93 protein-coding genes and 2 pseudogenes (1 of these 95 cut by a window edge) are annotated in these 114,223 nt (G+C 73.5%); 45 read left to right on the forward strand and 50 right to left on the reverse strand.

The features are described 5' to 3' along the window. Positions 1–66: 66 nt before the first annotated feature. Positions 67–954, reverse strand: a complete 888-nt coding sequence (locus ACVUH9_RS13190; protein WP_475757623.1) for a DapH/DapD/GlmU-related protein — start codon at positions 952–954, stop codon at positions 67–69. Positions 955–1,039: 85 nt separating this feature from the next. Between ACVUH9_RS13190 and ACVUH9_RS13195 the strand changes: the two genes are divergently transcribed. From ACVUH9_RS13195 to ACVUH9_RS13205, 3 genes are all read left to right on the forward strand, one after another. After that, positions 1,040–2,179 carry a Gfo/Idh/MocA family protein gene (locus ACVUH9_RS13195; RefSeq protein ID WP_475757625.1) on the forward strand — a complete coding sequence of 380 codons (1,140 nt, stop codon included), beginning with the start codon at positions 1,040–1,042 and terminating at the stop codon, positions 2,177–2,179. After that, complete coding sequence (locus ACVUH9_RS13200; RefSeq protein WP_475757627.1) at positions 2,176–3,585, forward strand: nucleotide sugar dehydrogenase; 1,410 nt, start codon at positions 2,176–2,178, stop codon at positions 3,583–3,585. The genes ACVUH9_RS13195 and ACVUH9_RS13200 overlap by 4 nt, the downstream gene beginning before the upstream one ends. A 110-nt stretch (positions 3,586–3,695) precedes the next feature. Next, positions 3,696–4,751 carry a glycosyltransferase family 2 protein gene (locus tag ACVUH9_RS13205; RefSeq protein WP_475757629.1) on the forward strand — a complete coding sequence of 352 codons (1,056 nt, stop codon included), beginning with the start codon at positions 3,696–3,698 and terminating at the stop codon, positions 4,749–4,751. A gap of 137 nt (positions 4,752–4,888) precedes the next feature. Here the strand turns inward: ACVUH9_RS13205 and ACVUH9_RS13210 are convergent, their stop codons facing one another. The 8 genes from ACVUH9_RS13210 to ACVUH9_RS13245 form a co-directional block, all read right to left on the reverse strand. Next, on the reverse strand, positions 4,889–5,587 hold the full coding sequence (locus ACVUH9_RS13210) for an acetoacetate decarboxylase family protein (RefSeq protein WP_475757631.1): 699 nt from the start codon (positions 5,585–5,587) through the stop codon (positions 4,889–4,891). 78 nt (positions 5,588–5,665) lie between these two features. Next, positions 5,666–6,760: a glycosyltransferase family 4 protein gene (locus ACVUH9_RS13215; protein ID WP_475757633.1), complete on the reverse strand. Its 1,095-nt coding sequence runs from the start codon at positions 6,758–6,760 to the stop codon at positions 5,666–5,668. Positions 6,761–6,828: 68 nt separating this feature from the next. Then, positions 6,829–8,421, reverse strand: a complete 1,593-nt coding sequence (locus ACVUH9_RS13220) for a glycoside hydrolase 5 family protein (protein WP_475757635.1) — start codon at positions 8,419–8,421, stop codon at positions 6,829–6,831. Between the two features lie 50 nt (positions 8,422–8,471). Beyond that, positions 8,472–10,799, reverse strand: coding sequence for an O-antigen ligase family protein (locus tag ACVUH9_RS13225; protein WP_475757637.1), 2,328 nt, complete (start codon positions 10,797–10,799; stop codon positions 8,472–8,474). Next, positions 10,789–11,457 carry a hypothetical protein gene (locus tag ACVUH9_RS13230; RefSeq protein ID WP_475757639.1) on the reverse strand — a complete coding sequence of 223 codons (669 nt, stop codon included), beginning with the start codon at positions 11,455–11,457 and terminating at the stop codon, positions 10,789–10,791. The genes ACVUH9_RS13225 and ACVUH9_RS13230 overlap by 11 nt, the downstream gene beginning before the upstream one ends. Positions 11,458–11,568: 111 nt before the next feature. After that, positions 11,569–12,648: a glycosyltransferase family 4 protein gene (locus ACVUH9_RS13235; protein WP_475757641.1), complete on the reverse strand. Its 1,080-nt coding sequence runs from the start codon at positions 12,646–12,648 to the stop codon at positions 11,569–11,571. Further along, a complete protein-coding gene (locus ACVUH9_RS13240; protein ID WP_475757643.1) occupies positions 12,645–14,027 on the reverse strand; it encodes a glycosyltransferase in 1,383 nt (460 codons plus the stop codon). Before ACVUH9_RS13240 ends, ACVUH9_RS13235 begins: the two co-directional genes overlap by 4 nt. 117 nt (positions 14,028–14,144) lie before the next feature. Beyond that, the gene (locus ACVUH9_RS13245; RefSeq protein ID WP_475757645.1) at positions 14,145–15,839 is read right to left on the reverse strand and encodes a glycosyltransferase; all 1,695 of its coding nucleotides are present in this window, start codon (positions 15,837–15,839) and stop codon (positions 14,145–14,147) included. 123 nt (positions 15,840–15,962) lie between these two features. On the opposite strand from ACVUH9_RS13245, the gene ACVUH9_RS13250 reads away from it, so the two are divergent. The 3 genes from ACVUH9_RS13250 to galE are packed head-to-tail and all read left to right on the forward strand — an operon-like array spanning position 15,963 to position 18,563. Next, a complete protein-coding gene (locus ACVUH9_RS13250; RefSeq protein WP_475757647.1) occupies positions 15,963–16,400 on the forward strand; it encodes a DUF6314 family protein in 438 nt (145 codons plus the stop codon). Continuing rightward, the gene (locus ACVUH9_RS13255; protein WP_475757648.1) at positions 16,397–17,527 is read left to right on the forward strand and encodes a glycosyltransferase; all 1,131 of its coding nucleotides are present in this window, start codon (positions 16,397–16,399) and stop codon (positions 17,525–17,527) included. The genes ACVUH9_RS13250 and ACVUH9_RS13255 overlap by 4 nt, the downstream gene beginning before the upstream one ends. A 10-nt stretch (positions 17,528–17,537) precedes the next feature. Beyond that, positions 17,538–18,563, forward strand: a complete 1,026-nt coding sequence (galE, locus tag ACVUH9_RS13260; RefSeq protein WP_475757649.1) for a UDP-glucose 4-epimerase GalE — start codon at positions 17,538–17,540, stop codon at positions 18,561–18,563. A gap of 181 nt (positions 18,564–18,744) precedes the next feature. On the opposite strand, the gene ACVUH9_RS13265 is transcribed toward galE, so the two are convergent. Together ACVUH9_RS13265 and ACVUH9_RS13270 are read right to left on the reverse strand one after the other, a co-directional pair. Continuing rightward, positions 18,745–19,704: an NAD-dependent epimerase/dehydratase family protein gene (locus ACVUH9_RS13265; protein ID WP_475757651.1), complete on the reverse strand. Its 960-nt coding sequence runs from the start codon at positions 19,702–19,704 to the stop codon at positions 18,745–18,747. Positions 19,705–19,763: 59 nt separating this feature from the next. Then, positions 19,764–20,663 (reverse strand): class I SAM-dependent methyltransferase, encoded by a 900-nt coding sequence (locus tag ACVUH9_RS13270; RefSeq protein ID WP_475757653.1) that lies wholly within the window; start codon positions 20,661–20,663, stop codon positions 19,764–19,766. Positions 20,664–20,854: 191 nt separating this feature from the next. On the opposite strand from ACVUH9_RS13270, the gene ACVUH9_RS13275 reads away from it, so the two are divergent. Next, entirely contained in the window at positions 20,855–22,423 is a 1,569-nt protein-coding gene (locus ACVUH9_RS13275) for a glycosyltransferase family 2 protein (RefSeq protein ID WP_475757654.1), read from the forward strand. Between the two features lie 36 nt (positions 22,424–22,459). Here the strand turns inward: ACVUH9_RS13275 and ACVUH9_RS13280 are convergent, their stop codons facing one another. Together ACVUH9_RS13280 and ACVUH9_RS13285 are read right to left on the reverse strand one after the other, a co-directional pair. Continuing rightward, on the reverse strand, positions 22,460–23,743 hold the full coding sequence (locus ACVUH9_RS13280; RefSeq protein ID WP_475757656.1) for a nucleotide sugar dehydrogenase: 1,284 nt from the start codon (positions 23,741–23,743) through the stop codon (positions 22,460–22,462). Positions 23,744–23,753: 10 nt separating this feature from the next. Beyond that, the gene (locus tag ACVUH9_RS13285) at positions 23,754–24,662 is read right to left on the reverse strand and encodes a WecB/TagA/CpsF family glycosyltransferase (RefSeq protein ID WP_475757658.1); all 909 of its coding nucleotides are present in this window, start codon (positions 24,660–24,662) and stop codon (positions 23,754–23,756) included. A 231-nt stretch (positions 24,663–24,893) separates the two neighbouring features. Between ACVUH9_RS13285 and ACVUH9_RS13290 the strand changes: the two genes are divergently transcribed. Further along, positions 24,894–25,889, forward strand: coding sequence for a GDP-mannose 4,6-dehydratase (locus tag ACVUH9_RS13290; protein WP_475757660.1), 996 nt, complete (start codon positions 24,894–24,896; stop codon positions 25,887–25,889). Between the two features lie 88 nt (positions 25,890–25,977). Here ACVUH9_RS13290 and ACVUH9_RS13295 read toward each other — a convergent pair whose 3' ends face one another. Next, a complete protein-coding gene (locus tag ACVUH9_RS13295; RefSeq protein ID WP_475757661.1) occupies positions 25,978–27,144 on the reverse strand; it encodes a glycosyltransferase family 4 protein in 1,167 nt (388 codons plus the stop codon). 68 nt (positions 27,145–27,212) lie between these two features. On the opposite strand from ACVUH9_RS13295, the gene ACVUH9_RS13300 reads away from it, so the two are divergent. Beyond that, on the forward strand, positions 27,213–28,037 hold the full coding sequence (locus ACVUH9_RS13300) for a hypothetical protein (RefSeq protein WP_475757663.1): 825 nt from the start codon (positions 27,213–27,215) through the stop codon (positions 28,035–28,037). A gap of 183 nt (positions 28,038–28,220) precedes the next feature. Here the strand turns inward: ACVUH9_RS13300 and ACVUH9_RS13305 are convergent, their stop codons facing one another. Then, positions 28,221–29,399, reverse strand: a complete 1,179-nt coding sequence (locus tag ACVUH9_RS13305; RefSeq protein WP_475757665.1) for a glycosyltransferase family 4 protein — start codon at positions 29,397–29,399, stop codon at positions 28,221–28,223. Then, positions 29,396–30,940, reverse strand: a complete 1,545-nt coding sequence (locus tag ACVUH9_RS13310) for an oligosaccharide flippase family protein (RefSeq protein WP_475757667.1) — start codon at positions 30,938–30,940, stop codon at positions 29,396–29,398. The genes ACVUH9_RS13305 and ACVUH9_RS13310 overlap by 4 nt, the downstream gene beginning before the upstream one ends. Positions 30,941–31,054: 114 nt before the next feature. Between ACVUH9_RS13310 and ACVUH9_RS13315 the strand changes: the two genes are divergently transcribed. Next, on the forward strand, positions 31,055–32,053 hold the full coding sequence (locus ACVUH9_RS13315) for a glycosyltransferase family 2 protein (protein WP_475757669.1): 999 nt from the start codon (positions 31,055–31,057) through the stop codon (positions 32,051–32,053). A 52-nt stretch (positions 32,054–32,105) separates the two neighbouring features. On the opposite strand, the gene ACVUH9_RS13320 is transcribed toward ACVUH9_RS13315, so the two are convergent. The 6 genes from ACVUH9_RS13320 to ACVUH9_RS13345 form a co-directional block, all read right to left on the reverse strand. Then, positions 32,106–33,278, reverse strand: coding sequence for a matrixin family metalloprotease (locus ACVUH9_RS13320; protein WP_475757671.1), 1,173 nt, complete (start codon positions 33,276–33,278; stop codon positions 32,106–32,108). 108 nt (positions 33,279–33,386) lie between these two features. Continuing rightward, a complete protein-coding gene (locus ACVUH9_RS13325) occupies positions 33,387–34,076 on the reverse strand; it encodes a hypothetical protein (RefSeq protein ID WP_475757673.1) in 690 nt (229 codons plus the stop codon). Further along, positions 34,069–35,547 (reverse strand): DUF2142 domain-containing protein, encoded by a 1,479-nt coding sequence (locus tag ACVUH9_RS13330; protein WP_475757675.1) that lies wholly within the window; start codon positions 35,545–35,547, stop codon positions 34,069–34,071. The genes ACVUH9_RS13325 and ACVUH9_RS13330 overlap by 8 nt, the downstream gene beginning before the upstream one ends. Positions 35,548–35,600: 53 nt before the next feature. Next, a complete protein-coding gene (locus ACVUH9_RS13335) occupies positions 35,601–36,671 on the reverse strand; it encodes a glycosyltransferase family 2 protein (RefSeq protein WP_475757676.1) in 1,071 nt (356 codons plus the stop codon). After that, positions 36,668–37,078 (reverse strand): DUF2304 domain-containing protein, encoded by a 411-nt coding sequence (locus ACVUH9_RS13340; protein ID WP_475757678.1) that lies wholly within the window; start codon positions 37,076–37,078, stop codon positions 36,668–36,670. Before ACVUH9_RS13340 ends, ACVUH9_RS13335 begins: the two co-directional genes overlap by 4 nt. Positions 37,079–37,088: 10 nt before the next feature. After that, entirely contained in the window at positions 37,089–37,844 is a 756-nt protein-coding gene (locus ACVUH9_RS13345) for a glycosyltransferase family 2 protein (RefSeq protein ID WP_475757680.1), read from the reverse strand. A gap of 287 nt (positions 37,845–38,131) precedes the next feature. On the opposite strand from ACVUH9_RS13345, the gene ACVUH9_RS13350 reads away from it, so the two are divergent. Continuing rightward, the gene (locus ACVUH9_RS13350; RefSeq protein ID WP_475757682.1) at positions 38,132–39,274 is read left to right on the forward strand and encodes a glycosyltransferase family 4 protein; all 1,143 of its coding nucleotides are present in this window, start codon (positions 38,132–38,134) and stop codon (positions 39,272–39,274) included. Here the strand turns inward: ACVUH9_RS13350 and ACVUH9_RS13355 are convergent. Further along, a complete protein-coding gene (locus ACVUH9_RS13355; RefSeq protein ID WP_475757684.1) occupies positions 39,253–40,407 on the reverse strand; it encodes a glycosyltransferase family 4 protein in 1,155 nt (384 codons plus the stop codon). The genes ACVUH9_RS13350 and ACVUH9_RS13355 overlap by 22 nt on opposite strands. Positions 40,408–40,472: 65 nt before the next feature. Here ACVUH9_RS13355 and ACVUH9_RS13360 point away from each other — a divergent pair, with 65 nt between their 5' ends. After that, on the forward strand, positions 40,473–41,192 hold the full coding sequence (locus ACVUH9_RS13360; protein WP_475757686.1) for a class I SAM-dependent methyltransferase: 720 nt from the start codon (positions 40,473–40,475) through the stop codon (positions 41,190–41,192). Between the two features lie 46 nt (positions 41,193–41,238). Here ACVUH9_RS13360 and gmd read toward each other — a convergent pair whose 3' ends face one another. The 4 genes from gmd to ACVUH9_RS13380 form a co-directional block, all read right to left on the reverse strand. Further along, positions 41,239–42,204, reverse strand: a complete 966-nt coding sequence (gmd, locus tag ACVUH9_RS13365; protein WP_475757688.1) for a GDP-mannose 4,6-dehydratase — start codon at positions 42,202–42,204, stop codon at positions 41,239–41,241. Positions 42,205–42,254: 50 nt separating this feature from the next. Next, positions 42,255–42,800: an acyltransferase gene (locus ACVUH9_RS13370; protein ID WP_475757690.1), complete on the reverse strand. Its 546-nt coding sequence runs from the start codon at positions 42,798–42,800 to the stop codon at positions 42,255–42,257. A 127-nt stretch (positions 42,801–42,927) separates the two neighbouring features. Next, positions 42,928–44,415 (reverse strand): hypothetical protein, encoded by a 1,488-nt coding sequence (locus tag ACVUH9_RS13375; RefSeq protein WP_475757692.1) that lies wholly within the window; start codon positions 44,413–44,415, stop codon positions 42,928–42,930. Further along, positions 44,408–45,133, reverse strand: coding sequence for a class I SAM-dependent methyltransferase (locus ACVUH9_RS13380; RefSeq protein WP_475757694.1), 726 nt, complete (start codon positions 45,131–45,133; stop codon positions 44,408–44,410). The genes ACVUH9_RS13375 and ACVUH9_RS13380 overlap by 8 nt, the downstream gene beginning before the upstream one ends. A gap of 25 nt (positions 45,134–45,158) precedes the next feature. On the opposite strand from ACVUH9_RS13380, the gene ACVUH9_RS13385 reads away from it, so the two are divergent. The 5 genes from ACVUH9_RS13385 to ACVUH9_RS13405 all read left to right on the forward strand — a co-directional run bounded on the left by ACVUH9_RS13385 (position 45,159) and on the right by ACVUH9_RS13405 (position 50,847). Next, entirely contained in the window at positions 45,159–46,196 is a 1,038-nt protein-coding gene (locus tag ACVUH9_RS13385) for a glycosyltransferase family 4 protein (protein ID WP_475757696.1), read from the forward strand. Continuing rightward, positions 46,189–47,412, forward strand: coding sequence for a glycosyltransferase (locus ACVUH9_RS13390; protein WP_475757698.1), 1,224 nt, complete (start codon positions 46,189–46,191; stop codon positions 47,410–47,412). The genes ACVUH9_RS13385 and ACVUH9_RS13390 overlap by 8 nt, the downstream gene beginning before the upstream one ends. Before the next feature lie 18 nt (positions 47,413–47,430). Next, a complete protein-coding gene (rfbC, locus tag ACVUH9_RS13395) occupies positions 47,431–47,988 on the forward strand; it encodes a dTDP-4-dehydrorhamnose 3,5-epimerase (protein ID WP_475757700.1) in 558 nt (185 codons plus the stop codon). 259 nt (positions 47,989–48,247) lie between these two features. Beyond that, entirely contained in the window at positions 48,248–49,774 is a 1,527-nt protein-coding gene (locus ACVUH9_RS13400) for a hypothetical protein (protein ID WP_475757702.1), read from the forward strand. An 83-nt stretch (positions 49,775–49,857) separates the two neighbouring features. Beyond that, entirely contained in the window at positions 49,858–50,847 is a 990-nt protein-coding gene (locus ACVUH9_RS13405; RefSeq protein ID WP_475757704.1) for a COX15/CtaA family protein, read from the forward strand. A gap of 81 nt (positions 50,848–50,928) precedes the next feature. On the opposite strand, the gene glmS is transcribed toward ACVUH9_RS13405, so the two are convergent. Together glmS and ACVUH9_RS13415 are read right to left on the reverse strand one after the other, a co-directional pair. Next, positions 50,929–52,752 (reverse strand): glutamine--fructose-6-phosphate transaminase (isomerizing), encoded by a 1,824-nt coding sequence (gene glmS, locus ACVUH9_RS13410; protein WP_475757706.1) that lies wholly within the window; start codon positions 52,750–52,752, stop codon positions 50,929–50,931. A gap of 15 nt (positions 52,753–52,767) precedes the next feature. Continuing rightward, on the reverse strand, positions 52,768–53,049 hold the full coding sequence (locus tag ACVUH9_RS13415; protein ID WP_475757708.1) for a hypothetical protein: 282 nt from the start codon (positions 53,047–53,049) through the stop codon (positions 52,768–52,770). 219 nt (positions 53,050–53,268) lie between these two features. Between ACVUH9_RS13415 and ACVUH9_RS13420 the strand changes: the two genes are divergently transcribed. Genes ACVUH9_RS13420 through ACVUH9_RS13430 form a run of 3 tightly spaced genes read left to right on the forward strand, consistent with a single transcriptional unit; the run spans position 53,269 to position 54,253 of the window. Continuing rightward, complete coding sequence (locus tag ACVUH9_RS13420; protein ID WP_475757710.1) at positions 53,269–53,499, forward strand: FitA-like ribbon-helix-helix domain-containing protein; 231 nt, start codon at positions 53,269–53,271, stop codon at positions 53,497–53,499. Next, a complete protein-coding gene (locus tag ACVUH9_RS13425) occupies positions 53,484–53,912 on the forward strand; it encodes a type II toxin-antitoxin system VapC family toxin (protein ID WP_475757711.1) in 429 nt (142 codons plus the stop codon). The genes ACVUH9_RS13420 and ACVUH9_RS13425 overlap by 16 nt, the downstream gene beginning before the upstream one ends. Further along, positions 53,912–54,253, forward strand: coding sequence for a DUF192 domain-containing protein (locus tag ACVUH9_RS13430; protein WP_475757713.1), 342 nt, complete (start codon positions 53,912–53,914; stop codon positions 54,251–54,253). The genes ACVUH9_RS13425 and ACVUH9_RS13430 overlap by 1 nt, the downstream gene beginning before the upstream one ends. Before the next feature lie 76 nt (positions 54,254–54,329). On the opposite strand, the gene ACVUH9_RS13435 is transcribed toward ACVUH9_RS13430, so the two are convergent. After that, positions 54,330–54,464, reverse strand: a complete 135-nt coding sequence (locus tag ACVUH9_RS13435; protein ID WP_475757715.1) for a hypothetical protein — start codon at positions 54,462–54,464, stop codon at positions 54,330–54,332. Positions 54,465–54,602: 138 nt separating this feature from the next. On the opposite strand from ACVUH9_RS13435, the gene ACVUH9_RS13440 reads away from it, so the two are divergent. After that, the gene (locus tag ACVUH9_RS13440) at positions 54,603–55,787 is read left to right on the forward strand and encodes a glycosyltransferase family 2 protein (protein WP_475757716.1); all 1,185 of its coding nucleotides are present in this window, start codon (positions 54,603–54,605) and stop codon (positions 55,785–55,787) included. Positions 55,788–55,813: 26 nt separating this feature from the next. Here the strand turns inward: ACVUH9_RS13440 and ACVUH9_RS13445 are convergent, their stop codons facing one another. Further along, positions 55,814–57,991 carry a glycosyltransferase gene (locus ACVUH9_RS13445; protein WP_475757718.1) on the reverse strand — a complete coding sequence of 726 codons (2,178 nt, stop codon included), beginning with the start codon at positions 57,989–57,991 and terminating at the stop codon, positions 55,814–55,816. Positions 57,992–58,066: 75 nt separating this feature from the next. Here ACVUH9_RS13445 and ACVUH9_RS13450 point away from each other — a divergent pair, with 75 nt between their 5' ends. The 5 genes from ACVUH9_RS13450 to ACVUH9_RS13470 all read left to right on the forward strand — a co-directional run bounded on the left by ACVUH9_RS13450 (position 58,067) and on the right by ACVUH9_RS13470 (position 66,253). Then, positions 58,067–59,281, forward strand: coding sequence for an ABC transporter ATP-binding protein (locus ACVUH9_RS13450; protein WP_475757720.1), 1,215 nt, complete (start codon positions 58,067–58,069; stop codon positions 59,279–59,281). After that, the gene (locus tag ACVUH9_RS13455; RefSeq protein ID WP_475757722.1) at positions 59,278–60,147 is read left to right on the forward strand and encodes an ABC transporter permease; all 870 of its coding nucleotides are present in this window, start codon (positions 59,278–59,280) and stop codon (positions 60,145–60,147) included. The genes ACVUH9_RS13450 and ACVUH9_RS13455 overlap by 4 nt, the downstream gene beginning before the upstream one ends. A 34-nt stretch (positions 60,148–60,181) precedes the next feature. Beyond that, positions 60,182–61,702 carry a hypothetical protein gene (locus ACVUH9_RS13460; protein ID WP_475757724.1) on the forward strand — a complete coding sequence of 507 codons (1,521 nt, stop codon included), beginning with the start codon at positions 60,182–60,184 and terminating at the stop codon, positions 61,700–61,702. Between the two features lie 133 nt (positions 61,703–61,835). Then, on the forward strand, positions 61,836–65,093 hold the full coding sequence (locus ACVUH9_RS13465) for a glycosyltransferase (protein ID WP_475757725.1): 3,258 nt from the start codon (positions 61,836–61,838) through the stop codon (positions 65,091–65,093). Continuing rightward, a complete protein-coding gene (locus ACVUH9_RS13470) occupies positions 65,090–66,253 on the forward strand; it encodes a hypothetical protein (RefSeq protein ID WP_475757727.1) in 1,164 nt (387 codons plus the stop codon). The genes ACVUH9_RS13465 and ACVUH9_RS13470 overlap by 4 nt, the downstream gene beginning before the upstream one ends. Positions 66,254–66,272: 19 nt before the next feature. On the opposite strand, the gene ACVUH9_RS13475 is transcribed toward ACVUH9_RS13470, so the two are convergent. Next, positions 66,273–67,268: a glycosyltransferase gene (locus ACVUH9_RS13475; RefSeq protein ID WP_475757911.1), complete on the reverse strand. Its 996-nt coding sequence runs from the start codon at positions 67,266–67,268 to the stop codon at positions 66,273–66,275. Between the two features lie 717 nt (positions 67,269–67,985). Next, positions 67,986–68,792 (reverse strand): annotated as a pseudogene (locus ACVUH9_RS13480) (glycosyltransferase); the annotation flags it as partial. Here ACVUH9_RS13480 and ACVUH9_RS13485 point away from each other — a divergent pair. Further along, the gene (locus ACVUH9_RS13485) at positions 68,704–70,224 is read left to right on the forward strand and encodes a glycosyltransferase (RefSeq protein ID WP_475757729.1); all 1,521 of its coding nucleotides are present in this window, start codon (positions 68,704–68,706) and stop codon (positions 70,222–70,224) included. The pseudogene ACVUH9_RS13480 and the gene ACVUH9_RS13485 sit on opposite strands and share 89 nt — an antisense overlap. A gap of 53 nt (positions 70,225–70,277) precedes the next feature. On the opposite strand, the gene lon is transcribed toward ACVUH9_RS13485, so the two are convergent. The 4 genes from lon to ACVUH9_RS13505 form a co-directional block, all read right to left on the reverse strand. Next, entirely contained in the window at positions 70,278–72,629 is a 2,352-nt protein-coding gene (gene lon / locus ACVUH9_RS13490) for an endopeptidase La (protein WP_475757731.1), read from the reverse strand. Between the two features lie 890 nt (positions 72,630–73,519). Then, a complete protein-coding gene (locus ACVUH9_RS13495) occupies positions 73,520–75,007 on the reverse strand; it encodes an aminotransferase class I/II-fold pyridoxal phosphate-dependent enzyme (RefSeq protein ID WP_475757733.1) in 1,488 nt (495 codons plus the stop codon). Between the two features lie 154 nt (positions 75,008–75,161). After that, positions 75,162–75,914 (reverse strand): hypothetical protein, encoded by a 753-nt coding sequence (locus ACVUH9_RS13500; RefSeq protein ID WP_475757735.1) that lies wholly within the window; start codon positions 75,912–75,914, stop codon positions 75,162–75,164. Further along, a complete protein-coding gene (locus tag ACVUH9_RS13505; RefSeq protein WP_475757737.1) occupies positions 75,914–76,963 on the reverse strand; it encodes an ABC transporter ATP-binding protein in 1,050 nt (349 codons plus the stop codon). Before ACVUH9_RS13505 ends, ACVUH9_RS13500 begins: the two co-directional genes overlap by 1 nt. A 106-nt stretch (positions 76,964–77,069) precedes the next feature. On the opposite strand from ACVUH9_RS13505, the gene ACVUH9_RS13510 reads away from it, so the two are divergent. Continuing rightward, positions 77,070–77,993 carry a phosphotransferase enzyme family protein gene (locus ACVUH9_RS13510; protein WP_475757738.1) on the forward strand — a complete coding sequence of 308 codons (924 nt, stop codon included), beginning with the start codon at positions 77,070–77,072 and terminating at the stop codon, positions 77,991–77,993. Here ACVUH9_RS13510 and ACVUH9_RS13515 read toward each other — a convergent pair. After that, positions 77,953–78,573, reverse strand: coding sequence for a hypothetical protein (locus tag ACVUH9_RS13515; protein ID WP_475757740.1), 621 nt, complete (start codon positions 78,571–78,573; stop codon positions 77,953–77,955). The two genes, ACVUH9_RS13510 and ACVUH9_RS13515, sit on opposite strands and share 41 nt — an antisense overlap. A 102-nt stretch (positions 78,574–78,675) precedes the next feature. On the opposite strand from ACVUH9_RS13515, the gene ACVUH9_RS13520 reads away from it, so the two are divergent. Next, positions 78,676–80,202, forward strand: a complete 1,527-nt coding sequence (locus tag ACVUH9_RS13520) for a glycosyltransferase (protein WP_475757742.1) — start codon at positions 78,676–78,678, stop codon at positions 80,200–80,202. On the opposite strand, the gene wecB is transcribed toward ACVUH9_RS13520, so the two are convergent. Then, a complete protein-coding gene (gene wecB / locus ACVUH9_RS13525; RefSeq protein WP_475757743.1) occupies positions 80,158–81,315 on the reverse strand; it encodes a non-hydrolyzing UDP-N-acetylglucosamine 2-epimerase in 1,158 nt (385 codons plus the stop codon). The genes ACVUH9_RS13520 and wecB overlap by 45 nt on opposite strands. 100 nt (positions 81,316–81,415) lie before the next feature. Here wecB and ACVUH9_RS13530 point away from each other — a divergent pair, with 100 nt between their 5' ends. From ACVUH9_RS13530 to ACVUH9_RS13540, 3 genes and pseudogenes are all read left to right on the forward strand, one after another. Beyond that, positions 81,416–83,800 (forward strand): glycosyltransferase, encoded by a 2,385-nt coding sequence (locus tag ACVUH9_RS13530; RefSeq protein WP_475757745.1) that lies wholly within the window; start codon positions 81,416–81,418, stop codon positions 83,798–83,800. A 520-nt stretch (positions 83,801–84,320) separates the two neighbouring features. Beyond that, positions 84,321–85,205, forward strand: a pseudogene (locus ACVUH9_RS13535) (hypothetical protein); the annotation flags it as partial. Between the two features lie 264 nt (positions 85,206–85,469). Next, positions 85,470–86,981, forward strand: coding sequence for a long-chain-fatty-acid--CoA ligase (locus ACVUH9_RS13540; protein ID WP_475757747.1), 1,512 nt, complete (start codon positions 85,470–85,472; stop codon positions 86,979–86,981). A 28-nt stretch (positions 86,982–87,009) separates the two neighbouring features. On the opposite strand, the gene ACVUH9_RS13545 is transcribed toward ACVUH9_RS13540, so the two are convergent. Together ACVUH9_RS13545 and ACVUH9_RS13550 are read right to left on the reverse strand one after the other, a co-directional pair. Then, positions 87,010–87,840, reverse strand: coding sequence for a spermidine synthase (locus ACVUH9_RS13545; RefSeq protein ID WP_475757750.1), 831 nt, complete (start codon positions 87,838–87,840; stop codon positions 87,010–87,012). A gap of 142 nt (positions 87,841–87,982) precedes the next feature. Continuing rightward, positions 87,983–90,322 (reverse strand): MMPL family transporter, encoded by a 2,340-nt coding sequence (locus ACVUH9_RS13550; RefSeq protein ID WP_475757752.1) that lies wholly within the window; start codon positions 90,320–90,322, stop codon positions 87,983–87,985. Between the two features lie 143 nt (positions 90,323–90,465). On the opposite strand from ACVUH9_RS13550, the gene ACVUH9_RS13555 reads away from it, so the two are divergent. Beyond that, positions 90,466–91,200 (forward strand): TetR/AcrR family transcriptional regulator, encoded by a 735-nt coding sequence (locus ACVUH9_RS13555; RefSeq protein ID WP_475757754.1) that lies wholly within the window; start codon positions 90,466–90,468, stop codon positions 91,198–91,200. On the opposite strand, the gene ACVUH9_RS13560 is transcribed toward ACVUH9_RS13555, so the two are convergent. Beyond that, positions 91,166–92,161, reverse strand: a complete 996-nt coding sequence (locus tag ACVUH9_RS13560; protein ID WP_475757756.1) for an SDR family NAD(P)-dependent oxidoreductase — start codon at positions 92,159–92,161, stop codon at positions 91,166–91,168. The genes ACVUH9_RS13555 and ACVUH9_RS13560 overlap by 35 nt on opposite strands. 39 nt (positions 92,162–92,200) lie before the next feature. Then, positions 92,201–92,452, reverse strand: a complete 252-nt coding sequence (locus tag ACVUH9_RS13565; RefSeq protein ID WP_475757758.1) for a twin-arginine translocase TatA/TatE family subunit — start codon at positions 92,450–92,452, stop codon at positions 92,201–92,203. 250 nt (positions 92,453–92,702) lie between these two features. Between ACVUH9_RS13565 and nhaA the strand changes: the two genes are divergently transcribed. Continuing rightward, positions 92,703–94,589: a Na+/H+ antiporter NhaA gene (gene nhaA, locus ACVUH9_RS13570; RefSeq protein ID WP_475757760.1), complete on the forward strand. Its 1,887-nt coding sequence runs from the start codon at positions 92,703–92,705 to the stop codon at positions 94,587–94,589. Positions 94,590–94,681: 92 nt separating this feature from the next. Here the strand turns inward: nhaA and ACVUH9_RS13575 are convergent, their stop codons facing one another. Further along, the gene (locus tag ACVUH9_RS13575) at positions 94,682–96,676 is read right to left on the reverse strand and encodes an FUSC family protein (protein ID WP_475757762.1); all 1,995 of its coding nucleotides are present in this window, start codon (positions 96,674–96,676) and stop codon (positions 94,682–94,684) included. A 115-nt stretch (positions 96,677–96,791) separates the two neighbouring features. Between ACVUH9_RS13575 and ACVUH9_RS13580 the strand changes: the two genes are divergently transcribed. The 4 genes from ACVUH9_RS13580 to ACVUH9_RS13595 all read left to right on the forward strand — a co-directional run bounded on the left by ACVUH9_RS13580 (position 96,792) and on the right by ACVUH9_RS13595 (position 100,077). Further along, a complete protein-coding gene (locus tag ACVUH9_RS13580; RefSeq protein ID WP_475757764.1) occupies positions 96,792–97,442 on the forward strand; it encodes a FadR/GntR family transcriptional regulator in 651 nt (216 codons plus the stop codon). A gap of 138 nt (positions 97,443–97,580) precedes the next feature. After that, positions 97,581–98,468 (forward strand): sterol desaturase family protein, encoded by an 888-nt coding sequence (locus ACVUH9_RS13585; protein ID WP_475757913.1) that lies wholly within the window; start codon positions 97,581–97,583, stop codon positions 98,466–98,468. A 10-nt stretch (positions 98,469–98,478) separates the two neighbouring features. Further along, entirely contained in the window at positions 98,479–98,916 is a 438-nt protein-coding gene (locus ACVUH9_RS13590) for a nitroreductase/quinone reductase family protein (RefSeq protein ID WP_475757765.1), read from the forward strand. A gap of 78 nt (positions 98,917–98,994) precedes the next feature. After that, positions 98,995–100,077, forward strand: coding sequence for a DNA polymerase domain-containing protein (locus ACVUH9_RS13595; RefSeq protein WP_475757767.1), 1,083 nt, complete (start codon positions 98,995–98,997; stop codon positions 100,075–100,077). Here ACVUH9_RS13595 and ACVUH9_RS13600 read toward each other — a convergent pair. Both ACVUH9_RS13600 and ACVUH9_RS13605 read right to left on the reverse strand, forming a co-directional pair. After that, positions 100,074–100,676, reverse strand: coding sequence for a response regulator transcription factor (locus ACVUH9_RS13600; protein ID WP_475757769.1), 603 nt, complete (start codon positions 100,674–100,676; stop codon positions 100,074–100,076). The genes ACVUH9_RS13595 and ACVUH9_RS13600 overlap by 4 nt on opposite strands. Beyond that, complete coding sequence (locus ACVUH9_RS13605) at positions 100,673–101,845, reverse strand: sensor histidine kinase (protein ID WP_475757771.1); 1,173 nt, start codon at positions 101,843–101,845, stop codon at positions 100,673–100,675. Before ACVUH9_RS13605 ends, ACVUH9_RS13600 begins: the two co-directional genes overlap by 4 nt. 114 nt (positions 101,846–101,959) lie before the next feature. Here ACVUH9_RS13605 and ACVUH9_RS13610 point away from each other — a divergent pair, with 114 nt between their 5' ends. Beyond that, positions 101,960–102,859, forward strand: a complete 900-nt coding sequence (locus ACVUH9_RS13610) for an ABC transporter ATP-binding protein (RefSeq protein WP_475757773.1) — start codon at positions 101,960–101,962, stop codon at positions 102,857–102,859. Continuing rightward, a complete protein-coding gene (locus ACVUH9_RS13615) occupies positions 102,856–103,587 on the forward strand; it encodes an ABC transporter permease (RefSeq protein WP_475757774.1) in 732 nt (243 codons plus the stop codon). Before ACVUH9_RS13610 ends, ACVUH9_RS13615 begins: the two co-directional genes overlap by 4 nt. Positions 103,588–103,600: 13 nt before the next feature. On the opposite strand, the gene ACVUH9_RS13620 is transcribed toward ACVUH9_RS13615, so the two are convergent. Both ACVUH9_RS13620 and ACVUH9_RS13625 read right to left on the reverse strand, forming a co-directional pair. Beyond that, entirely contained in the window at positions 103,601–104,650 is a 1,050-nt protein-coding gene (locus tag ACVUH9_RS13620; RefSeq protein ID WP_475757776.1) for an ATP-dependent DNA ligase, read from the reverse strand. 63 nt (positions 104,651–104,713) lie between these two features. After that, positions 104,714–105,967 carry a S1 family serine peptidase gene (locus ACVUH9_RS13625; RefSeq protein WP_475757778.1) on the reverse strand — a complete coding sequence of 418 codons (1,254 nt, stop codon included), beginning with the start codon at positions 105,965–105,967 and terminating at the stop codon, positions 104,714–104,716. A 322-nt stretch (positions 105,968–106,289) separates the two neighbouring features. Between ACVUH9_RS13625 and ACVUH9_RS13630 the strand changes: the two genes are divergently transcribed. The 4 genes from ACVUH9_RS13630 to ACVUH9_RS13645 all read left to right on the forward strand — a co-directional run bounded on the left by ACVUH9_RS13630 (position 106,290) and on the right by ACVUH9_RS13645 (position 112,485). Beyond that, positions 106,290–107,534 carry a glycosyltransferase gene (locus tag ACVUH9_RS13630; RefSeq protein WP_475757780.1) on the forward strand — a complete coding sequence of 415 codons (1,245 nt, stop codon included), beginning with the start codon at positions 106,290–106,292 and terminating at the stop codon, positions 107,532–107,534. A gap of 144 nt (positions 107,535–107,678) precedes the next feature. Continuing rightward, positions 107,679–109,868 carry a glycosyltransferase family 39 protein gene (locus ACVUH9_RS13635; protein ID WP_475757782.1) on the forward strand — a complete coding sequence of 730 codons (2,190 nt, stop codon included), beginning with the start codon at positions 107,679–107,681 and terminating at the stop codon, positions 109,866–109,868. Positions 109,869–110,257: 389 nt separating this feature from the next. Next, entirely contained in the window at positions 110,258–110,983 is a 726-nt protein-coding gene (locus tag ACVUH9_RS13640) for a response regulator transcription factor (RefSeq protein WP_475757784.1), read from the forward strand. Between the two features lie 2 nt (positions 110,984–110,985). After that, positions 110,986–112,485, forward strand: a complete 1,500-nt coding sequence (locus ACVUH9_RS13645; RefSeq protein ID WP_475757786.1) for a sensor histidine kinase — start codon at positions 110,986–110,988, stop codon at positions 112,483–112,485. A gap of 44 nt (positions 112,486–112,529) precedes the next feature. Here the strand turns inward: ACVUH9_RS13645 and ACVUH9_RS13650 are convergent, their stop codons facing one another. After that, the gene (locus ACVUH9_RS13650) at positions 112,530–112,943 is read right to left on the reverse strand and encodes a hypothetical protein (RefSeq protein ID WP_475757788.1); all 414 of its coding nucleotides are present in this window, start codon (positions 112,941–112,943) and stop codon (positions 112,530–112,532) included. A gap of 272 nt (positions 112,944–113,215) precedes the next feature. On the opposite strand from ACVUH9_RS13650, the gene ACVUH9_RS13655 reads away from it, so the two are divergent. Continuing rightward, positions 113,216–114,190, forward strand: coding sequence for a sigma-70 family RNA polymerase sigma factor (locus tag ACVUH9_RS13655; protein ID WP_475757790.1), 975 nt, complete (start codon positions 113,216–113,218; stop codon positions 114,188–114,190). Here ACVUH9_RS13655 and ACVUH9_RS13660 read toward each other — a convergent pair. Beyond that, on the reverse strand, positions 114,104–114,223 hold the 3' portion of the coding sequence (locus ACVUH9_RS13660) for a hypothetical protein (protein WP_475757791.1). It continues 240 nt past the right edge of the window; only the last 120 of its 360 coding nucleotides appear in the window; its start codon lies off the right edge, out of view — the gene reads right to left on this strand; it ends in the stop codon at positions 114,104–114,106. The two genes, ACVUH9_RS13655 and ACVUH9_RS13660, sit on opposite strands and share 87 nt — an antisense overlap.

The raw sequence follows: 114,223 nt of genomic DNA on the forward strand, positions 1-114,223 counted from the left end.
GGGGGGGGGGGCAGGCAGGCGGGCGCGCGGGCCGAGCGCCTCGCGCGACGCCACTTCGCCCGCCGCTCAGCGCAGGCGGTCCTCGTCCGGGACCGGCCCCGCATCGCGCGCGGGGACGCCCATCACGCGGCGACCGGCGGGCACCGCCTTCGTCACGACCGCGCCCGCGGCGACGAAGGCGTCGGCGCCGATCTCGACGCCCGGCACCAGCACCACGCGGCCGCCGACCCGCGCGCCGCGGCGGATCGTGGCCCCCACGAGCACGATCCCGGCCGGGTCGAGCGCGCCGTCGAGGGTCCGGGGCGCGCGGCCCATCCGGTCGTCGTTGGTGGTGCAGACGCCCGGACCGAGGAAGACGTCGTCCTCGACGACCGACCCTGCGGTCACGTAGACGTCGGTCTGGATGCTGACCCGCGAGCCGACGGTCACGTCGCAGTCGATGGTGCTGCCGCGACCGACGACGGTGTCGGCCCCGACCGTCGAGCGCTCGCGGACGAACGACTGGTCGCCGACGATCGTGCGGGCACCGATCGAGGCCCCGACCAGGACCACCGCCCCGGCCCCGATCGTCGCGCCGGCCTCGATCCGCAACGGGGTCGGCGGCTCACCGCTGGCGGCGGCCGATCCGGCCCGCAGCCGTGGCGGCTTGCCGAGCACCGCGTGGTCCCCGACGACGACGCCCTCACCGACGACGGTGCCCGGGTGGATCACCGTGTGCGAGCCGATCTGGGCCTGGGGCCCGATCGTCACGTCGTGGTGCACGACCGCGTGCGGGCCGACGATCGCGCCCGCCCCGACCGTGCTGCGGGCGTCGACGACGGCGAACGGTGCGACCCGGACCCCGTCGGCGAGGCGCGCGTCGGCGCCGATCATCGCGCCGCCGCTCGCCGTGGCCTCGGGATCGACGACCGCGGTGGGGTGGATCGTGGGACGGATGCTGTCGCGGCGCGCCATCCGGGGAGCGTAGTCGGCGGCGCCGGATCGTCGGTTGGGGGTGCGGGCTGCGGGGCGGGTGGACAGTCACCTAGGCTTGCCGGTAGTGCAGAGCGCCGACGGCAAGCCCGACCTCGACACCGACGCGGCGGCCGCGCGACCCTTGCGGGGCGCGATCGTCGGGTTGGGGATGATGGGGCGGCACCACGCGCGGCTGCTCCAGACGTCCGGTCTGACGACCTTCGCCGGGGCGGTCGACCCCGGTGGGGACCGCCACGGGGCCGTCCAGGACCCGTCGCTCGTCTTCGCGACCGTGGCCGACCTGATCGAGCACGGACGCCCCGATCTCGCGGTCGTCGCGGTGCCGACCGAGGAGCATCTCGCCGCCGTCCTCGAGCTGGTCGCGGCCGGCGTCCACGTGCTGGTCGAGAAGCCGCTCGCCGACACGCCCGAGCGCGCCCGCCAGCTGATCGCGGCGGTTCGCGCGTCCGGCGTCCGCGGGGCCGTCGGGCACGTCGAGCGCTGCAACCCGGCCCTGCGGGAGATGCGGCGACGGATGCGCGACGGGCAGCTCGGCCAGGTCTTCCACGTCGCGACCGAGCGGATCGGGCCGTTCCCGGCCCGGATCCGCGACGTCGGCGTGGTCAAGGACCTCGCCACCCACGACCTCGACCTCGTCGGCTGGCTCGGCGGTGACGGCGAGGTCAGCGGCGGCGTCGTCAGCCTCGCGGCCCAGACCCAGCACCGGATGGGGCGGGAGCACGAGGACCTGGTCAACGTCGTCGGCCGGCTCTCCGGCGGGACGACCTTCACCACGATGGTCGACTGGCTGTCGCCGACCAAGGTCCGCCAGACCCGGGTGCTCGGCGAGCGCGGGATGCTCGTCGCCGACACGCTGACGGCCGACCTGACCTTCTACGCCAACGGCGAGGTCTCCAGCGAGTGGGACGCGACGCGCACCCTGCGTGGGGTGAGCGAGGGCGACGTCACCCGCTACGCGCTCTCCCGCCGCGAGCCGCTGCTGGTCGAGCTGGAGGAGTTCTGCGGCTACGTCCAGGGCCGCCCCGGAGCGTCGGTGGTGACGCTGGAGGACGGTCTGGCCGCCGTCGACCTCGCCGACGCGGTCCTGCGGAGCGCGGCGACGGGCGAGAGCGTCCACCTCGACGGCCGCCCGCCCGCGGACGGGGTCGCCGAGAGCACGGCGACCGACGTGTCGGCGGGGACGAGCCCGGAGGGCCGCCGGTGAGGATCGTCGTCGTCGCCCTCGGCAAGATCGGCCTGCCGCTGGCGGCCTTCGCCGCGCTGCGCGGGCACGAGGTGATCGGCTGCGACATCGACGCCGAGCTGGTGGCCGAGATCGGCGCCGCGCGGGAGCCGTTCCCGGGGGAGGCCGGACTCGCCGAGGCCCTGACGACGACGGTCGCCGACGGCCGGCTGCGGGTCGTGACCGACACGGTCGCCGCGGTCGCCGAGGGCGCCGACCTGATCCTGCTGGTCCCGCCGCTGGTGGTCGACGCGGCTGCGCGACCGAAGTGGGGCGCGGTCGACGCCGCGGTGACCGCCGTCGGCGAGGGCCTGCGGCGCGCCGTCGACGCGCGCGGGACGGCCGCCGGGCCGGACGGCGACCCGCCGAGCGTGGTCGTCGAGACGACCCTGCCGGTCGGCAGCACCCGCCACCGCGTCGGTCCGCTGCTGGAGCGGGCCAGCGGTCTCCGCGAGGGCGTCGACTTCCACGCCGCGCACAGCCCCGAGCGCGTCTACAGCGGCCGGATCTTCGCGGACCTGGAGACCTACCCGAAGATCGTCGGCGGGCTCGACGAGCCCGGCGAGGCCCGGACCGCGGCGCGCTACCGCGAGCTGCTCGGGGACCAGGTCGAGGTCCGCGCGCTCGGCAGCGCCGAGGCGGCCGAGCTGACGAAGCTCGCCGAGACGACCTACCGCGACCTCAACATCGCCTTCGCGAACGAGCTCGCCCGCCACGCGGACCGGATCGGCGTCGACATCCAGCCGGTGATCGACGCGGCCAACAGCCAGCCGTTCAGCCACATCCACCGCCCGGGCGTGGCGGTCGGCGGCCACTGCATCCCGGTCTACCCCCGCTTCTACCTCGAGGGCGACCCGGGCGCGACGCTGCCGGCGGCCGCGCGCGAGGTCAACGAGGCGATGCCGGCCTACGCGGTCGAGATGCTCGCCGGCCTGCTGGCGACCGAGGCGTCGCGCGCCGCCACCGATGCGGCGGCGAGCGGGGACGCGGGCCACGGCATTGCGCCGGAGGCCCCGGGCGACGCGCTCGCCGGACGCCGGATCGCGATCCTCGGGGCGGCCTACCGCGGGGACGTCAAGGAGACGGCGTTCAGCGGGGTCTTCGGGGTCCGCGACGCGCTGCGGGCAGCCGGGGCGGTCGCGCTGGTCGCCGATCCGCTCTTCTCCGACGACGAGCTGCGCGGACTCGGGCTCGAGCCGTGGGACGGTGGCCCCGTCGACGGCGCGATCGTCCAGACCGACCACACCGCCTACCGGCGTCTGGTCCCCGCCGACGTGCCCGGCGTACGGGTCGTCGTCGATGGTCGCGGGGTCCTCGACGTCGACGCCTGGCGGGCCGCCGGAGTCGTCGTCCGGCGGATCGGACGCGACGCCCCGCGGGTACGGTGAACGCGCGCCGCATACGCTGAGCGGGTGCCGGACCCCGTGGGCAACCTGACAGCACCGAGGCAGGACCGCGCCGCCTGCGAGCCGTTCGACGTCTACCGTGCTGTGACTCCGTGAGTCGGATCACGATCCTGATCTTGTCGGTGAACGACGCGCGGCTGCTGCGGTGGTCGCTGCCGGCGGCGTGCGCGCAGGGCGCCGACGAGGTCGTCGTGATCGACAACGCCTGCACCGACGCGACCCCCGAGCTGTGCGAGCAGTTCGGCGCGCGGCGCCTGCGCCTGACCCGCCGGCGGGGCTACGCCGCGGCGATGAACGCCGGCCTCGCGGCCTGCGGCGGCGACTGGATCCTCTGGTGCAACGCCGACTGCGTGCTCGAGGACGGCTTCCTCGAAGCGCTCCGGCCGCACCTCTACAACCCGGCGCTCGGCTCGGTCGTGCCGCGCTTGATGCGGGCGGGCGGGCTCGACCCGGCGTCGCGGATCGGCGAGCTCGACGCCGCCGGGATCACGATCGACCGCCGCCGGCGGACGGCGCTGGTCGGGCACGGCGAGTCGCCCGAGCGCTTCACCCGGATGGGTCCGGCGTTCGGCGGCGACGGCGCCTGCGTCCTCTACCGGCGCGAGTGCCTGGAGGAGTGCGCGATCGGACTCGAGGTCCTCGACGAGGACATGGGCCTGTGGGGGACGGACGCCGACCTCGCCTGGCGCGCGCAGCTGCTGGGCTGGGAGAGCCGCTACGAGCCACGCGCGGTCGGCTGGCACATGCGCTTCTCCAGCCCCTCGACCCGCAGCAAGGTCGACCGCGCGCACCTGCGCCTGCAGTTCCGCAACCGGCGGTTGATGATCGTCAAGAACGAGACCGGCCTCGGGTTCCTGCGGGCGGCGCCGTGGATCGTCGGCCACGAGATCGCCTCGCTCGGCTGGGCGCTGCTGCGGGAGCAGTTCCTGTTGCGGGCCTACGTCGACATCGCCCGGCAGCTCCCGGCCGCACGGCGGCGGCGACGCTGGGTCCAGCAGCGCCACCGCGCGGCGCGGCGCGGGCAGGGTCGTGCGGCACTCGGGCGGCGTCCGCCGCGCCCGCCGTTCGGGATGCTCCCGCCCGGGGCGCCGGTCGAACGGCCACAGCCGCCGACGCCGCCCGGCGAGCAGGCGCAGCCGGTCCGCTAGCGGGCGAGCGGCGGGCGGGTCGTGAAGCTGACGGTCAAGGCGGGCCGGAAGACGGCCAAGCCGGTCGGGATCCGGGTCTCGCGCGGGCGCCGCTGAGCGACGTCGGGCCGGCCTCGGTGGCCGGCCGCGCGCGCCGGCTAGATCCCGACGACGCCCGCTCCGTCGGCGGGCTGCGGGTCGGCGTCGACGGTCTGGACCGACGGGCCGAAGCGGATCGTCATGTCGCTCAGCACGGCCGAGCCGAGCTGGCGTCCGCGGCCGACGAAGCCGAGCGGCCCGTCGGGTGCGATCGTCCAGTCGGCCGACGCCAGGCGCAGCCGTCCCAGTGCCTGGACCTCCGCGAAGGTCGTCCGGCCGTCGAGCCGTTGCGCGGTCGGCATCGGCAGCCGCCGCCAGCCGGGCGTGCGCAGTCGCGGGACCGCCCGGACGGACGCGATCGGCTGACCGGCGAGGCTCGCGCGGGCACTGATCGGCCCGTCCCACGACTGCTCGAAGTCGGCGAGGTCCTTGGGGATCCCCCACAGGGTCCGGCCGCCGGCCAGCGAGGCGGGGCTGTCGACCCAGATCCGCGGGATCGTGGTGATCGGCTGGCGACCGCGGCGGGCGACGACCGCCAGCAGCAGCTCGTCGTAGCTGAGCACGCTGCCCGGCTCGTAGCGCACGAACGCGGTGATCACGAAGGCGTGGTCGCCACGGGTGACGGGGGCGACGCCGTCCGGCATCCGCTCGCCGAGCACCGCCCGCATCTCGCTCGTCGGGACCCGCCAGGTGGTCATCAGCATGCTGCCGCCGAGATGCCACGGCTCCGGCGGGTAGGACGCGGTCGCGGCGGTCATGCCCCGATCCTAACTGGCTGGCCAGCCAGTCGGGTGCGGAAGGGGGGCCTGGGCGCAGCGCTCGCGGCCCGCCCACGCTCAGCCGTGCGGGGTCGACGCGACGGGGGCAGGCGGGCCGGCCGCGACCACGGCCGCCGGGTCGTCGGCCCGCAGCAGCCGGTCGAGCTGCGCCGTCCAGGCCGGCAGCGCCCAGCGGCCGGCGGCCTCGCGGCAGGCCTCCCCGAGCAGCGGCCGCTCCCGCAGCGCCCAGACCACCCCGTGAGCGAGCGCCTTCGGGTCGCCCGGGGCGAACAGATGGCCGGTGACGCCGTCGCGGACCACGTCGACGAGCCCGCCGACGGCGGAGGCCACGACCGGGACCCCGGCGGCCAGCGCTTCGGCGGCGACCAGGCCGAACGGCTCGCTGCGGGACGGGACGACGACCACGTCGAGGTGGCGGAGCAGGCCGGCGGCGTCGCCCTGCCAGCCCCAACGCTCGACGTGCGCGGCCCGGGCGCGGCGGTCGAGCAGCCGGGCGTAGGTGGCGTCGCTGCCGTGGCGGTCGTCGCCGACCACCACGATCCGGACCTCGGGGACCGCCGCGCGGATCGACTCGGCCGCGGCGACGAGGTCGAGCGGGGCCTGGCGCGGATCGATCCGGCCGACGAAGCCGACGATCGGCCGGCCGTCGGCGGACCACGGGGCGGAGACCGCGGGCGGGTCGGGATCGACCGGCAGCCCGGTCGTGAGCACCGGCCGGCCGAGCCGGGCCCGGAGCGGCGCGGCGGAGGCGGCGGAGTTCGCCAGCAGCAGGTCGGCCGCGCCCCAGAACGCCGGCGGGCGGGCGACCTGCTCGTGGACGTGGAGGACGCTGCGGACCCCACCCAGCCCGCGAAGCGCCGGGAGATGACGGGCGGGAACGGCACCGTTGAGGTAGACGACGTCGTGGGCCTCGGCCAGCGCTCGCGCCTGGCCGAACGCCCGCACCGCGGTCAGCGCGCGTGCGCGGCCCGGTCCGCCGACCGGCAACGCCCGCCAGGTGACCGCGGCCGGGGCCTCGGCGGGCCGCAGCCCCTCGGGGCCGGTCATCGTGATCCGCCAGCCGCGCTCGCTGAGCCCGGGGGCGGCGCGCAGCAGCGCCAGCTCGGCCGTACCGGGCCGGTCCATCGCGTGCACCACCAAGAGCGACGGCATCGTGGACCTAGGCTAGTGCCCCGACCGGCCGTCCGTGTGACCGGAACGTCGCGTCGGCCGCGCGGCCGCTACCGCTGCTTGACCCGGAACGAGACCGAGCGGCTGACGAACCGCTTCGAGCCGGCCTTCCAGCTGATCCGGGCGACCCCGGAACGGCGGACGGCGATCGACTGCGAGAGGAAGCCGTGGCGGTCGGTCGTCAGGCTCTTGAGGTGCTCGAAGCGGCCCTTGCCGGTCTGGATCTGGACGTCGACCTTGCGCTTGCCGGCGCCGGGCCGGACGTGCGCCCACAACGGCAGCTTGCGGCTCTTCCCGAGCGTCCGACGCGGGACGAAGAAGGCCAGCCGGTAGGCGTTCAGGGCCGGCTTCGCCTGGCCCTCGCGCTTCGACCCGGGACCGAAGCGAAGGCCGCTCTGGAACGTCCCCCAGCGGCTGTCCTCGTCCTTGGCCCCGGAGATCGGAGCGTCGTCGTAGAGCAGGAACTGCGAGAGCGTCCGGACCTGCGGGTTCTTCCAGGCGAGGTACTCGGCCTGGTTGTTCCAGACGGCCTGGGCGGTCAGCGACGGTGCCTGCGGGTCCGGCGGGTTGCTCTGGTAGCCGTAGTCGGTCAGGTAGAGCGGGACGGTCCGGCGCTGCTGCCCGTAGCGGCCCATCACCCGGTCGAGCTGGTCGCCGAGCGAGCCGATGTTGGCCATCGTCACGAAGTAGTCCGGCGAGCCGGAGGTGGTCGTCGGCGACAGCGTCAGCTCGTACGGGTGGTGGGCGTAGCCGGTCATCCGGAAGAGGCCGGGGTGCTCGCCGGCGAAGGCGGCGGCGTCCGGGGTCGCCGGGCAGCCGACGGCGGTCGCGGCCGCACCGGTCAGGAACGCGAGCTGGTCGTCGAGGCAGTAGAGCCGGCGCAGGAACCGCAGCGGCGGCATCGCGTCGGAGACGGCCTTCAGCTTCGAGGCGGGGTGGACGCCCTTCGGGGCGGTCTCGCCGATCAGGATCGTGTCGTTCGCGTGGCCGGTGTCGCCGAGCGACTTCCAGGCCGCGTCGACGAGGCCGCGGTAGAGCTGCGGGGAGGCCTCGACCGGCTGCTTGCCGATCGCCTTCCACTGCGGGGACAACCAGACGCCCTGGTTCGGCTCGTTCCAGATCGTCCAGTAGCTGAGGCGCGGCAGCGGAGCCTTGCGGCCGGCGGGCACGAAACGGCCGCTGTAGCGCGTGCCGAGCGCGGCGACGAACGCCCCGAACTCGACCGGGCTCGGGTTGGTGACGGAGTCCAGGCGCGGGTCGAAGGACCCGGACCCGGCCCACTTCGGCATCGGTGCGGTCGGGTTGAGGTCGACCTTCATCCCGCGGGCGACGATCGCGTCGACGACGCCGTCGAGGGTCGTCCAGCTCGCCGCCGGATACGCGTTGGGGTCGCTGCCGTCGAACCCGGTGGGCTTGACCTGCTCGTCGATCGCGGGCGCGATCCGGTTCCAGAACGCGGTCACCCGGACCCGTTGGACCCCGAGCGCCTTGATCTCGTCGAGCGTCCTGTCGCGGACCTTCAGGTCCTTGGAGAGGATCCTTGGGTCGTCCTGGAACATCGATTCCAGGCGGGGATCGGCCGACGCGCTCGCGGCGGGGAGCGCCAGCAGCACGGCGACGGTCAGCAGGATCAGACGGCGCATGTGCAAGCAGTCCTAGACGATCGTGCGACGGAGCGTCGCAGTTGTCGATATCACGGCGTGGTCACGGCGCCGGCGGGCGGCGGCGTGGCGGTGGTGCCCGCCGGAGGCGTCGTGGGCGTGACCGGGGGCGTGGTCGTGCCGGCGGGCGGGGTGGTCGTGCTGGCCGGGGGCGTCGCGGTGCCCGCGGGCGGGATCGCGACGCCGTTCCTCTTCGCCTCCCGGGCGGCCTTCGCGGCGGCGCGCTCGGCCTCGCGAGCCTGGCGCTTGCCGACGATCTCCTGGTTGGCGGCGATCGCGACCAGCCGCGCGGGGCGGTAGGTCGGGGCGAGCTTGAGCGCGACGCCGGCCGCCTGGAGCGCGGCGAACGGTCGGCCGGCGACCTCCTGCTCGAACTGGGCCAGGCGCGCCCAGCTGTCGGGCACGGCCGGTTCGAGCTCGACCGCGGCCTGGTAGAGGCGGCGGGCGCCGGCGACGTCGTCCTTCTCGACCAGGACCCGGGCCAGCGTGTAGTCGGCCTCGAGCGAGAGCGGATCGAGCCGGCGGGCGTCCTGGGCCCGGCGCTCGGCGGTCGTCACGTCGTTGGCGGCCAGCGCGGTCAGGGCGGCCTCCTGCTCCTGCTCCGAGCGCCACGGCTGGACCAACGAGAAGCAGGCGATCACGGTCACCGCGAGCACCGCGACGGCGATCGCGGTCCGCGGCGAGCCGAGCGACAGCGGCGGACGGCGGCCGATCGCGCCACCGGCGAAGGCCGCCTCGGCCCCGCGGCCGGCGACCCAGCCGGCCAGCAGCATCATCGGCAGCGCGACGCCGGGGACGAACCACGTCCAGTCGGCGACCGAGGCGACCGCGAAGGTGGCGACGATCGCGGCGGCGGCGGCGGTGCCGTCGCGCTCCGGGCTCCGGGATCCTGCCCGCAACGGCCCCCAGACGCCGAGCGCGCGGGTGGCGGCGGCGATCCAGGTCAGGCCGAGCAGCAGCTGGACGAGCATCCCCGTCCAGCCCATGTCGGCCAACGTCTGCGGGACCCACCCGTGAGCGTGCCGGGCGACCGCGCCGCTCTCGAGCCGGGCGCGGGGCTGGACCGCCTCGAAGCCGCCGGCCCCGACGCCGTGCAACGGCTGGGCCCGGTACAGGCGGGTCGCCTCCCGCCAGTACAGCGAGCGGGCCGAGCTGACCTCGCTCAGCCGCGACGGGTCGCTGGACGGGATCGCCGCGGTCGGATCGGTCAGCTGGGTGTAGGCGTTGGAGATGCTGCCGGTCAGGCCCTTCGGGCTCGACGCGAGCACGCCGATGCCGGCCAGCGGGATCACCGCGACCATGCAGGCGACGAACACGCCGAGCCGACGGCGCTCCTGGCTCTGCATCCCGGTGAAGACGGTCGCGAACTCGATCGCGAGCCCGACCAGCAGCAGGAAGACGATCGTGGCCGCGAGCAGCACGCCGAACTCGGTCCCGGCCGACTCCCGGGCGGCGAGCACGACCTTGTCGGTCGAGAGCGCCGAGTTCGCGAACGCCCAGATCCCCACGAAGCCGCCGCCGAGCACGCCGACGGCGAGCACCAGCAGGCTGTGCAGGCGCCGCGGGGCGAAGATGATCCAGACGACGATCCCGATCCCCGCCGCGGCCAGGCTCCCGCGCGAGTAGGACTGGAGGAGGGTGATCACCGCGAGCGCGGCGACCGGATAGGCGAGCGCGTTGAGCGGCCGGTAGCCGTTGCGGCGCGTACCCAGCCAGAGCGACAGCACCAGCGTGAAGGCGGCGATCGAGCCGATCGCGTTCCAGTAGCCGATCGGCTCCTGGAGGCGCGCGTAGAGCTGGTCGGGATCGAGCGCGGTCGGGAAGACCTTCGACGCGAGCCCGAGCCCGATCACGATCGTCGAGCCGAGCAGGATCCCGCCGAGCGGGGCCTGCCAGCGGCTGGGGGCGAGCCGCGCGGCGGCGACCCCGCCGGCCATCGCGGCGACGTAGGCGATCGTCCGGTTGGTCTCGAACCACGACAGGTCCGGGGCGACCGACCAGGTGATCGAGAGGCCGGTGAAGACGACGACGGCCGCGGCGGCGAGCAGCGTGCCCGCCCCCCAGTTGCGGGCGGCGCGGGCGGCGAAGAGCGCGGCGAAGACCCCGACGAGACCGGAGATCGCCGTGATGGCGAGCAGCGGCGGGGTCGTCGCGCTGACGCTGTTGCCGGTCTGCGCGCCGAGCACGGTCCAGACCAGCAGCCCGGCGACGAGCAGGACCCAGGGCGCATCGCCCCGGACGAACCGCGGGACCTGGGGGCGCCGCGGTAGGCGAGGACGCCGTCGCCGACGGGGCTCGGGAAAGAGCGGGAGCTCCGCCGGGGGCGGAGCTGATCCCGGGGTCGTGACGTCAGCGGGCACGTCGTCGGCGCAGGGCCTGGACTCCGGTCGCGGCGCCGGCCACGCACGCCGCGCCACCGCCGGCGATCAGCGCCAGCAGCAGCGGCAGCGGGAGCGCGGCACCCGACGAGCCGAGGTTGAGCGAGGACTCCGGGACCCGCACGCTCTTGAGGGCCATGTCGCTGTCGGCCTTGCCCTTGGCGGCGGCAGCGGCGGCGGCCGCAGCGGCCTCGGTCCCCTGCTGCTCGGTGGCCTTGGCGGCGGCGCTGATCGAGCCGGGCTCGTCGGCGCCGTTCGTGCCGGTGCCGCCGGTGGTCGTGCCGGTCCCCGCCCCGGTGCCGGTGGTGGTGCCGGTCCCGCCGGCGGTGCCGACCCCCGCGCCCGAGCCGGTCCCGGTGCGGGCCCTGTTGCTGCCGTTCCCGCCGCCGGCCCCGCTCTTCTTGCCGCCACCGTTGAGGGCGCGGCTGATCACGTCCGAGCAGTCGTTGTAGTCGCCGAGGCTGCCGAGGCCCTGCAACGCCTTCTTGAGCTCCTGCGGCGTGTAGCTGCCCGTGATCGCCCCGTCGGCGCACTGCTGGTAGATCTCGCTGCGGGCGTCGGCGGAGGCGCCGGCTGGAACGGTCGCCAGAGCGAGCACGGCGGCGAGCAGGAGCGGGGTGAAGCTGAGTCGGTTGCGCACGTAGTTTCCCTCGGTGTCGGGCGGCGGCGCGCCGTGGACGTCCGTCGTCCACGACCAGCCTGTCAACGCTACCAACCGCTCTCGGGCCGTCGAGTTGCGGTGGAAGGACGATCAGCCGGAGCGCTCGGCGTCCTGCACCGCCGCCAGCATGCCCGTCGCCCACGCCGAGAACGTATACGCCGCTGCGTCGCGACGACCTGCTTCCCCGAGCGCCTTCGTCGCCTGCGGATCGACGACGAGGTCGGTCAGCGCGCGGGCGAGGTCGAGCGGCTGGCCGGCCGGGACGACCCGCCCGTTGCGGCCGTCGCGGACGAGGCCCCCGGCGACGGCGCCGACGGCGTCGGTCGCGACCACCGGCACCCCGCGGTGCAGCGCCTCGTTGCAGACCAGGCCCCACGGCTCGAGGAAGGCCGGGGTCCGCTCCGAGGGCACGCAGAGGACGTCGCTGCGGTCGAGGGTCGCGCGGACCTCCTCCGGCGAGACCGGTCCCAGGGCCCGTGCCCCGGGCAGCCCGGCGTCCGACGCCGGCTCGGGGCCGAGCAAGGTCAGCTGGGCGCCGACGGCCTCGTGCAGCTTCGCCTGGCGCCAGGCGACGAGCAGGATCTCGAGGCCCTTGCCCGGGGCGTCGCGGCCGACGAACGTGATCCGGAACGGAGCCTCGGGGTCGCGCGGGGCCGGCGGCGGCTCGATCCAGAAGCCGGGATCGACCGCCTGCGGGGCGGTGTGGACGCAGCGCCCGCCGAGCGCGCGGACGTGAGCGGAGACGTGCGACCCGTAGGTGGCGATCGCGTCGGCGTCGCGGACGATCCGGCGCAGCAGCGGCCGGGCGAGCAGGAACGGCGCCGTCGTCGGCTCGTGCCACATCGCGCTCCAGAGCACGAACGGCGTGCCGCCGCTGCGGGCCCCGCGCCAGGCGCTCGGCAGGGCGATCCGGCCGGCGGTGCCCGCCACCACCGCCCGCCAACGGCCGCGGGCCGCCGCCAGCCGGTGGACCTGGCGCTGGCCGATCCGGTGGACGGGGACGCCGACGTCGGTCGCGACCGAGCGGGAGAAGTGGTGGTCGCGGCCCTCGAAGACGGCGATCTCGACCGGCGCCAGCTCGGCCAGCGCGCGGAACGCCCCGACCCGTTCCGGGGGCACGCGCGAGGTCACGATCAGGATCGGTCGCGAACGGCGGTCGGCGGTGCTCATCGGCGGTCGGCCGCCCCGGCGAGGGTCCCGCGGTAGGCCCGAACCGTCTGCCGGCCGCAGCGTTCCCAGGTGAACGACTCGGCGACCGTCCGGCGGGCGGCGAGCCCCAGCCGGCGGCGGCGGGCCGGGTCGGAGAGCAACGCGTCGATCGCGGAGGCCAGCGCGGTCACGTCACCGGGCGGGACCAGCACGATCCCCTCGCCGGCGGCGGCGATCTCCTGCGGGCCGGGCTCCCCGAGCGCGGCGACGACCGGCATCGCGGCGGCCATCGCCTCGACGTAGGCGACGCCGAACGCCTCGTCGACCGACGGCATCACGAACAGGTCGGCCTCGCGCGCGGTCTCGAGCGCCTCCGCGTGCGGCAACTGGCCGAGCCACTCGACCCGGTCGTCGACCCCCAGCTCGGCGGCGAGCCGGACCAGCGCCGGACGCTCCGGTCCGTCGCCGACGATCCGGTAGTTGGCCCCGGGGTGGCGGTCGCGGAGGACCCAGAGCGCGCGGATCACGTCCTCGTGGCGCTTGCGGCCGACGACGTGGGCGACGGTCACCAGCTGCGGCTCGGGACGGGAGCGGTCGGCCGGGCGCAGCAGCGGGCCGTGGCCCCAGCGGCCGGGGGCGCGGCGGGCGGCCGGCGGCGCCCCGTGGACGGGCGGGGTCGACCAGGAGCGGCCGGTGTGCCAGCGGTCGAGCGCGTCGGCGTCCGGGAGGTCGGTGCCGAGCCGCACCACACGGGTGTCGGTCGCGCCCAGCTCGGCGCAGCGGTCGGCGGTGCCGGCGCTGTTGGCGAGCACGAGGTCGGCGGCGGCGAAGGTCTCCTGGACGGCCTGCTTGCCGGCGGCCGATCGCGGGGCGGTGTAGTAGACGTCGCCGCCGTGCACGGAGACGACGGTCGGGACGCCGGGGACGGCCTGGGCGATCACGCGCCGGACGGCGTCGCCGGCGGGGACCGCGTTGTGGGCGTGGACGACGTCGAACGGGAACCGGCGGTGGAGCTTCCGGAGCGCGCGCCGCAGCGGCCGGGCGGCGTAGCGGCCCCAGGAACCGTAGCTGCGGCCCCGCGGCGGGCTGTGGAAGCGCACGTACGTGATCGGGATCCCGTCGATCTCGGCCTCGCGCGGCTGGGCGCGCATCTGCCGCAGCGTGCGCAGCAGGTCGCGGGGACGGGTCGCGCGCGGCGGGACCGGCCGGTGCAGGACGAGCACGTGCACCTCGGCGCCGGCGTCGCGGGCGGCGAGCGCCTGCTGGTGGGCCCAGATCCCGAGCACGGGGTCGTCGGCGCGGGGGTAGAACTCGGCGACGACGCAGACCCGCAGCGGGTCGGCCGAACCGGTCGGCGGGGCCGCGACGGGAGGCGCGGACTGGGCGCTCGGGCGGGGCACGTCCGCCCAGGCTACCGTTACCAACGGTCACATAACGACGCGCCGCGACGGCCGTCGCGCGGCGAATCGAAACGGGACGCCAGGGGCGCTGGCGAGCCGGGCGCGTCCGGCCGTCGACTACTCGCCGGGCAGCTGCTCGTGGCGAGCGATCGTGCCGATCTCCCAGCGCGGCAGGTACGGCCGCTCGGCCAGCAGCGCGCGGGCCGAGGCCAGCGCCTCGTCGCGCGAGTAGCCGCTGCCCGCCGGGGCGGCGAGGTGCCCGACCGGCAGCGCGTCGACGATCCCCAGCCGCCAGCAGTGCTCGGCGGCTACGGCCGCCCAGTGGGCGTCGAGGCCCCAGCCCATCCCGGTGCCCTCGGGGAACGGCAGCAGCAGGTCGGCGGCGCGGCGCGAGATCGCCGTGACCGGGCCGATCTCGACGAAGGTCGTCTCACGCCAGAGCGCGTCCGGCACGCGGCGGGTGACCGGCCAGGCGGCGTGGCCGTGACGGCGGTGGGCGGGCTGGGCGAGGTCGAGGTTGGCGGCGACGCAGAGCGCCAGGAAGCGGTCGAGGAAGCGCGGAACCAGCTCGACGTCGTCGTCGACGATCAGCAGCCAGTCGGCGGGCAGCGTGCCGTCGGCGTCGAGCGCGGTCTCCTCGATCGTGCGGAAGCGGGGGCGGCCGGCGGGGTCGACGACGCGCAGGTCGACCTGGTGGCGGGAGGACGCCAGCCGCGTGACCATCCGGGCGACGGTCTCGGCGTTGTGGGGTCGGGCGGGGATCACGATCGTGATCCGCTGCGACGGCGTGGTCGCGGCCAGCCGGTCGAGCCGCTGGTCGACGTGCTGGCGCCGCAGCTGGAGGTCGAGCCAACCGTCGTAGGCCCGCAGCAGCGCGGCCCGGCGGCCGGCGACGTGGCCGCTGGTGCCGGCGAGGAAGTCGTCGACCCCGGCGATGGCAGGGCCGGCTGGGGCGTAGCCGAGCAGCGCCTCGCGCAGGCGGCCGGCGGCGTTGGCGGTGGTCCAGCGGTGGGCGTCGTCGCGGTGGCGGACGAGCCCGGCGAGGTTGCCGGCGAGGGTCCGCAGCTCGCGGACGAGCGACGGTGCGGCGCCACCGCGACGGGCGGCACGGAGGTCGGCCTGACGGGCGGCGTGGCCGCGGTGCCACTGGGCGCGGACCAGCGCGCGGGTGGTCGCGTCGGCCGGGGCCCGGCGGTGGACGACGCCTGCCCCGGCGACGTAGCGGACGCGGCCGCCGCTCTCGCGCAGCTGCTGCAGCCAGACCTCCTCGTCCCCGCTGGGCATCGTGTGCGAGGGATCGAACGGGCCGACCCGGTCGATCGCGGAGCGGCGCACGGCCAGGTTCGCGCCCCACAGCCGGTCGGTGTCGCGGTCGGCGGCGGGCTCGAGCACGAGCCGGCTGATCGGCGGCAGCCGCTGCTCGGCCGGGTCGTCCGGGCGGCCTTCGAGGCGGACCTCGATCGGCCCGCCGAGCGCGTCGAGCTCGGGGTCGGCGGCCGCGGCGTCGAGCAGCGCGGCCAGCCAGCCGGGCTCGACCTCGACGTCGTCGTCGAGGAAGCAGACCAGTTCGGCGTCGGTCGCCGCGATCGCCGCGTTGCGCGAGGCGTTGAGGCCCCGCCGCCGCGGGTGGGTCAGGCAGCGGACCCCGTGGTGGACGGCGACGGCACGGGTCTCGGGCGACGGCCCGTCGTCGACGACGAGCACCTCGACGCCGAGCTCGTCCGCCTGCGGAAGCACCGACTGCAGCGCGTGATCGAGGTAGTCCGGGCGTCCGGTGGTCGGGATCGCGACGGCGGCGGTTGGACGGGGCACGGCCAGGAAGGCTAGTGACCTTTGGTAACACAGCGGCCCGAGCGGTTGAGAGGGCGGAACGACACCGCGGGCGAATGCGATGGCAAAGGGAAAGGTCAAGCAAGCAAAGTACGCTCCACGACGATGCCGCCCGCGCCGACCAGCTTCCCGGTCGCCGACCCGATCGCCTTCCTGACCGGCACCTGGACGGTCGTGCGCGAGGTCCACGACGACCACAGCGGGCTCGACGGGACGTTCACGGGGACCGCCCGGTTCGTGCCCGAGGGCGACGGCCTGGTCTGGATCGAGGAGGGCCACCTGCGGCTCGGGAGCCACGAGGGCGAGGCGTCGCGGACGCTGCGGATCGTGCCCGAGGGCGACGGCTGGGCGGTCCGCTTCGAGGACGGACGGCCGTTCCACCCGCTCGATCTGCGGACCGGGGTCAGCGTCGTCGACCACCCGTGCGGCGAGGACCACTACGTCGGCGGTCTGCGGGCCGAGAGCCGGGACGCGGTCGAGATCCGCTGGCGGGTCTCCGGGCCGACCAAGGACCAGACGATCGTCAGCCGGTACACGCGGTGATCCTGCACCTCCACCACCGCTACCGCACGCTCGGGGGCGAGGAGCGCGCGATCGCCGGGCTGCGCGCGCTGACCGAGCAGCGGCTGGGGGAGCCGACCGCGCTGCTGGAGCGGGACTCGGCCGCGATCGGCGGCGGCCGGGCGGCGGCTGGGCTGCTGGTCGGCGGGCTCGACCCGAACGAGGTGGCGGACGAGGTCCGGCGGACCGGGGCGCGGATCGTCCACGCCCACAACGTCCACCCGACCTACGGCTTCCGGGCGCTGCGGGCGGCGCGCGAGGCTGGCGCCCGGGTCGTCCTCCAGCTGCACAACTACCGGCTCGTCTGTGCGATCGGGACCTGCGTCCGCGACGGTCACGACTGCACGCTCTGCCACGGCCGCGACCTTCGTCCCGGGCTCCGTCACCGCTGCCGCGGCGGGCTCGCCGAAGGGGCCGCCTACGCCGCCGGGCTGGTCCGGCAGCAGCACCCGCTGCTCGACGCCTGCGACGTGGTGGTCGTGCCGAGCCGGGCCGCGCTCGAGCGGCTGGAGCAGCTCGGCGCCCCGCTGCCGGCGGGCCGGGTCCATGTCGTCCCGCACCCGGTCGAGGCCGGGCCGGCGGCCGACGGCCCGCGCCGGAGCGACGGTCCGGCCGTGGTGGTCGGGCGGCTGGCGCCGGAGAAGGGCACGGCGACGGCGATCGAGGCGGCGCGGATCACCGGGCTCCCGCTGGTGATCGCCAACGACGGGCCGCTGGAGCAGGAGCTGCGCGCCGCCGCCGCTGACCTGCCGCAGGTCCGCTTCGCCGGGCGGCTCGACCCGGCCGCGCTCGACGCGCTGCGGGCGGACGCGTCGGTCGAGCTGGTGCCGTCGCTGGCCCACGAGACCTTCGGCCTGGCCGCGGCCGAGGCGATGCTGCGCGGCCTGCCGGTGGTGGCCAGCGACGTCGGGGCGCTGCGCGAGCTGGTGCCCGACGACGCTCGGGTCCCGCCCGGCGATGCGGCGCCGCTCGCGGCGGCCTGGCTGCGGGTGGCCGCCGACCCGACCGCGGGAGCGCGCCAGCGGGAGCTCGCGGCGCGACTGACCGCGCCGGAGACGGTCGCCGAGCGGCTGGGGGCTGCCTACGCCGCCGCGCTCGCGTCGCCCTAGACTCCGGCCGATGACGTGGCTGCTGACCGGCGGAGCCGGTTACATCGGGTCCCACATCGTCCGCGCGTTCCGCGCCGCAGGCCGCGAGGTGGTCGTCTTCGACGATCTCTCGTCGGGCTTCCGCGAGTTCGTGCCCGACGACGTGGTCCTGCACGAGGGACGGTTGGAGGACCCGGCCGCGGTCGCCGCCGCACTCGACGCGCAGCCGCTCGCCGGGGTGATCCACCTCGCCGGGCTCAAGTACGCCGGCGAGTCGGTCAACGTCCCGCTCGACTTCTACCGCGCGAACGTCGAGGGCACCCGGGTCCTGCTGGAGGCGATGGCCGCGCGCGCGATCGACCGGTTGGTGTTCTCGTCCAGCTCCGCGACCTACGGGACCGCCGAGGGCGAGATCGTCACCGAGGACGACCCGCAGCGCCCGGAGAGCCCGTACGGCGAGTCGAAGCTGATCGGCGAGTGGCTGATCCGCGATCAGGCCCGTGCGCGCCCCGCGCTGCGGCACACCTCGCTGCGCTACTTCAACGTGGTCGGCTCGGGTCCGGCGCTCGGCGGGGTCTCGCTCGTCGACCACAGCCCCTACAACCTCTTCCCGCTGGTCTTCCGGGCGCTGGCCGCCGGCCGCCGCCCGAAGCTCTTCGGCGACGACTACCCGACGCCGGACGGCTCCTGCATCCGCGACTACGTCGACGTGGCCGACCTCGCCGAGGCGCACCTGCGGGCCGCGGTCCTGCTCGACGATGGCGTCGCGCTCGACCCGGCCTACAACGTCGGTCGGGGCGAGGGCGTGTCGGTCCGGCAGATCCTCGACGCGATCCTCGGCCAGGTCGCGGCGGCCGGCGTCGACGGCTACGACGTCGTCCCGCGACGGGCCGGCGACCCGGCCCGGATCGTCGGCTCGGCCGCGCGGATCGAGCGCGACTTCGGCTGGAAGCCGAGCCTCGACCTCGAGGCGATGGTCTCCGGCGCCTGGGCCGCCTGGAACGCTCCGGGCACGGCCGAGCGCGAGGCCGCGCAGGACGCTCGCCGGGCGGGCTGAGGGACGGGGGCGACCGGCTCCGGGCCGTCTGGAGCCGGGGACCGGCGAGCGTGGGGAACCGTCCCGCGGGGCTTCCGGCGGCTGACGGTCCGGGCGGCCTACGGCGGCTCGACGAGCCTCCGTGCGGCGACCGGAAGGCCGTGGTGCGGGTCGCGCGCACGTAGCGCGAACCCGCGAGGCGCTACCCCTGGGTGCTGCGGAGCCAGGCGACCGTGTCGGCGATCCCCTGGTCGAGCGGGATCCGCGCCTCCCAGTCGAGCAGCCGCTTCGCCTTGCTGACGTCGGGCCAGCGGCGCTGGACGTCGACGTCGAAGGTCGGCAGGTGCTCGAAGACGAGCTCGTCGGTCCGGCCGCACTGCTGCCAGATCACCTGACAGACGTCGGCGATCGTCCGCTCGTCCGAGGCGCTGATGTTGAAGTCCTCGTTGAGGGCGGCGTCGTGGCCGGTCGCGGTGACGATCCCGTCGGCGATGTCGTCGACGTGGGTCAGGGTCCGGGTCTGGTCGCCCTGGCCGAAGATCGGCAGCGGGGCGCCCTGGGGCAGCGCCAGGACCTTCTTGATCACGTCGGGGACCATGTGTGCGATCCCCGGCTCGTCCTCGGGCACCTCGCCCGGGCCGTAGGCGTTGAACGGGCGCACGATCGTGTAGGGCAGGCCGTGCTCCTGATGGGCGGCCTTGACCTGGATCTCGCCGGCGAGCTTGGAGAAGCCGTAGGCGGAGCGCGGCGTCGGGACCCGCTCGACGTGCTCCTCCTTGGTCGGGAACTCGGTGGTCTCCTCGAAGACCATCGAGCTCGACACGTAGGTGAAGCGCTCGACGCCGACGGCGATCGCGGCGCCCATCACGCTGTTGTAGAGCGACGAGTTGACGTCGGTCAGCGTGTAGGGCAGCTTGTGGAAGTTGCCGATCCCGCCGACGATCGCGGCCAGGTGGATGACGTGGGTGCAGCCGTCGACCGCCCGCTTGGCCTCGTCGCGGTCGCGCAGGTCGCCCTGGTGGATCTCGCAGCCCTCCCGCATCCAGGCGGGGGCGTCCCGCTGGTCGGACACGCGCACTTCGAAGCGCGGGTCGCTGAGCAGACGGCGGACGACGGCGGCACCGATGGTGCCGGCACCGCCGGTGACGAGAACGCGAGGCATCGGGCGGGAGGCTATCGAGCCGCGGTGGGCGTCCGGCCAGCGGTCGCGAGCGCCCGCGGTCAGGGGCGGTGGGCGATCAGGCTGAAGAGCACCGGCAGCGGCGGCTGGTCCGGCCCGTAGCGCAGGCGATAGAGCCCGTCCGCCTCCGCCGTCAGCGCGCCGAGCGGGCACTGGTCGGTCTCCAGGTGCTCCTCGAGGTGGTCGACGACGAGCCCGGCGCGGGCCGCGGCGGTGACGTGCTCGCCGACGCTCCAGGCGGCGTTGGCCGTCGCCGTGTCGGGCGCGGGTTCGCCGTCGGCGATCGGGTCGCCGTTGTAGTCGTCACCTCCGCCGTCGAACGCCAGCAGCGTACCCCCGCCGTACGGGAAGTCCGCCCGCAGCGGAGCGACGGTGTCGAGCATCGCGAACAGCGGGTGGAGGTCGATCAGGACGAGCCGCCCGCCCGGGCGCAGCAGGCGGGCCGCGGCCGCCATCCAGCGCTCGAGGTCGGGGATCCAGCAGGTCACGCCGATCGTCGCCCAGACCAGGTCGAACGCGCCGTCCAGCTCCGCCGGGGGATCGCTGGCGTCGGCTGCGACGAACCGCACGGCGACCCCGCAGCGTGCGGCCCGCTCGGCGGCGTGGTGGAGGGCCGTCGGCGACCGGTCGAGGGCGGTGACGTCGGCCCCGAGCCGGGCGAAGTGGATCGCGTCGGACGCGAGGTGGCACTGGAGGTGCAGCACGCGCTGCCCCGCGAGGCCGTCCGGGGCGACCCGCGCGAGCGCGCTCGCCTCGCTGGCCCACAGCGGGCTCTCGCCGCGGACCAGCGCCTCGGTGTCGTAGAACCGCCCCGTGCCGCGGGCGTGGCGCTCGGCGAGCGCGTCCCAGAAGCGGGCGTTGAGGCCGTCGGCGGTGGCCGCGTCGACGGGGCGGCCGTCGGGGGTCGTCGTGCCACCTTCGGGCGGTGCGGGGGAGGCCATCGCTCGAGCCTAGCGTCGCCGCGCAGGTGGACCTGGTCGGCCGGCCGGGCTGTCCTTTCGGGGCGAACCTGGCGAGGGAGATCCCGGAGCGCGGGAACCGCTAGGGGCACCAGCTACGAGCCGATCGGAGGTCTGGACGGTGTTCCGGCATCTGGACCGGAAGGGCAGTGAGGCGCTAGGTTCCGGTGCTCATGGCGCGCTCGAGAACCCGCAGGCTGGTGGACGTGCTCCGGGTCGAGCAACAAGAGATCCGGGCACTCCGGTCTGCTGTCGGCCTCAAGCGCGCGCTCGCGGAACGCATCCGCGAGGCGCTCGAGCTCGGTGGTCTACGGCAGCAGGTCGCTGCCGTCGAAGGACAGCTGGCAGCGCGGGTCGAGCAACTGGTCTCGGCCGACGTCGGCGCCTACCGGCATCTCGAGGCCCAGGAGCGGCACATCGCGCTGCTGCAAGCGCGGGCTCACGCGCAGGACGTCCGGCTCGACGAGCTGGCCGGCCGCTTGGCCGAGCTCGAGGCCCAACGACCGAATGCCGCCCGGGCGGAGCGCGCAAGCGAGGTGTTGGCGGCCACCGCATGGGTCGACGCGCTGCCGCCGTCGAACGCGTTCGTGTCGGTGATCCTCCTGACGCAGAACCGCCCGGACCTGCTCCAACAAGCGGTTCGCTCGGTGCTTGCGCAGTCGCACCAGAACTTCGAGCTGCTGATCATCGACGACAACAGCGGGCCGGAGACCGCGGCCGTGATCGCAGCGTTCACCGATCCGCGGATCCGGAGCTTCCGGCGGGATCGTGATCCCGGGATCGCCCGGTCCCGCAACCTCGGGCTCGACCACGTGGCGGGCGAGTACGTCGCCCACCTCGACGACGACAACCTGATGGGCCGGTCGTGGTTGCGGGCGGTCGTGTGGGGATTCGAGTCCCATCCGGAGGCGGACGTCGCCTACGGTGCGCTGGTCACCGATATGGAGCGGAACGGTCCCGGCGCTCCGTGGCTGCTCTTCGAGCCGTGGGATCGGCGGCTGCTGCCGTTCAAGAACCTGGTCGATCAGAACGCGCTCGCCCACCGCGCCGGGCTCGCTGGATCACGCTACGACCCAGCGATCCGCTCGGCCACGGACTGGGACGTGATCCAACGGCTGACCCTGGAGAAGGACCCTGTCCGCGTGCCGGTGATCGCGGCGATGTACCGAACGCGGGCCAGCGGGCGGATGTCGGACAACACGAACATCCGTGAGGAGTGGGCGGGAACCCAGCAGCTGGTGTTGCGCAGCCGGCCGTTGCGGATCCTCGCCCTGCGGGGCGAGGTCGCGGTGCCGTCCGCGTTCGTGCGAGAGCTCGAGACCCTTGGCGCTCAGATCGCGTGGTGCGGTGAGGGCAACGGCCCGACGGCGTCCGGCAACACTCGGGAGTACGAGGATCCCAGCAGCGCTGTGGACGGCTTCCGCCCCGACCTCGTCGTGGCTGGTCCGGAGATCGGCAGCGACCAGCTGGAGGTGCTCCGCACGCCCTATGTGGTGCTACTCGCGGCGTCCAAGGGCAGCGCCTATGTCGCACCGGAGTTGCGGTGGGGCAGCTGTTTCGTCGGCGCCTGGGAGGCTGCGACGCCGTTCGGGGTCTCGGACGGCGGCGAACAGCTGCAGGCAGCGGTGTTGCGACACCTCGACCGGGTGCGGGCACGGCTCGCGGACTTCCCCGATCCGGGGCTGCCCAAGTCGGCGGCCGCGGCGGCAGCGGTGGCTGCGGGCGGCGGTATCGGCGACTAGCAGCCGCCGGGGTGGAGGTACGGGTCCCGTCGGCCGTCAGTCGGCCGACGCGCTGGCGGCGGCCACGGCCGGAACGGCCAGCTCGCTCGCGACGCCGAAGACGGCGTCCTGCCCGAAGCAGTTCCACGGATCGGCGAGGATCGCGCCGGGGGCCGCCAGCTCGGCGAGCCGGGCGAGCACGACCGGGTCCTGCCACGCGGAGTGGTTGGTGGCGAGGACGATCGCCTCGGCTCCCGTCACCGCCTCCTCCAACGTCAGCGTGGAGGACGGGCTGTGGGGATCGTGGGCGGCGACCAGCGCCAGCTCGCGCTCCAGCAGCCGCATCAGCTTGAAGCTGAGGGAATCGCGCTCGTCGTCGGTATCGCCCTTGAAGGCGAGGCCGAGCACCGCGATCTTCCGCGCCCGGAACGTCTCGCTCGGCAGCCGGCGCTTGAGGCCGTCGACGAGGAACAACGGCACCGACTCGTTGACGCGGCTGACGGCCAGCAGCATCCCCGGGGCGGGGGACCGCTCCTCGCTGAACGTGAAGTCCTTGCGGAGGCAGGTGCCCGCGGTCATCCCCGGCAGCTTCATCCCCCCGCGCGGGTAGTCGCGGTTGATCAGCTCGATGACCTCGAAGACGTTGGCCCCGTACTGCTCGCACTCCATCATCAGCCGGTTCGGCAGCGCGAACTGGGTGTAGCGGAGGATGTTGGTCCAGATCTTGGCTAGCTCGGCCTCGATCGGGCTGGTCTGGACGACCGGGGCACCGAGCGCCCGGAACGGCTCGGCGGCGATCTCGCCGGAGCGGGCACCGAACCCGCCGACGATGCACGGCAGGGTCGAGATCTCGTCGAAGAAGCGGGAGGCCGCGATCCGCTCGGGGACGTGGGCGACGAAGAGCTGCTCGCCGACGGTGAAGTCGCTGTGCATCTCCAGGTAGCCGGCGACGAACTCGGTCGTGCCCGGGGCGATCGTGGAGCGGAGGACGACGCAGTGGCCCTCGCGGAGGTGCGGCAGCAGGTCGTCGAGGACGCTGCGGATCTGGCTGACGTCGATCTCGATGTGGCTGAACGACGGCGTGCCGAGCGTCAGCACGATGTGGCGGGCGCGAGCGGCCTGGGCGACCTCGCTGGTCATCTCCAGTCGGCCCTGCTCGCGCACGCGCGCCAGGATCTCGTCGGCACCGGGCTCGAAGAACGGCATCCGGCCGGCGGCGACGGTCTCGACGATCTCGGTCTTGGCGTCGACGCCAAGCGTCTTCAGGCCACGATCGGCAAAGGCGAGTGCGAGCGGGAGGCCTACGCGCCCCACGCCGACGACGGCGACATCCAGATCCACGGGAAGCAGGCTAGCGGCCGGCCGGTGTCGCCGAGCGGCGACGGGCGGAACCGCGGGCCGGCCGCGGGGGCGGCGGCTGGTGCAGGACCGGTGCCGCGGCGTTCCCGGAGCGACGCTGGCGGATCAGCTGCGCGGCGAAGCCGGCGACGAACAGCGGGTTGTAGCGCGCGTACCGACGCCACAGCCGGCGCGGCTCCTGAACCAGGCGGAAGGCCCACTCGAGCCCACGCGCCTGGAGCCAGCTGGGGGCCTGCGGCACCAGGCCGGCGTGGAAGTCGAACGCGGCACCGACCCCGAGCAGGACCGGGGCGTCGAGCCGCGGCCGCATCCGGGCCATCCACTTCTCCTGCTTCGGGACGCCGATCCCGACCCAGACGACGTCGGCGCCCGACTCGTTGATCTCGGCGACGACCCGCTCGTCCTCGGCCTCGGTCAGGGGCCGGAACGGCGGCGACCAGCCGCCGACGATCTGGAGGCCCGGGAAGCGCGTCCGGAGGCTGCGCTGGAGCGTGTCGAGCGCGCCGCGGTCGCGTCCACCGTAGAGGTAGACGCGGGTTCCGGTGCGCGCGGCGTGGGCGCAGTGGCGCTCCATCAGCGTCGGCCCGTAGACGCGCTCCCGCTGGCGGTGGCCCAGCAGGTTCAAGGCCCACACGAGCGGCTGGCCGTCGGGGACGGTCAGCGAGCTGCCGAGCACGGCGTCGCGCAGCTCGGGATCCTCCTGGCACGCCATCACCGTGTGCGTGGCGGCGACGCAGACGTAGCCCTGGCGGCGGGACGCGACCATCGCGTCGATCCACGAGACGGCGTCGTCGTAGTCCGTCAGGGCCAGCGGCACGCCGAGCACCTCCACCTGGGGCGGGGGAGTTGCGAGCGCGCGCAGCACGTCCGCATTGGTGACCGGGTGCGCGTCGTCGTGCATCAGAAGAGGGGGGGGACCGGGACGGGTACGGGGATCGTCGACCGTGCCGCGGTTCAGGGCTTGAAACCCATGAACGGTCCCGAAGTTGCACGAATAATACCGTTCACCTGCAACGCAACGTATGTTGCACGGTTTGCCGGCACCGACGAGCGGGGTGCGGAAACCCGTTCGGAGCAGGCTCCGGCTAGCCTGCGCTGCATGCCACGACGCCCAGCCCAGGGGACCGGATAGATGACCCGTCGCGTGTTGATCACCGGGATCACGGGCCAGGACGGCGGCTACCTGGCCGAGCAGCTGGTCGCCGCCGGCGACGAGGTGGTCGGGACCGTCCGCCGGACCGACGGCGCGCTGGCGGCGGCCGGGCTTCCGCAGCTCGACGGCCAGGTCCAGCTGCTGGCCGCCGACCTGCTCGACCCGGCCTCGGTCCGGGCGGCGATCGCGACCGCACGGCCGGACGAGATCTACCACCTGGCGGCACCGACCTTCGTGCCCGACTCGTGGCGCGATCCGTCCGAGGTGACCGCCGCGATCGTGACGGGGACGGCGACCGTGCTGGCGGCGGCCGCCGAGGTCGGCGACGACGTGCGGGTGCTGGTGGCGAGCTCGAGCGAGATCTTCGGGGACGCCGGCGAGTCGCCGCAGGACGAGGAGTCGCCGATGCGGCCGCGGAGCCCCTACGGCGTGGCCAAGCTCGCCGCGCACGGGCTCGTCCGGACGTTGCGGACGCACCACGATCGCTTCCTCGTCTCCGCCGTCACGTTCAACCACGAGTCGCCGCGGCGGCCGGAGCGGTTCCTGCCGCGCAAGGTCACCGCGGGGGTCGCGGCGATCGCGGCGGGCCAGGCGGAGACGCTGACCCTCGGCGACCAGGCCGCCGTCCGCGACTGGTCGCACGCCCGCGACATCGTCGCCGGGATGGTGCTCGCGCTGCGCCACGACGAGCCCGACGACTACGTCTTCGCGTCGGGGGTCCCGCGCACGGTCGGGCACCTGATCGACACCGCGTTCGCCGCCGCCGACGTGCCGCGGATCGTGCCCGGGCCGGACGGCGCGCCCTACGACCGCGTCCTCGTCGATCCGCGTTTCGTCCGGCCGGCCGAGCGTTGGCCGCCGGTCGGCGACCCGACGAAGGCGCGCGAGATCCTCGGTTGGCGCCCGCAGACGAGCTTCGGTGAGCTGGTCGGCGAGATGGTCGCCGCCGACCTCGCCCGGCTGGGCGCGGGCTAGCCGGGCGGGACGCGGCAGACGTCGCTCACGCCCGGTTCTCCGCGCCGGCCGGCAGGACGTTCTCGCGAGCGGCTGGCGTCGCCAGGACTCAGCCGCGAGCCGACGCGGCGAGCGCGCGGTCGTAGACCGCCAGGACGCCCTCGGCGCACCGTTCCCACGTGAACGTGGCGGCCTGGGCGCGGCCGAGCGTCCGCAGCCGTGCGGCCTGCTCGGGGTCGCTGAGGATCTTCCGGACGGCGGCCGCGATCGCGTCGGGATCAGTCGGGTCGAAGAGGACGGCAGCGTCCCCGGCGACCTCGGGCAGCGAGGTGGCGTTGGAGCAGGCCAGCGGCACGCCGCGGACCATCGCCTCGAGGACCGGCATCCCGAAGCCCTCGTAGAGCGACGGGTAGACGCAGACGTCGGCGGCGGCGTAGAGCCCCTCGAGGTCGGCGTCCTCGATCCAGCCGGTCAGGACGACGCGCTCGCTCAGGCCGAGCCGGGCGATCTCGGCGGTCAGCCGCTCCTGCTCGCGGCCCTGGTGCCCGGCGATCACGAGTCGGACGTCCTCGAATCCCGCGCCGAGGACGGCGAACGCCTCCAGCAGGCGGGGGATGTTCTTGTGGACGAGCGCGGCCGAGACGCAGAGCGCGAGCCGGCCGTCACCGAGGTCGAGCTGCTGGCGCAGCGTGGCGGCGGGGGTCGGGTCCGGCGCGGCCCGCATCCCGCGACCGAGCAGGACCGGATCGACGCGCTCGGCGGGCACGCGCAGCCGCTCGACGACGTCGCGCTTGACTGCCTCGGAGATCGTGATCACCCGCGTGGCCCGGCGGGCGGCGGGGCCGACCAGCGCCTTGAGCCCGAGCCGGGCCGGCGTCGGGAAGGTGTCGGGGTAGGCCTCGTAGATCAGGTCGAGGATCGTGACGACGCTCGGGCGGCCGGGCACCACCGGCGGCGACGTGGTGCCCAACGAGTGCAGCAGGTCGACCCCGGCGCGGGCGGCGGCCCCGGGCAGCAGCGCGACCTCGGCGGCGACCCGGGCCGGCTTGTTGCGGGCGTCGACCGGGATCTGGTGGACGCGGACGTTGGCCGGCCAGCCCTGGGCCCGCAGCGACGGGGTCGCCTCGCGACCGGCGAAGGCGGTGAACCGGAAGTCCGGCCGCGCCCGCCCGAGCGCGTCGACGAGCTGGTGGGCGTAGATCTCGCTGCCGCCGACCTCGCCGGGCACGAGGTACAGCAGGTTCAGGCCGATATGGCGCGGGGAGGCGTCGGGCACGGCTCCGGAGGATGCCAGGGCGACGGATGGTTGTGGCGTCGGGACCGTCTCGGCGTTAGGTTCAAGCGATGAACCCTGTGAGATATCGGTCACTGATGGCCGCGGTCGCCGTCGGCGCGGTGACGACGGCGACCGTGGTCGCGAGCGCGACGGCGGCCACCACGCCCGCGAAGGTCGTGACCTCCCAGGGGCTGCGGATCAGCATCCCGGGCGGGGGCGCGAAGGCGAGCGTCGCCGGGGGCACGAAGCTCGCGGTCAGCGTGCGGCCGCAGGGGTCGCAGCGGGGCGCACGGCCGACGGCGAAGGTCACGGTCACGCGGGCCGCGTCCGGGGGCGAGAAGGCGGGGACCGTCGCCCGCAAGAGCCTCCGCCAGGGGACGGTCCGCTTTCGCGTCGCCGACGGCGCGGGCGTGCAGTACCGGGTCCAGGTCCAGGTCGGCAAGCGACGCTGGACGACCCGGCTGGTGACCGCCGACGCGGAGGCCCCCGAATCCACGCCCGCCCCGTCGTCCGGCCCGTGCGTGCCCTCGGGCACGCTCACGGCCGACGTCGCGAGCGTCGCCGCCGGCGGGACGATCCCGTTCCACATCACCAACACCGGCAACGCGGTCCTGACCTACGGCTCCGGCAACGGCTGGACCCAGTTCGTCGGCGGGGTCTGGTCGAACGTGCCGAACACGGGCGGGAGCACCGGCGAGGCGAGCACCTACAAGATCGCCCCGGGCCAGACGCAGGCCGGCAGCGGCAAGGTCTGGTCGACGCTGACGCCGGGGATCTACAGCCTGACCGTCGTGGCGACCTGCGCCAGCCCGGGCGCCAACGGGAGCATCACCTTCAAGGCGATCCCGCTGCAGACCACCCCGATCACGGTGACCGCGGCCGGCGGTCGCTGAGGCCGGGTCGTCGTCATCGCGCGGCCGGTGGCTCCCCCGTCGCGGGCCGCGCCTCTGGTCGCCGGCCGCGAGACGGTGACCGGGTCGACCGCCGTCGTGACCTCGTCGTCGACTCCGGGCAGCGCGGTCGCGGTGTGGGAGAGCCATCCGGCCCTCGTCAGGCACCGGGAGGCTATGCGCCGGTCAGCGGCCGCCGCGCGCGGCCCGTTCGGCCAGGACCCGGTCGACGTTGCGGGCGTAGCCGTCCCAGCGCCAGTTGGCCTCGACGTCGGCGCGCCCGGCGGCACCGAAGCGCTGGCGGAGGGCAGGATCGTCGAGCAGTCGCCGCAGCGCGTCGGCCATCAGCTGCGGGTCGCGCGGAGCGAGGAGGCCGGTCTGCTCGTGGCGGACCGACTCGCGCAGGCCACCGTCGTCGACGGCGACGACCGGCCGGGCGCAGGCCATCGCCTCGAGCGGGACGAGGCCGAAGGGCTCGCGGATCTGCGCGCAGACGACGACCGTCGCGTGCTGCATCAGCGTGACGATCTCGGGGAACGGCACCCCGTGACGCAGGTCGAGGTCGACGCCGAGACGGGTGGCCTGGGCCTCCAGCGCCGGTCCCTCGTTGCCGCGGTCGCCGACGATCACGAGTTGCGGACGGTGCTCGGCGGGCAGGCGGCTGACCGCGTCGATGACGAGGTCGTGGCCCTTCAACGGATGTAGGGCGCCGACCGAGAGCAGGTACGGCTCGCTCGTGTCCTCGGCGGTCGGGGGGACGGGCTGGAAGGCCTCCAGGTCGACCCCCAGGTGCAGCACCTCGGACTCGACGCCGTAGTTCCGGCGCAGGTCCTCGCGCGTGAACGCGGAGTGCGTGATCACGTACGCCGCGCTGCGGGCGGCCCGGCGATCGAGGATCTTGCGGGCCCGCTCGATCGGGTTGCCGCCGGCCCGGGTCAGGCGGATCTTCCAGTCGTCGCCGGGGTAGACCAGCATCGGGTCCTCGTACGCGGCCCGCAGCGCCTCCGGGGCGTAGTAGACGTGCGGCGTCCTCAGATGGTGCAGGAGCGACGGCGACTGCGTGAGCCGGCTGGGGAGGACCAGCACGACGTCGTGCCCGGCGGCGTCGATCTGGCGGGCGACGCGCCGGCCCGCCGGACCGGAGCGGGCGAGGCCGATCGCCGCGGGGAGCCCGGCGAACGGGCCCGGGACGTGGACCTCCTGGACGCGAACGTGGTCCGGGAAGCCGGCGAACCCGTGGACGCTCGCGTCCGGGGTGTAGATCGTGACCTGGTCGGCCGTGGTGTGGCGCGCCCACTCGGCGAGCACCCGTAGGGCGCCTCCGGTCGGCAGATGGTGGTACGCGGCGACGTTCAAGCCGCTCATCCTCCCATACCGTCCGAGGAGCGACGGAGCAGTCGCTGGACGGCCGAGCGCCCGAGCGCGAGCAGCTCCTCGGGGACGGCCCGGGTCAGCAACAGGACGGCGCTGGCGACGACCGTGGTGGCGACGAAGGGCACGAGCGGGAACAGATCCTGCGTCAGCAGGAAGGCGGCGAGCGCGGCGGCGACCGCGATCGCCACCTTGATCAGGTGGGAGAGCGGGCCGACGGGCAGCGGGTGGCCGCTCTCGCGCAGGCCACGACGGACGACCCAGTCGGCGGCCAGCGCGATCATGATCTCCGAGACCAGGATCCCGATCGCAAACCAGTGCGAGCCGAGCCACTCGCCGGCCACGACGGTCAGGGCGACGTTGCCGGTCAGGGCCACGACGTTGATCGAGAGCACGGCGCGGTAGCGGCGCTCGGCCAGCAGCATCCACATCCCGGCGGCTCCGACGAACAGCGCCCCGAGCGCGCAGCCGAGGATCACCAGCGCGTCGGTGGTGATCGCGTTGCTCTTCCCGGTGAAGATCAGGGTCATCAGCGGGGCGATGCCGATCACCCCGGCCGCGCAGAACGCGCCCATCGTCGCCGTCGATCGCCACAACAGGTCGTAGCCGCGCGAGAGCCGCGCGCGGTCGTGGAGCGCGGCGTGGGTCAGGATCGGGAACAGGGCACCGGTCAGCATCGACGGCAGCATCGTGAGCGGCTCGATCGCCCGGAAGGCGACGGAGAACGAGCCGAACTCGCTGGGGGAGAGGTACCCGGGGCCGATCAGGACCGGCGCCCGCAGGTAGACGACGCTGACCGCACCCGCTGCGGCGAACGCGGCCGACTCGCGCAGCAGCGCCTTCAGTCGGGTCAGGTGGAAGCGCGGCCACGGGAGCTGGCCCTCGGAGAGCAGGATCACGGCGAAGACGCCCGCGAGGCCGGCGGGGATCATCGCCGCGGCGAGCGGGATCACGCCGGCGCCGACCAGCACGAGGATCACCTGCAGGACCGCCTGGACGGCGACCGACAGCAGCTCGAGGGCGCCGACCAGGCCCTGCCGGAGCTGGGCGATCAGCGGGATCGTCAGGGCGGCCTGGATCGCGTTGAAGGCCACGCCGACCATCGCGAAGCACATGCCGACGACGACCACCTGGCCGTACCCGGCGGCGAGCGCGACGATCAACGCGATCACTCCACCGACGGCGGTGGCGACGATCCGCAGGCCGAGCAGATCCGCCAGCAGCAGCTTGCGCTCGTCCGCGTCGCGGCGGATCCACTCCCGGATCCCGACCCCGGAGAGCCCGAGGTCGCTGATCCCCGAGACGATCGTGACGAGCGCGATGATCAGCGAGAGCCGGCCGAAGTCGGCCTCCGACAGGTACCGGATGATCAGGACCGAAGCCCCGAGCGACAGCAGCAGGCCGACGACCCGCATCTGCAACCGGACGACGCCGCCGGTGGCGGCTACCGCCCCTGCGTCGGTGCTGCGCAGGTGGGCGTCGTCATCGGGGGAAGCGACGCCAGCGGTGGCGACGTGGGGTGGATCGGCCGACACGCCGGGAAGGGTCGCAGACTCGGGTGCGGTGGGTCGCGAGTGCGCGAACGCCCGCCCGACCGGCCGCGCGCTCGCGGCTCGGGACGAAACCGGCCCCTGTCATCATGGCCAGCCATGCTGGCGGTCGCGATCATCAACTACGAGACGCCGGACCTGACGGCCAACTGCGCACGCTCGGTGCTGGCCTGCTCACCGTCGGAGGCGTTCGAGGTCCTGATCGTCGACAACGGGTCGTCGGAGGTCACGCTGACCGAGCTGCGCGAGCTCGAGGGCGTGCGGCTGGTGGAGACGGGCCTCAACGGCGGCTTCGCGACCGGGGTCAACCGCTGCGTGGCGGAGGCGTCCCCGGAGGCCGACGTGATCGTGGTCCTGAACTCGGACACGGAGGTTCAACCTGGAGCGCTCGACGCGCTCGCCGAGGCCGCTCGCCGTCCGGGCGTCGGCATGTCGGCGCCGGTCGTGCTGGACCGGCACCGCAACGTGCAGCGCTCCGGGCACCGCCGGTTCCCGACGCTGTGGTCGACCTGGATGTCGATCTGCATCCCGCTCGTCTACGCGCAGTTCCTGCTCGAGCGGGTGGTCCGGCACCCGAGCTCGCTCTCGGTCGCCGAGCACGAGGACGGGGTCCAGCCGCTGCACGTGATGGGCGCGGTGATGGCGTTCCGGCGCGAGGCGTGGGACGCCGTCGGGCGGTTCGACGAGCGCTACTTCATGTACTTCGAGGAGACCGAGTGGCAGCGCCGGCTGCACGAGGCCGGCTGGCGGGTCGCGTTGGTCCCGCGGGCGCGCGTCCTGCATCTGCACCGGGGCGGGGACGAGGCGGTCGGGGTGCCGCCGCTGCGGTATCTCGATAGCGCGCGGACGTACTTCGTCGAGCGTGGTCGCTCGGACCGCGTGGTCCGAGCAGCGCTGGCCTCGTCGCTGCTGGTGTCGTACGTCGCGCTGCGGCTGTACGAGCCGCTGACCCGCTGGGTCCCGGCGCACCGCGGCATCGTCACCGCTTCGCGGCAGCCCGCCTGGCGGGGCGTCGTCCACGCGCTGCGCGGCCGCACCGTGCCTCGCCCCGACGGCCGCGATCCGGTGCGTCGCCGGGTGCGGGCCGTCGCGCGCTGAGCGCCCGCCCCGACCGAGGGTCGGGGCGCGCGTCCCGCGTCTCAGCGACCGATCACGGGTAGAGGACCCCGATGCCGGTCAGATCGCCCTGGGCGTTGTAGCGGCCCTCGGCGGTGCCTGGGTTGCTCGTCGGGTACATGATCAGCGCGTAGTCGTACGAGCCCCCGCTGACGTGGCCGAGGCCGTAGGCGTGGCCGAACTCGTGGGCGGCAACCGACCAGACGTCGTAGCACCCGGGGATGGCTCCGTCGGCCCAGCAGTGGTCCGCGTTGAAGAGGATGTCGGAGTTCAGGACCTGGACGTTCTGCCCGCCGGGACCGGGAGACGCGGCCCAGACCGCGCGCGAGGCCTGGCAGGCCAGGGTCGAGGCCCCGGCCCCGCAGCCGGTGGGCCTAGGCTGCGAGATCTGCGGCGCACCGCCGATGGTGACGACGTTCATCGTGTCGTCGGGGTTGAACGTCGCCCCGGGAACGGACCCGCCCCAGCTGGATGCGGTCCGCGGGTTGATCGCGAATCCACAGGAATTCCAACGGCCGTCGATGGTGGCCATGCCGCCCCCGACCAGGTTGTCCCAGCTCGCGTTCCAGAGGTTCGTGTAGTAGGTGTATCCGCGGGCGGGCCACCAGCTGTGCACGTTGGCGTCGTTGGGCCAGTTGACGATCGTGTTGTAGCTGTTGTTGAAGCACTTGGCCGGATCCTGGCTGCGGCTCTGGCGGGGCGCCGGGGGTTGCGGCTGCTTGTCCGTGAGGAGGCGCGCGTCGTCGGGCGGCTCGACCGTCGGTCCGCTCTTGTGCGCCGCGGCCCACTTCTGCTCGGCCTGCGGATCCGCGGGGGAGATGTAGTCGAGGTGGGTCGTGGTCAGGCTACCGTCGGGCCGCGGCTCGATCGAGGTGCCGAGGACGTACTCCTGGCGGTCCTTGGTCGTGGTGCGGAGCTCGTAGAGCTTCGCCCCCTCGAACCGGCCGGCAGGGGAGCAGCGCCGGACGGCGTAGGCGGCGTCAGGCAGGTAGAGGGTGGTCCGCGTGGCCGGACCCGAGGTGCGGCGGACGCCCGAGGCGCCGCCGCCCCCGAGGCCCTTCGCCATCGTGCCCGCGTCGGTGCACATGTTGTCGTTCTTCGCCTTCAGCGCGGAGGCGCTGAGCGGCGCGGCCTGGGCGCTCGAAGCACCGATCGCGAGGGCGAGGAGGAGGGGTGGGACGGTTCTCAGGACGGGATGGATAGCCATGGGTGCGATCCACGCTATCGGCGTGATCTCGGCGTCTGTATAGGTCGTGTGTCCGGGTGGTGACGCCGGGTTCACAACCTTCGGCTAGCCCACCGTCCAGTGCCGGTTCTACGCCGTCCGGTCGGCCTCGTCGGAGCTCGGGACGGGCTCCGAGCGGCGCAGCGCCACGAACAGGCCGCCGCCAGCGGCGGCGAGCAGCAGCACGAGCAGGCCGATGTAGACGGTGCCGGAGAGGCGGGGCGAGCGGAAGAGCGTGGCCCGGTCGCCGATCGTGCCCGCGATCGAGCCCACCGAGTGCGAGTCGCGCTTGAAGACCAGGGCCATGTCGAACGGGACGGCCTCGCCGTCGATCTCGACCTCCGAGTACCCCACGGCGGCGCCGCCGGTGCCGTAGATCGCGATCTTGTGCGGGCCCCGGTTGCGGAAGCAGACGCGGTAGCCGCGGCCGTCGAAGCGCTGGCCGAGGTCGATGTCCGGCCGGCTGAGGTCGGGGTAGCCGGCGGGGAACGTGCGCCGGGCCAGGACGCGGCCCCGCTGGTCGTGGACGCTGACGTCGATCGCCGGACCGGGACGGTGGTAGGTGCCGATCTGCAGGTTGACCGCGTTGAACGCTCCGCCGACGGGCACGTCGACCGGCGTCTGGCAGGCCTCCTGGCCCGCCTTCACCACGACGGCGGGGGTGCTTCGCGGGGCGTTGAGCGAGAAGGCGTCGCGGGTCGTCGTGGTCCAGGCGAGGACGATGAACCCGACCACGCCGACGAGCACGACACCGAGGAAGGCCGACGTCGACCTACGCATAGAAGCGGTCCAGGACGAGGCCGAGCGAGAACAGGTTGAGCACGAGCAGGCCGGCGATCGACGCGCCGACGAGCGCGCTCTGACGCGGCACCGGGACCCAGCGCACGGCCCGCATCAAGGCGAGCCCGGCGAGCGGGGCGAGCGGCAGCAGGTAACGGCCCTGGATGAACGAGGTGCGGCCCTTCTGGTACTCGGTCAGGTGGAGGCCGGCGAGCAGCGCCCCGGCGATCAGGACGAAGAACGCGACGATCGCCCAGTCGAGCCCGCGGCGGTCCCTCCACAGGCCAAGCACGGCGAGCGCGCCGACCGCGACGGTCAGGACCGCCAGCAGCACGTAGACCCAGTTCGCGAACAGGACCTCGAGCCAGCCGAAGGCGCCCCAGGACCCCTTGACGAAGAACTCGTAGACCGGCAGCGGGGCCTGGCTGGGGATCGGGTCCTGGAACGGCAGCTTGGGCAGGTAGAACTGCCAGAGGTAGGAGAGGAACTCCCTGACGTCGAGCCCGCCCTGGGTCACGTCGGCGGCCTGCGCCGAGGCGGCCGTCCCCGACAGGCGCGAGATCAGCGTCCAGACGCCGAAGGTCGCCCCGAGGCCGACGCCGGCCAGCCCGATCGTGCCGGCCAGCTCGCCGGCGCTGGCGGGCTCGGGCTTGCGCCGGGCCCGGAGCAGCGCGATCAGGAAGACGACCAGGACGGCGGGGACGAGCGCGAGGCTGGTCGCCTTGATCACGCAGGCGGCGCCGACGGTCAGGAACAGGGCCAGCACGCCCTTCGTGCTGATCCCCCGTCGCAGCAGCCGGACCGCGAGCCACATCGTCAGGGCCCAGCTGGCGAAGACGGCGGCGTCGGGGTTGACCGAGCTGGAGATGAACTGGTTCATCGGCGCCAGGCCGACGAAGCCGGCCACGCCGAGCTGCATCAGCCGGTTGCGCTTGAAGAGCTCGCCCGCGAGCAGCCAGGCGCCGGTAACGGCGACGAGCAGCCACAGCAGCGAGACCAGCCGCATCAGGGTCAGGCGGGTGAAGAAGTCGCCGCCGGCGCCGAGCAGGTAGGCGGGAACGACGGTCAGGTAGTAGAGCGGCGGGTTGCCCGACGCCGGGTTCGGGCCGTCGCCGTTGGTTCGGTCGCTCGCCGGCAGCGCGTCGCTGGCGCGGCGCCACTGGTCGAACGCCTGGGCGCTCCAGTTCATGTCGACTTCGAGCAGCGCGGCGGCGTTGACCCCGTTGGAGGAGTCCAGGGCCAGCTGCTCCTCGGTCGAGATCATCTGTCCCGTGGGGTCGTGCCCTGGGAGCGAGCTGGTCTCGGCGAGGTGCTGGGCGTACCCGATGTGGGAGAGCTCGTCGGGAGCCTGGTTGGCGGGAAGGACGAGGTTCCACGCCAGGCCAAGCGCAAGAACGGCGAGCAGCAGCGCCGCTAGTGGCGCCGGGACGGACCGTCGCCAGCGCCCTAGGCGCGAAGGAGAAGCGTTCACGAGTCGCGGATGGTAACAAGGACCCCAGGTGGAGCGACCCGCTGAGCGACCGCTCAGAGCAGCCGCTGGACCATGCGCCAGAACAGCCCCTGCGCCCCGGCCACGCCGGGGATCGCGTTGGCGGCGGCGAGGAACGGGGAATCGAGGCTGCTGGTCAGGCCGGCGGCGAAGGCCCGGGCGTCGACGGTCGCCGCGGCCTGGACGGCCCGTCGGTGCCGCAGCATCGCCGGCAGGTCGCGCACGACCCGTCGCTGCGCCCGCAGCTTGGGCCCCAGCCAGCCCGCCCGCCAGGCCAGCGGCAGCAGCGCCAGCTCGAAGACGAGCAGGGCCGGCAGCAGCAGCCACAGCAGGCGCGACGGGTAGCTGCCGACGATCGTCCACCAGCGGTTGCGCTCGAGGTGGAACCACTTGTAGTCGCCCTTGGTGAACTCGTAGTCGTGCGTGGCGCGGGCGGCGGGGGCGATGCCGACACCCCATCCCCGCAGCCGCAGCCGCAGCGACAGGTCGAGGTCCTCGCCGTACATGAAGTAGTGCGGCTGGAAGCCCCCGACGGACGCCCAGGCCTCACGGCGCACGATCATCGCGGCGCCGGACGTGAAGCCGACCTCGACCGGCTGGGCCGGCGCTTCGCTGACCGGCCGCCCGTTGCCGCCGGCCCAGCCGAAGCCGAGGAAGTGGACGAGGTTGCCCTGGGTGTTGACCACGGTCCCGCCGGGCAGCGTCACCAGGGCCTGCCAGGTGCCCCAGCTCGGGTGGCTCGCGGCGATCGCTCGCAGCTCGTCGAGGAAGCCGTGCTGGGGGACCGTGTCCGGATTCAGCAGCAGCACCAGCTCGGCGTGGCTGGCGTCGACGCCGATGTTGCAACCCTCGGCGAACCCGGCGTTGCGCGCGGTCTCGATCACCCGCGCGCGGGGCAGCTCACGGCGGACGACGTCGGCCGTCCCGTCGGTCGAGCCGTTGTCGACGACGAGCAGCTCGTCCGACTCGCGCAGCTGGTCGGCGAGTGCGGCGAGCGTCGCGTGGACGTCACCGGCGCTGTTGTAGGTGACGATCACGACGGCGATCGCCGGGTCGGACGTGTCCTGCGCGGCGGCCGTGGTCGTGGCCGTGGGTGTGGTGCTCACCGGGCGTGGTCGGCGTCGGAGCCGGTCGCGGCCTCGTCCCCGGAGGCCGGCTCGTCGGAGCGTCGCTCCAGATGCTCGAGCCGTCGCTGGAGCAACCCGACGCTCTGGGCCAGCACCTTGTTCTGCTCCCCGAGCCGCGAGATCACGATCGAGAAGTGCAGCAGCAGCATCGTCATGAACCCGAGCGCGACGGCGAACAGGGCCGACGGCCCGTAGGTGATGCCGATCGCCCGGGAGACCTGGTTGAGCAGGTCGCCCCAGACGGACAGGCCGAGCAGCACGACGGCGGTGAACAGCCACAGCAGCGCGTAGCGCTCGAGCAACCGGCGGCGCCGGACGAGCTCGAAGACGATCAGCAGCAGCCCGAGGCTGACGATGATCGAGACGATCTGGAGTTGGGTCTGCACGTCTGTTCGCCTAGATCCCGTGTTCGCCGGTGACCGCGGCGGGGTCCCCCGCCTCGACGTTGGGTCGTGCCCGCAGCAGCCCGATCGAGATCGCCAGCAGCACCTTGACCATGTAGAGCCCGGAGTGCCACGGCCGGATCGACGAGGCGCCGGTCGTCCGGGCCCGCATCGTGACCGGGACCTCCTCCCGCGAGAGTCGGTGGGCGTGCAGCATCAGCACGGCCTCGACCTCGGGGTAGTCGTGCGGGTAGTCGCGGGCGAACAGCTCGATCGCCGTGCGGTCGCACATCCGGAAGCCCGACGTCGGGTCGGTGACCTTCTGGCGGGTGATCGTGGAGAGCAGGACGCTGAAGAAGCGGATCCCGACCCGACGGGCCGCCGACGACTGGAAGCCGTTGCGATCGTCGGTCATGAACCGCGATCCGGTGACCATGTTCAGCTCGGGGTGCGCCTGGAGGTGGCGCAGCAGCTTGTGGATCTCCTCGGCGGCGTGCTGCCCGTCCCCGTCGACCTGGACGGCGACGTCGTAGCCCTGCTCCTGGGCGTAGAGGTAGCCGGCCTGGACCGCCCCGCCGATCCCGAGGTTGAAGGGCAGCAGCACGACCTCGGCGCCGGCCGCTCGGGCCCGTTCGCCGGTGGCGTCGGTCGACCCGTCGTCGACGACGACCACGTCGAAGTCGGGCGCGTTCGCGCGCAGATCCGCGACGGTCGCGGCGATCGCGTCCACCTCGTTGTACGCGGGGACGATGGCGAGATTCTTGGACATGCCGGAGGAGGGCCTCGCAAGCGGGCGCGCGGAACCCCCGCGCGGCCGAGGCGCTGCTGCCGCGCGCGAGAACCGAGCCGCAGAGTAGTTGATGTCCGCGCGGCGACGCGTCATCGACAGGTCGCGGTGCCCGTCGCCGATGCCGGCAGGCGGCGCCGGGTAGGGGTCGGCGGTGGCGAGACGCGTGCCGCGCAGCCACGTCACGCACTCCCCGCGGTGCCCGGTGCCGGGGTGCCCGGAACCGCGACGCGCGGTCTCCCGAGCCGCCGTGCGACGATGCCGGCGCCGTGTCTTCCGCTCTGCGTCTCGCACTGAACCTGATCTACCTGGTGCCCGGTGAGACCGGTGGGATGGAGGTCTACGCGCGTGAGCTGCTGCCGCGGCTGGCCGCGATCGACGGCATCGAGCCGGTCGCGATCATCAACCGGGTGGCAGCAGAGGACCGCGACGCGCCGTGGAGCGGTGCGGTCCGCTCGGTCGTCGCCGACGTCGACGCGCGGGACCGCAAGCAGTGGATCTGGGGCGAGCAGCGCCACGTGCCGCGGCTGGCGAGCGAGCTCGGCGCGGACCTGGTCCACAGCCTCGCCTCGACCGGCCCGGGGCGGCTGGCCGGCGGGCCGCCGCGCGTGACGACGGTCCACGACCTGCACTACGCGGTAGCGCCGGACGCGCACTTCGGGCTGCGGGGCCTCGGGATGCGGGTGCTGGTGCCGGCGGCGATCCACGCGTCGCGGCGGGTGATCGCGATCTCGCGGTCGACGAAGAACGACATCGTCCGGTCGGTGGGGAGGGCGGCGGACACGATCGACGTCGTGCACCAGGCGACGACGCTGCCTGCCGTCGGGAGCCCGGTCACTCCGGAGAGCGCGCTCCGTGCGCGGCTGGGCCTCGGTAATCGTCCGATCCTGCTGAGTATGGCGGCGAAACGGCCGCACAAGAACGTCGAGGGCCTGATTGACGCGCTGGCGGGCATGCCGCCGGAGCGCCGTCCGCTGCTGGTCGTTCCGGGCTACGCGACCGAGCACGAACCGGCGCTGCTGCTCCGTGCTGCGGCCCGTAATGTCGGTGACGACGTGCGGTTCCCCGGCTGGCTGCCGCAGGCGGACGTCGAGGGGCTGTGGCGGGCGTGCGCGGGGCACGTCTTCCCGTCGTTCTACGAGGGCTTCGGGCTGCCGGTGCTGGAGGCGATGGCGCGGGGGGTGCCGGGGGCCTGCGCGGATCGGGCGTCGATGCCCGAGGTCGCCGGTGACGCGGCGCTGCTCTTCGATCCGGCCGATCCGGCGGCGATCCGGGGGGCGATCGAGCGGCTGCTGGGGGACGAGCGGCTGCGCGAGCAGCTCAGCGCCCGCGGGCTGGCGCGGGCGCAGAGCTTCTCGTGGGAGCGGACGGCCGTGCAGACCGTCCGCAGCTACGAGCGGGCGCTGGCGTAGCCGGCGGCGACGGTCCGCAGGGAGCTGTCGATCGAGAGTCGTTCGGCGTTCTCCGCGAACCACTCGCGGGTGCCGGTGCGCAGCGCCTCGCCCTGCTGGTGACAGCATGCGATCGCCGCACCGATCGAGGGGCCGGTCGGCTCGGCGGCGACGAACCCGTTGCGGCCCTCGTCGATCAGCTCGACCGCGGCGTTGTCCTCGCCCGCGACGACGATCGCGGGGACTCCGTGGGCGGAGGCTTCGACGACGACCATCCCGTATCCCTCGCGGGAGGACGGCTGGACGACGCAGAGCGCGGTCCGCATCGCTTCGTCGATCACCTCCGCGTCGACGAACCCGGGCATCTCGACGACGTCCTGCAGCCCGAGCTCGGCGATCCGCGCGGCGACGCGCTCCGCCTCCGGCCCGGCCCCGAAGATCCGGCCCCGCAGGTCTGGCACCCGCTGCCGGGCCTCGGCGATCGCGTCGACGACCAGCCAGGCCCGCTTCTCCGGGATCATCCGGCCGGCGTAGACGACGGTCGGCGGATCGGCGGGCGGCGTGGCCGGCGGCGGTTCGAGCGCCCCGGCGTACTCGCCGGTGAGCACGGTGACGTCGCCGCGCAGGCCGAGGCCGCGGAGGCGGGTGGCGTGGAGCCGGCTGAACGCGTAGGCGGTCTGCGGGACCCACGCGCAGAGCCGCTGGATCGTCCAGCCGATCCGCCCGCCGAGCCCGCCGAGGTACTCGGTCCAGTACTCGCGGCTCCAGACCTCGTGCCAGTCGCAGCTGATCCGGAACCGGCCGAGCGGCCGGGCGACGGCGGCCGCGAGCAGCGAGAAGTAGGGGAACGACGCGGTGTGGACGACGTCGTAGCGTCGGCCGTGCCGCAACAGGTGCAGGAAGACCCCGAGGCCGAACCGCACCGGCGGCCCGATCTGCCGCCGGTCGCCGACGTACAGCTCCATCCGCGGCCCGACGGGGATCACCTCGACGCCCTCCAGCTCGGGCGCGTCGCCGGCATCCCACTGCGTCAACGTGAGGTACGTGACCTCGTGACCGTCGGCGGCGAGTCGCTCGGCGAGATTCCGGTACCACCGCTCGGCCCCGCCCACGGTCCAGGGGTAGAGGCAGTCGTAGACGAGGCAGATGCGCATTAGACGAGGGGATTGCGGCCCATCGGGGAACGAGGGGCCGAAGCAGCCGCTAGCGTCCTGGGCAGATGGCGAATCTCATCAATGCGAACCTCACGGCGGCGCTCCAGGTGCGGGAGTACGACGAAATCGCGCGTGAGGCCGTTGCGGCGGCCGGAAGCGGACGAGTCCTCGATTGGGGCTGCGGAGAAGGGCAGCTCTCGAAGCGGATGGTGGATCAGGGGGCGCAAGTCGATTCCTTTGATTTCGATCCGGAAGCTGACGGTACGGAGGTCCGCCCGTTCGAACTCTTCCCGGACCTATCGGCCATGCGGTCCGATGACCCCATCAGCTTGCCGTATCCCGATGAGACGTTCGATGTTGTGCTGTCATGCGGCGTTTTGGAGCACGTCGCGCAGCCGCTCGAATCGCTGCTCGAGCTTCGGCGTGTCCTGCGCCCGGGCGGGACGCTCCTCGTGTACAAGCTCCCGAATAGAACGTCGCTGTTGGAGTTTGTCGCCCGTATAGGGGGATTGCCGTACCACGGCATGCGAGTGCACGACACCCTCTGGGGGGTCCGATCGACCCGCTGGGCCCTTGAAGCTGCGGGGTTTGAGCCGAACTGGGTGCGGCGAACGAACTCCTTGCCGCTCACGGTCGATCATCCCTCAGTAACCCGGCGGGCCGACGCGTTGTGGCGTCTCAACAGAGGTTTGGCACGCGTTCCTGGATTGCGTCTGCTGGCAACGAATGTCGAAGCCTCTGCGGTCAAACCGGCTGCGGTGCACCGCCGTGAGATTGTGACGTAGAGGGGCAAGAAGGGGCAGACGCCCGCGGGCGTCTGCCGAGACGGCCTTACTTGGACAGCAGCTCCAGGTCCGCCCGGGTCATCAGGCGGATGAGCTCCTCGAAGCTGGTCTCCGGGACCCAGCCGAGGTCCTTCTTGGCCTTGCTCGGGTCGCCGATCAGCAGGTCGACCTCGGCCGGTCGGACGAACTGCGGGTCGATCCGTACGTACTGCTCGAAGTCGCCCAGGCCAGCCTCGTCGAACGCTACCTGCACGCACTCGCGCACGGTGTTGGTCTGGCCGGTGGCGATGACGTAGTCCTCGGCCGCGTCCTGCTGCAGCATCAGCCACATCGCCTTGACGTAGTCCTTGGCGTAACCCCAGTCGCGCTTGGCGTCGAGGTTGCCGAGCGCGAGTTCCTTGCGCAGCCCGAGCTTGATCGCGGCAGCGTGCCACGTGATCTTGCGGGTCACGAACTCGAGGCCGCGGCGCGGGGACTCGTGGTTGAAGAGGATCCCCGACGTCGCGTGCAGGTCGTACGACTCGCGGTAGTTGACGGTGATGAAGTGGCCGTAGACCTTGGCGACGCCGTACGGCGAGCGCGGGTACAGCGGGGTCTCCTCGGTCTGCGGGACCTCGCGGACCTTGCCGAACATCTCGGACGACGACGCCTGGTAGAAACGGGCCTCCGGCGCGGCTTCGCGCATCGCCTCCAGTACCCGGGTGACGCTCACGCCCGTGAAGTCGGCCGTCAGGGTTGGCTGGACCCAGGACAGCCCGACGAAGCTCATCGCGGCGAGGTTGTAGATCTCGTCAGGGTTCGCCGCGCGCATCGTGTCGACGAGCGAGCGCTGGTCGAGCAGATCACCTTGGTGGAGGGTGACCTTGTCGCGCAGGTGCTCGATCCGATCGAACTTCTCGGTCGATGCGCGGCGCACCATTCCGTGTACCTCATACCCCTGCTCGAGCAGCAACTCGGCGAGATACGAGCCGTCCTGGCCGGTGATTCCGGTGATGAGGGCGCGCTTCGGCATGCCGGGGAGCCTAAGGGACGGGCCCCGCGGCGGGCGTCGTCGCCCCGACCTCAGAGCCAGTTCGGCCGGTAGGACAGCTCGTACCGGAGATCCCGACTCCGCTCGCCGATCACGGTGGCCGGCGTGCCCCCGACGATCGCGAACGGCGGCACGTCCTTGGTCACGGTGGCGTTGGCGGCGACGACCGCGCCTTCGCCGATCGTGACCCCGCCCAGCACCGTGACGCCCATCGCGATCCACACGCGGTCGCCGACGACGATCGGACCGTAGGCGGCCTCGAAGTCGGGGTCGTTCACCAGATGCTTGGCGGTCATGAACCGGGAGTAGCTGCCGATGTTGACGTCGCGCCCGATCGTGATCCCGCCGCGGGCGTCGAGCAGCGCGTGGCGTCCGACGATGCTTCGCGCGCCGAGCTCCAGCCCACGCGGGAACCAGACCTCGGTCCGCAGCATCACCACGCCTGTCCGCGGATCCTCGAGGCGAACGCCGAGCAGCCGGTAGAGACGGAGTCTCCAGGCGGCGAACGGCAGCCGGTTCACCAGCCCGTTGAGGACGGCCTCAGGCGGCGGGACGAACGGCAGGAGGGCACGGAGCATCGGGGGCACGGTCCGGTCAGCGCCCGGTCGTCGCGCGGCGGCCGGCAACGCGATCGGAGAACGGCTGATCGAGGGGATCCGACATCGATCGAGTATCCCAAGTGCGCCCCGTCGTCCGCCGCAGACGTCAGCTGGCGGTTCGGCGACGCAACCGCGTCGGCAACAGCGCGAGCACGTCCTGTCGCGCGAATGACCAGACGGCGACCAGGTGGACGAGCAGGCCGACCATCGTCGCGGCGGCCCCGGTCTCGAAGCTCGTCGTCCCGCCGAGAGCGAGCCAGGTGGCGAGCGCCGCCGCAGGGCCGGGTAGTGCGACGAGTCCCGTGACCCGGAAGGCGCCGGCGATGACGGGGAGCGCCTCGCCCCGGAGCGCGACGACCACCGGCACGGCCGAGAGCGCGATCGAGGCGAAGAAGCTCTCGACGGCGAGCCCGGTGAGCGAGCCGAGGTTCGCGACCAGGACGGCCGCGACGGCGTGGGTGGCGGCGACCACGAACGACCAGAGACCCGCCCGGCCGACCGTGTCGGCGGCGATCGTGCCCACCAGCGGGACCATCGACAGCAGGGTGGCGAGGACGACCGGAGTCAAGATCGAGGCGATCAGGAACACCTGGTCGACGTCTCCGTAGGAGAGCGCCGTCATCACGAAGCGGGCGGGCGGCGGTCCCAGCAACAGGGTGGGGATGGCGAGCGCCGGAAGCAGGGCGGCCCCGAGTCGGAAGGTGCCGAGGACCAACGGCGAGAGCGTGCTCGGCCGACGGTCCCAGGTACGGGCGACGTCGGCGGCCAGCACGATCGAGACCGGTGAGGCGACGACCGCCGTGAGCACGGCGACCGCGAGCATCCCGTAGGTGTAGAGGGTGCCGTTGCCCGAGCCGGTGTGGCCCGCCGCGAACGTGGAGACGCTGATCACGACCTGGCTGGCGAGGATCGGGACCGCGCCGCGCAACAGCCGTCCCGTCAACGACCTCACACGGGGAGCGGAGGCCTCCTCGGCGGCTGGATCGGGAGCGCTCGCCTCGGCGCGGCGCCAGATGAGAGCCATTGCCCCGGCGCTGAGGAGGGCGCCGAGGGCAACCGCCGTCGGGATCGCGTCGACGCCCAGCGACGATTTCAGCGCGACGAAGGCCAGCGCCATGACGATCGTGCCCAGGGCGTAGGCGAGGGCGGGTAGCGCAAAGCTGCCGAGGACGGCGCAGCGGGCGGCGAACAGCCCGCCGTAGAGCTGGGCCACGGCCGCCGGGGCGAGGATCAGCAGCGCCGTCCTCAAGGTGCGGGCGGCGGCGTCCGGCAGGAGGACGTCGGACGCCGCCGCGACGACCGCGAACAGCAGCAGCGCGGCGGCGGCGAGGACGGCCACCGACCGGACGTGGGCGGCGAAGCTGCCGTGGCGGCGGTCGATCAGCGACGCCGGTGCTGTCGTCCGCAGGCTCTGGGCGGCGAACAGCGCGATCCCGTAGACGGTGTTTGCGGCGAAGAACCCGTCGGTCGCGCCGCTGCTCCCGAGCTCCCGTGCGATCAGCAGCCCCAGGATCGACGACCCGACCATCGACAGGACCTGGGCGACCGCGGTGGCGGCGCCGGCCCCGAGCCGGTTGGAGGCCCGGTCAGTCACGGGCGTCCGGCACGTGTGCGCTCGCGGCCCATCCGATCGGCAGCGCGTGGCGACGGTCCAGGCGGTCGAGTCGTCGTGCCGGCCGCTCCAGCAGCTTGGAGAGCACGAGCAGGGAGAACGCGAGCAACCGCGTCGCCAACGTCGCGGCGCGATCGGTCGGTCGGAACGCGGTTCCGCCGATTCGCAGCAGGTGCGTGATCGTGCGGAAGTAGCCGGTCAGGGGAACGACATCGTCGACGGTGAAGCCCGCCCGCTCAAGCAGCCCGCGGAGGCCGTGCGACGTGTACCGGTAGTGGTCGTGCGGCTCCTCGTGAAGCTCCCCGACGAACGGCACCGTCACGAGCAGCCGGCCTCCGGGCCTGAGGACCCGGCGCAGCTCCGCGGCTGCCTCCCACGGGGTCTCGACGTGCTCGAGGACCTCGGTGCACAGCAGGGCGTCGAAGCTGTTGTCGTCGACGGGCAGGCTGCGAAGGTCCGCCACGATGTCGGCGTCGCTCGCCCGCTCGTGCGGTGAGGAGGGCCAGTCCTGGGTCCGGTAGTCGCAGTGCGCGAACAGCTTGCGGTACGGCGCCTGACCTGCGCCGGCATCCAGTACGACCGAGCCGCTCGGGAGCGACGCTGCGAAGCGAGCCACCTGATCGAGGATCGGAGGCCGGTGGACGGGAGACTCGGCGACGAAGGCGGCGAGGCCGAGATCGACGTCACGGGGGGCAGGCACGGCGACCCATACTAGAGTCGTGCCGGTGTCAGACCGTCGTCAGGGCCTCCGCGTCGCGCTCTTGGGTGGGGTGCCCGCGGTGCTCGGCGGCGGCGGCCTCGAGCTGCAAGTGGATCGCACCGCGCAGGCGCTCAACTGTCGCGGGCACGATGCGCGGCTGGTCGCCGCCGCACCCGCGGACTGGGAGTTCGACGTCTTGCACGTCTTTGGTCCCGCGGCCGATGTTGGGCACGTGCTCGGCCATTGGCGGCGCCACCCGGCGCGGCTGGTGATCTCGCCGGTGGTGGTGGTGCCCGTTGCCCGCGAGCGGCGGCTGTTGCTGGCCACCCGCTTGCCGATCCCGGCATTCGAGCCGCGGGTCCTGGCCGCGATGGTCCGACGGGCCGACCAGCTCGTCGCGCTGACGGCATGGGAGGCCACGTTCCTGCGGCGCGTCGGGCGAGGCGGTTGCGCACCGATCAGTGTGGTCGGCAACGGTGTCGATCTGCCCGATGGCGTTGGCCCGCAGTCGACATTCGACGGTGAGCCGCTGCCCGAGCGCTACGTGGTGACGGTCGGGGCGGTCTCGGAGCGCAAGCGCCAGCTGGCGATCGCCCGGGCACTACGCGGTGTCGCGCCGTACGTCGTCGTCGGCGGTTGGGACGGGCCGGCCGATCAGCGCCAGTCGTTCGAGGGTACGGTTCGGGCGACCGGCGGTCGCTGGATCGGCGAGGTGACGGACCAGGCGGCGTTGCTTTCGCTGGTGGCCGGAGCCGACGCGTTGATCCATCTCAGTGAGGCCGAGGGCATGAGCCTGGCGGTGCTGGAGGCGCTCGCTGTCGGCACGCCCTGCGTGCTCTCCGACTTGCCGCAGCAACGTGAGCTGCAGCGCCGGTGGCCCACGCACGTGCAGGTCGTCGCCCGCGATGAACAGCTCCCGGAGGCTCTGGCCCGGGCCAGAGCCTCCGGAGCCGAGCCGTCCGCGCCCGAGGTTCCCACCTGGGACGAGGTGGCGAGTGACCTGGAAGCTGTCTACGTCGCTGCGATGGGCGAGCCCGCACGTCTCTGGAACGCTCGTGGCTGAGCCGCGGATCTTGCTGCTCTCGCCGGAGCATCCCGACCCAGCGGGCAACGGGGGCGAGGTCCGCCTGTTCCGGGTCGTGCGCGAACTCGGGCTCCGTGGCTGGGACATCACGCTGGTCGCGCCGGGCTCGTCCGACGCGATCGAGCGCGGGAGCAGCCTGGCGGGGGACGGCATCGTGCTGTGCTCCGTTCCCCGGCCGCAGTCGCGCGCCCGCGAGGCGCTCGACGCAATGCTCTCCGATCCGCGGATTGCGGTGCGCGCCGTCAGCCGCTCCTGGCAGGCGTGGCAGGCCGAGGTCTACCTCCGCGAAATGCGTCCGGTTCTGCGCGAGGCGCTGACCCAGCGGTGGGATGCGGTCGTCGTCGAGCACGACTGGGCGATCGAGTGGCTCCGAGTGCTGCCTCCGGACCTACCAGCGGGGATGGTGTTCCACAACCTCACCGACGCGCTGATCCTCGGACGGGCCGCGAGCGAGCGCGGCGTCGCCCGGCGTCGCTTGGTGCGCGACGCCGCGCTTGTCCGGCGCGAGATGGCGCGCAACGCACCGCGGCTCTCGCGGGCGTTCACCTGCTCGGCGGAGGACGCCGAGACCGTCACCCGCCGCTGGGGCGTGCGATCGGACGTGGTTCCCAACGGCACCGACGTCGGCGCACTGGCGTCGATCGGGCACGAGCAGGAGCGGCCGGGACGGATCGTGTTCACCGGAACCATGAGCTACCCGCCCAACGCGCAGGCCGTCGTCTGGTTCGTGGACGAGGTGCTGCCGCTGGTGCGACGGACGCGCCCGGATGCGACCGTGGAGATCGTGGGCGGTGGGCCGGGTCCCGAGGTACTGCGGCTGGGGGAGCGCGACGGGGTCGTCGTGACCGGGCGCGTCCCGGAGCTTGAGCCGCACCTCGCGGCCGCTCAGGTCACGGTCGCCCCGCTGCTCTCGGGAGGGGGCACAAAGCTCAAGGTCCTGGAAGCGCTGGCGGCGGGGCGGGCGCTGGTGGCGACCCCGGTCGGGGCGGAGGGCATCGAGGTCACCGACGGCGAGCACCTGCGGATCGCCGACGGCGTGGGGCCGTTCGCCGACGCGGTTCTCGCGTTGCTGGACGATCCGGACGCCGCGCAGGCGATGGGCGAACGCGGGCGGGCCCGGATCGCCGAGCGCTACGACTGGTCGGCGGTGGGCGCCCGGATGGACGCGGCGCTCCGCGACTGGCTCTCGGACTGACGGATACGCTCCCGGGCGATGGAACTCCGCGACACGACGCTCCCCGACGCCAAGCTGCTCGTCCCGCGAGTGTTCCCCGACGATCGGGGCTTCTTCTGCGAGACGTTCCGGGAGAGCGCGCTGGCCGAGGCCGGTATCCACGACCACTGGATCCAGGACAACCACTCGCGTTCGTCGTACGGCGTCGTGCGCGGGCTGCACTTCCAGATCGGCGATGGCTGCGCCAAGCTCGTGCGCTGCGGCCGCGGCCATATCTGGGACGTGATCGTCGACCTGCGCCAGGGGTCACCGACCTACGGCAAGTGGGAGGGCTTCGACCTGACCGACGAGAACATGCACGTGCTGTACGTGCCGGTTGGCTTCGCCCACGGGTTCTGCGTCAAGAGCGAGATCGCCGACGTCCTCTACAAGCAGACCCGCTACTACTCGGGCGAGGTCGAGCGGGGGATCGCCTATGACGACCCGCAGGTCGGCGTCGCCTGGCCGCTTCCCGCCGCTGACATCCAGGTATCGGAGCGCGACGCGACGGGTCCGCGGCTCGAGGCGGTCGCGGCGTCGCTGCCGTTTGCCTACTAGCGGCAGCCTCCGGTAGACATCGGGGGGCGTGGACGTGGCTCTTGCCGGGTCTACCTCAGTGATGCCTACGATGGAGACCCGAAAGATGTTGCGCAGCGCTTGCGTGGGGCTGGCCGCAGCGATCCCTGCGGCGGGAATGCTGGCCTTCTGCGCGGACGCACGCGCCGGGACCTACGAGGTCTGGACGTGTCGAGCGCCGGACGGGACGCCGGCGGTGACGCGGGATGCAGGTGGCGGCTGGAGGTCGACAGAAGTCAACATGAGCTCCTTCGGTGGAAATCAAAACGTCGATGCTTGCCCGTCCGGTCGCGCCCTAGCGCTCGAGATCGCACGCACGGCGATGCAGCCGACGCCCTCATGGGCACGATGGGAGTTTGTTGCCCCGTCATTCACGGTAGTCCGTGAATACGTCGTGGACTTCGATGGGTACGTGCGGGTAGCGAACGCAACCCAGCCGATCTTCGGGGATCTAACGCTTGCCACCGCGGACCAAAAAGACCCAGACTACGATGCGCGATTCATCGGGTCTGGTCCGGTCTCGCGGCATGTTCTTAGTTTCGCGGGACGAGATTCGGCATCAATAGTGGCCCAAATCGGCTGCGGAGATACGGGTCTTCTCGGTCGGAAATGCAGTCCCGGCCCCGACGGCGCCCCAGCTCGCCTGAACATCTACCGCGGGACCTTCACGCTGCAGGATCGCGAGTCGCCGACCGTGACCGCGGTATCGGGCGATGCGGTCTCGGAGGCGGTCTGGACCGGTCCGACCGGGATCTCGATCGCGGCGAGCGACAACGGCGGCGGGGTCTATCGGCTCGGGGTCGAGGTCGATGGGCAGCTCCGGAGCTGGGTGAACCTGGCCGGCGCCCCGTGCGTCAGCTGGCCGGGGCGTGAGCGCGTGTTCCTCTCTCCGAAGCCCTGCCCAGGCAGTGTCGGAGGCGTGCAGACGATCTCGACGAGCGACCTGCCGGAAGGAGCGCATTCCGTGCGGGTGATCGTCGAGGACGCGGCGGGGAACCAGACCACCGCCTACGGCCCGGCGACCAAGACCCTCCGGAGAAGCGCCGTCGGCGGCGGCTCCGGGGCGGCGGGAATTGGCGATCCCGCCGCGGCGGGGTCCGCCGACCTCGGGCCGGAGAACGGCTCGCCCGCCACCGCCGATGCGCGGTTGCGAGCGCGTTGGGGCGGGCGAGAGGACCTGGTCAAGACGATCCGTCACAACCAGCGCCCGACGCTGAATGGACAGCTGACCACGGCCAACGGACAGCCGATTCGGGACGCCTTGGTTCGCGTGACGATCACGCGCGACGCGCGGCGCTCGCCGTCGTTCGAGCGTGACTCGCTGAAGACGGATCGCGACGGTCGGTTCCGCTGGCAGCAGCCCGCCGGCGTCAGCTCGCGCTCGATCCGCCTGGCGTACCACCGGCACTTGCGAGACGCGACGCCCGCAGCCACACGCACGCTCACGTTGAAGGTCCGGACACCGCTCCGGCTGCGACTGAGCCGCAAGAGCGCCCGTCGCGGCCAGTCGGTGCGGCTGACGGGCACGCTCGTCGGGCGGCCGCTGCCGGCGATGGGCAAGGTGGTCGAGCTGCAAGCGCGGAACCCGGGCGGCCGGTGGATTACGTTCCGGACCGTCCGCAGTCACAAGGACGGGCGCTTCGCAGCCCGGTACCGGTTCCGCAACCCGGGCCCGGCACGATTCCAGATGCGCGTCCGCGCCCGGCGCTCCGGCGACTACCCGTACGCCACCGGCACGTCCCCGATCCGGACGATCGTCGTTCACTGATCGCGTTCGCCGTCGCCTCGACCCGCGCCGCCGCCTTCGGCCGAACGGCAGTCTCGGGTCGGGATCCGGCATCCTGTCGAGCAATGGCCCGCACCGCCGCCGCCCCTCCCGCCTCGGGCCCGCGCTTCGCGCAAGGGCTGCGACGCCGCATCCAGACGAGTCCCGAACGGATGCTGCTCGCCGCCCGGATCGCCCTGGCCGCGAACGTCGGCATCATGCTGACCGGCGCGCTGGTCCGGGTGACCGGCTCCGGCCTCGGCTGCTCGAACTGGCCGAAGTGCGACACGCGGGTGCTGCCCACCGAGGCCCACGCCCCGACCTTCATCGAGTTCGGCAACCGGATGCTGACCTTCGGCGTCAGCGCGTCTGCGATCTTCGCGATCTTCTGCGCGCTCACGCTCGTCACCTACCGCAAGGACCTGCTGCTCCTGTCCCTGGGCCTGCTCGGCGGGATCGCCGTGCAGGCGGTCATCGGGGGCATGAGCGTGCTGTACGACCTCGACTGGATCTGGATCAGCGTCCACTACATGGCGTCGATCACGTTCCTGCTGGTCCCCGCAGCGCTGCTCACCTGGCGGGCCGGCCAGGGGACGAAGGCCCCGCGCGAGCACCAGGCGAAGGACCGACTGACCGCGCGCGCCGTTCAGGTCCTGCTTCCGCTGGGGTTCCTGGCGCTCGTCGCCGGCACGCTCGCGACCGCGGCCGGACCCAACAGCGGCGGCGAAGGCACCGGTGACATCGTCAAGCGGTTCGACGTCCACGGCACCGGCACCCTCGAGTGGATCGTGCAGCGGCACGGCGCGATCGCCGCGATCTTCGGGGTCGCGATCGTCGTCGTCTGGTCGATCGCGAAGGCCCGTGGAGCAGGCGAGCGCCTGACCCTGACGCTCACCCTCGCCGGGATGCTCGTCGGCGTGCAGGGCATGATCGGCCTGATCCAGTACGGCCTGCACCTGCCCGGGGGCCTGGTCTGGCTGCACGTGTTGCTGGCGACCCTGACCTGGGTGGTCGTGGTCTGGGCCTGGCAGGTTGCCGGCCCGGCCCGCCGACACACCCCGGTCGCGCAGCCCTAGGCGACGCTCATCGTCCGCTGACGCGGACGCAGGCGCGGTTCGGGTGCCATCGCCGACGACGGCACCCGTTGCACCCAGCCGCTACTCGACCGTGACGCTCTTGGCGAGGTTGCGCGGCTTGTCGATGTCCCGCTCCAGGTGCAGCGCCGCGTGGTAGGCCAGCAGCTGCAACGGGATGTTGAGCAGGATCGGATCGAGCTCCGGCTCGGTCCGCGGCACGACGATCGTGCGCTCGGCCAGCTCGATCGGCAGCTCCTGGTGGCCGATTGCGAGGATCGGTCCGCTGCGGGCCCGGATCTCGTGCAGCGTCGAGCGCTGCTTCTCGCCCAGCTCGTCGTCGGGGACCACCGCCACGACCGGCATCTGCTCGCAGATCAGGGCCAGCGGACCGTGCTTCAGCTCGGCCGCCTGGTACGCCTCGGCGTGCATGTAGGCGACCTCCTTGATCTTCTGGGCCGCCTCACGGGCGATCGGCCAACCGCGCACGCGGCCGATGAACATCGCGTTGTCGAACTGGGCGAGCCAGGTCGCCGCCTCGATGATCTTGTCCTCCTGCTCGAGGATCGCGGCGATCTTCGCCGGGAGCTCGCGGAGGGCCTGGATCAGACGATCGCCGTCGGCCGGGGACAGATCGCGGATCCGCCCCATGTGGACGGCGAGCATCGCGAACGCGACGCAGGTCGCCGTGAAGCTCTTGCTCGACGCGACCGAGACCTCCGGGCCGGCGTGGATGTAGATGCCGCCGTTGTTGGCCCGCGCGATCGCGCTGCCGACCTGGTTGATGACGCCGAGGACGCGGGCGCCCTTGCGGGTCAGCTCCTCGACCGCGGCGAGCGTGTCGGCGGTCTCGCCGGACTGGCTGACGGCGATGTACAGCCCGTCGGGATCGATCACCGGGTTGCGGTATCGGAACTCGCTGGCGGGCTCGGCGGTGGCGGGGATCCGGGCCAGCTCCTCGATCAGCTGGGCGCCGACCTCGCCGGCGTAGTAGGCCGAGCCACAGCCGAGGATGTAGACGCGCTTGAAGGACCGCAGCTCGTTCGGCTCGAGGTTGAGCCCGCCGAGCTTGATCGTCGAGAAGCGGTCGTCGAGTCGGCCGCTGAGGGTGCGCTCGACGGCCTCCGGCTGCTCGCCGATCTCCTTGCGGAGGAAGTGGTCGTACGACCCGAGATCGAAGTCGTCGGCGTCCATCTCGACGCGCTCGGAGACCTTCTGGACCGGCCGGTTGTCGAGCGTCGACGTGGTGAAGCCGTCCGGCTCCAGCAGCGCGATCTCGCCGTCCTCCAGGTGCACGACCTGCTTGGTGTGGCGAACGATCGCCCCGACGTCGGAGGCGACGTACATCTCGCGGTCGCCGAGACCGAGGACGATCGGGCTGCCGAGCCGGGCAACGATCACGCGATCGGGGTACTTGGAGTCGAGCAGGGCGAGGCCGTAGGCGCCTTCGACGTTCCGCAGCGCCGCGCGCAGCGCGTCGACGGGGTCGTCGTGGTCGGCCGCAGCCTGGCCGATCAGGTGCGCGACGAGCTCGGTGTCGGTCTCCGAGCTCAGCACGATCCCGTCGGCGAGCAGGCGCTCCTTGATCTGGGGCGCGTTCTCGATGATCCCGTTGTGGACGACCGCGAACCGGCCGCTGAAGTCGATGTGCGGATGGGCGTTCTCGTCGGTCGGCGCGCCGTGCGTCGCCCAGCGCGTATGCCCGATCGTGGGCGAGCCCTTGATCCGCTTGGGAAGGTCGGTCTTCAGGTCCGCGATCCGGCCCTTGGCCTTGTGGACCTTGAGCCCGCTCGGTCCGGCCACGGCGATGCCCGCCGAGTCGTATCCGCGGTATTCCAGGCGCTGAAGCCCCTCGAGAACGATGGGCACTCCGTTACGGGTGCCGACGTAGCCAACGATGCCACACATACGTGGGGATTCCTCCTACGTGTAAACGATCCTGCGCAGCTGCCGGAGCGACAGCGCAGGCGGGGTGAACCGCCGGCCGACGAGCTCGTCCGAGATCCGTTGGAACGCTTGGTCGTTGCGCATGCCACGGGACTGGAGCTCGCTGTGCCGGCGCCGCACGAACACGGCGACGTCCTCGTCGAAGTAGGCGAGCACCTCGGCGATCACGCGCTCAGCCTCGGATGGGCTCAGCGACGTGCTGCGCGTCAGATGGGTGCGGAGATCACCGAACGAAGAGGACGGCCGGGTGGCGGTCACGACGAAGATGGTGGCGTACTCGGAGAAAGAACGCAAGCGTCCTGCCCGCAATCGGGCAAATGTGAGGAGATTACGGCGCTCTGCGGTGAAGGTACGTCGATCCTGGGTCAACTCTGCGCGGTTCGGTGCGGAGGTGGCGTTCCGTGACACGGTCGTCCCGTGGTCACGGAAGGCGTTGACCGCATGCGAATCACATGGGAAGCTCAGGAGGCCATGGTCATGATCCAAGTCCGCAACGTCCCCGACGACCTGCACCGGCAGCTCAAGGCCCGAGCGGAGCGCGAGGGCCTGAGCCTGTCGGAGCTGATCCGGCGTGAGCTGCCGCGGATCGCGGGACAGCCGTCGATGGCCGAGTACCTGGAGCGGCTCAGGAAGCGAGGGCCGGTTGAGTGGAAGGACGTCGGCGGCCCGACGCCGACGGAGATCATCCGTGAGTGGCGCGACCTGTGATCGTCGTCGACGCAGGAGCGGTGTTCGAGCTCGTGGTCGGGCGAGGGTTCGAAGGGCCGGTCGCCGAGGTGCTCCAGGACCAGGGTCGAGACGTCTTCGCGCCGGAGATCCTGGACCTGGAGGTCGTCCAGGCCCTGCGGAGTGTCTCGCGAACGGGATCGCTGGCCGCGGACAGGGCGGCGTCGGCTGCGGCGGCGCTGCACGAGCTGCCGATCGAGCGGGTCGGGCACCGCCTGCTGCTCGAGCGGGTCTGGGAGCTGCGCCACGTCTGCTCTGCCTACGACGCGTCGTACGTCGCGCTGGCCGAGTGCTTCGGGGGTGACGGCGGCCTGCTGACCACCGACCGGCGCCTGGTGCGGACGGTCGAGCAGCTCGGCTCCTTGATCGACGTGACCGTGGTGCCGATCGACTGATGGCGACCGACGTCGCCGCCTGGCCGTCGGACTGGTCGGTCCGCGAAGCGCGTTCGTGGTCGAGCCGCACCCGGGGACTGCTCGGCGCCGATGCTCTGGGCGACGCCGAGGGGCTGTGGCTGCCGGTCCGCTCGATCCACACGCTCGGCATGCGGTTCGCGATCGACCTCGTCTGGTTGGACGCTGACGGGGGCGTTGCTCGGATCGACGAGCGGGTCCGGCCCGGTCGGATCCGGACCTGTCTCGCCGCACGGGGCGGCGTCGTCGAGGTCGCCGCCGGCCGGGCCGCGGACCTGGCGGCGGCGCTCGGCGCGGTCGGCGCCCGGACGGACGCCGTCTGACGCCGTCGGGGTGCCCTGCCCGGGGGCTTCGTGGCCGGTGCCCGGGACGTCGCCTGAGCGTTTGCCGGGCCTGGTCCTAGGACTCCTGGTCGTCCTCGCGGTCCTGGCTGCGGCTGCGCGAGCCGCGGTAGATCAGCAGCGCGGCCATGCCGACCACGAGCGCCATCCCGCCGGTCGTCACGAGGTCGGAACCGAGCGAAGCGAGCACCATCACCTCCATCGTACGCCGCGGTCGGCGGGGTGGCCCTGCGCGCCCTGTCGGGCCGGTCGTCTACCCTGCTACAGGTCCCTCCGGCCCTGCGCGACGTGCGTGGGGCCCGTCGTGCGTTCCTCGATGAGCGCCTACACCATGAGCGCCACGATTCCCTCACGTTCTCCGCAAGCTGCCGATCTCGACGCGCACGACGAGTACGTCGTGTCGGTGGTGATTCCCTGCCTCAACGAGGAGGAGAACATCGTCGCGGTGGTCACGCAGGCCCGGGAGGCGCTGGACAAGGCCGGCATCTCGGGCGAGGTCGTCGTCGCCGACAACAACAGCACCGACCGCTCGGCCGAGCTCGGACGCGAGGCCGGCGCGCGCGTCGTGCACGTGCCGACGCGTGGCTACGGGGCCGCCTACATGGGCGGGTTCGACGCCGCCCGCGGGACGTACATCGTCATGGGCGATGCGGACCTGACCTACGACTTCCACGAGATCCCCAACTTCGTGCGCGAGCTCGAGGACGGCGCGGATCTCGTCATGGGCAACCGGATGAACAACATCCAGCCCGGGGCGATGCCGTGGCTGCACCGCTACGTGGGCAACCCGCTGCTGTCCGGCTTCCTCAACCTGCTCTTCCGGACCGGCGTCCGCGACGCCCACTGCGGGATGCGCGCCGTGCGGCGGAGCGCACTGCCGGCGATGGACCTGCGGACGCCCGGGATGGAGTTCGCCTCGGAGATGGTGATCCGGGCGAGCAAGGCCAAGCTCGACATCCGCGAGTTCGACATCCAGTACCACCCCCGTGGCGGCGAGTCGAAGCTCTCGACCTGGCGCGACGGCTGGCGGCACCTGCGGTTCCTGCTCGCCCACAGCCCGACGCACCTCTTCCTGATCCCGGGGCTGGTGCTCCTCGTCCTCGGCGCGCTGGTGATGGCCACGGTCCTCGCCGGCGTCAGCGTCTTCGGACGGGCCTGGAGCGTGCATTCGCTGATCGGCGGATCGCTGCTGACGATCGTCGGCGTTCAGGTCATCTCGCTCGGTCTCTGCGCGCACGCCTACGGCATGTACTTCATGGGCGACGTGGATCCGTGGTTCGACCGGATGCGCTCGCGCTACCGGCTCGAGCACGGGCTGGCGATCGGCGGCGCGGTGATGCTGGTCGGCTTCGTCGCCGCCGCGGTGATCCTCGTGCAGTGGATCGTCGACGGGTTCGGGGCGCTCAGCCAGACGAACCTGGCGGTCGCGGTCGTCACCCTGATCGTGATCGGCGTCCAGATCTTCTTCTCGAGCTTCCTGCTCTCGATCATCGGGTTGCGCCGCAGCAACGCCTAGCGCTGCTGCGGCCCCACCCGCCGCGGTCAGGCCTTCTGGGCTGAGGCTGCTGCGACCGCAGTCGAGGCAGCCCGAAGGCCCTCCTCGACCCGCCGCGCGGCCTTGTCCCACGTGTGCTGCGCGACGAAGGCCAGGCCCTGCGCGGAGCGCGCCTGCCAGTGCTCGCGGTCGTCGAGCAGCCGTCCGAGGGCGTCGGCCAGATCGGGGACGGTCGGCGGGACGAGGTCCATCGGGGCCTCGCCGCCGTAGGCGACCTCGCTGCTGAACCCGGCCAGGTCGACGCACGGCAGGCCGCAGGCGAGCATCTCCTGCGGGACCAGCGAGTAGTTGGTCAGCGAGAGCGTCAGCCCGACCGTGGACTCGGCGTACAGGCGCGAGAGGTCGTCCGGCCGCAGGACCCCGGCGTGCTGGTGGGCGAACGGCAGCGGCAGCGCGCCGGCCCAGCCGAAGGTCACCACCCGCACGTCGTCGCGGCGACGCAGCAGCTCGGTCAGCGCCATCGTCGCCAGCGGCCCGGCCCGGCGCGCGGTCACCGTCCGGCCGTAGAGGGCGATCGTGTCCGCCCGGCGCTCGATCTCGGGATGCGGGCGGTAGACGCCGTGGTCGACGCCGAGGTCGAACCAGGTCGCATCGCCGCCGTGCTCGCCGGTGATCAGCTGGGCGAGCCAGCGGCTGGCGCAGATCGGGTGGAGACCGTAGGTGTAGGTCCGCTCGGCCCAGAGCCGCTCGGCCGAGGTCGCGAAGAACTCCGGCTCGTGGTCCTGCACCAGGTACGCCCGGGCGCCGGTACGGGGCAGGCGGAGCGCGGCGTAGACCGTGTCCCAGCCGGTCGCGAGCACCACGTTGGCGCCCGCCCAGGCCCCGAAGCCGACGTGGACCGAGGCGTCGAGGTCGCGGAAGTGCCGGGCGATGTCGGCCCGCACCTGGGCGTCGGTCTGCCGGCGGTGCATCCCCTGCGGGTCGTGGAGCCAGATCGAGCAGCGGTGGCCGTAGCGCTCCAGCTGCTGGATCAGGGTGAAGATCGTCGAGTGGCCGCCGCTGCCGGGCCGGAACCCGGGGATCACGACCGCCACGTCCAGCGGGCCGTCCTCGCGCAACCAGGCGGGATCGAGCGGGACGACGCCGCGGGTCTCGACCTCGGCGACGACCGCGAACGGCTCGGTGAACGGCTGCGGCCCGACGCGCTCGGTCGGGACGACCGCGGACGGGACGTCGGCGGGGGTCGTCAGCGCCGCCGGGCCCTCGCCACCGGTGCCGCCGTCCGAGTCCCGCCCCTCGAGCGAGATCAGGCGTCGGATCGGCGCCGGGAAGCGGTGCGCACGACCACCGGCGAGGCCGGCCAGCCGGCGGCCGCCGTGGTGGCGCGCCGAACGCAGCATCCAGCGCCGCCGGGTGCCCTGCGGGACGCCCAGCTCCTTCAGCCAGCCCGCGTCGTTGCGGGCGGCGATCACGGTGTCGCGCGCCATGCCCTTGGGGTAGAACGAGGCGCGGTAGCCGGTCGTCTCGTAGAGCCCGCGGTACTCGTCGAAGTAGCGCCGCATGAACTGCAGCCACGGGTAGTCGTGGGCGTGGAGGACCGCGGCCCGCGGTTGGTAGGCCTTGTGCCAGCCGGCCACCAGCGCGTCGCGGGCGAAGGCCTGGTCCTCGGCGTAGCCGATCTCGCGGAACGGGATCTCCAGCAGGGCGGCGCGGCGGTAGGCGGCGTTGGCGTTGCTGAGGAACTCCGGATGCCAGCCGGGCTCGGTCGCCCGCCGCTGGACGTGGACGCGTCCGTCGGGCGAGAACGGCCCGAAGAAGTCGAGCAGCTCGCGGGCGATCATCGGGCTCGTGTCCTGCCGCGGCAGGTGCGGGCCGAAGACGGCCGCGATCCGCTCGTCCTCGGCGAACGCCGCCACGTAGGCGTCGAGCCAACCGGCGACCGGCGTCGCGTCCTGGGTCAGGAAGCAGACCAGCTCGGCGTCGAGCTGCTGGACCGCGAAGTTGCGGGTCCGGCCGTGCCCGAACGTCTCCGGGGCGATCTCGAGCACCGTCGCGCCGGCCGCGCGGGCCGCCTCGACGGAGCCGTCGGTCGACCCCGAGTCGATCACCAGGAACTCGTCGGCGCCCTGCGCGGCGGCGGCCCGGAGAACCTCGGCCAGCAGGGGCATCCCGTTCTTCACGGGGAGGACGATGGCGGTGGTGGGACGGGCGGTCGAGAGCTCCACTCCGGCACACGGTATCGGGGCGTCGCCGGACGGGGTGCGACTGGTGGCCGACCGCAGCCTCTACTCTGTGCGGCTGTGACTGAGCCCGCGCTCGTCGTCCAGGACCTCGACAAGACGTTCCGGATTCCCAAGCAGCACGTGCACACGCTCAAGGAGCGTGCGCTGCACCCGTTCCGATCTACGGACTACCGCGAGTACCCGGTCCTCAAGAACATCTCGTTCGAGATCGAACGCGGTGAGTTCTTCGGCATCGTCGGCCGCAACGGGTCAGGCAAGAGCACGTTGCTGAAGTGCATGGCGGGGATCTACCGTCCGGACCGGGGGCGGATCCAGGTCGCAGGCCGGCTCGCCCCCTTCATCGAGCTGGGCGTCGGCTTCAACCCCGACCTGACCGCCCTCGACAACGTCGTGATCAACGGCGTGATGATGGGCCTCTCCCCGCGGGAGGCCCGCCGTCGCTTCGACGAGATCATCGAGTTCGCCGAGCTCGGCGAGTTCCTCGACATGAAGCTGAAGAACTACTCGTCGGGGATGCAGGTCCGCCTGGCGTTCTCGGTGATGGTCCAGGCCTCGGCCGACGTGCTGCTGATCGACGAGGTCCTGGCCGTCGGCGACGCCGCCTTCGCGCAGAAGTGCCTCGACGTCTTCTACCGGCTGCGGGACGAGGGCCGGACGATCATCCTCGTCACCCACGACATGTCCGCCGTCGAGCGGTTCTGTCACCGGGCGATGTTCCTGCAGGACGGGGACATCAAGCTGATCGGCGACCCAGCCGAGGTCGGACGCGCCTACCTGGCGGCGAACTTCGCCGGCTCGGGCGAGGAAGCAGCGACCGACGTCACGATGCAGGACAGCGGCCGGGTCCTGGCCGAGGTGCACGTCGAAGACGCCACGGGCCTGCCAGTGGCCAGCCTCTCCAGTGGGGAGACGGTCCGGGTGCGGGTCGAGGTCCAGGCCACGCAGCCGATCGAGCACCCCAACCTGATCGTGCAGCTGCGCGACGCCGAGCGCACGGTGGTCACCGGCGCCCGGATCGAGCTGTTCGAGCACGGTCCGCTGACCGTCGGTGAGCGCGTTCGCGCGGTCGTCGAGTGGGACCTGACGCTCGCCGACGGGCACTACGACATCGGGATCCTGCTGACGCAGGGCTCGGCGGAGACGGACATCGTGGTCGATGCCCGCCACGCGGCCGAACTGGTCGTGCACTCGGCCGAGCGGAGCGTCGTCGGAATCGTGCAGACCCCGACGCGGGTCGTCCTGGACAGCGTCGAGCAGGAGCGCACCGTATGAGCCTGGAGCTCGAACCGGCGGTCTCCACCGCCGCACCGCAGTTGAAGGAGATGAAGGGGCCCGCCGCCCTCGGGGGCGGTTGGCGACGGTTCTTCTCGCTGACCTGGATGGTCGCGGTGACCGAGTTCCGGTTGACCTACTTCGGGTCGGTCCTCGGGTACCTGTGGACGCTGATGCGGCCGCTGATGATGTTCGGCGTCTACTACACGGTCTTCACGCAGATCGTGAAGCTGGGGAACGACATCCCGCACTACCCGGCGCTGCTGCTGATGAACATCATGCTCTTCCAGTTCTTCGCCGAGGCGACGTCGAACGCGATCCAGTCGGTGGTCGCGCGGGAGAACATGGTCCGCAAGATGCAGTTCCCGCGGATGGTGATCCCGCTGTCGGTGATCGGCACCGCGCTGATGAACCTCGCGGTCAACCTGATCGCGGTCTTCATCTTCGTGATCGCCAACGGCGTGCCGGTTCGCTGGACCTGGCTGCTGCTGCCGCTCGCGCTGATCCCGCTGATCCTGTTGGCGACGGGGCTCGCGATGATCCTGTCGGCGGCGTTCGTGAAGTACCGCGACGTGCTGCCGATGTGGACGGTCTTCACCCAGGCGCTGTTCTACGGATCGCCGATCCTCTACACGGTCAACACGGTCGAGAACGAGACCATCCGCTCGATCCTCCAATACAACCCGCTGACGGGGATCATGGAGGGCGTCCGGTACCTGGTGATCGATCCCAACGCCCCGGGCGCGATCAGCTCGTGGGGCGGTTGGCCCCAGGCGTTCATCCCGATCGGGATGATCTTCGGACTGTTCGCCCTCGGCCTCTGGTACTTCAACCGACAGGCGACGACCGCGGCGGAGCTGCTCTGATGCGGCCCGCGGCGGGACGATGAGGGGCCACGGCATGCTCGACCGGCTGCGCGGCCTGCTGCGGACGCACTGGGTCTTCGTCGTCGTGCTCGGGCTCGGCGTCGCCCTGCGCCTGGCCTTCATGGTGGCGCTGCGGCAGCCGCTGATGACCTACACCGACGCGAACGTCTACGTTCAGGCGGCGCAGGAGGGGCTGTTCCGGCCGCTCGACGGACGGACCGCCGGCTATCCGTTGTTCCTGCGGCTGACGCACGGGATCGTCGACACCCCGTCGTTCCCGGTCGTGCTGCAGCACCTCATGGCGCTTGGGTCGTGCGTCCTGCTCTACATGATCGGGCTGGCCGTCAAGGTCCCCCGGGCGTGGGCGGCTCTGGCGGCCGGGGTCTGGGCGGTCTCGATCGACTGGATGTGGCTCGAGCACCAGCTGCTGACCGAGACGCTCGGCATGACCCTGCTCATCGGGGCGCTGGCGGTCTTCGCCCTGGCCCGCGCCGGGCGTTTCCCGGCGCTTCCGGTCGTGATCGGGCTCGGCGTCGCCGCCGCGGTGCTCGGGATGGGAAGCGGGATCGTGCGGCCCGCGTTCTTCGCGGCGATGCCGGGCATCGGCCTGGCGGCGCTGCTGCTGCCGCGGATGCCGCTGCGCGCCCGGATCGTCGGGGCGATGACCCTGGTGCTCGCGAGCGGCGCGCTGCTGGGCGGCTACCTCAAGCTGCAGGAGCACCAGACCGGCTTCAGCGGAGGGATCATCGGCACGTGGCTCGATCTCGGCGCGTACCCGCGGGTCGCGCCGGTCGCTGACTGCAAGCGCTTCCGGGTGCCGCGGGGCACCGAGTCGCTCTGCCAGCGGTCCCCCACGAGCACGCGGCCCGGCCCGGACTACTACTACTGGGCGGTGAAGTCGCCGGCGCGGCTGCTGCTGGCCCGGCGTCCGGAGTCGCTGAGCGCGATCCACCTGTGGGCGCAGCGGGCGAGCAACGCCGAGGCCGACCAGCTGCGGAAGGGGCAGCTGGTGGCGTTCCAGCGGCTGTTCGGGCTCGGGGGCGCGAGCTACTCGGAGGGCGACCAGGGCCCCGACGTGATGAGCATGCGCGACGCGGATGTGCATCCGGCCGCGGTCACGGTCGAGAAGATCAAGGCGTACTACGGTGAGGGTCGCGCGCCGAACCATCCGGCCGGCGCGCCCTACGGGCTGCTGGTCGCGCTCCAGGGGTGGACGCGCCCGCCGGGGCTGCTGCTGTTGGTATCGCTGCTGGTGACGCTCGCCGGGGCCGTGTGCGGTCGCGGGATCGCGCGGCGCGCGACGATCGCGATCGCCGTCGCCGGGTGGGTGCCGGTGCTCTACGGCACCTGGGTCGGGAGTCAGTACAACTGGCGCTACGCCGTGGTCGGCGTCCCGCTGATCGCGTTGGCCGTCGCGGCCGCGTTCGCCGCCCTCCGGGAACGTCGCCGCGGGTCGGTGGACACCGCCGCCGCGGACAGCCAGGACGATGCGTCGGCGCAGGAGCCGGACCGCCCGCCGACGACGGACGAGCGGGGCGCGGCGGCCACGTCGTAGGGGCGAGCCTTCGCCCCTACGGCAGTCGCCAAGAGCGCCGCGCGACCCGTCGCTCGAGGGTTCGGCGTCGCGCGGCCGGGAGTGCGTGTCGGGCCGCCGCTCCACACGGCCGGCTCACCTAGACTCTTGCAGCGTGGAGCGTCAGACGGCCGACGAGCAGCACGACACCGGGGTCTACTCACCCGATCTGCAGGCGTTCATCGACGAGGCACCGTGGGAGCGGGCCTCGATCGTGCGCTTCGTCGCTGAAGCAGCCGCGAGCCTTCCGGCCGGAGCACGCGTGATCGACATCGGCGCGGGCGCCGCTCCCTACCGCGAGCTGTTCGCCCACACCGACTACGTCACGTCGGATTGGGAGCAGTCGCTGCACGCCGGTGCCGAGGCCCTCGACGTCGTCGCCTCGGCCGACGCCCTGCCGACGCCCGACGGGGCGTTCGACGCCGTCGTCTGCACGCAGGTGCTCGAGCACGTCGCTGAGCCGGCGGTGGTGCTGGCGGAGATCTTCCGCGTGCTCGACGACGACGGCCAGCTGTTCCTGACGGCGCCGTTGGCGTGGGAGGAGCACGAGATGCCCCACGACTACTTCCGGTACACCCGCTCGGGGCTCGACCACCTGCTGACGGACGTCGGCTTCGGCGCGATCGAGATCACGGCGCGGACTGACTGCTTCACGACCCTCGGTCAGCTGATCCGCAGCGCCAAGTGGTCGCTGGGAGACGCGTCCGACGAGACCGCCGAGATCCGGCTCGCGGCCTTCGATCGGCTCGAGGTGCTGTCGGATGAGGTCGCCGCGCTGGCCCCGCTCGACGCGCGACGGTCGTTCCCGCTGGGCTACACGGTCGCGGCCCGGCGGCCGGCTCGTCGCGCCGCCGAGCGCGGCCAGACCAGTGCGGCCTCCCTGCAGGTCGAGACGCCCGCTACGGCTCACCGGGTGCCGGTCCTGTACCTGGCGCCGTGGGTCGACCTGGGCGGCTCGGACAAGGGCACCATCGACTGGTTCAAGAGCATCGACCGCGAGCGCTGGGCGCCGTCGCTGATGACGACGCAGCCGTCGCCGAACCGCTGGGTCCCGCCGTTGGAGGAGTTCGCGGAGGAGGTCTGGACGCTTCCCGAGCTGCTCCCGGGCGAGCAGTTCGCGGAGTTCGTCCTCGGCTTCATCGAGAGCCGGGGGGTGGAGGTCGTCCACATCATGAACTCGCGGTTCGCGTTCGACCTGCTGCCGGACCTCTCGGCGCTCGCCAACCCGCCGGTGGTCGTGGTCCAGCTCCACGCCGAGGAGCCCGACCGTTCCGGCTACGTGCGGTACTCGTCGACGCGCTACGGGAACCTGATCGACGCGTTCTCGGTCACGAGCCAGCAGCTGGCCGACGCGATGCTCGACTTCGAGGTCCCCCGATCGAAGCTCCACGTGATCACGACCGGGGTCGACGCCACCGGCGAGTTCGATCCGGAGGCGATCGAGCCGTTCACTGACCTCGAGGGGACCGCCCCACGTGTCCTCTGGCCCGGCCGCCTGGTCGACCAGAAGGACCCGATGTTGACGCTCGATGTCGTCAAGCTGCTCGTCGACCGGGACGTCTCGTTCGTGCTCGACGTCGTCGGCGATGGCGAGCTCGAGACGGCGGTGCGGGAGCGTGCGCGTGAGCTGGGCGTCGACCAGCACATCTGCTGGTACCCGCCGTCGCACGCGATGCCACGGTGGTACCGCAGCAGCGACCTGCTGCTGATGACCAGCGTCTTCGAGGGCGTTCCCTACGTGATGTACGAGGCGCTGGCGATGGGCGTCCCCGTGGTCGTCCCGGCGCTCGCGGGCAACGTCGAGCTGTTGGACCATCCGGAGTCCGGTGGCGTGCTGATCGACCCGCGCGACGACGCCGTCGCCTACGCGGACGCGGTGCAGGCGTTGCTGGAGGATCCCGAGCGCCGTCTCGAGCTTGGACGACAGGCACGGGCCCGGATGCTGCGCGACTTCTCGCTGAGCGAGATGGGGGCCAACCACGACCGCCTCTACGACCAGCTGCTCGCGAAGCGTTCGGCCGCGCGCCCGTCCGCCGGCCGGTCTGCGCGGACCGTTGCGCCGGTGACGCCCGCCATCGAGCCGCTGCCCGCGGTGACCTTCCCCCGAGACCCGGGCGCGCCGGCCGAGCACTCGGTCGCCGTGATCGTCCCGTGCTACCGGCACGGCCGCTTCATCGACGACGCGATCGCCTCGATCCACGCCCAGACGCTGACGGCCGCGCAGATCATCGTGGTCGACGACGCCTCGCCGGACGACGAGACGGCCGAGGCGCTCAACCGGCTCGACCGCGATCCCCTCGTCACGGTCATCCGGTTGGCGAAGAACGGCGGTCCGAGCGTGGCCCGCAACCGGGCGCTGGCCGAGGTCCGCGCCAACTACGTGCTGCCTCTGGATGCCGACGACATGCTGCTGCCGCAGGCGCTCCGGGACATGGTCGAGCAGCTGGAGCAGGCGCCCGCCGACATCGGCTTCGTCTACCCCAACGCGCAGCACTTCGGCAACCGCCACGACTACTACGCGGCGCCGAGCTACAACCTGCACCTGCTGATGCAGAACAACTACTGCCCGGCGACGACGCTGTTCGACCAGCGGGTGTTCGAGGCCGGTATCCGCTATCCGGAGGAGATGGTCTTCGGGCACGAGGACTGGGACCTCGTGCTGCAGATGGCCGCCCACCAGATCCACGGTGAGCCGGCGCAGGGGCCGACGTTCCTCTATCGCAAGAACGGGTTCAGCCGGATCAACGCCGTCGAGTTCGGGGGCGAGAGCTCCCGCAAGCGGATCGAGGACCGCCATCCGACGCTCTACTCCGACCGAGCGCGGATCAAGGCCGAGTGGGCGCCGGCGCTCTCCCTGATCCTGCTGGACGGGAGCGCTACGGCCGACGGGTCCTGGGACGACGGCCTGGCCGACGACCTCCGCCGGCAGTCGTGCCGCGACTTCGAGGTCATCCGCACGACGCCGATCGCGGGCAAGCTCGACGGGCTCTACGTGCGCGCCGCGGAAGGTGACGGAGTCGAGCAGCTGGCCGACGCCGTGCAGCGCGCCCGCGGGCGGTTCGTGGTCGTGCTCGGCGAGAGCGCCAGGGAGCGCCTGCGCGGCCGGGCGTTCGTCGAGCAGATCATCCGCGCGTTCTGGGGCAACGTGCTGCTGCCGCACTTCGCCCTGACCACGCCGGCCGGCGTGTCGACGGCGCCGATGACGCAGCTCGAGGCCCGGCAGGTCGTCGACGCCGAGCCGATCGCTGTCGCCTGGCGCCGGGATCCGGAGGACCGGACGGACCCGGTCGAGGTCTTCGGGCGGGACTCGGCGTTGGCGGACATCGTACGGAGCTGGGAATCCACCGCCCCGCTCCAGTGGAGAGCAGCATGAAGATCGAGACCGGGTACCCCAAGACGACCACCGCGGCGGACGAGGTGACCGCACGCGCGCTCTCCTGGGAGGCACCGCTGCTTCCCAGCCTCGGCCTCGACACCAAGATCGGCCGCTGGAAGGGCGCCTCGACCTGGTCCCCGCCGGACACGCACCTGATCGTCCGCCACAAGGCACAGGACGGAAGCGGCTGGCGGTTCACCAACAGCCGCACCTCGCCCCCCGGCTACGAGATCGACTTCGACCTCGGCCTGGTGCACGCGCACGCGCAGCCGGGGACGAAGCGCCTGCTGTCGACCCCGACGGGCTTCGTCTGCACCCCGGTCGAGGGCGACCTCGCCGACGGCTACCGCGGCCTCGGGCACGTGGAGGCGGCACCGCTGCCGATGCTCGAGGGCCTGGAGGTCCGGCGCGACCGTCGGTCCGGGCAGCTGCTGCTCGTCTGCGGCGTCACCGATCCGCTCTACACCGTGACCGAGTACCTCACCACCGTGGGGTTCATCGAGAGCTACCCGATCCACCCCCGGCAGGTCCGCGACCTGCGCGTCGAGCGCCACGTCGTGCCGTTGCGGCGCAGCCAGGACGGGGCGCGTCGCCGGCACGTGTACACGACGGTCGACGGCGAGGCCGACGGAGCGGTCACCGTCGCCGGCGTGTGGGACGTCGCCGTGCCCGGGTTCGTCCCGCTGCGACGCCACCGCAGCGGTCTCGTCAGCTCGGACCTGCTGCGCCCCGGCGGGCGCGCGGCCCGGCCGGCGAGCATCGCTCGCTGGACCGCGGCCCCACTGGGCTGGGGCGACGGCGCGTTGCCGAAGAGCTGGGGGATGCGGGCCGCCGTCGGCCGCGCCCGTGGGCTGCCGAAGGTCGTCCGCCCGCCCCGCCGGATCTCGAAGGACGCGACGGTGCTCGGATACGTGCGGGCCGAGCCGATGCCGGGCTGGACCCCGCTCTTCTCCGCCACCCACCCGGTGACGGGCGACCAGTACCTGACCCGGTCGGAGATCGAGGCCACCGACATGGGCTACGTCATCGACGGCGTGCTCGGCTACGTCGCCGGTCGCGGGGCCGACGACCACCTCCGCCTGGACGAGGTCGCCTGGGCGTCGCGGTTCGGCCACCGGCGACGCTACGTCGTCGGGGTCCAGCGGATGACGCACTGACCGGGAGGCGGGCGGCGCCCTACGAGCGGTCGGCGGCGCGCTCCTTCGCGGCCGCCGCCATCGGGTCGTACGGCGGCAGCGCCCGGCCGCGGACCAGCAGCCAGTGGACCCCGTTGAGCAGGGCGACGACGGGCGCGCGCGTCAGCCGGCGACGGGTCAGCGCGGCGATCAGCCGCTGACTGGGGAGCGGGAGCAGTCCGACGTTGGGCTCGACCAGCGCCATCCCGGTCGGGCCGATCTCGTGGCGCAGGCCCCAGTAGCGCGCGTCCCGGACCAGCTCCGCGTCGCGGGTCGCGCGGGCGGCGGTGACCGGGGCGGCGAGCGTCTCGTCGTAGGCGTCGACCAGCGCGGCCCCGCTCCGGTCCCAGGTCAGCTCGGTCGCGGCGGCACGCACGGCGGCGACGAGCTCCGCGGCCCGCGCCGGGTCGATCAACGCGGCGTGGACGCTGGCGGCCGACGCGTCGACGTCCCACGGCACGATCGTCGCGGCTTCGGGGGCGAGCTCACGGAGCGAGGCGATCGGGGCGAAGAAGCAGGGGGTCCCGGCGGTCGCCGCCTCGAACGGGAGCAGCCCGAAGCCCTCGTAGGCGGTCGGATAGAGCGCGGCGGCGGCCTCCGACAGGAGCCACGCCTTGACGGGATCCGAGACCGAGGCCAGCTGGACGACGTGGCGGGCGAGCTCGGGGTGGGCGGCGGCCCAGGCGGCCTCGCTCCCGGCCGACGAGCCGTGGGCGACGCGTGGCCCGGCCAGCACCAGCTGCCCGTCCCAGCCGTGGACCGTCCGCAGGCGCGCGAACAGCTCGAGCGCGAACGGGCGGTTCTTGTGGTGCATGTCGGTGCCGAGCACGACGAGGAACGGCCGCCCGTCGAGCCCGGCCGTGGCAGGCGGCGCGGTCCCGGCGGCGTGGGGCACGCACTGGTGGTCGACGCCGATCTGGACGACCCGGGTCTGGTCGCTCGGGACGAGGCCTTCGCGGTGGGCGTCCTGGGCCGCGTGCTCGGAGAAGAACAGCACCCGATCGGCGATCGCCAGCGCCTCACGCGTGAGCTCCCGGTACGCGAGCCAGACGCCGGAGTCGGGGAAGTACGACGGGTTGCGGAAGGCGATCAGGTCCTGGTGCGTGAGCACGATCCGGCGCCCGAGGCTCAGCAGCAGCCGGACGTCGACCTGCCCGGTCACCTGGTAGGGCCGGTGGACGATGTCGTCGATCGCGACGCCGTCGTCGACGTCCTCCGCGGCCAGCAGCTCGATCCCGGGCATCGCGGCGATCGCGTCGCGGGCGGTGGTGCTCAGGTCCCAGCCGACCAGCACCCGGATCCGGGCCCGCTTCGTCCGCCACAGCGCCCCGATCAGCTCCAGGGTGTGGACCTGGGTGCCGGTCGTCGATCCGCTCAGGCAGCGTCCGTCGATCGTCACCCGCAGCGTGGTGATCGCGCGCGACGCGATCTGGAGCGCGCGGCCGAGCGGCCCGTGCTCGTCCCGCTCGGCGGCCTCGACCGCGGCGCGGTAGTACGGGTAGCGCGAGCGGATGATCTGCTCGTGCTCGTCCTGGAGCGGGTTGCGTCCGCCGTCGACGCCGAGCGAGGCCTGGCCGTGGTGGAGCACGAGGACGTCGTCGGCGAGCACGTGGCGGAGGCCGACGCGGAGGCAGCGCTGCGCGAAGTCGACCTCCTCGCCGTAGCCGGGGGAGAAGGCCTCGTCGAACGCGCCGACCAGCTGGAGCGCGTCACGACGGAGGTAGAGGCAGTGGCCGACGGCCGTCGGCAGCTCCGGGTAGAGCCGGCACGAGGCGGTGCGGATCCGGGCCGCCGCGTCGTCGAGGGTCACGTCCTGCGGCAGCGCGGGCAGCGGCGTGTTGCGGAAGGGGACCGAGACGATGCTGCCGTGGTTGGTGAGCGCGGTCGCGGTCGCCACCTGCGTGTCCGAGTAGGCCGCGTCGCGAAGCCCGTCGAACCAGTCCGCCGCGACCACCACGTCGGAGTTCACGAGCACGACGTCGGACGGCGCGGCGATCGCGATCGCGCGGTTGGCGTTGGCGACGAAGCCGCCGTTGCGCTCGGCCCGCGACCAGTGGACGTCGTGGGCGATCACGCCGCGATCGTGGAGGTCCATGAGCCAGGCGTGGCTCGCGGGGTCGGGACCGGCGTCGTCGGCGATCAGGATCGGGACGTCGACGGGGGTGTGGGCGAGCACGCTGCGTAGACACTGCGCGAAGGCGTCGTGGGCGCCGTACAACGGGATGCAGACCACCGCCCGCGCGCCTGGCCGGAACGGCGCGTATGGCGGGGAGACGCGCGAGGGCTCGGCCTGGATGAGGGGCATCCGGGGCCACAATAGTTTGCGGGCCGGACCGGGTGTACCCTGGACACCTCCGCCGGTCCGGAGCGCGGAAGGCCGCGCTGGCCGCGAAGCTGACGGCCCCGGCGCGGCAGCTGGGAGAATCCGCCGGATGGACGGCCTACGCGACGGTTGGTTGGTCTTCCTCGACAGCCCGGTGCCCGCGCGGCTGGCCGCCGGGGCCGCTGGCGCGATACCCATCGCGGGCTGGGTCTTCCTCCCGTCCTCGCCGACGGTCTCGGTCGCGTTGGCGTGCGGGGACGGTCCCGAGGTCCCCGTCGATGCGCACTCGATGGGGCGGCCCGACGTGCGCAACGCGCTGGCGCCGGCCGGTCGCGGCGGTCGCCGTCGTGCCCAGGCGAGCGGCTTCTGGGGCCTGCTGCCGCTGCCGGCGGTCCGCGCGGAGACGACCGTGGCGATCCGGCTGCGGGCGCGGGCGGCGAACGGGGCCACGCTGGAGGAGGTCCTCGGCCACGTGACGCTGGTGCCCGGCGATCCGCCGCCCGCGCCTCGGCCCGGTGCCGAGCCCGGCGCCGGCCCCGAAGAGGCGGCGGCGCTGGTGATCTGCCTGGCCACCCACGAGCCCGATCCCGGGCTGCTGGCCGCGCAGGTCGAGTCGATCCGCGCCCAGAGCTACGAGGACTGGCACTGCCTGGTGGTCGACGACGCGTCCTCGGCCGCGGCGCGGGTGACGATCCGGGCGACGCTCGCCGGCGACGCCCGCTTCACGCTCGTCGAGCACCGCCAGAACCTCGGCTTCTACGGCAACTTCGAGCGGGCGCTGCTGCGGGTCCCGCCGACGACCCGCTACGTCGCGCTGTCGGATCAGGACGACGTCTGGTTCCCGGACAAGCTCCGCCGGCTGGTCGACGCGCTCGCCGACGGGGCGCAGCTGGCCTACGGCGACATGCACGTGGTCGAGCGGGACGGCCGCCTGCGGCAGCGCTCGTTCTGGACCTCGCGACCGAACAACAGCAGCGACCTCGCCGCGCTGCTGAGCGCCAACACGGTGACCGGCGCCGCGTGCGTCTTCCGCCGCGAGCTGCTCGACCGGGCACTGCCGTTGCCGCCCCGCTGGCGCCACGCCTACCACGACCACTGGCTGGCGCTGGTGGCGTTGGCGACGGGCACGATCGCGTTCGTCGACGAGCCGCTCCAGGCCTACGTCCAGCACGACCAGCAGGTGATCGGTCACGTCGACGGCGTGGTCGAGCGGCGCTCGCGGCGGGCGCGGGTTCCGCTGGCCCCGGCGTGGCTGCGGCACCACCGGCTGAGCGTGGCGATGGGCGGCGGCGACTACGCGGGGTACACGCTCTACCGCCGCTGGCTGGGGACGATCCTGCTGGCCCGGGTCGGCGGGATCGCGACCCCGCGGACGCGGCGGATCCTGCGGCGCGCGGCCGACGGCGACCGGGGTGCTCGCGGCCTGGTCCTCGCCGCGGCGCGGGCGCTGGCCGGCCGCGGCCCGCGACGGAGCACGGTCGGCCACCATGCGGCTGAGCTGCGCGGCGCCCTCTGGCGGCGGCGGAACCGCTGCCAGGCCCGTTCCTCGCTGCTCCCGCCGGGCGCGCTCGAACCGGCTGCGCGCCACTTCGACGGGTTGGTCGCGTACCTCCCCGACGCGCGCGACTGACCGCGCGCCGCGGCTCGTCCCGATCGCCGACGGCGACCGGGACGGCGGCGGGCCTACGCCGTAGCGGGGACCCCGGCCGGCTGGGGCTCGAGCGCCACCTGCAGGACCTCGTCCAGCCCCATCGAGGGATGGAACGTGACGGCGTCGAGGACCTCCTGCGGGACGTCGTCGAGGTCGCCGCGGTTGCGCTCCGAGATGATCACGTCGGTCAGGCCGGCGGCGTGGGCGGCGAGGCTCTTCTGCTTGAGCCCGCCGATCGGCAGGACCCGGCCCTGGAGCGTGACCTCGCCGGTCATCCCGACGGTGTGCCGCACGGGCCGCCCGGTCAGCAGCGAGACCAGCGCGGTCACCATCGTGATCCCGGCCGACGGTCCGTCCTTCGGGACCGCGCCCGCCGGGACGTGGACGTGGAACTCCGCGTCCTCGAGCTTGGCCGGGTCGATCCCGAGCTTGTCGGCGTTGGCGCGCACCCAGCTGAGCGCGATCCTCGCCGACTCCTTCATCACGTCACCGAGCTGGCCGGTCAGGATCAGGCTGGGCGCGCGGTGCTGGTTGCCGGGCACCGGCACGCGGGTCGCCTCGATGAACAGCACGTCGCCACCGGCGCCGGTCACGGCCAGGCCGGTTGCCACGCCCGGGACCGCGGTCCGGGCCGCCGACTCGTGGAAGACCTTCTGGCGGCCGAGGGCGTCGCGGACCCGGCTGAGGTCGACCGTCACCGGCGCCTCGTCCTTACCCGAGGCGATCCCCGTCGCGGTCTTGCGCAGCAACGTTCCGACCTGGCGCTCGAGCTGGCGGACGCCGGCCTCACGCGTGTACTCGTCGACGACCGTCCGCAGCAGCCCGTCCGGGATCGTGACCTCGTCGTCGTGCAGGCCGTTGGCCTTGCGCTGACGCGGGACCAGGTGATCGCGGGCGATTGCGGTCTTCTCGGCGACCGTGTAGCCGTCGAACGGGATGATCTCCATCCGGTCCAGCAGCGGCGCGGGGATCGTCTCCAGCGTGTTGGCGGTCGCCAGGAAGAGGACCTGCGAGAGGTCGATCTCGATGTCGAGGTAGTGGTCGCGGAAGCTGTGGTTCTGCGCGGGGTCGAGGACCTCGAGCAGCGCTGCCGACGGATCGCCGCGGTGGTCCGCGCCGACCTTGTCGACCTCGTCCAGCAGGATCACCGGGTTCATCGTCCCGGCGTCGCGCAGGGCCCGCACCAGGCGACCCGGCAGGGCGCCGATGTAGGTCCGGCGGTGGCCGCGGATCTCGGCCTCGTCGTGGACGCCGCCGAGCGCGATCCGCACGAACTCGCGGCCGGTCGCCTTCGCCACCGACTCGCCGATCGACGTCTTGCCCGTGCCGGGGGGACCGACCAGGGTCAGGATCGAGCCGCCACCGCGACGACGCGACGAGCGTCCGCTCTTGGCGTCGTCGACGTCGAGGTCGTCGAGGCCGCGGTCGGCCCGCAGCTTCTTGACGGCCAGGAACTCGACGATCCGGTCCTTGACGTCGTCGAGCCCGAAGTGGTCGCTGTCGAGCGTCTCGCGAGCGTGGACGGGATCGAGGTTCTCCTCGGACCGCTCGCCCCACGGCACGGCCAGCAGCCAGTCGAGGTAGTTGCGGATCATCTGGGCCTCGCCGCTGCCCTCGCCGCCCATCCGCTCGAAGCGGCCGAGCTCCTTGTCGGCCTGCTCGCGGACGTCGTCGGGCATCCCGGCCTCGGCGATCTTGGTCCGGTACTCCTCGACGACCGATCCGTCGTCCTCGCCGAGCTCGTGGCGGATCGAGTCCATCTGCTTGCGCAGCAGGTACTCGCGCTGCTGCTTCTGGGCGCCGGACTCGACGCCGTCGCGGATCTTCTGGCGCAGCTGGAGGTCGCTCAGGCGCTCCTGCAGCAGCTCGATCGTCTTCTCCAGCCGCTCGGTGACCTCGAGCGTGGCGAGGATGTCGACCTTCTGCTCGACCGTCAGCTCGGGGTCGTAGCCGACCGAGTCGGCCAGGGCACCGGGCTCCTTGATCGCACGCAGGACGGCCGCGACCGAGCCGTCGTCGCCGCGGGCAGTCAGGATCTCGTCGATCGTGGCGCGCAGGGTCCGCGTCAGGTCGCGGGTGCGGCCGTCGACCGGAACCTCGTCGGGGTGCTCCTCGACGGTCACGCGGAGGTCGCCGTTGGGGCCGGTCTGGGCGGCACCGGCGACGCCGCGGGCCTCGCCCTCGAAGATCGCGCCGTGGCCGCCACCGGGGAGGCGGACCCGCTGCTTGACGCGGGCGATCGTGCCGACGGCGGCGAACTCGCCGTCGACCCGGGGGACCAGGAGCACGCGCTCCTCGTCGCCGGGGTCGACCGGCAGGGTGACGTCCATCGTCGGGAAGACGACGACGTCGTCGAGCGGGATGAGGAGCAGGGTGCTGGGCATGTGGTCTCTCCGGGATCTTCTGGTCGTGGAGAGCAGGTGCAAGGCACCTCCGTCTCCTGGCTTCACTGAATCTCAGTGTTGCACACGCAGATCTCCGATGGCAAATCTTGTAGGTTTCTAGCGGCTTTCGGGCAGAGTCGATCTGTCGCGAGCAGCAGGAGCCTTTGATCGGGGAGGGGGTGCGGGACCGGGGTGCTTGGGTCAGCGGGACAGCGATCCGGGCGTCGCCCGGCGTCCCGCCCCGGCGTCCTGCCCCGGCGTCCCGCCCCGGGGGCGACGGGCTCGGGTTTGGGTGGGGGCGGTGCCGGGGGGCGAGCTCGGCACGGCTTCCGGCGACGGGCTCGGGTTTGGGGGAAGCGGTGCTGGGCGCCGAGCTGGGCCGCCGCTCCGGAAGCGCGGTCTGGGCGCGAGGCGGCAGGGCCAGGCTGGCCCTGCCGATGGGCAGGGGTTCGATCGAGGCCCGAAGGCCGCGTACGGGCAGCAGGCGTGGAGAACGGCGCGGCCGAAGCGTCGGGCGAGCGGAGTCCGTTCGCGTCGGTGCTCGCGCCTGGGGTCAGCTTGCGTCGCATAGCGACGCGACATGACCCCGCTCCTCGCGTGCCGACGCAAGCTGACCCCAGGTGCCCGGCGTCCCTCCGTGGCCGCCCGCCGCCCCGCCGCCCGCCCGACCTCCCGCCGTCCCGCCTCCCGCCCGGGTGACCTCGTCCCGCCGTCCCGCCGCGCCCCTCCCGCCGGGCGACCCGCCTCCCGCCGGGCGACCCGCCTCCCGCCGGGCGACCCGCCTCCCGCCGGGCGACCCGCCCGCCCCCCTCCCACCGGGCGACCCCCCTCCCGCCGGGCGACCCCCCCCCCTCCCGCCGGGCGACCAGCGCCCGGCGTGCGTCAGCCGCTCAGGCCGTGCGGTCGAGGAGCACGAGGATCGTCTCGGCGGTGGGGTCGCTGGCCCCGTGCAGGCGGCCGCCGGTGGCGATCAGCGCCTGGAGGTAGGCGGCGATCTCGGCGGTGACCTGCTCGCCGGGCAGCACGGCCGGGATCCCCGGCGGGTAGCCGGCGATCGACTCGCACGAGACGCGGCCGACGGCGTCGGCCATCGCGACCCGCTCGCGGGCCCCCAGGAACGCGTCCCGCGGGCTCATCACCATCGACGTCTGCGGCATCGGCGGGGTCTGGAACAGCGGCTGATCCTCGCTGTCGATGCCGATCCGGCGGACCACGTCGTCGAGGTCTCCGGCGGCCCGGACCAGCGCGGTCGGGTTCTCGGCGACGCCGGTGACGAGCACGATCGTCGCGTGGGAGGCCAGCTCGACGTTGAGGTCGTAGGCGTTGCGGGCCTCGGTCGCCACGTCGTAGCCGGTCCGGCCGGTCGCGCGGACGTCGAGCACGATCCGCAGCGGATCGATCGCCGCGACGCCGGGCAGGCCCAGCAGCTCCGGCCCGACGACGGTGACCCCCGGGGCCTGGTCGAGCTTCTCGCGGGTCCGCTGGAGCGCGGCGAGCGTCTCGTGCAGCAGCGCCTCGCCGTGGACGGCGAGCTGGCGGCGGGCGGCGTCGAGCGACCCGAGCAGCAGCGACGAGGGCGAGGTCGAGCGCAGCAGGCGGAGCACGCGGGAGATCGACTCCGGGTCGATCCGGCCGGTGTCGGCGACGTGCAGCATCGCGCTCTGCGTCAGCGACCCGCTGAGCTTGTGGGTGCTGGTCAGGACCGCGTCGGCCCCCTGCTGCAGTGCACTGGCCGGCAGGTCCGGATGGAAGCCGAGGTGCGGTCCCCACGACTGGTCGACGACCAGCGGGACGCCCGCCTCGTGGGCTACCGCCGCCAGCCCGACGACGTCGGCGCAGACGCCGAAGTAGGTCGGCGAGACGACGAAGACCGCCCCGATGTCGGTCTCGCGGGTCAGCGTCTCGCGGAGCGTCTCGGGCGTCACGCAGAGCGCCATCCCGAGCTCGTCGTGGTGCTCGGGGGCGACGAACGACGGCTGCCCGCCGCTGAGGACGAGCCCGTCGACGAGCGAGGTGTGCGAGTTGCGCTGGACGACGACCTTGCGGCCGAGCGGGGCCAGCGCCAGCGTCAGGGCGTGGTTGCCCTGGGTCGCGCCGTTGGTCAGGAACCAGGTCCGGAGGGCGCCGTGGGCGTCGGCGGCGAGCTGCTCGGCACGCTCGTAGGGGGTCGGGCTGGGTCCGAGGTCGACGCCGTGGATGTCCTGGCAGATGTCCAGGCCCAGCGCGCGATCGCCGATCGCGTGGCGTAGTCCGGGGTCGGCGCCGTCGCCCCCCTTGTGGCCCGGGACGTGGAAGCGACCGGCGCCTCGCAGTCCGTAGGCGACGACAGCGTCGAGGTACGGGGCGACCGGTTGGTCCCCGTTCCGAATGCGGCTCATATGGGGCGAGCATCCCAGACTTCGGCCCGGGGACCAAAACGATCTGGTCCCGTCCGAACGGCTGGTTGGGAAAGGACCCCCTGCGGCGGCCGGCGACGGGGGCCCGCGGCGGCCGAACGACCGCCGGTAGGGCGTGCTCCGTCGTTCCGGCCGCTCAGTACTCGTCGCGCTGGACGCGCCAGACCGCCAGGCCCAGCAGCGCGACGAGCCAGACCGCCAGCAGCGCGAACGAGCCCGGCAGCGAGACGTGCGAGTTGGAGAGGAACTCGCTCGTCGTCGTCAGGTTCATCACGTTCTCGGCGGCGCGCGGCAGCAGCACCCGGGCGATGCCCTCGGAGATCTCCGAGCCGATGATGCCGGTGATCAGGTTGCCGCCGATGAAGAGCACGATCGAGGCCGCGATCGCGGGCCCGTTCGAGCGCAGCATGGTGCCGACGGCGAGGCTGACCAGCGTCCAGATCCAGAGACTGCTGAAGGTGCTCCAGATCGCCGTCAGCGACTCCTTGGCCGTCGCCTGGGCACCACCCTCGCTGCCGATCAGCAGCGCGCTGGCGAACGCCAGGACCAGGACCAGGACGGCGACCGCGCCGACCGAGATCAGCAGCGCCGGAACCCGCACCAGCGTCAGCTTCCAGCGCGGCACGCCGGTCAGCACGAGGTACCGCATCGTGCCGTTGGCGGTGTCGTAGCTGCCGGCGAGCGCGCCGATGATGACGGCCGCGAAGACGCCGGCGAAGCCGCCGGCGCCGTTGACGATGTCGAGCGCGTCCTTGCCCCCGCGAGGATCGCGGAGGAAGACGACCAGGATCCCGATCACGCAGAGCGCGAGCACGAAGCCGAGACCGCCGAGGAACGACCCACGGCGGCGCGTGATGCGGGTGATCTCTGCCCCGAGCAACGGGAACATCAGCGGGCCTCCGGAGGCGTCGTGGGGACGGGCGGCGTGAGCCCGTCGATCGGCAGACCGGAGGGCGGAGCCAGGCCGCCCACGGGCGGGCCGGACGGCGGGCCGTCGAGCGGCGCGTGGGCGAGCTCGCCGGCGGTCCGGCCGGTCAGCTCGAGGAAGCGGCGCTCGAGCGTCTCGCGGACCGGGCGCAGCTCGAGCACGCCGATCCCGGCGGTGAACAGCTCGCGGCCGGTCAGCCGCAGCTCGTCGTCGGTCAGATCGGCGACCACGACCTCGAAGCCGTCGGTCCCGACCGGGCGGACGTCGGTCGCGAACGGCAGCGCCTCGAGCACGGGGCGCGCGCGGGAGGGGTCGTCGGTCCGGACCCCGACGGCCTGGGTCCCGCCGCTGAGCAGCTGGGCGACCGAGCCCGAGGCGAGCATCTTGCCCTTCTCGATGATCGCGACGTCGTCGGCCATCTTCTCGACCTCGCCGAGGATGTGCGACGAGATGAAGACGCTGCGGCCCTCGTCGACGAACTCGCGGATCATCTCGCGGAACTCGACGAGCCCGGCGGGGTCGAGCCCGTTGGTCGGCTCGTCGAGGACCAGCAGCTCGGGGTCGTTGAGCAACGCGCGGGCGACGCCGAGCCGCTGGCGCATGCCGAGCGAGTAGCCGCCGACCTTGTCGTCGGCACGGTCGGCGAGCTTGACCCGTTCGAGCGCGCCCGGGATCGCGGCGCGACTCTCGGGACCCTGGTGGGCGGCCCAGACCTCGAGGTTCTTGCGGCCGGTCAGGTACGGGTAGAAGCGCGGCTCCTCGACGATCCCGCCGACGCGCGAGAGGGCCTCGCGGGTGCGGGACGGGATCGGCATCCCTCGCACGACGATCTGACCGGAGCTGACCCGGGCGAGGCCGAGCATCATCCGGATCAGGGTGGTCTTGCCGCAGCCGTTCGGGCCGAGCCAGGCGTAGCAGCGGCCGCGCGGGACGTCGATGGTGACGTCGTCGACCGCGACGACCGAGCCGAAGCGCTTGGTGACGTTGCGCAGGGAGATGACGGGTTCCATGGCGGGGCGTGCCGCGGTTGGACGGGCCGACGGGGTTCGCCGGGGGAGACAGCACGCCGACGGGACCATAGCGAGCGTCGTGGTCGTGATCGGCGAAGATCCCGGGGTGAGCGCGACCCGTCGACCGTGGACCGCAGCCCGCGCGCTGCCGCTGGTGAGCCAGGCCCGTGAGCGCTGGGGGCTGGACGCGGACGCGCCGGCGGAGCTGCTGCGGTTGGGTACCAACGCCAGCTACCGCGTCGGGGAGACCGTCGTCCGGATCGCGCCGGCCGGTCGTTCGCGGCCGGCGGTCGATCGCGAGCTGGAGCTGGCGCGGTTCCTGGCGACCGCGGATGTCCCCGCCGTCCGGCCGGCGGCGCTGGAGCAGCCGATCGAGGTCGACGGCCACTGGGCGACGGCCTGGCAGTGGATCCCCCACGACCCCGAGGCGGTCGTCGACGGGGCCGCGTTCGGGGCGCTGCTGCGTCGGTTCCACGATGCGACCGAGCGCTACGAGGCGGCGCTTCCGGAGTGGGACGCGCTGGAGCTGATCGAGGCCCGGCTCGCCGGCCTCCACCAGCATCCGGCCTTCGCGGCCGACGAGGTCGCGTTGCTGGAGGCGACGCTGACCGAGCTCCGCGACGCGCTGGCGGTGCTCGGCGACGCGGTGCCGAGTGGCGTGATCCACGGCGACGCGCACCCGGGCAACGTGATCGCGGCCGAGGACGGCTCCGGGGCGGTGCTCGCCGACTTCGACCTGATCGGCCACGGGCCGCGGGCCTGGGACCTGGGGCCGGCGGCGCTCTTCCCGCGTCGCTACGGCGCCGACCCGAGCTGGTGGGAGGCGGTGCGCGTCGGCTACGACCGGCCCGAGGACCCGTCGTGGGAGGTCTGCCTCCGGGTTCGCGAGCTGGCGTCGGCCGCCTGGCTGTTCGCGGGGGAGGACGCGACCCCCGGGCCCGACGGACAGGTCCGCCGGTCGGCCGAGGCCGACGTGCGGATGCGGGCCTTCACCGGTGAGCCGGATCCTCCGGTGTGGGGACGGCGCTAGCCTGCTCGGCCTGCTCGTAGGGGGAGGCGACCGGCTCCGGCTGCTCGTACGGTGACGGGCCGCCGGTCGGCCGCTCGGCCTCGGCCTGCTCGTAGGGCGACGGGCTCTCGGCGGCCTCGGACGGCTCGGCCGCCGCCGGATCGGGGGCGGAGGCCGGGGCCGGCGTCGACGCCGACGGATCGGCCGGGGTGGCCGCTGCCGGCGACGCCGCGGTCGGCGCTGAGGCCGCGGCCTGGCGGTCGGCCTCGGCCTGCTCGCCGACGGCGTCGAGCTTCTCGCGGAGCGCGTTGGTCGCGGCGTGGAGCTCCCCGAGCAGCGCGCCGATCGGCCGCGGATCGGGCGTCGCCTCGGCCTCGACTCCCTTGTAGGCGGCGCTGAACTCGCGCACGAACCCCCGCGGGCCGGCCGCCACGCGGCCCCGCACGGCGACCAGCGCCGTCGTCAGCCGATCCCACTCGCCCCGCGCCTCCGCCTGCCCCTCGGGGCCGAGGGCGTTCCAGCGGGACTCGAGCTCACGGGCGGAACGGATCCGGGCGTTGGCCGCGCGCGCGACCTGGGCGAGTTGGAAGTAGCCGGCCATGGTCGGACCAGGGTAGCCGGAGCGGCGTCGACCACGAGGCCGATCGTCGGTAGGGTCGCCGTCGATGCGGCGTCCAGCGGCCTTCCCCCACGCCGGCGTCCGATGACCCGGATCCTGATCGCCGCGCCGGTCCGCCAGCGCCCCGAGAACCTGCGGGAGTTCCTGCGGTCGCTGGGCGACCTCGACCTCACGGGGCTGACCGTCGAGTTCGCGTTCGTCGACGACAACGACGACGAGCGGGCCAGCGCGCTGCTGCACGACTTCTCGCCCGAGGCCGCGGTCCGCTTCCTGCCGGCCGGGGCCTCGGGCGTCGCCTACGTGACCGACGAGCGCTCCCACCACTGGGCGCCGTCGCTGATGGACCGGGTCGGGACCTTCAAGGACCGGTTCCTGGCGATCGCCCGCGACGAGCGGTTCGACGGGGTCTTCCTCGTCGACTCCGACCTGGTCCTGCACCCGCAGACGCTGCGGCAGCTGGTCGCGCACGACGTCGCGATCTGCTCCGAGCTGTTCTGGACCCGCTGGGAGCCCGAGGACCCGGAGCTGCCGCAGGTCTGGATGCACGGCCAGTACTCGCTGTTCCCGCTCGCCCGCGACGAGACGATCGATGCCGACGAGGCCCGCCGCCGGGCCGACGACTTCGTGGCGATGCTGCGCCGCCCGGGGCTCTACGAGGTCGGCGGGCTGGGGGCGTGCACGTTGATCCGGCGCGCGGCGATCGAGCGGGGCGCGTCGTTCCGGCCGATCCCGAACCTGCAGCTGGTCGGCGAGGACCGCGACTTCTGCGTGCGCGCGGCGGCCCTCGGGATCCCGCTGCACGTCGACACCCATCACCCGGCGCTCCACCTCTACCGGCCGCGGGACCTGGAGCGGGTCGCCGCGTTCCGGGCCGACTGTGCGACCGGGCCGGCCACCGGCTGGCGCAAGCAGACCGGCAACCGGGTCGTGCTCTCGATGATCGTGCGCAACGAGGCGGGCCGGTTCCTCGACGAGGTCCTCCGCCACGCGGCGAGCTACGTCGACGCGGCGGTGATCATCGACGACGCCAGCACCGACGAGACCGTCGCGATCTGCCGCACCGCGCTCGGCGACCTGCCCCACGAGATCGTCTCGCTCGACCGCTCGCTGTTCGCCCGGGAGCACGAGCTCCGCCGGCTGCAGTGGGAGCGCACGCTGGAGGCGGAGCCGGACTGGATCCTCAACCTCGACGCCGACGAGCTGTTCGAGGACGCGATCCGCGAGCTGCTGCCGGCGCTGGTCAACCAGACCGAGGTCGACGCCTACTCGTTCCGCCTCTTCGACATGTGGAGCCCGACCCAGTACCGCAGCGACGAGCGCTGGTGCGCCCACACGCTCCACCGGATCTTCCTGGTCCGCCCGGTTCCGGGGATGGCGGCGGAGTGGCCGGCCTCCGAGCAACACGCCGGGCGCTTCCCGCCGTCGGTCGAGACGTTGGCCCAGTGGACCTGCTCGGTCCGGCTCAAGCACCTCGGCTGGGCGACCGACGAGGTCCGGCGGGCCAAGCAGGAGCGCTACCGGCGGCTCGACCCCGACGGACGCTGGGGCTCGGCGGGCCAGTACCGGTCAATCCTGGACGAGGCTCCGAACCTGCTCGACTTCGACGGCTGAGCCCGCGCGCAGCTGCTGCCGGAGGGCGCCCGCGATCCGCTCGCCGGCGTCGCCGCGGCCGAACGCCCCGGAGCCGGACCGGGGAGCGGACGACGCCAGCGCCCGGGTCGCCGCGGTCACGATCCGCTGCTCGTCGGCGCCGACCAGCTCGGCGACGCCGGCCTCGATCGCCTCGGTCCGCTCGGTCCGCTCGCGGACCACCAACGTCGGCACCCCGAGCACGGCGGCCTCCTCGGTGACGCCGCCGGAGTCGGTCACGACCAGCGCCGCGGCCGCCAGGCGCCGGAGGAAGCGCGGGTAGTCCGCGGCCTCGGCGAGCTGGACCTGCGGCCGGCCGCCGAGCGTCGCCCGGACGCGGCCGGCCACCCGCGGGTTGGCGTGCAGCGGCAGCCAGACGTCGAGGTCGGGGTGCGTGTCGGCGATCCGCCCGATCGCGCGCAGGATCGCCTCGATCGGCGGGCCGATGCTCTCGCGACGGTGGAGGGTCGCGACCAGCAGCCGGCGCCCGGCCGCGACCGGCGGCTCGCCGAGCCCGTCGGTGGCGGCGAGCGTGCGTTGGAGCTCGTCGACGATCGGGTTGCCGGTGAGGAAGACCGCCGCGGGCGGAACGCCCTCGGCCCGCAGCTGCTCGGCGGCGCGGGCGGTCGGGGCGAAGTGCCAGCGGGCGAGGGCGGCGATCATCCGGCGGTTGGCCTCCTCCGGGAACGGGATCCGGGGGTCGCCGCTGCGCAGCCCGGCCTCGACGTGCCCGACCGGGATCCCCCGGTGGAACGCCGCCTGCGCCCCGGCCAGGGCCGAGGTCGTGTCGCCCTGGACCAGGACGACATCGGGCTCCGCCTCGGCGAGCACCGCGTCGAGCCCGCGCAGCAGGCCGGCCAGCAGCTCGGTCAGCGTCTGGTCGACGCGCGTCAGCGGGACCCGGACGTCGGCGGTCAGGCCGACGGCGGCGAGCGCCTGCCGGGTCAGCTCGTCGTGCTGGCCGCTGTCGACGACGGTGACGCGCGCCCAGTCGCTCGCGCGGAGCGCCCGGACCACGGGCGCGAGCTTGATCGCCTCCGGGCGGGTGCCGATGACGACGAGCAGGTGGACCGCCGAGGGTGGGCGTCGCGTCATCGGCGATGACCCTAGCCGGGATCCGCCGCGGCCGGGGCACGTGCGCACCGAGCGGCGCCTGCCGTACGCGCGTGCCGCGGATCAGGGAGCATGCCGGGCGATGTCGTCTGACGCGCCCTCGGAGCGGCCCACGATCTGCCTCAACATGATCGTGCGGGATGAGGCCCACATCATCGTCGAGGCGCTCGACTCGGCGGCCCCGCACATCGACCGCTGGGTGATCGTCGACACCGGCTCGACCGACGAGACCGTGGCCACGATCGAACGGCGGATGGCCGAGCACGGGATCCCCGGGGAGATCCACCACCGACCGTGGCGGGACTTCGGCAGCAACCGCACGGAGGCGCTCCGGCTGGCCGACGGGCAGGCGGACTACCTGTGGGTGCTGGACGCCGACGACCTCGTCGAGGGGGACCTCGACCTGACGTCCCTGACCGCCGACTCCTACCTGCTGCGGTACCGCGTCGGCCACGCGTTCTGGCGGCGGCAGATCTTCCGGGGTGGGATGCCGTGGCGCTACGAGGGCGTGCTCCACGAGTACCCGGTCTGCGACGCCCCGGCGACCGAGGCCCGGCTCGAAGGCCGCTACGTGATGCTCGGCCGCAAGCTCGGGGCCCGCAGCAACGACCCGCGCAAGTACGAGCGCGACGCGGAGCTGCTGCGGACGGTGCTCGAACGCGAGCCCGACGACCACCGCGCGCTGTTCTACCTCGGCCAGAGCCTCGCCGACGCGGGCGACCACGAGGGCGCGCTCGACGCCTACACCCGCCGCGCCGCGCTCGGCGGCTGGGACGAGGAGCGGTGCCTGGCGCTGATCCGGCGGGCCGACTGCCTCGAGGCGCTCGGCCACCCGTGGGCGGCCTCGTTGGAGGCGCTGCTGGAGGCGTTCGACGCCCGCCCGACCCGGGCCGAGCCGCTGGTGCGGATCGCTCGGCACTACCGGGAGGCGGGACGCTTCACGCTCGGCTACGAGTTCGCGCGCCGGGCGAGCGCGCTGCCGTACCCGGTCGACGACAACCTCTTCGTCGACGCCTCGGTCTACGAGTGGCGGGCCCAGGACGAGCAGTCGGTCTGCGGCTTCTACACCGGCCGCCACGCGGAGGCGCTCGATCTGGGCACGGCGCTGCTGGCCAGCGCGGCGCTCCCGGACGAGGAGCGCGAGCGGGTCGCCGCCAACCGCGACGGCTGCGTCGAGCACGTGCGCGAGCAGCGGACGAGCTATCCGGCGGAGATCGTGGCCGCGCTCGGCGGTCCGCGCGGGGGCGTCGCGACCCCGGACGTCACGCTGACGATCAACTCGAGCGGTGCGCGCGAGCGGGTCGAGCGGACCCTCGACTCGTTCCTGCGCTGCTGCGAGGACCTCGACCGGATCGCTCGCTACGTCTGCGTCTTCCCGGCCGCCGACGGGCACGACGTCCGGCGCCTGGTCGAGCGCTATCCGTTCCTCGAGGTCGTCCGGACCCGGCCCGGGGCCGAGGATCCGGCAGCGACTCGCAACCGCCTGCTCGACCAGGTCCAGACCCCGTTCTGGATCTCGCTCGAAGACGGCTGGGACCTGTTCGCGCGCGGGCGGCTGGTCGAGCGCGCGACCCGGATCCTCGCCGACGACGAGACGATCGCCCAGGTCGCGTTCAACCGCTCCTACGGGGCCGCGCTGGCCGACCGCCACCTGGTCGGGGGCGAGGTCCGGACGGTCGACGGCCTCCGCTACCGGCTACACGAGCACCTGGCGCCGGACGGGCCGGAGTGGGACCGGTTCCGGGCGACGCTGGCTCCGGACGTCCACACCAACGTCCACTGGCCGCACTTCACCGTCCAGCCCTCGCTGCTCGCGGTCGAGCGGCTGCGGCAGGTCGGGCCGTTCGCCGCCGCCGCCGACGTCGAGCACGAGTTCGGCCGGCGCTACGTCGCGGCGGGCCTGCGGACGGCCTTCTTCGACGAGCTGACGGCGCTCCCGTCGACGACCCCGGCGATCCCGGCGGGGCCACCGCCCGGCCCGCTCCTGCTCTCGCAGCTGGCTCCGGGGACGCGGACCGGCGAGCTCGAGCTCGACCTCGATCCGCCGTGGCCGGTCGTGGCGGGGGCGGTGACGAGCGACGCCGACGGGCTGCGGTTGACGGTCCGGACGGCGGTCGCGGACGAGGCCCCGCGGGACCACGTGGTCGGGCTCGGGCCGGACCTGACGGTCGAGCGGCTCGAGTCGGCGGTCGCCGGGAGCGCGCTCGTCGGGCAGCACGAGGTCGCGCTCGACGACGGGACGCTGCGGTTCGAGGATGCGGGCGAGGGGCTGAGTCGGATGGTCCGGCGCGCGTCGGACGGCGCCGAGCGCCGGTCGCCGGCCTTCAGCCTCGCGGGAGCCGAGCAGGAGCGGGTCTTCGGGCTGGTTCGGAGCGGTCATCGGCTGCTGCTGGTGTTCGGCGTCCACGGCGAGCGGCTGGCGGTGGCGGTGATCGACCCGGCGGAGATCGGCGGCGTGCTCGGGTAGCCCTGGGCCGCGCGGCGGGCAGGATCCGGGAGGACATGTGTCCAGCTGGCCGTCGTCTCTGGCGATGGGTGGCTCGGTTCGGTTAGGCTGCCCGCGGCCACGCTGGCCGCGACGCGACGGGAACGACGACTTGCACGACGACGGACAGCACCCAGAGGACGGCGGGGACCAAGCGGACGGGCGGTCGCACGACCTCAGCCGTCGGCAGCTCCTCAAGGGCGCAGGGGGCCTGGCGCTCGGGGGCATCACCTGGTGGATGCCGGAGACCGCGCTCGGCGCTTCGCCGACGCCGCTGGTCCGGATCCGCCGGCTGGCGCGGACGATCTCGAGCTCGAAGGTCGAGAAGCGCTACCGCAACCGTCTGACGAAGCTGCTCTTCAAGGCCGAGGAAGCGCTGATCAACAAGCGGCCGAACCGCGCGCGGCAGATGCTGCGCGAGTTCAACGTCGTGCTCGGGGAGAACGGCGGTCGCCGCAACCTGAGCCGCGCCCTCGGCCGCCGCTGGATCCGCGAGTCGCACATGATCCGCGAGCGGATCGCGCCTGCGGCCTCGCCGCAGGGCCACACGGGCCCGGCTGGCGAGACCGGCGCGGCCGGCACCGGGTCGACCGGCGCCACCGGCGGCACGGGAGACACCGGCTCGACCGGCTCGACCGGGGCCCAGGGCGGGCCCGGAGTCAAGGGCGACACCGGCGCGACCGGTCCGCAGGGCGAGACGGGTGGCACGGGTGGCACGGGCGCGACCGGTCCCACGGGGGCTACGGGAGAGACCGGCGCCACGGGCGCGACCGGTCCGACGGGTTCCGCCGGCAGCACGGGCTCCACCGGCGCGACGGGTCCGACGGGTTCCAGCGGAAGCACGGGAGCCACCGGCCCGACCGGCGGCTCGGGTGCGACCGGGGTGACCGGCGCGACGGGGGCCACCGGTTCGACCGGTGAGACGGGCGCTACGGGGCCGACCGGCAGCGCGGGTTCGACCGGCGCGACGGGTTCGACCGGTCCGACGGGCGCTACGGGCCCGACCGGCAGCGCGGGTTCGACCGGCGCGACGGGTTCGACCGGTCCGACGGGAGCCACCGGCCCGACCGGCAGCGCGGGCTCGACCGGCGCGACGGGGGCCACCGGTTCGACCGGTCCGACGGGAGCCACCGGCCCGACCGGCAGCGCGGGTTCGACCGGCGCGACGGGCCCGACCGGCGCGACGGGCCCGACCGGCAGCGCGGGTTCGACCGGCGCGACGGGGGCCACCGGTTCAACCGGTGCGACGGGTGTCACCGGAGCCACAGGCAGCACCGGCGCTACGGGTGCTACGGGATCGACCGGGAGCGCGGGCTCAATCGGTGCGACGGGGGCCACCGGCGCCACCGGGAGCACCGGAGCGACCGGTTCGACGGGAGCCACCGGCCCCGCGATCTAGCGGGAGGCCGCGCCGCGGGACGATCGCGAGGCGGTCGTCCCCCGTTCGGCCGTGTGCCGGTGCCGCCGATCCGACGGGGCCGGTCGGGGGTGCTCGGCGGTCCCGCCGAGCCCGGCCGTCAGGCGGAGCCGGGCATTGGGGCTACGAACGAGTAGCTGTAGCCAGCAAGCGGGATTCCTCGCGTTGGGGTCCGTCGGAGCCTTCGACGAACGTAGGGGTGCACGGGGGGCTCCGGGCTGGCAGGATGCCCGCATGGCCGACCAGTCCAACGCGAACCTCGCGACGCTCCTGACCACCACCGCGGCGAAGCATCCGGAACGGATCGCCGTGCGGTTGGACGAGGCGGCGGTTCCGTACGGCGCGCTCGACGCCGGCAGCCAGCGCGTCGCCGGCCTGCTGCGCGACCTCGGCGTCCAGCCGGGCGATCGCGTCGGCGTGATGCTGCCGAACGTCCCCCACTTCCCGCTCGCCTACTACGGCGCGCTGCGGTTGGGGGCGGTCGTGGTGCCGATGAACCCGCTGCTCTCCAAGCGCGAGGTCGCCTACTACCTGCGGGACTCCGGCGCCAAGCTGCTGCTGGCCTGGCACGGGTTCGCCGAGGCCGCCGAGGGCGGGGCGGCCGAGGTCGACGGCGCCGAGGTGCTGCTGGTCGAGCCGGCGGACATCGCGCAGCGCGTCGGTGCCGCCGAGCCGATCGCCGAGGTCGCGCACAAGGACCCCGACGACACCGCCGTCGTCCTCTACACCTCGGGCACGACCGGCCAGCCCAAGGGCGCCGAGCTGACCCACAACAGCATCGGCAGCAACGTGCAGGCCTGCCTGAGCCTGTTCGACCCGACGCCCGAGGACGTCTTCTTCGGCGGCCTGCCGTTCTTCCACGTCTTCGGTCAGACGGCGACGCTGAACGTCGCGGTCGCCGTCGGCGCCGAGGTGACCCTGCTGCCGCGCTTCGACCCGACGGTCGCGCTCGAGATCGTCCAGCGCGACAAGGTCACGATCTTCATGGGCGTGCCGACGATGCACGGCGCGATCCTCCACCACCCCAAGCGGGCCGACTACGACACCAGCTCGCTGCGGCTGTTCGTCTCGGGCGGGTCGGCGCTGCCGGTCGAGGTCCTGAAGGGGATCACCGAGACCTTCGGCACCCCGATCCTCGAGGGCTACGGCCTCTCGGAGACGTCGCCGGTCGCGTCGTTCAGCCGCCGCGACCTGCCGCAGAAGCCGGGCTCGATCGGCGTCGCGATCCAGGACGTCGAGCTGCGGGTCGTCGACGACGAGGGCGTCGAGGTGCTGGTCGGCGAGGTCGGCGAGCTGCAGGTCCGCGGCCCGAACGTGATGAAGGGCTACTGGAAGAACCCGGAGGCGACCGCCAAGGCGATCGACGCCGACGGCTGGTTCTCGACCGGCGACATGGCCCGCAAGGACGAGGACGCCTTCTACTTCATCGTCGACCGCAAGAAGGACCTGATCATCCGCGGCGGCTACAACGTGTACCCGCGGGAGATCGAGGAGGTCTTCTACGAGCACCCGGCCGTGGCCGAGGTCGCCGTGGTCGCGATCCCGCACGAGGAGCTGGGCGAGGAGATCGGCGCCGCCGTCGCGCTCAAGTCCGGCAGCGCGGCGACTGCCGACGAGCTGCAGACGTTCGTCAAGGAGCAGGTCGCGGCCTACAAGTACCCGCGCAAGATCTGGATCGTCGACGAGCTCCCGAAGGGGCCGACGGGCAAGATCCTCAAGCGCGAGGTCTCCGCGCCCCAGGCGTAGGCACGGGCGGCGTCCCGACCGGAGCCGGTCAGGACGCCGGGCCCGCGGACCCCGCCAGGCCGGCGAGCCGGTCGGCGGGGACCAGCTCCGCCGGGTGCGCGCCACCCGCCACCCGGCGGGCGAGCGCGTCGCGCGGGAGCGGCGCGTCGGACGCGAGCAGCAGCAGGTTGCCGGCGTGCTTGCCGCGCACCACCTCGCGCCCGCCGAAGGCGACGACGTGGGCGAAGGTCGCGCGGAGGATCGCGGCCTGCGCGGCGACGACCGGCCACGGCGGCTGGTCGACGACGTTGAGCAGGTAGCGGCCGTCGGGTCGCAGGACCCGCCGGACGTGGCGGGCGAAGGCCGCGGTCGCCATCGGCTCGGGCGTCTCGGTCCCGACGAACGCGTCGCCGATCACGAGGTCGAAGGCGTCGTCCGGGCTGCGCTCGGTGGTCACGCCCGCGTCGGCCTGGACGATCCGCATCCGCTCGCCCCGCCGCAACCGCAGGTGGCGCTCGGCGAGCTTGACGACCGCACCGGAGCGCTCGACCACGGTCTGCGTCACCTGCGGCCGGGTGCTGGCGAGGAAGCGGGGGAGGCTGAACGCCCCGCCGCCGAGGTGGAGCACGTCGGCGGCGGCGCCGCGCGGCACGAGCACCTCCAGCGCCGCGCCGATCCGGGCGACGTAGTCGAGCTCGAGGTGGGTCGGGTCGTCGAGGTCGACGTAGCCGTGGGCGAGGCCGTCGATCAGCAGCAGCCGGCCGCCGGGCCGGTCGAAGGCGGGCAGCAGCTCGAGCACGCCGACGGTCGACTCGATCCGGACCGGCTCCGCTCCGGAGCGGCCGCGGGTACCGCGGCGGGAGGAACGACGTCCGGCCATGCCCTGATCGTCGCCGATCGGCGGCCGGCGGGCGGTGACGTGGCCCCGTCTCCGCTCCGCCCCGGAACGACCGCGACCCGGTCGAAGCTCGACCGGGTCGCGGGGTCCTCGGGTGCCGGGCGACGGGCGCCCGGCGGGTGACTCAGCGGGCGCTGGTCACCGGTTCCGGGGTGGGATCCACCGTCATCGCCGGACCGCGCTCGTCGACGTTCTCGACCAGGTGCCCCTCGAGCGAGACGTTCGGGAGGATCTTGTCGAGCCAGCCCGGGAGCCACCAGGCCTTGTCGCCGAGCAGCAGGACCACGGCCGGGGCGATCACCAGGCGGACGATCAGGACGTCGATCAGGATCGCCAGGCCGAGTCCGAGGCCCATCATCTTCGCCGTCACGTCCGGCTGCGAGACGAAGGCGAGGAAGACCGCGGCCATGATCAGGCCGGCGAACAGGATCACCTTGCCGATCCGCGAGACGCCGTGGATCACGCTGTCGCGCGGGCCGTCGCCCTCCTTGTACGCCTCGTGGATCCGGGAGAGCAGGAAGACGTTGTAGTCCATGCTCAGCCCGAACAGGATCGCGAACAGCATCACCGGGATGAACGAGACGATCGGCACCCCGCTGTCGGCCCCGATCAGGCTCGCGCCGATCCCCTCCTGGAAGACGGCCACGACCACGCCGTAGGCGGCACCGACCGAGAGCAGGTTGAAGACCGCCGAGACCAGCGGGACCCAGAGCGACCGGAAGGCCATGATCAGCAGCAGGACCGAGAGACCGATCACGACCGCGATGAACAGCGGCAGCCCGGCGGCGGTCTTCGAGGAGAAGTCCTCGAAGCCGGCGGTGTTGCCCCCGACGTAGACCTTGTCGGCCAGCGGCGTGCCCTTCGTCGCCGCGGGGATCACGTCGTCACGCAGGCGCTTGAGCGTGTCGCTCGTGGCCTGGTCCTGCGGGGCCGAGGTCGGCACCGCATTGAGGATCGCCGCACCACCGTCGGCGGTCGGGAAGGCCGGTGAGGCCTGGGAGATGCCCTTGGTCTCCGAGACCGCCGCGTAGAGCTTGTCGAGCGCCGCGCTGGTCTCCGGGATCTCGGCCTCGGCGGCGTCGATCTGCTTCTGGAAGCCGGCGATCTCCGCCTTCGGAGCGCCGGTGGCCATGGCCTGGCCCATCGCGGCCGCTGCCTTCGAGATCCGCGCCAGCGCCGGGGCGTCGGCCTTCGGCGTGTCGATCGCCAGCAGGAACGGGCCGTTGTGGCCGGGGCCGAAGGCCTTGCTCTGCTGGTCGTACGCGATCCGCTGGGTCTTCGACGTCGGCTGGTTGCCGTCGTCGGGCTGGCCGAGGCGCATCTGCGTGACCGGCGCGGCGAAGATCAGCAGGATCACGACGCCGACGGCGATCGAGACCCACGGACGGCGGGTCACGATCTCGCCCCAGCGGGCGAAGAACGGCGAGGCCTGGACGTGCTTGGCCTTCCTCGGCTTCAGCCAGCGGGCGAACGCCCCGATCATGATCGGGAGCACGGTCAGCGCGGAGACGACGACGGCGGCGATCCCGATCGCGGCGCCGATGCCCATCTTGCCGATCATCGGGATCCCGATCACCAGCAGGCCGGCGATCGCGACCATCACGATCAGGCCGGCGGCGACGACCGAGGAGCCGGCGGTCGCGGCGGCCTTGGCGGACGCGTCACGGGTGCTGTCACCGGCGGCGACCTGCTCGCGGTAGCGCCCGATGATCAGCAGCGCGTAGTCGATGCCGGCGCCGAGGCCGAGCATGACGGCGATCGTGGTCGCGAACGCCGGCAGGCCGAGCGGCTTGGCCAGGATCGCGAGCAGGATCTGCCCGAACGCGACGCCGAGCAGTGCGCCGAGCAGCGTTGCCCCCATCGCCGCGAACGAGCGGAAGAGGATGGTGAGGAGGACGATCGCGATCGCGACGCCGACCAGCTCGCCGATCGGGGCGTCCTGCTCGGCGGCGACGTCGACGACCATCCCGCGCATCGCGACCGAGACGTCACCGGCCTTCTCGGCCGAGCGCGCGGCGGTCTCGAGCTTCTCGCCGTCGGTCTTCTCGATGTCGGACGGCTGGGTCTTGTAGCTGACCTGGGCCGCCGCGATCGTGCCGTCCTTGGAGACGGTGCCGTCGCGGAACGGGTCGGAGACGGTTGGATGGCCGGACTTGCCGTCCTTCAGCAGGGCGACCTTGGCCAGGGCGGCGTCGACCGCCGTCTTGTTGGCCGGATCGGTGATCTTCCCGCTCTTCGCGCTGAAGACCAGGGTCGCGTCGGACCCGGCGAGCTGCGGGCTGTGGGCCTTGAGCAGGTCCATCGCCTGCTGCGTCTCGGTGCCGGGGATCGAGAAGTCGTCCGCGGCCTTCCCGCCGGTCCCGGCGAGGATGCCGAGAATGATGATCACGGCGATCGCGGCCGCGAGGCTGCGCTTCCAATAGTGGGTGAGCGCGCGGGCAATTCGCGCGAGCAGCGAAGACATGGTGCTCCTGTACGGGCGGGAGAGAAACGCCCCGAGGGGACGCCGCGGGGCAAGATACCACAGCCGCTGAAAGTTCGCAGGAGTTGCAGAAATGCAACCTATGCATTGCTGCATTAGTTGCAGAATGCCGCTAGAGTCGGTTCATGACGAAGTGCACGGCGGCGTCGCGCGGGGGTCTGCGCGAGCGGAAGAAGCAGCACACGCGTGAGACCATCGCGCGAGCGGCTGTGGAGCTGTTCGACCGTCAGGGCTTCCAGCGAACGACGATCCCCGAGATCGCCGCCGCCGCCGACGTGTCCCCGCGGACCGTCTCCTCCTATTTCCCGGCGAAGGAGGACCTGGCCTTCCTCGACACCGCCGAGACCTTCGAGCGCCTAGAGGGCCGGCTCGCCGACCGCTTGCCCGGGGAGACGACTGCCGACGCGCTGCGGGCATGGATCGGCGAGGCAACCCCCGACTGGGAGCAGCGCGGCCCCGAGCTGCGCGCGCTGCGGCGGGTGATCGACGCGGACGAGGCGCTGCTGGCCTACGAGAAGCGCTACATGGCCCACGGCGAGCGGCTGATCGCCGAGGCGATGGCCCGGGACCTCGGCGCTTCGCCGCAGGACCTCGAGCCGCGGATGGCCGCCGCCGCGACGATCGCCCTCTTCGACGTGCTCGACGAGCACCACGACGTGGCGGTGCCGCAGTCCGAGGCGGAGGACGGCGCGCCCGCCCGGGCCGCCGAGATCCTCGGCCTGCTCGACCGGGCGCTGCTCTTCATCGGGGCCGGGATCCGCGCGCTCCAGGACGATTCCGGAGCGGCGGCGACCGTTCCCGAGGTGGTGGCGACCACCCCCGCGGCTACGTCGCGGGCGCCGGAGCCGACCACCCGCTGAGCGCGGAGCACGCCTCCCACAGGCGGCGACGATCGGCGGCGGTCTCCCGCGTCGACCGCAGGCGATGGGTCGGGCGCTCGCGGCGGTCGTTCCAGAAGCCGCCGGTCGTCAGGCCCGGCTCGTCCGCGGTCCCCAGCCAGACGATCGTGTCGGCTCCCTCCTCGGGGCTCCGCAGGATCGGGCGCATCAGGCGGTGGAAGCCGGGCAGCGACGCTCGGATCCCGGGGGTATCGACCCAGCCGGGGTGCATCGCGTGGGAGACGACGCCGCTGCCGCGGAAGCGGGCCGCCCACAGCTCGCTGAGGACGACCTGGGCGCGCTTGCTGCGCGCGTAGACCGCCGCCGGACGGTACTCCCGGCGCTCCGTCTGGAGGTCGTCGACGTCGAGCCGCTGGGCGTACATGCCGCCGGAGGAGACCGTCACGATCCGGGCCGGGGCACTCGTCCGCAGCAGGTCCTCGAGCAGGCCGGTGAGGAGGAACGGGCCGAGCACGTTGGTGGCGAAGGTCAACTCGAGGCCGTCCTCGGTGCGGGTCCGCTCGGGCGCCATCACCCCGGCGTCGTGGACCAGCACGTGGAGCGGCTCCCCGCGCGCGAGCAGGCCCGCCGCGCAACGACTGATCGAGTCCGGGGAGCTGACGTCGCCGTCGACGACCCGCACGTCCGGGTGCCGCTCCGACGAGGTCCTGCGGGCGGCGACGGCGATCCGCTCGGCGGCGGTCGCCCCGCGTTGCGGGTCGCGGGCGACGAGCCGGATGCTCGCGCCGAGCGCGGCGAAGCCGGTCGCCGCCGCGAGGCCGATCCCGGAGGTCGCACCGGTGATCAGGACGGTCCGGCCGGCCATCGTCGGCAGCGCGGCGGGCCACGTCCCGAGCCGGCGGCGGGCGGCCAGGCCCTGCCGGCTGTACCCGGGGGCGATCGTCAGGTCGAGCGCGCGGTCGGCGGCGCGGGCGAGGAGCACGGGACGTCGGTGGCCGCCCGTCACCGGGCCGGCCGCCGGTCAGTCGCGGGCGGCCGGCGGCGCCTCGGCGGGGCGGCGCACGTCGGCGTGGGTCTCCGTCACGCGGGCCTCGACCGGGCGGGCGGCGGGCGTCTCGGGCTCGTCGCCGTCTCCGCCGATCGAGTCGCGGAACCCGCGCATGCCGGAGCCGAGCGCGCGGCCGACCTCGGGCAGGCGCTTCGGTCCGAGGACCACCAGCGCGATCACGAGCAGGACGATCAGGTGGGTGGGTTGCAGCAGGCCTTGGAACATGGGGGTCCTCCGGGGCGGCACCGGCGTGGCGGCGCGGTCGTTCAGTAGATGGATACGCCCTTCGGGCGGCGGCGGACGTCAAGCTGGCGCGTTGCCGCTCGTGACGTGGGATCGCGTGCTGTGGCGGGAGCGAACCGGACGACGGACCCGGTGCATCCTCGTGCGGCGGGGTGCGGTGCCGTAGAGTTGGCCCCTGGTGTGCCGGGAAGACTGGTCGGCGAAACTCGTCGTCGACCCCGAAAACGCCCCTATGGCTCCCGAGCACTCCCCGCCCGCCGCGGCTTCCCCCACCGGCCCCGCGCGAACTCCGTGGACGGATCGCAGCTCACGCTCGCTCCGCGCCTTCCTCAAGACCGAGACCGGCAGTGCCGGCCTGCTGCTGATCGCGACCGTGGTCGCCCTGGTCTGGGCGAACTCGCCGCTGTCGGGCTCCTACGAGGACCTCTGGTCGACGCACCTCTCGATCGACCTCGGCGACTGGGGGATCGACGAGTCGCTCGGGCACTGGGTCAACGACGGCCTGATGGCGTTCTTCTTCTACGTGGTCGGGTTGGAGATCCGCCGCGAGCTCGAGCTCGGCGAGCTGCGCGACCGGCGGGCGGCGGCGATCCCGGCGATCGCCGCACTCGCGGGGATGGTCGTTCCCGCCCTGATCTACAGCCTGATCAACGCCGGCGGCGAGGGCGCGCGCGGGTGGGGGATCGTGATGGCGACCGACATCGCCTTCGTGCTCGGGGCGCTCGCGCTGCTCGGCTCGCGGGTCCCGTCCGGCGTCCGCGTCTTCCTGTTGACGCTGGCGATCGTCGACGACGTCGGGGCGATCGCCGTGATCGCGATCTTCTACTCCGACTCGATCGACCTGACCGCGCTCGCGGCCGTCGGCGTGATCCTGGTGGCGATCCTGCTGTTGCGCCGCTACGGCCCGCCGTGGCGGGGGCCGGTCTACCTGGTGGCGGGGATCGTGCTCTGGGTCGCGACCCTCGAGTCGGGGATCCACCCGACGATCGCCGGCGTCGCGATGGGGCTGCTGACGGCCGTCCACCCGCCGCAGCGGGCCGACGTCGAGCGGGCGGCGAGCGTGACCCGGCTCTTCCGGCGGGCCCCGACGCCGAGCAGCGGCCGCGCCGCGGTGCTCGAGATCGGCGCCGCGGTCTCGCCCAACGAACGCTTCCAGCAGGTGATCCACCCGTGGACGAGCTACCTGGTGATCCCGCTGTTCGCGCTCGCCAACGCCGGCGTGCCGCTCGGCGGGGACGCGCTCTCGCGGGCCCTGACCTCGCCGATCACGCTGGGGGTGATCGGCGGGCTCGTGCTGGGCAAGGCGCTCGGGATCTCGATCAGCTCGCTGGCCGCCGTGCGCCTGCGCGTCGGCCCACTGCCCCAGGGGATGCGGCGCGGGCACGTCTTCGGCGGGGCGACGCTGGCGGGGATCGGCTTCACCGTCTCGCTGTTCGTCGCCGATCTGGCGTTCGCCGACCAGGCGTTGCGCGACGAGGCGAAGATCGGCGTGCTCGTCGCCTCGGTGCTCGCCGCCGCGCTCGGGCTGGCCCTGCTCGCGCGCAAGAGCGACGACGACGAGCCGGAGCAGGATCTGCCGTTGGATCCACCCGTCGATGTCGCCCACGACCGGATCCTGGGGCCGGCCCGCGCGCCCCACACCCTCGTCCTCTACGGCGACTACGAGTGCCCCCACACGCGGGCGCTCGGCCCCGAGCTGGAGGCGCTCCGCGCACGTGCCGGCGAGCGGGTCCGGCTCGTCGTTCGCCAGCTGCCCAACGAGGACGCGCACCCGGGCGCGACGCTGGCGTCGGAGGCGGCGCTCGCGGCCGCCGCCCAGGGGCGGTTCGCGGCGATGCACGCGCGGCTGCTCGCGCAGCCGATCGGGGACGACCTCGGGCCGGCCGACCTGCTCGAGGTCGGGCGGGAGGTCGGGGTCGACGCCGACCGGTTGGCCGACGACCTCCGCCACCACGTGCGCGGGCCGGCGGTCGAGGCCGATGTCGACGGCGCGGCGCGCAGCGGCGTGGAGGGCACGCCGACGCTGTTCCTCGACGGTCGGCGGCTGGAGGACGGCTACGACGCGGCGTCGCTGCTGGCGGCGCTCGACGCGGCGGAGGCCGGCGCTCCGCAGCCGTGACCTGCGGCGTCGGAGCACGCAGCCGTTTGGTCGCCGAGGGCGCGAGCTGACGGAGGGCCGCGGGTCGGTCGGCCGCGGGTCGGTCGCCGTGCTCAGCCGTCGGGACGGGTGACGACCAGCTCTCGGTCAGCGGTCTCCGGGCCGCCGTGACCGAGGTCGCGCAGCTCGTCGCGGAGGTCCTCCAGCACACGCCGCGTGCGGGGGAGGTCGGGGAGCGCGGGAAGCGGGGCGGCCAGACGGGGATCGTCGGCGGGGCCGCCGGCGGTGCGGTCGGCCAGCGCCTCCAGCAGCGCACGGAGCTGGTCGGCGGTCGCCGCCACTGGGCCGTCCGACGGGCCGCGTTCGTCCCCGGTCGGACCGGGGCGATCGGTCGGCAGCGCGAGGCAGAGCCGGGCCAGGCGCTCCAGCGTCGCGGTCAGGGGCCAGCGGCCGTCGGCCCGGGGGTCGCGGCGGAGGGCGTCGCCGATCGTGTCGGCCTCGGCCGCGCGCAGCCGCAGCAGCGCGTCGTGGAGGCGGCGCCGGCCGACCAGCAGATGGCCGCGGTCGGTGTCCGGCGTGACCGCGGGGACGAGCACCTCGGTCATCGCCCGCAGGGCCTCCGCCTGGGCGCCCGCCAGCCGGTCGCTCGGCCGCCGGGGCCGCGTCGCGAGCACGACGGCGCCCGCGACCAGGCAGCCGACGAGGGTGTCGAGCAGGCGCACGTCGAGCAGGCCCTCGACGGTCCCGCCGGCGCCGCCGACGCTCAGCAGCAACAGCACCAGCGGGGTGATCGCGGCCACCGCGAGGCCGTAGCTGGCGACGATCACCAGCTCGATCGAGAACTGGAGCACGACGATGATCGCGACGACCACGCCGACGCTCGGCTCGAGGGCGAAGATCGCGGCGGCCACCAGCACCCCGATCGCGGTCCCCACGGCCCGGTGGATCGCGCGGCTGCGCGCGACGGTCAGCGTCGAGCCCTGGAGGACGGCCGCGGCGCTGGCGGCGACCCAGGCGGGGTGGGAGAGGCCGGTCGCGTGGCCGACGGCGAGCCCGGCGAGGACCGCGAGTCCGATCCGGGCGGCGACCCGCAGATGCGGCGATCCGCGCCGCAGCGACCACCGCAGCGGCGGGGTCCAGCGCGGGTCGGGGGCCCGCTCCGGTCCGGCGGCAGGTGCGCCGGGGACGCCACCGCCGGCCGCGGCGGCACGGGCGTCGTCGAGGCTCCGGCGGAGGCGCGCGGCGGCCGGAAGGTCGGGCAGCGGCGGGTCTCCGCCGGGGACGGGCGCGCCGTCGGCGAGCGCACGCACGCTGGCCCCCCAGTGGCGGTCGAGCGGAGGACTGGCCTCGACGTGCAGCGCGAGCGCGGCCTCGAGCAGCAGCTCGGCGGCGATCGCCCGGGCCGAGTCGGTCGTGCCGGTGGCGCTGGTCGCGCCGGTGGTCGCCTCGAGCGCCGCCCGGACGGCGACGATCGCGTCGTGGCCGGCGGCCTCGGCGGTCGGGCCGCCGATCGCGTCGAGCAACCGCGCGACGGCCTCGTGCGCCCGGCGAACCGCGGCGCGACCGGGGCCGGGGCGCCCCAGCAGCCACGGTCCCATCGCGACCAGCCAGGCGACCGCGGCCCCGGCCAGCACGAGCCCGATCCGTTGCGGGGCGGCCGCGGGATCGACCGGCAGGGTCGTCCCGAGCAGGAAGGTGAGGACGACGAAGTACTCGCGGGGTGGCCCGACCCGCAGCGCGAGCGCGCCGAGCGTGGCGCCGAAGCCGACCGCTCCGCCGACCAGGCAGATCAGGACCGGGCTGGCGCCGGCGACGATCGTGCCCAGGCCGATCGCGGTCGCCAGGACGAGCGCGATCAGCGCGAGCAGCCACCCCCGCCGGCGGTACGAGGCGTCGGCGCCGTAGATCGCGACGAAGCTGCCGAGCGCGGCCTGGCCCCCGGAGGCGGTGTCGCCGGCGGCGAGGCCGACGACGAGCGGGATCCCGATCGCGACCGCGGCCCGGACGCCCGCCGCGCGGCGGGTCACGGCGGATGCGCGCAGCGAGCGCAGGGCGGTCCGGAGGTCGGCGGGGCGCGAACGGCGAAGGAGCGAACGAACCGTGCGCATTGCAACCATCTTCGCGCCTGGGCGGCCACCGGGCCTTCCCACCGTGCGCGGGCCACTGCTGGTAGAACCTCGCTCGATGAACGATGCCCCTGCTCCCCGTCGGGTATCGGACACGGTGCACGCCGATCTGCGTGCCCGGATCCTCGGCGGCCGCCTGGCTCCCGGTGACGCCGTTCCGTCGGAGCGGGTGCTGGCCGAGGAGCACGGGGTCAACCGCCACGCCGTCCGCGAGGCGCTCAAGCGGCTCCAGCAGGCGGGGCTGATCCGGATCAGCCAGGGCGGCGCGACCCGCGTCCAGGACTGGCGCGACCACGGCGGCATGGACCTGCTGCTGGACCTGGTCCTGAGCGGTGGGCCGGTGCCCCCGGTCGAGGTCCTGCGGTCGGTGCTGGAGTTGCGGGCGCTGGTCGGGGTCGACGTGGTGCGGCGGTTCGTCGGGGAGGCGGACGAGGCGGCGCGCGAGCACGCCGCGCAGCTGGTCGAGGCGACCGCGGAGGGGGTCGGCGGGCCACCGGCCGTGCTGGTCGAGCGCTACGCGGACGTCTGGCGGGCGCTGGTCAGCGGGACCGGCAACCTCGCCTACCGGCTGATGCTGAACAGCCTCAACGACGCGCTCGCGACCTATCCCGAGCTGTCGCAGACGCTGCTGCCCTCCGACGTCGAGGCGCTGCGGCGGTTGGCGGCCGCGATCCGGGCGAGCGATGTCGCGGGCGCGGTCGCGCTGGTCGCGGCACAGCTGGAGGGCGACGTCCCTCCGCCCGCGTAGACGCCGGCCGCGGGCCGTTGCGCTTGCCCGCGCGGCGCTCGACTGGTACAACCAGTTGGAGCACCTGGCCCAACCAGCACCCGGAGTCCGTCCGTGGACGATCTGATCCTCGCCGCCATCCCGTTCTTCCTGCTCTTCATGGGCCTGGAGCTGTTCGCCCTGCGGCACGCCGCGCACGAGCACGCCGAGGATCCGGGGGCGCCGGTCGGCTACACGGCCAAGGACAGCGCGACCAGCGTGACGATGGGCCTCGGGCACCTCGGCTTCATGGCCGTGATCAAGCTCGGCGCGGTCGTCGTCTACGCCGCGCTCTACGAGCTGACCCCGCTGCGGATGCCGTCGGACGCCTGGTGGGCGTGGGTGATCCTGTTCTTCGCCGACGACCTCGCGTTCTACGCCTACCACCGCGGGCACCACCGGGTCCGGATGCTGTGGGCGACCCACGTCGTCCACCACAGCTCGCAGCACTACAACCTCTCGACCGCGCTGCGTCAGGACTGGTCGCCGTTCACCGGGCCGGTCTTCTGGCTCTGGCTGGCCCTGCTCGGGTTCCCGCCGTGGATGATCCTGCTCGCGCAGAGCTGGAACCTGCTCTTCCAGTTCCTGCTCCACACCGAGGCGATCCGCAAGCTGCCGTGGCCGATCGAGCTGGTCTTCAACACCCCGAGCCACCACCGCGTCCACCACGGCACGCAGGACCAGTACCTCGACAAGAACTACGGCGGGATCCTGATCGTCTGGGACCGGCTGTTCGGCAGCTTCCAGCCCGAGCAGGAGCGGGTCGTCTACGGGCTGACGACCAACATCGAGACCTACAACCCGGTCCGGGTCGCCTACCACGAGTGGCACGCGATGCTGGGGGACGTCCGCCGGGCGTCGAGCTGGCGGGAGCGCTTCGGCTACCTGCTGCGCGGCCCGGGATGGGCGCCCGAAGCGGCCGGTCTCGACCGGTCGTCGTCGGCGCCCGTGGGCCGGTCCGGCGGCGCGGGGGAGGCGTCGTCGGAAGCGGCTCGCTACCTAGGGTAGGATCGTCCGCATGCCGCTCAGCCGCCGTGTCTTCGTCACGGTCCTCCGGATCCACGCGGCGCTCTACGAGCGGACCGACGGCCGGATCGGCCACCGGCTGCTCGGCCTGCCGACGCTGCTGCTGCGGACCACCGGCGCCAAGACCGGCCAGCCCCGAACCAGCGCGCTGGTCTACGCCCAGGACGGCGACCGCTGGATCGTGGTGCCCTCGAACGGCGGCGCCCGGCGGGCCTCGGCCTGGCTGCACAACGTTCGCGCCACGCCGCGCGTCGAGGTCCAGGTCGGGCGCACCCGCTACCCCGCCGAGGCGACGGTCGTCAGCCGGGGCGAGCCGGACTTCGACCGCCTCTGGAAGCTCGCCGACGACAACAACCGCGGCCAGTACGGGCGCTACCAGGAGCAGACCGAGCGCTCGATCCCGGTCGTCGTGCTGAGCCCCGTCGGCTAGCGCCCGACCGGCGCATCTGCGGCCGGGAGACGCAGTTCAGCGCTGGCGCGGTGCCGGTCGACCTGGGAGCCTGCCGCCATGGCCCGCGAGGAGACGACGATCGAGGCGGCCGGACGCGAGGTCCGGCTGTCGAGCCCGAGCAAGGTCTTCTTCCCGGCCGCGGCCGACCGCGACGACGGTCTCGGGCCGGAGAAGCCGATCACCAAGCTCGACCTCGTCGAGTACTACCTCGCCGTCGCAGGCGACCCGGCCGGGGACGAGGCCGCCCGCGGCGGGGCGCTCCTGCACCTGCGCGAGCGTCCCGGATCGCTGAAGCGGTTCGTCGACGGGATCACCAAGAAGCCGTTCTTCCAGAAGCGGATCCCGGACACCGCCCCCGACTGGCTGGAGACGGCGACCGTCAGCTTCCCCAGCGGGCGGACCGCCCGCGAGCTGGTGATCGCCGACGCCGCCCACCTGGTCTGGGCCGTCCAGCACGGGGTCGTCGACTTCAACCCGTGGCCGGTCCGCCGGGCCGACCTCGACCACCCCGACGAGCTGCGGGTCGACCTCGATCCCGAGCCGGGCGTCAGCTGGGACCAGGTCCGGCGGGTCGCGCTGGTGGTCAAGGAGGTGCTCGAGGACCACGGCCTGGTCGGCTTTCCGAAGACGTCGGGCTCGCGCGGGATCCACGTCAACGTGCGGATCCACCCTGAGCACGACTTCATCGGCGTCCGCCGGGCCGCGGTCGCGCTCGCCCGCGAGGTCGAGCGGCGCGCCCCCGACCTGGCGACCTCGAAGTGGTGGAAGGAGGAGCGCCACGGCGTCTTCCTCGACTACAACCAGAACGCCCGCGACCGCACGGTCGCCTCGGCCTGGTCGGTCCGGCCGACCCCCGACGCCCGCGTCTCGATGCCGCTGACCTGGGAGCAGGTGCCCGACGCCGAGCTCGGCGACTTCCGGATCGACACCGTGCCGGCGCTGTTCGCCGCCCACGGCGATCCGCACGCGGCGATCGACGAGCACGCCGGATCGCTCGACCAGCTGCTCGAGCTCGCGCGGGTCGACGAGCAGGAGCGGGGGCTCGAGGACGCCCCGTGGCCGCCGAACTTCGCGAAGCAGGCGGGCGAGCCGAAGCGGGTCCAGCCGAGCCGGGCGAGGAAGCCGGCGGCCGACGCCTAGATCCAGCCCTCTTCCCAGGCGATCCGCGCCGCCTCGGCACGGGTCGGGGCGGCGAGCTTGGCCATCGCGGCCGAGAGGTAGTTGCGGACGGTGCCGGGCGCGAGGTGGGCCGCGGCCGCGATCGCCCCGGCGCTGAGCCCCTCGCGGACCAGCCGCAGGACCTCCAGCTCGCGGTCGCTGAGCGGGCAGGGGCCCTCGGTCAGGGCGGTCGCGGCGATCTCGGAGTCGACGTAGCGGCCGCCGGCGTGGACGTCGCGGAGGATCCGGGCCAGCCGGTCGGCCGGGGTCGTCTTCGGCACGAAGCCGCGAACCCCACTGGCCAGCGCCCGGCGCAGGACGCCGGGGCGGGCGTGGCGGGTCACCAGCACGATCGGCACCGTCCGGTGGGCGAGGATCCGGCGGGCGGCCTCGACCCCGTCGAGCTTCGGCATCTCGAGGTCGAGCACGACCAGGTCGGGCTCGTGCTCGGCGGCGAGCGCGACCGCCCGCTCGCCGTCCCCCGCCTGGGCGACGACGGTCATGTCGGGCTCGAGCCCGAGCAGCGAGGCGAGCGCGTCGCGCAGCAGGTCCTCGTCGTCGGCGAGCAGCAGCCGGATCATCGCGGCGCCCGTCCGGTCAGCGCGAACCCGCGGCCGGAGAGCGGGCCGGCCTCGACCCGGCCGCCGACCGCCGCGAACCGCTCCCGCAGCCCGACGATCCCGGTGCCGGGGTCGTCGCCGGCCTCCGGCCCCGGGGCGCGGGCGGTCCCGTCGTCCTGCACCCGCAGCACGACCTCCGGGCCCTCGACCTCGACCGAGATCGCGCAGCGCTCGGCGCGGGTGTGGCGGAGCAGGTTGGTGGCGCCCTCGCGGACGAGCGAGCCGAACAGCGGCTGCAACGGCTCCGGCACCCGCTCCGGCGTCCCGCTGATCGTCGCCTCGACGCCGGCCGCGCGCAGGATCGCGACCGCGTTCTCGAGCTCGGTCGAGAGCCCGACCCGGCGGTAGCCGTGGACCAGCGCGCGGGTCTCGGCCAGCGCGGCCAGCGCCAGCTCCTGGACCTCGGCCGCGTGCCGGCGGGCGCCGTCGTCGTCGCTCCCGACCAGCCGCCGGGCCAGCTCGGCCTTGAGCGCGATCGCCTGCAGGTGGTGGCCCTGGACGTCGTGGAGGTCGGCCGCGAACCGCAGCCGCTCGCGCAGGACCGCGAGCTCGCCGGCGGTCGCGCGGGCCTCGTCGAGGCGCAGGGTCACGTTCCAGAGCCAGACCTGGAGGACGTCGGTGGACGCGATGAAGAGCACGACCACGACCGCCGACACGACCGCCGGCGCGACGTCCTCGTCGCTGAGGACGGCGGCCACGGTCGCGACGGCCGCGGCGAGCACGGTGCCTGCCCCGACGAGCCACCAGCGGCGCGGTCCCGGCAACCAGAGCGCGGCGCCGCCGAGCAGGCCGGCGAACGGCAGCGCCCACCAGCCCAGGCCGCCCGACGTCGAGCCGGGAGCGACCAGCGCCAGCAGCGCGAGCGAGACCACCGCGGCGGCGATCACACGCGGTTGCCGCAGCGCGCGCGGGTCGACCGGGCCCATCGCGCCGAGCAGCAGTCGCAGCTGCTCGCCGCCGACCAGCAGCAGGCCGAGGACGGCCGCGACCAGGGCGGCCGGCGAGAGGTCGCGTCCGGCCAGGTCGACCAGCGGCAGCCCCAGCGTCACCGCCGCCAGCCCGATCAGCGACCAGCGGGTGAAGCGGCGGACGCGGGCGAGGTCGTCGGGGCGGGCGGGGGCGACGGCCATCGCCGCCAATCTAGATGATTGATTCCACGGCCTCGAGGCGGTGTGACAGCTGCACGAGAATCGGTGACGACCGGCCACTACCGGGACCGCCGGCCCGCCGGGAGCATGCGGAGCATGCAAGAACTCGCGATCGAGGTCGAAGGGCTGCGCTGCGCCTACGGCAGCCACGTGGCGGTCGACGGGGTCGATCTCACGGTCGGCCGCGGCGAGCTGGTGGCGCTGCTGGGCACCAACGGGGCCGGCAAGACGACGACGATGGAGACGATCGAGGGCCACCGCGCGGCCGACGGCGGGCGGGTCTCGGTGCTGGGCCGCGACCCATGGCGCGACCGCGACGAGATCCGGCCGCGGGTCGGGATCATGCTCCAGGCCAGCGGCTTCGCCGGCGAGCTGACGGTCGGCGAGACCGCGAAGCTGTGGACGACGTTGCGCAGCCGCGCCCACGACTACGAGGCCGCGCTCGAGCGACTCGATCTCGCCCACCGGCGCGACGTCCAGGTCAAGCAGCTCTCCGGTGGCGAGCAGCGGCGCCTCGACCTCGCGATCGCGCTGCTCGGCGACCCCGACGTGCTCTTCCTCGACGAGCCGACGACCGGACTCGACCCGCAGTCGCGGCGGCGGACCTGGCAGGTGATCGGCGATCTCGTCGCCGCCGGGACCGCGGTCCTGCTGACGACCCACTACATGGAGGAGGCGGAGACGCTCGCCGATCGGGTCGCGATCCTGCACGGCGGGCGGATCGCCGTCGAGGGTACGATGGCCGAGCTGGTCGCCGGCCTGCGGGGCACGATCTCGTTCCTGCTGCCCGGGGACGTCGGGCCGCCGCCGGACCTGCCGGGGCTGGCGGGGACGGTCGAGACCGCCCGCGGCGGGGTGATCGTCGTCACCACCGACCGGCTCCAGCAGGACCTCGCGCTGCTGCTGCGGTGGGCCGACGGCCACGGTCTGCGGCTCGACCGGCTGCAGGCCAGCGAAGGCAGCCTCGACGAGGTCTTCGCGGCGGTGCAGGCATGAGCCCCCGGACGTTGCGCGCGATCCTCGCGCTGGCGGGCAGCGAGATCCGGTTGCTGTGGCGCAACCGCCTGGTGGCCTCGACGGCGCTGCTGCTGCCGCTGGTGATGGGCGCCGGGATGGCAGCCACGGGGCAGCGCTTCGGCGACGGCTGGGGCGGGACCGCCGGTCTGCAGCTGCTGACGATGCTGCTGCTGACCGTCTACATCTCGGCGACGACCGCGGTCGCGGCCCGACGCAGTGGGCTGGTGCTCAAGCGCCTGCGCAGCGGCGAGACCCCGGAGGCGGCGATCCTGGCGGGGATGCTGCTGCCGACCGTCGGCTTGGCGCTGGTGCAGTCGGTCCTGCTCTGCGGGATGCTGGTCGCGTTCGGGGCGCCGGTGCCTGAGCAGCCGCTGCTGCTGCTCGCGGCGATGGCCGGTGGCGCCGTGCTCTGTGCGGTCCTGGCGCTGGCGACGACCCGGGTCACGCCGACGGCGGAGATGGCCCAGGTGACGACGACGCCGTTCTTCTTCGCGGCGCTCGCGGGGGCGATCTGGGTGCTCTCGAAGCCGGTCGACGAGGTCACCCGGCTGATGCTGTTCGCGCCGGGTGGGGCGATCATCCAGCTCGTCCGCGGGGGCTGGGACGGGGGCAGCGACCCGCTGCTGGCGATCGTCGCGCTGGTGACGTGGATCCTCCTGGCCGCCGACATCGCCAAGCGGACGTTCCGCTGGGAGCCGCGGATCTGAGCCGCGGGCCCGCTCAGACGTCGAGCTGGTCGATCGTGCAGGCCGCCGGCGGCTTGTCCTCACGCCAGCGCTGGAGCTTGGCGCCGTGCCGGATCCGTCCGCCGCTGACCTGGTCGAAGCTGACCTCGACCACCAGCTCGGGGCGCAGCGCGACCCATTCCAGCTCCTTGTCGCTGCGCCAGCGGCTCGGCTCGGCGCTGCCGGTCTCGCCCGAGGCGTAGGGCGCGAGCGTGTCGACCAGCTCGCGCTTCTCCTTCGCCTTGAGCCCCGAGCTGTGGCCGACCGTCCGCAGCTCGCCCTCGGGCGTGTAGAGGCCGAGGATCAGCGAGCCGACGGTCCGCTCCTCCTTGCCGGGGCGCCAGCCGACGACGACGCAGTCGATCGTGCGCAGGCGCTTGATCTTGGCCATCCCCTTGCGCTCGCCGGGGCGGTAGGGCGCGTCGACCTCCTTGGCGACGACGCCCTCGATGTGCTGGAGCCACGGCTCGGCCTCGGCGGCGGTGGTGACGATCGGGGTCAGGCTGACCGAGGAGTCGGCGAAGCGGTCGTCGGCCAGGAGCCCTTCGAGCGCGGTCCGGCGGGCCGAGAACGGCTCGTCGAGCAGGATCGCGTCGTCGTGGGCGAGCAGGTCGAAGGCGACGTAGCGGGCGGGGATCTCGACCGAGAGCTTGGCGATCCGCGAGGCCGCCGGGTGGATCCGCTGGGAGAGCGCGTCGAAGTCCTGGTTGGCGGGGATCCCGTCCGGCCGAGCCGCGGCGGCGGTCTGGTCGGCGGCCGGCTCGCCGTCGGTCGCGGGCCGCTTCCCCTCGTCGATCACGATCTCGCCGTCGAGCACGTAGCGCCCGGCGGGAAAGCGCAGCTCGGGGAAGTAGCGCTCGAGCGGCTTCCCCCCGCGGGACAGCAGCGTGACCGTCGGCTCGTCGCCGTCCTCGGGGACGTCGACGAAGGCGATCGCCCGGAAGCCGTCCCACTTCGGCTCGTAGCTCCAGCCGTCGCCGTCGGGCAGGGCGGTCCGCGAGCGGGCGAGCTGGGGGGCGAGCGGCGGAACGAGCGGCAGCGTCACGGTGGGCACGAGCCTAGCCGCTGCGGTCCCGCCGATCGAGCGGCGCGACGCTGACCGGCTGCGTCACCGCGCCTTGTGCGGACGCAGCCGGACGACGGTCGCCGGCTGCTGGCGGTTGCCGGCCCGGTCGCGGGCGACCAGCTGCAGCCGGTAGCGGCGGTCGGCGCGGAGCCGGCGGGCGGTCACGCCCCAGTGGCGTCCGCCGATCGCCCGCGACTGCAGCGCGACCTGGCCGCTCGACGTGCAGTGCGCGTCGCGCGCGCAGGGGGTCGCACGCGTCCACCGCAGCCGGGCGGAGACGCGGTCGATGCCGGACGACGGCGCCGGATCGGTCACGACCAGGTTGACGCTGCAGGTCGTGCTCGTGCACGAGCGGGAGGCGACCCGTGAGGACGGAGCGGCGGTGTCGTCGGCGTACGCGACCCGGCCGCCGTTCGGATCGGTCGCCCCGCCGAGGTTGGCCTCCCTCCGCAGGAAGTCCCCGACCGCAGGGTCGGCGACCCGCGCGTAGAGGCCGGGCCGGGCGGGCTGCCCGCAGCCGATCCCGAGGCTGACGATCCCGGCCAGCCGGGGCACGCCAGCGACGTCGACGGTCAGCGGGCCGCCGCTGTCGCCCTGGCAGGCGTCGATGCCGCCGCGCGGCTCGCCCGCGCAGAAGGTGCGGCTGGTGAGCGAGAGCCCGGCCGCGGCGTAGATCCCGTTGCAGGTCGCCCGGGGGAAGACGTGCATGTGGGCGACCTGGAGGTCGCGGGGGAACGCCGACGGGGCGCCGCCGAAGATCGGTTGCGACTGGGTGTCGCCCCACCCGCTGACCGTGACCGGGGCGGTGCTCGCGGGGTTCGCGGCGACGGCGGCCTCGGCGGCGGTGATCGGGGCGACCGGGGCGATCGCGGTCGCCCCGTCGATCGCCGGGGTGCCCTCGTAGAGCGGTGTCGCGAGGGTCACGACGGCCGCGTCGCCGTCGCTGTTGGCGAGGGTGAAGCCCGGGCGCGCGGCCGTCGCCCGGACCGCGACGTCGCGGGCGGTCGGCAGCTCGGGCTCGTTCGCCTGCCGGAGGCGGTCGACCCCGGCGATCACGCGGATCCGGCTGGGCGGCCGGAGCCGGCCGGTGCTGGCCGCGAAGACGCAGTGGCCGGCGGTCGCGACGTGGGTCGCGTCGAGCACCGAGCCCCCGCAGAACTGGCCGAGGTAGGGCGTGTTCTGGCTGCCGCCGAGGGTCGGGTCGTAGAGCGCCACCTGGTACGGCCGGGCGGTGATCGTGGTCGTCTGACCCCCGATGATCCGCGGACGTGCGGGGTCGGACGAGGCGTTCGCCACGGTGGGCAGGCCGGCGGCGAGCAGGCCCGCGGCGACGAGCAGGACGACGAGGAGCCTGGGGCGCCGAACCGCTCCGCGATGGTCGGTCGGTCGGCCTCCGTTCGGTCTGCTCGTCCTCGACGGCATGGGCGTCCTCCGTTCCTGTCGGACCACCACCACACGGCCTCTCAGACCTTCCCACGCGCGGGACGGGCCACCCGGGTGAGAACGGCCCTTGCCCGGAGGGGAGGAATCGCCTCACGCGCGCCCGGCGGGCACGCTCTCAGCAACGTCCCAGGAACGTCCGAGGTCGCTCCCATCCGCGGCCCGCAGTCTGCTTGGCATGCCCTTCCCGACGGTCTCCTCCGCGTCCCCCGGCACCGCACCGGGGGCGCAGGACCAGCGCTCCCCGGCGACCCGCGACCGGCCGGTGGTCGAGGTCGTGGTCCCCGTCTACAACGAGCAACGGGCCCTGCCGGAGTCGATCCGGCGGCTGCACGAGCACCTGACCGACTCGTTCCCGTTCAGCTGGCGGATCGTGATCGCCAACAACGCGAGCACCGACGAGACGGCCCGGGTCGCGGCGGCGCTCGCCGCCGACCTGCCCGGCGTCGAGCGGTTCGACCTCGCCGAGAAGGGCCGCGGGCGGGCGCTGCGGACCGCCTGGATGCAGAGCGACGCCGAGATCGTCTGCTACATGGACGTCGATCTCTCGACCGACCTCCGGGCGCTGCTGCCGCTGGTCGCGCCGCTGGTCTCGGGCCACAGCGACATCGCGATCGGGACCCGGCTCGCGGCCGGCTCGCGGGTCGTGCGGGGCCCGAAGCGGGAGCTCATCTCGCGCTCCTACAACCGGCTGCTGCACCTGTCGCTGGCCGCCCGCTTCTCCGATGCCCAGTGCGGCTTCAAGGCGATCCGGGCCGATGTCGCCCGGCGGCTGCTGCCGGAGGTCCGCGACCAGGCCTGGTTCTTCGACACCGAGCTGCTCGTCCTCGCCCAGCGCGAGGGGCTGCGGATCCACGAGGTCCCGGTCGACTGGACCGACGATCCGGACTCGCGCGTCGACATCGCCCGCACCGCCCGCGACGACCTGCGCGGGATCGTGCGGCTACTGGCCAGCGCCCGCCTGACCCGCTTCCTGGGGATCGGGGTGCTCTCGACGGTCGCCTACGCCCTGCTCTACCTGCTGCTGCGCTCGGGCGCGGTCGGGCTCTCGGCGGTGGTCGCGAACGTCGTCGCGCTGGCGGTCACGGCGGTCGCCAACACCCAGGCCAACCGCCGCTTCAGCTTCCGGGTCCGTGGCCGCGAGGATCTCGTCCGCCACCACGCGATGGGTGGCGCGGTCTTCGTGCTGACCCTGCTGCTGACGAGCGGATCGCTCGCGGTCCTGCACCTGATCGACCCGGGACCCTCCGCGGCGGTCGAGCTGGCGGTGCTCGTGGTCGCCGGCTTCGCGGCCACGGTCAGCCGCTACGTGGCGCTGCGCTCGTGGGTCTTCGCCCGGCGCGGCCGGATCGACGGGTCACGCCGCGCGCTGCCGGCGCCCGATCCGCGGACCGTCGTCCCCGCCGACCGCCTCGGCGGCTGAGCCACACCGATCGGATCGTCGTCCGCCCTCCCCGATGAGCTCGCCACCGCAGGGGTGGACGACCGACGACCTTCCCCGCCGTCGTCCGCCCTGACGGATCCCGACGGCCGCCGCCCTTCCCTGTCCCGCTTCCGGAGAACCCCGATGTCGACCCAAGACCTGACCCTCGGCCTGCGCTTGCGCCGCGCCCGAACCCGCACCGCCAGCGCGGCCCGCAGCAGCATCCGGCCCGAGCTGGCCGTGCTGCTGGCGCTTGCCGCAGTGCTCTACCTGTGGGCGCTCGACCGCAACGGCTACGCCAACGAGTACTACAGCGCCGCCGTCCGCTCGATGACGACCAGCTGGCACGCGTTCCTGTTCGGCTCGTTCGACAGCGGCGGCGTGATGACGGTCGACAAGCCGCCGATGGCCTTCTGGGTCCAGGCGCTGTCGGCCCGGATCTTCGGCTTCAGCTCGTGGAGCCTGCTCGTGCCGCAGGCGCTGATGGGCGTCGGCAGCGTCGCGCTGACCTACGACCTGACGCGCCGCCGGTTCGGGCGCGTGGCCGGCGGGGCGGCGGGGCTGACGCTCGCGTTGACCCCGATCGCGGTCGCGGTCTCGCGCCACAACAACCCCGACGCGCTGCTCGTGCTCTGCGCGGTCGGCGCGCTGTGGGCGCTGGTGCGGGGGCTGGAGGACGGCCGCACCCGCTGGCTGCTGCTCTCCGGCGCGCTGGTCGGGCTCGGGTTCGAGACGAAGATGGCGGCGGTCCTGATGATCGTCCCGGGGGTCGTCGCGGCCTGGCTGTGGGTCGCGCCGCGCGGGCGCTGGAAGGCGGTCCGGCAGCTGTCGGCGTTCGGCGCCGTCGCGGCGGTCGTCGGGCTGGCCTGGCCGGTGCTGGTCTGGCTGACCCCGGCCGCCGAACGCCCGTGGGTCTCGGGCACCAGCGACAACAGCATCTGGTCGCTGATCCTCGGCTACAACGGCCTCGGCCGCCTGTTCGGTCAGAGCGGTGGTCCCGGTGGCGGCGCCGGCGGGGCGGGGGCGGGAGGCGGTCCCGGCGGAGGCGGCGGCATGGGCGGCGTCTTCGGCGGCGACACCGGGCCGTTGCGGCTACTCAATGCGGCGCTCGGCGGGCAGGCCGGCTGGCTGCTCGGCTTCGCGCTCGTGGCCGGCGCGGCGGTGCTCGTCCTGACGCGCCTGCGGCGTGACGACGCCCGCACCGGCTGGCTGATCGCGATCGGCGGTGCCTGGCTGGTGACCGCGGTCGCCTTCAGCCGCGCCGAGGGCATCTTCCATCCCTACTACGTCTCGTTCCTCGCCCCGCTGACCGCGGCCCTGGTCGGCGCTGGGGTCGGGGAGATCGCCCGCGGCGGCCGGACGGCGCGGATCGTCGGCCCGCTGGCGCTGGCCGGGGGCCTCGCGACCGAGCTGGTGGTGGTCCACAACAGCGCGAGCGACATGCGCTGGTGGGTGCCGTTCCTGATCGGCGGGACCGCGATCGCCGCGATCGTCCTGGCGCTCGGGCTGGCCCCGCGGATCCGCGCCGTGGCCCTGGCGGCCGCGATCGGGCTGCTGCTGGTCGCTCCCGGGGCCTGGGCGGTCGAGACCCTCGGCCACACCACCAGCGGGACGTTCCCGGCCGGTGGGCCCGCCTCGGCCGGGATGGGGATGGGTGGTCCGGGCGGTGGCGGCGGCGGCGGCGGCGGTGGCGGCCGACCGGGCGGTCCGGGCGGCGCTGGCGGCCGGATGGGCACCCCGCCGGCCGGTGCTCCGGGGATGCCCGCCGGTGCGGCCGGTGGGACCTCCGGCTCGGCGGCCGGCCTGCCGCCGGGGACGACCGGGACCGGCGGCACGACCGCCAGCCCGCAGGCGGGCACGACGGGCTCGGCGACCGGCCTGCCGCCCGGCACGACGGCGACCGGCGGAACGGGCGCGGGAAGTCGCGGCGGCGGGGGCGGCGGCATGGGCGGGCTCGGCGGCGGCAACACCCAGACGCTGACCAGCGCCCTGAAGTACGCCGCGGCCCACGGCGGCGGGGTGGTGGCGGTCTCGAGCCAGAACGGCGCGGCCTCGCAGCTGCTGACCACCGACCCGAATGCGAAGGTCGCGGCGATCGGCGGCTTCTCCGGCCGCGAGAGCCAGGTCACCACCGCCTGGCTGGCCGACGCCGTCGCCGCGGGCCGGATCCGCTGGGTCCTGGCCGACGGCACGAGCGGGGGCATGGGGCAGGACAGCCGGGTCGGCTCCAGCGACGTGATGGCGCTGGCCCAGAAGGTCGGCAAGCAGGTGAGCAGCGTCGACGGCCTCTACGACCTCCAGGGTCTGGCCGGCGCGCTGCGGGCGGCCGGCTAGCTGGAGGATCTGGGCAGGCGACGCGTTCTGACTCCAACAGACGGTTGCTCCGCCGCTTCTGGCGTCAATTCGCGTCGGGCTCGACACTCTGGGGTCATCTTGCGTCGCTCTACGACGCGAAATGACCCCAGAGCACTACGGGCGACGCGTCGTGACTCCAGACGCTCGTCGTCGCCGCTCGTCGCCGCGCCCGCCGCCGCGCCCGCCTCGTCTCGCCGCGCCCGCCTCGTCTCGCCCCGCCCGCCTCGTCTCGCCCCGCCCGCCTCGTCTCGCCCCGCCCGCCTCGCCTCGCCTCGCCTCGCCCCGCCCCGGCCCGCCGGACGAGACGTCGGGCGGGCCGCCCAGGCGATCCCCAGGTTCCTCCCAGGTTCGGCCGCGATACTGCGTCCATGAGCAGCGAGGAGACGCCTGCGCACCGCGTGCTCGTGGTCGACGACGAACCGAACATCGTCGACGTCGTCTCGATGGCGTTGCGCTTCCAGGGGTTCGAGGTCGCGACCGCGGCGACCGGCGCCGAGGCCCTGGCCCAGGTCGAGGCGTTCCGGCCCCAGATCATGGTCCTCGACGTGATGCTGCCCGACATGACCGGCTTCGACGTCGCCGAGCGGCTCGGCGCCCAGCGCAGCCACGTGCCGATCGTCTTCCTGACCGCCCGCGATGCGACCGAGGACAAGCTCCGCGGCCTCACCACCGGCGGCGACGACTACGTCACCAAGCCGTTCAGCCTCGAGGAGCTGGTCGCGCGGATCCGGGTGATCCTGCGCCGGACCGGGCAGGCGACCGACGAGACGCCGATCCTGCGGTTCGAGGACCTGGAGCTGGACGAGGACACGCGCGAGGTCACCCGCGCCGGCCACCTGATCGAGCTGACCGACACCGAGTACCGGCTGCTGCGGTACTTCCTGCGCAACCCGCGGCGGGTCCTGACCCGCGCCCAGATCCTCGATCACGTCTGGGACTACGACTTCGGCGGCGACGCCCGCGTGCTCGAGACGTACGTCAGCTACCTCCGCCGCAAGCTGGAGACCCCCGCCGGGAGCGGCGGCGAGGCGCTGCCGTCGCTGATCCACACCGCCCGCGGCGTCGGCTACGCGCTGCGCGCTCCGAGGCGCTGACGGTGACCCTGCGCGCGCGCCTGATCGCGACCCTCTTCGTCCTCACGACCGTCGCGATGCTGGTGCTGGCGACGGTCACCTACACCGCCCAGCGCTCGGCGCTGATCGAACAGGTCGACGGCCAGCTGCGCTCGGCGGCCCCCGGGGTCACGCGCGAGCTCGACCGCATCGACGGTCGCTCCGTCACGCCGCTGCCCGGCCCGCGCGGCGGGCCGGCGCCCGACGGCGACGACGCCCGCGGGCCGAGCCTCCCGCCGGGCACCTACGGCGAGTCCCGTGACGCCGCCGGCCGGCGCACCGGCAGGGCGCTCACGCCCCGCCGCCCGTACGGCTCGACCGCGCCGGCCCCGGCGATCCCGAAGCTGCCGGCGGTGGTCCATCCCGGTCGTCCCTTCACCGTCGAGGCGGTCGGCGACGATGACCTCCGCTATCGCGTCCAGGTCGTGCGAACGGGGCCCGGTCCGGGCTTTGGGAACGCGGCGAGCCGGACGTCGACGCTGGTCGCGGTGCCGCTGACGAACGTCGACGAGACGCTGTCGAGCCTGGTCCGGACCGAGGCGCTGGTGATCGCGATCACGCTGGCGCTGCTGACCGGGCTGGCCTGGGTGATCGTCCGGATCGGGCTGCGCCCGCTCGACCGTATGGCGGCGACCGCGGGGGCGATCGCCGCGGGCGACCTCGACCAGCGCGTCGACCACGCGACCCCGAAGACGGAGGTCGGGCGGCTCGGGCTCGCCATCAACGGCATGCTCGCGCGGCTGGAGCGAGCGTTCGCCGAGCGCGAGGCGAGCGAGGGGCGACTGCGCCAGTTCCTCTCCGACGCCTCCCACGAGCTGCGCACGCCGCTGGCCTCGATCCGCGGGTACGCCGAGCTGTTCCGAGTCGGCGCGGTCCGCGAGCCGGCGGACGTGCAGAAGGCGATGGGCCGGATCGAGGACGAGGCCGCGCGGATGGGGACGCTGGTCGAGGACCTGCTGGTGCTCGCGCGGCTCGACGAGGCACCGGAGAAGGCGACCGCGGTGATCGACGTCGCGCTGCTGGCGGAGGACGCGGTCGAGGACGCCCACGCGACCGATCCCGCCCGCCCGATCGAGATCCGGACCGACGGCGAGGCGCTGGTTCGCGGCAACGACGGGCAGCTCCGCCAGGTGCTCGGCAACCTGCTGCGCAACGCGCTCGTCCATACGCCGCCGGGGAGCCCGGTCGAGGTCCGCTCGCGGCGGGACGACGGCCACGTCGAGCTCGAGGTCCGTGACCACGGACCGGGACTCCCGGGGGACGATCCGGACGCCCTCTTCGACCGCTTCTGGCGCGCCGAGGGCGGGCGGGCCCGGGGCCGCAGCGGGGCGGGACTCGGCCTGGCGATCGTGGCCGCGGTGGTGGCGGCGCACGACGGCGAGGTCCGTGCGGCCAACGCCCCGGACGGTGGAGCGTCGTTCGTGGTCCGGCTGCCGCTGGTCGGGCCGGAGGCGCGCGGCGGGACGCCCGCGGGCGCCGCCTGAAGGCCGGCACGCGCGCCGCCAGCCGGGGCGCGGCGGGCTGCGCCCTACCGCAGCAGGTCGTAGCCGGCGACGAGCAGCACGAGGTCGCGGTGGGCGAGCTCGCCCTCGACCTCGATGTCGACGCCGCGCGGGCCGCCGTGCCGCCGCCGGAACGCGGCCGAGGCCTCCGGCCCGCGGATCTCGAGGCCGGTCGGCTGACGCCGGTGGCGCCGCCACGACAGCGGCTCGCCGGGCTCGTCGGGCAGCTCGATCTGGTGGTCGCGGAGCAGCAGCTCGACCTCGTCCGCGTCGTTCACGGCTTCGATCGCCGACGGGCAGGGGCCGGGCCGTAGTCGCCAGACGATCTCGTCGACGGTCGCGATCGCCGTCCGCGGCGTCTCACCCCAGAGCAGGGTCCCGCGGACGTCGCCGTCTTCGCTGAGGGTGAACTCCGGTCGCCAGCGCGAGGTCTGGATCAACTGGAGTTGTGTCGGGCCGGCGCGCATCGAGGGGCACTGCGCGCCGAGGCACGCGGAACACCGGACCGTCAGCCCGGATTGCGGGCGGCGGGTTCGGTGATGAGGAAAGCGTCGCAGGTCGAGCCGCCGTACGCGCAGGTTCCCGTGCACTCAGCGGTCCGGACACGTCGTTTGCCATCGAACGCGTCCAGGTTCGGCGGCGGCGGACCGCGGACGGATGGTGGTGGCGATTCCGGTTGGCGTACGCCCCACATCGGTCTACGATCTAGGCCGTGCTGACCGGTTCCGACGCGTACGCCCCGATCGAACAGGAACTCGAGAGCCACCGCCGGGCCCTGACCGGTTACTGCTACCGGATGCTCGGCTCCGGTTCGGAGGCCGAGGACGCGGTCCAGGAGACGATGGTCCGGGCGTGGAAGGCCGCGGACCGGCTCGAGGCGCGCGCGGCGTTGAAGTCGTGGCTCTACAGCATCGCCAGCAACGTCTGCTTCGACATCCTGCGGAGCCCGCAGCGGCGTGCGCTGCCGATGGACCTCGGGCCCTCGTCGAGCGCCGGCGCGGCACTCGGTGCCGGTCTGCCCGAGCACGCCTGGGTCCAGCCGATCGCCGACACGCGGGTGCTGTCGACCGAGAGCGACCCGGCTGAGGTCGCCGGGGCCCGCGAGACCCTGCGGCTGGCGTTCGTCGCCGCGCTCCAGCATCTGCCGCCCCGCCAGCGGGCGGTGCTGATCCTGCGCGAGGTGCTCCGCTGGCAGGCGACCGAGGTCGCCGAGCTGCTGGAGACGTCGGTCGCGTCGGTCAACAGCGCCCTCCAGCGGGCGCGGGCGACGTTGACCGAGCTCGACCTCGACGAGGCTGGCGAGGAAGTGGTCGAGCCCGAGCAGCAGGAGCTGCTGGCCCGCTACGTCGATGCCTTCGAGCGCTACGACATCACCTCGCTGGTGGCGTTGCTGCACGAGGACGCGACCTTCTCGATGCCGCCGTTCCCGCTCTGGCTGCGCGGTCCGCAGGCGGCCGGCGAGTTCATGCTCGGCACCGGCGCGAAGTGCGAGGGCTCGCGGCTGCGCGTCACCTCGGCCAACGGCGGCCCCGCGGTCGGGATCTACAACCAGACCGGTCCGGGCGTCTACGAGCCGTGGGCGATCGTGGTGGTGGAGACCTCAGGCGGGCGGATCACCGGGTTGCACCACTTCATCTACCCCGAGCGGTTCGTGGACTTCGGGTTGCCGGCGCGGCTCGAGGACTAGGACCTCCTCCAGCCCGAGCAGCACGAGCAGTGA

The sequence above is a fragment of the Patulibacter ginsengiterrae genome, assembly GCF_056269115.1.

Bases quoted from the DNA above. Each gene is read 5' to 3' on its own strand.
- ACVUH9_RS13190 (WP_475757623.1), bottom strand. From the start codon at position 954: ATGGCGCGCCGCGACAGCATCCGTCCCACGATCCACCCCACCGCGGTC.
- ACVUH9_RS13210 (WP_475757631.1), bottom strand. From the start codon at position 5,587: ATGACCGCCGCGACCGCGTCCTACCCGCCGGAGCCGTGGCATCTCGGC.
- ACVUH9_RS13215 (WP_475757633.1), bottom strand. From the start codon at position 6,760: ATGCCGTCGCTCTTGGTGGTGCACGCGATGGACCGGCCCGGTACGGCC.
- ACVUH9_RS13220 (WP_475757635.1), bottom strand. From the start codon at position 8,421: ATGCGCCGTCTGATCCTGCTGACCGTCGCCGTGCTGCTGGCGCTCCCC.
- ACVUH9_RS13235 (WP_475757641.1), bottom strand. From the start codon at position 12,648: ATGAGCACCGCCGACCGCCGTTCGCGACCGATCCTGATCGTGACCTCG.
- ACVUH9_RS13250 (WP_475757647.1), top strand. From the start codon at position 15,963: ATGCCGCCCGCGCCGACCAGCTTCCCGGTCGCCGACCCGATCGCCTTC.
- galE (WP_475757649.1), top strand. From the start codon at position 17,538: ATGACGTGGCTGCTGACCGGCGGAGCCGGTTACATCGGGTCCCACATC.
- ACVUH9_RS13265 (WP_475757651.1), bottom strand. From the start codon at position 19,704: ATGCCTCGCGTTCTCGTCACCGGCGGTGCCGGCACCATCGGTGCCGCC.
- ACVUH9_RS13270 (WP_475757653.1), bottom strand. From the start codon at position 20,663: ATGGCCTCCCCCGCACCGCCCGAAGGTGGCACGACGACCCCCGACGGC.
- ACVUH9_RS13275 (WP_475757654.1), top strand. From the start codon at position 20,855: ATGGCGCGCTCGAGAACCCGCAGGCTGGTGGACGTGCTCCGGGTCGAG.
- ACVUH9_RS13285 (WP_475757658.1), bottom strand. From the start codon at position 24,662: ATGCACGACGACGCGCACCCGGTCACCAATGCGGACGTGCTGCGCGCG.
- ACVUH9_RS13290 (WP_475757660.1), top strand. From the start codon at position 24,894: ATGACCCGTCGCGTGTTGATCACCGGGATCACGGGCCAGGACGGCGGC.
- ACVUH9_RS13300 (WP_475757663.1), top strand. From the start codon at position 27,213: ATGAACCCTGTGAGATATCGGTCACTGATGGCCGCGGTCGCCGTCGGC.
- ACVUH9_RS13305 (WP_475757665.1), bottom strand. From the start codon at position 29,399: ATGAGCGGCTTGAACGTCGCCGCGTACCACCATCTGCCGACCGGAGGC.
- ACVUH9_RS13315 (WP_475757669.1), top strand. From the start codon at position 31,055: ATGCTGGCGGTCGCGATCATCAACTACGAGACGCCGGACCTGACGGCC.
- ACVUH9_RS13320 (WP_475757671.1), bottom strand. From the start codon at position 33,278: ATGGCTATCCATCCCGTCCTGAGAACCGTCCCACCCCTCCTCCTCGCC.
- ACVUH9_RS13325 (WP_475757673.1), bottom strand. From the start codon at position 34,076: ATGCGTAGGTCGACGTCGGCCTTCCTCGGTGTCGTGCTCGTCGGCGTG.
- ACVUH9_RS13345 (WP_475757680.1), bottom strand. From the start codon at position 37,844: ATGTCCAAGAATCTCGCCATCGTCCCCGCGTACAACGAGGTGGACGCG.
- ACVUH9_RS13355 (WP_475757684.1), bottom strand. From the start codon at position 40,407: ATGCGCATCTGCCTCGTCTACGACTGCCTCTACCCCTGGACCGTGGGC.
- ACVUH9_RS13360 (WP_475757686.1), top strand. From the start codon at position 40,473: ATGGCGAATCTCATCAATGCGAACCTCACGGCGGCGCTCCAGGTGCGG.
- gmd (WP_475757688.1), bottom strand. From the start codon at position 42,204: ATGCCGAAGCGCGCCCTCATCACCGGAATCACCGGCCAGGACGGCTCG.
- ACVUH9_RS13370 (WP_475757690.1), bottom strand. From the start codon at position 42,800: ATGCTCCGTGCCCTCCTGCCGTTCGTCCCGCCGCCTGAGGCCGTCCTC.
- rfbC (WP_475757700.1), top strand. From the start codon at position 47,431: ATGGAACTCCGCGACACGACGCTCCCCGACGCCAAGCTGCTCGTCCCG.
- ACVUH9_RS13400 (WP_475757702.1), top strand. From the start codon at position 48,248: ATGAGCTCCTTCGGTGGAAATCAAAACGTCGATGCTTGCCCGTCCGGT.
- ACVUH9_RS13405 (WP_475757704.1), top strand. From the start codon at position 49,858: ATGGCCCGCACCGCCGCCGCCCCTCCCGCCTCGGGCCCGCGCTTCGCG.
- glmS (WP_475757706.1), bottom strand. From the start codon at position 52,752: ATGTGTGGCATCGTTGGCTACGTCGGCACCCGTAACGGAGTGCCCATC.
- ACVUH9_RS13420 (WP_475757710.1), top strand. From the start codon at position 53,269: ATGATCCAAGTCCGCAACGTCCCCGACGACCTGCACCGGCAGCTCAAG.
- ACVUH9_RS13430 (WP_475757713.1), top strand. From the start codon at position 53,912: ATGGCGACCGACGTCGCCGCCTGGCCGTCGGACTGGTCGGTCCGCGAA.
- ACVUH9_RS13435 (WP_475757715.1), bottom strand. From the start codon at position 54,464: ATGGTGCTCGCTTCGCTCGGTTCCGACCTCGTGACGACCGGCGGGATG.
- ACVUH9_RS13440 (WP_475757716.1), top strand. From the start codon at position 54,603: ATGAGCGCCACGATTCCCTCACGTTCTCCGCAAGCTGCCGATCTCGAC.
- ACVUH9_RS13455 (WP_475757722.1), top strand. From the start codon at position 59,278: ATGAGCCTGGAGCTCGAACCGGCGGTCTCCACCGCCGCACCGCAGTTG.
- ACVUH9_RS13460 (WP_475757724.1), top strand. From the start codon at position 60,182: ATGCTCGACCGGCTGCGCGGCCTGCTGCGGACGCACTGGGTCTTCGTC.
- ACVUH9_RS13470 (WP_475757727.1), top strand. From the start codon at position 65,090: ATGAAGATCGAGACCGGGTACCCCAAGACGACCACCGCGGCGGACGAG.
- ACVUH9_RS13485 (WP_475757729.1), top strand. From the start codon at position 68,704: ATGGACGGCCTACGCGACGGTTGGTTGGTCTTCCTCGACAGCCCGGTG.
- lon (WP_475757731.1), bottom strand. From the start codon at position 72,629: ATGCCCAGCACCCTGCTCCTCATCCCGCTCGACGACGTCGTCGTCTTC.
- ACVUH9_RS13495 (WP_475757733.1), bottom strand. From the start codon at position 75,007: ATGAGCCGCATTCGGAACGGGGACCAACCGGTCGCCCCGTACCTCGAC.
- ACVUH9_RS13500 (WP_475757735.1), bottom strand. From the start codon at position 75,914: ATGTTCCCGTTGCTCGGGGCAGAGATCACCCGCATCACGCGCCGCCGT.
- ACVUH9_RS13505 (WP_475757737.1), bottom strand. From the start codon at position 76,963: ATGGAACCCGTCATCTCCCTGCGCAACGTCACCAAGCGCTTCGGCTCG.
- ACVUH9_RS13515 (WP_475757740.1), bottom strand. From the start codon at position 78,573: ATGGCCGGCTACTTCCAACTCGCCCAGGTCGCGCGCGCGGCCAACGCC.
- ACVUH9_RS13520 (WP_475757742.1), top strand. From the start codon at position 78,676: ATGACCCGGATCCTGATCGCCGCGCCGGTCCGCCAGCGCCCCGAGAAC.
- wecB (WP_475757743.1), bottom strand. From the start codon at position 81,315: ATGACGCGACGCCCACCCTCGGCGGTCCACCTGCTCGTCGTCATCGGC.
- ACVUH9_RS13530 (WP_475757745.1), top strand. From the start codon at position 81,416: ATGTCGTCTGACGCGCCCTCGGAGCGGCCCACGATCTGCCTCAACATG.
- ACVUH9_RS13540 (WP_475757747.1), top strand. From the start codon at position 85,470: ATGGCCGACCAGTCCAACGCGAACCTCGCGACGCTCCTGACCACCACC.
- ACVUH9_RS13545 (WP_475757750.1), bottom strand. From the start codon at position 87,840: ATGGCCGGACGTCGTTCCTCCCGCCGCGGTACCCGCGGCCGCTCCGGA.
- ACVUH9_RS13550 (WP_475757752.1), bottom strand. From the start codon at position 90,322: ATGTCTTCGCTGCTCGCGCGAATTGCCCGCGCGCTCACCCACTATTGG.
- ACVUH9_RS13555 (WP_475757754.1), top strand. From the start codon at position 90,466: ATGACGAAGTGCACGGCGGCGTCGCGCGGGGGTCTGCGCGAGCGGAAG.
- ACVUH9_RS13565 (WP_475757758.1), bottom strand. From the start codon at position 92,452: ATGTTCCAAGGCCTGCTGCAACCCACCCACCTGATCGTCCTGCTCGTG.
- nhaA (WP_475757760.1), top strand. From the start codon at position 92,703: ATGGCTCCCGAGCACTCCCCGCCCGCCGCGGCTTCCCCCACCGGCCCC.
- ACVUH9_RS13575 (WP_475757762.1), bottom strand. From the start codon at position 96,676: ATGCGCACGGTTCGTTCGCTCCTTCGCCGTTCGCGCCCCGCCGACCTC.
- ACVUH9_RS13585 (WP_475757913.1), top strand. From the start codon at position 97,581: ATGGGCCTGGAGCTGTTCGCCCTGCGGCACGCCGCGCACGAGCACGCC.
- ACVUH9_RS13590 (WP_475757765.1), top strand. From the start codon at position 98,479: ATGCCGCTCAGCCGCCGTGTCTTCGTCACGGTCCTCCGGATCCACGCG.
- ACVUH9_RS13595 (WP_475757767.1), top strand. From the start codon at position 98,995: ATGGCCCGCGAGGAGACGACGATCGAGGCGGCCGGACGCGAGGTCCGG.
- ACVUH9_RS13600 (WP_475757769.1), bottom strand. From the start codon at position 100,676: ATGATCCGGCTGCTGCTCGCCGACGACGAGGACCTGCTGCGCGACGCG.
- ACVUH9_RS13605 (WP_475757771.1), bottom strand. From the start codon at position 101,845: ATGGCCGTCGCCCCCGCCCGCCCCGACGACCTCGCCCGCGTCCGCCGC.
- ACVUH9_RS13610 (WP_475757773.1), top strand. From the start codon at position 101,960: ATGCAAGAACTCGCGATCGAGGTCGAAGGGCTGCGCTGCGCCTACGGC.
- ACVUH9_RS13615 (WP_475757774.1), top strand. From the start codon at position 102,856: ATGAGCCCCCGGACGTTGCGCGCGATCCTCGCGCTGGCGGGCAGCGAG.
- ACVUH9_RS13630 (WP_475757780.1), top strand. From the start codon at position 106,290: ATGCCCTTCCCGACGGTCTCCTCCGCGTCCCCCGGCACCGCACCGGGG.
- ACVUH9_RS13635 (WP_475757782.1), top strand. From the start codon at position 107,679: ATGTCGACCCAAGACCTGACCCTCGGCCTGCGCTTGCGCCGCGCCCGA.
- ACVUH9_RS13640 (WP_475757784.1), top strand. From the start codon at position 110,258: ATGAGCAGCGAGGAGACGCCTGCGCACCGCGTGCTCGTGGTCGACGAC.